Origin of the sequence: Tenacibaculum lutimaris (genome assembly GCF_003610735.1) — a bacterium.
Classification (GTDB): domain Bacteria; phylum Bacteroidota; class Bacteroidia; order Flavobacteriales; family Flavobacteriaceae; genus Polaribacter; species Polaribacter lutimaris.
The window spans coordinates 287,758-403,100 of record NZ_RAQM01000007.1; the positions used below are offsets into that span (position 1 = coordinate 287,758).

112 protein-coding genes, 2 tRNA genes and 1 pseudogene (2 of these 115 only partly in view) are annotated in these 115,343 nt (G+C 32.0%); 57 read left to right on the forward strand and 58 right to left on the reverse strand.

Annotated elements, in window-relative coordinates; translation table 11 throughout:
• Nucleotides 1-235, forward strand: the end of a protein-coding gene (locus C8N26_RS04990; protein ID WP_120186315.1) for a response regulator transcription factor. Its footprint begins 452 nt before the window's first position; the window shows 235 of its 687 coding nt (coding positions 453-687); its start codon lies off the left edge, out of view; it ends in the stop codon at nucleotides 233-235.
• Nucleotides 236-322: 87 nt separating this feature from the next.
• Nucleotides 323-802, forward strand: coding sequence for a hypothetical protein (locus C8N26_RS04995; protein WP_120186316.1), 480 nt, complete (start codon nucleotides 323-325; stop codon nucleotides 800-802).
• Between the two features lie 175 nt (nucleotides 803-977).
• Here C8N26_RS04995 and sppA read toward each other — a convergent pair whose 3' ends face one another.
• Together sppA and C8N26_RS05005 are read right to left on the reverse strand one after the other, a co-directional pair.
• Nucleotides 978-2,723, reverse strand: coding sequence for a signal peptide peptidase SppA (gene sppA, locus C8N26_RS05000; RefSeq protein ID WP_120186317.1), 1,746 nt, complete (start codon nucleotides 2,721-2,723; stop codon nucleotides 978-980).
• A gap of 62 nt (nucleotides 2,724-2,785) precedes the next feature.
• A complete protein-coding gene (locus tag C8N26_RS05005; protein WP_120186318.1) occupies nucleotides 2,786-3,217 on the reverse strand; it encodes a DUF6146 family protein in 432 nt (143 codons plus the stop codon).
• Between the two features lie 100 nt (nucleotides 3,218-3,317).
• On the opposite strand from C8N26_RS05005, the gene C8N26_RS05010 reads away from it, so the two are divergent.
• The gene (locus C8N26_RS05010) at nucleotides 3,318-3,878 is read left to right on the forward strand and encodes a DNA-3-methyladenine glycosylase I (RefSeq protein ID WP_120186319.1); all 561 of its coding nucleotides are present in this window, start codon (nucleotides 3,318-3,320) and stop codon (nucleotides 3,876-3,878) included.
• 47 nt (nucleotides 3,879-3,925) lie between these two features.
• A complete protein-coding gene (locus C8N26_RS05015) occupies nucleotides 3,926-5,959 on the forward strand; it encodes a dipeptidyl-peptidase 3 family protein (protein WP_120186320.1) in 2,034 nt (677 codons plus the stop codon).
• A gap of 81 nt (nucleotides 5,960-6,040) precedes the next feature.
• On the opposite strand, the gene C8N26_RS05020 is transcribed toward C8N26_RS05015, so the two are convergent.
• Nucleotides 6,041-6,253, reverse strand: coding sequence for a hypothetical protein (locus tag C8N26_RS05020; protein WP_231517319.1), 213 nt, complete (start codon nucleotides 6,251-6,253; stop codon nucleotides 6,041-6,043).
• A gap of 39 nt (nucleotides 6,254-6,292) precedes the next feature.
• Between C8N26_RS05020 and C8N26_RS05025 the strand changes: the two genes are divergently transcribed.
• Nucleotides 6,293-7,024, forward strand: a complete 732-nt coding sequence (locus C8N26_RS05025; protein WP_120186321.1) for an SDR family NAD(P)-dependent oxidoreductase — start codon at nucleotides 6,293-6,295, stop codon at nucleotides 7,022-7,024.
• A gap of 27 nt (nucleotides 7,025-7,051) precedes the next feature.
• On the forward strand, nucleotides 7,052-7,438 hold the full coding sequence (locus C8N26_RS05030; RefSeq protein ID WP_028892423.1) for a pyrophosphohydrolase domain-containing protein: 387 nt from the start codon (nucleotides 7,052-7,054) through the stop codon (nucleotides 7,436-7,438).
• Between the two features lie 45 nt (nucleotides 7,439-7,483).
• Here the strand turns inward: C8N26_RS05030 and C8N26_RS05035 are convergent, their stop codons facing one another.
• A complete protein-coding gene (locus C8N26_RS05035) occupies nucleotides 7,484-8,497 on the reverse strand; it encodes a TlpA family protein disulfide reductase (RefSeq protein ID WP_120186322.1) in 1,014 nt (337 codons plus the stop codon).
• Nucleotides 8,498-8,564: 67 nt separating this feature from the next.
• Complete coding sequence (locus C8N26_RS05040; RefSeq protein ID WP_120186323.1) at nucleotides 8,565-9,614, reverse strand: branched-chain amino acid aminotransferase; 1,050 nt, start codon at nucleotides 9,612-9,614, stop codon at nucleotides 8,565-8,567.
• 119 nt (nucleotides 9,615-9,733) lie between these two features.
• On the opposite strand from C8N26_RS05040, the gene C8N26_RS05045 reads away from it, so the two are divergent.
• The 4 genes from C8N26_RS05045 to C8N26_RS05060 all read left to right on the forward strand — a co-directional run bounded on the left by C8N26_RS05045 (nucleotide 9,734) and on the right by C8N26_RS05060 (nucleotide 12,222).
• Entirely contained in the window at nucleotides 9,734-10,246 is a 513-nt protein-coding gene (locus C8N26_RS05045; protein ID WP_028892425.1) for a DUF4920 domain-containing protein, read from the forward strand.
• On the forward strand, nucleotides 10,246-10,665 hold the full coding sequence (locus tag C8N26_RS05050; protein ID WP_028892426.1) for a hypothetical protein: 420 nt from the start codon (nucleotides 10,246-10,248) through the stop codon (nucleotides 10,663-10,665). The genes C8N26_RS05045 and C8N26_RS05050 overlap by 1 nt, the downstream gene beginning before the upstream one ends.
• Before the next feature lie 7 nt (nucleotides 10,666-10,672).
• Nucleotides 10,673-11,332 carry a tRNA (5-methylaminomethyl-2-thiouridine)(34)-methyltransferase MnmD gene (mnmD, locus tag C8N26_RS05055; protein ID WP_120186324.1) on the forward strand — a complete coding sequence of 220 codons (660 nt, stop codon included), beginning with the start codon at nucleotides 10,673-10,675 and terminating at the stop codon, nucleotides 11,330-11,332.
• Nucleotides 11,333-11,502: 170 nt separating this feature from the next.
• Nucleotides 11,503-12,222 carry a tRNA1(Val) (adenine(37)-N6)-methyltransferase gene (locus C8N26_RS05060; protein WP_120186325.1) on the forward strand — a complete coding sequence of 240 codons (720 nt, stop codon included), beginning with the start codon at nucleotides 11,503-11,505 and terminating at the stop codon, nucleotides 12,220-12,222.
• Between the two features lie 15 nt (nucleotides 12,223-12,237).
• Here the strand turns inward: C8N26_RS05060 and C8N26_RS05065 are convergent, their stop codons facing one another.
• The 4 genes from C8N26_RS05065 to C8N26_RS05080 form a co-directional block, all read right to left on the reverse strand.
• Complete coding sequence (locus C8N26_RS05065; protein WP_120186326.1) at nucleotides 12,238-12,993, reverse strand: DJ-1/PfpI family protein; 756 nt, start codon at nucleotides 12,991-12,993, stop codon at nucleotides 12,238-12,240.
• A 7-nt stretch (nucleotides 12,994-13,000) separates the two neighbouring features.
• Nucleotides 13,001-14,275, reverse strand: a complete 1,275-nt coding sequence (locus C8N26_RS05070) for an NAD(P)/FAD-dependent oxidoreductase (RefSeq protein ID WP_120186327.1) — start codon at nucleotides 14,273-14,275, stop codon at nucleotides 13,001-13,003.
• 72 nt (nucleotides 14,276-14,347) lie between these two features.
• Nucleotides 14,348-14,926: a Crp/Fnr family transcriptional regulator gene (locus tag C8N26_RS05075; RefSeq protein ID WP_120186328.1), complete on the reverse strand. Its 579-nt coding sequence runs from the start codon at nucleotides 14,924-14,926 to the stop codon at nucleotides 14,348-14,350.
• Nucleotides 14,927-15,038: 112 nt separating this feature from the next.
• Nucleotides 15,039-16,409 (reverse strand): saccharopine dehydrogenase family protein, encoded by a 1,371-nt coding sequence (locus C8N26_RS05080; protein WP_120186329.1) that lies wholly within the window; start codon nucleotides 16,407-16,409, stop codon nucleotides 15,039-15,041.
• A gap of 80 nt (nucleotides 16,410-16,489) precedes the next feature.
• Between C8N26_RS05080 and C8N26_RS05085 the strand changes: the two genes are divergently transcribed.
• From C8N26_RS05085 to C8N26_RS05150, 14 genes are all read left to right on the forward strand, one after another.
• Entirely contained in the window at nucleotides 16,490-16,870 is a 381-nt protein-coding gene (locus C8N26_RS05085; RefSeq protein ID WP_120186330.1) for a DUF423 domain-containing protein, read from the forward strand.
• 86 nt (nucleotides 16,871-16,956) lie between these two features.
• Nucleotides 16,957-18,564 (forward strand): phosphoenolpyruvate carboxykinase (ATP), encoded by a 1,608-nt coding sequence (gene pckA, locus C8N26_RS05090; RefSeq protein ID WP_120186331.1) that lies wholly within the window; start codon nucleotides 16,957-16,959, stop codon nucleotides 18,562-18,564.
• Between the two features lie 79 nt (nucleotides 18,565-18,643).
• Nucleotides 18,644-20,266 carry an adenine deaminase gene (gene ade, locus C8N26_RS05095; RefSeq protein ID WP_120186332.1) on the forward strand — a complete coding sequence of 541 codons (1,623 nt, stop codon included), beginning with the start codon at nucleotides 18,644-18,646 and terminating at the stop codon, nucleotides 20,264-20,266.
• 8 nt (nucleotides 20,267-20,274) lie between these two features.
• Nucleotides 20,275-20,826 carry a crossover junction endodeoxyribonuclease RuvC gene (gene ruvC / locus C8N26_RS05100; protein ID WP_120186333.1) on the forward strand — a complete coding sequence of 184 codons (552 nt, stop codon included), beginning with the start codon at nucleotides 20,275-20,277 and terminating at the stop codon, nucleotides 20,824-20,826.
• A 1-nt stretch (nucleotide 20,827) separates the two neighbouring features.
• Nucleotides 20,828-21,988, forward strand: a complete 1,161-nt coding sequence (hemW, locus tag C8N26_RS05105) for a radical SAM family heme chaperone HemW (protein ID WP_120186334.1) — start codon at nucleotides 20,828-20,830, stop codon at nucleotides 21,986-21,988.
• Between the two features lie 12 nt (nucleotides 21,989-22,000).
• Nucleotides 22,001-22,750 (forward strand): cyclase family protein, encoded by a 750-nt coding sequence (locus C8N26_RS05110; protein ID WP_120186335.1) that lies wholly within the window; start codon nucleotides 22,001-22,003, stop codon nucleotides 22,748-22,750.
• Nucleotides 22,751-22,987: 237 nt separating this feature from the next.
• The gene (locus C8N26_RS05115; protein WP_120186336.1) at nucleotides 22,988-24,244 is read left to right on the forward strand and encodes an MDR family MFS transporter; all 1,257 of its coding nucleotides are present in this window, start codon (nucleotides 22,988-22,990) and stop codon (nucleotides 24,242-24,244) included.
• A gap of 68 nt (nucleotides 24,245-24,312) precedes the next feature.
• Nucleotides 24,313-24,639 (forward strand): nucleotide pyrophosphohydrolase, encoded by a 327-nt coding sequence (locus C8N26_RS05120; protein WP_028892443.1) that lies wholly within the window; start codon nucleotides 24,313-24,315, stop codon nucleotides 24,637-24,639.
• Entirely contained in the window at nucleotides 24,640-24,888 is a 249-nt protein-coding gene (locus tag C8N26_RS05125) for a hypothetical protein (RefSeq protein WP_120186337.1), read from the forward strand.
• 6 nt (nucleotides 24,889-24,894) lie between these two features.
• Nucleotides 24,895-26,124 (forward strand): 3-phosphoshikimate 1-carboxyvinyltransferase, encoded by a 1,230-nt coding sequence (locus tag C8N26_RS05130; RefSeq protein ID WP_120186338.1) that lies wholly within the window; start codon nucleotides 24,895-24,897, stop codon nucleotides 26,122-26,124.
• A 67-nt stretch (nucleotides 26,125-26,191) separates the two neighbouring features.
• Nucleotides 26,192-27,241, forward strand: coding sequence for a tRNA preQ1(34) S-adenosylmethionine ribosyltransferase-isomerase QueA (gene queA, locus C8N26_RS05135; RefSeq protein ID WP_120186339.1), 1,050 nt, complete (start codon nucleotides 26,192-26,194; stop codon nucleotides 27,239-27,241).
• Between the two features lie 68 nt (nucleotides 27,242-27,309).
• Nucleotides 27,310-28,350, forward strand: a complete 1,041-nt coding sequence (gene rlmN / locus C8N26_RS05140) for a 23S rRNA (adenine(2503)-C(2))-methyltransferase RlmN (RefSeq protein WP_028892447.1) — start codon at nucleotides 27,310-27,312, stop codon at nucleotides 28,348-28,350.
• Between the two features lie 26 nt (nucleotides 28,351-28,376).
• Nucleotides 28,377-29,354, forward strand: a complete 978-nt coding sequence (locus C8N26_RS05145; RefSeq protein ID WP_120186340.1) for a polyprenyl synthetase family protein — start codon at nucleotides 28,377-28,379, stop codon at nucleotides 29,352-29,354.
• Nucleotides 29,332-29,721: a hypothetical protein gene (locus C8N26_RS05150; RefSeq protein ID WP_120186341.1), complete on the forward strand. Its 390-nt coding sequence runs from the start codon at nucleotides 29,332-29,334 to the stop codon at nucleotides 29,719-29,721. Before C8N26_RS05145 ends, C8N26_RS05150 begins: the two co-directional genes overlap by 23 nt.
• A gap of 33 nt (nucleotides 29,722-29,754) precedes the next feature.
• On the opposite strand, the gene C8N26_RS05155 is transcribed toward C8N26_RS05150, so the two are convergent.
• The 11 genes and pseudogenes from C8N26_RS05155 to miaB all read right to left on the reverse strand — a co-directional run bounded on the left by C8N26_RS05155 (nucleotide 29,755) and on the right by miaB (nucleotide 42,994).
• The gene (locus tag C8N26_RS05155; RefSeq protein ID WP_120186342.1) at nucleotides 29,755-32,169 is read right to left on the reverse strand and encodes a hypothetical protein; all 2,415 of its coding nucleotides are present in this window, start codon (nucleotides 32,167-32,169) and stop codon (nucleotides 29,755-29,757) included.
• Nucleotides 32,170-32,335: 166 nt separating this feature from the next.
• Nucleotides 32,336-32,503: pseudogene (gene groEL, locus C8N26_RS13715) on the reverse strand (chaperonin GroEL); the annotation flags it as partial.
• A 13-nt stretch (nucleotides 32,504-32,516) separates the two neighbouring features.
• Nucleotides 32,517-34,790 carry a hypothetical protein gene (locus tag C8N26_RS05160; RefSeq protein WP_120186343.1) on the reverse strand — a complete coding sequence of 758 codons (2,274 nt, stop codon included), beginning with the start codon at nucleotides 34,788-34,790 and terminating at the stop codon, nucleotides 32,517-32,519.
• Between the two features lie 165 nt (nucleotides 34,791-34,955).
• On the reverse strand, nucleotides 34,956-36,590 hold the full coding sequence (groL, locus tag C8N26_RS05165; RefSeq protein ID WP_120186344.1) for a chaperonin GroEL: 1,635 nt from the start codon (nucleotides 36,588-36,590) through the stop codon (nucleotides 34,956-34,958).
• 97 nt (nucleotides 36,591-36,687) lie between these two features.
• The gene (locus C8N26_RS05170) at nucleotides 36,688-36,963 is read right to left on the reverse strand and encodes a co-chaperone GroES (protein ID WP_028892451.1); all 276 of its coding nucleotides are present in this window, start codon (nucleotides 36,961-36,963) and stop codon (nucleotides 36,688-36,690) included.
• Nucleotides 36,964-37,126: 163 nt separating this feature from the next.
• Nucleotides 37,127-37,471, reverse strand: coding sequence for a preprotein translocase subunit SecG (gene secG / locus C8N26_RS05175; RefSeq protein ID WP_120186345.1), 345 nt, complete (start codon nucleotides 37,469-37,471; stop codon nucleotides 37,127-37,129).
• The gene (locus C8N26_RS05180) at nucleotides 37,472-38,224 is read right to left on the reverse strand and encodes a hypothetical protein (protein ID WP_120186346.1); all 753 of its coding nucleotides are present in this window, start codon (nucleotides 38,222-38,224) and stop codon (nucleotides 37,472-37,474) included. It abuts the gene before it with no gap.
• 5 nt (nucleotides 38,225-38,229) lie between these two features.
• Nucleotides 38,230-38,736 carry an LptE family protein gene (locus C8N26_RS05185; protein WP_028892454.1) on the reverse strand — a complete coding sequence of 169 codons (507 nt, stop codon included), beginning with the start codon at nucleotides 38,734-38,736 and terminating at the stop codon, nucleotides 38,230-38,232.
• 69 nt (nucleotides 38,737-38,805) lie between these two features.
• A complete protein-coding gene (locus C8N26_RS05190; protein WP_120186347.1) occupies nucleotides 38,806-40,194 on the reverse strand; it encodes a hypothetical protein in 1,389 nt (462 codons plus the stop codon).
• A gap of 30 nt (nucleotides 40,195-40,224) precedes the next feature.
• Nucleotides 40,225-41,457, reverse strand: coding sequence for a sigma-54 interaction domain-containing protein (locus C8N26_RS05195; RefSeq protein ID WP_120186348.1), 1,233 nt, complete (start codon nucleotides 41,455-41,457; stop codon nucleotides 40,225-40,227).
• Between the two features lie 82 nt (nucleotides 41,458-41,539).
• Nucleotides 41,540-42,994, reverse strand: a complete 1,455-nt coding sequence (gene miaB / locus C8N26_RS05200; protein WP_120186349.1) for a tRNA (N6-isopentenyl adenosine(37)-C2)-methylthiotransferase MiaB — start codon at nucleotides 42,992-42,994, stop codon at nucleotides 41,540-41,542.
• 197 nt (nucleotides 42,995-43,191) lie between these two features.
• Here miaB and topA point away from each other — a divergent pair, with 197 nt between their 5' ends.
• The 7 genes from topA to C8N26_RS05235 all read left to right on the forward strand — a co-directional run bounded on the left by topA (nucleotide 43,192) and on the right by C8N26_RS05235 (nucleotide 52,644).
• Nucleotides 43,192-45,678, forward strand: coding sequence for a type I DNA topoisomerase (gene topA / locus C8N26_RS05205; RefSeq protein ID WP_120186350.1), 2,487 nt, complete (start codon nucleotides 43,192-43,194; stop codon nucleotides 45,676-45,678).
• Between the two features lie 57 nt (nucleotides 45,679-45,735).
• Nucleotides 45,736-46,896 carry a formimidoylglutamase gene (locus C8N26_RS05210; RefSeq protein ID WP_120186351.1) on the forward strand — a complete coding sequence of 387 codons (1,161 nt, stop codon included), beginning with the start codon at nucleotides 45,736-45,738 and terminating at the stop codon, nucleotides 46,894-46,896.
• Between the two features lie 97 nt (nucleotides 46,897-46,993).
• The gene (gene porK, locus C8N26_RS05215) at nucleotides 46,994-48,370 is read left to right on the forward strand and encodes a T9SS ring complex lipoprotein PorK/GldK (protein WP_028892459.1); all 1,377 of its coding nucleotides are present in this window, start codon (nucleotides 46,994-46,996) and stop codon (nucleotides 48,368-48,370) included.
• A 51-nt stretch (nucleotides 48,371-48,421) separates the two neighbouring features.
• Nucleotides 48,422-49,063 (forward strand): type IX secretion system motor protein PorL/GldL, encoded by a 642-nt coding sequence (gene porL / locus C8N26_RS05220; RefSeq protein WP_028892460.1) that lies wholly within the window; start codon nucleotides 48,422-48,424, stop codon nucleotides 49,061-49,063.
• Nucleotides 49,064-49,105: 42 nt separating this feature from the next.
• Nucleotides 49,106-50,641: a type IX secretion system motor protein PorM/GldM gene (porM, locus tag C8N26_RS05225; RefSeq protein WP_028892461.1), complete on the forward strand. Its 1,536-nt coding sequence runs from the start codon at nucleotides 49,106-49,108 to the stop codon at nucleotides 50,639-50,641.
• A 19-nt stretch (nucleotides 50,642-50,660) separates the two neighbouring features.
• The gene (gene porN / locus C8N26_RS05230; RefSeq protein ID WP_120186352.1) at nucleotides 50,661-51,521 is read left to right on the forward strand and encodes a type IX secretion system ring subunit PorN/GldN; all 861 of its coding nucleotides are present in this window, start codon (nucleotides 50,661-50,663) and stop codon (nucleotides 51,519-51,521) included.
• Between the two features lie 76 nt (nucleotides 51,522-51,597).
• A complete protein-coding gene (locus C8N26_RS05235; RefSeq protein ID WP_120186353.1) occupies nucleotides 51,598-52,644 on the forward strand; it encodes an NAD(P)/FAD-dependent oxidoreductase in 1,047 nt (348 codons plus the stop codon).
• Nucleotides 52,645-52,726: 82 nt separating this feature from the next.
• Here the strand turns inward: C8N26_RS05235 and C8N26_RS05240 are convergent, their stop codons facing one another.
• On the reverse strand, nucleotides 52,727-53,122 hold the full coding sequence (locus tag C8N26_RS05240; protein WP_028892463.1) for a DUF983 domain-containing protein: 396 nt from the start codon (nucleotides 53,120-53,122) through the stop codon (nucleotides 52,727-52,729).
• Nucleotides 53,123-53,241: 119 nt separating this feature from the next.
• Between C8N26_RS05240 and C8N26_RS05245 the strand changes: the two genes are divergently transcribed.
• Nucleotides 53,242-55,158: an ABC-F family ATP-binding cassette domain-containing protein gene (locus tag C8N26_RS05245; RefSeq protein WP_120186354.1), complete on the forward strand. Its 1,917-nt coding sequence runs from the start codon at nucleotides 53,242-53,244 to the stop codon at nucleotides 55,156-55,158.
• A gap of 2 nt (nucleotides 55,159-55,160) precedes the next feature.
• Here C8N26_RS05245 and C8N26_RS05250 read toward each other — a convergent pair whose 3' ends face one another.
• Nucleotides 55,161-55,964: an SDR family oxidoreductase gene (locus C8N26_RS05250; protein ID WP_120186355.1), complete on the reverse strand. Its 804-nt coding sequence runs from the start codon at nucleotides 55,962-55,964 to the stop codon at nucleotides 55,161-55,163.
• Between the two features lie 152 nt (nucleotides 55,965-56,116).
• Nucleotides 56,117-56,938, reverse strand: coding sequence for a hypothetical protein (locus tag C8N26_RS05255; protein WP_120186356.1), 822 nt, complete (start codon nucleotides 56,936-56,938; stop codon nucleotides 56,117-56,119).
• 798 nt (nucleotides 56,939-57,736) lie between these two features.
• Here C8N26_RS05255 and C8N26_RS05260 point away from each other — a divergent pair.
• The 3 genes from C8N26_RS05260 to C8N26_RS05270 are packed head-to-tail and all read left to right on the forward strand — an operon-like array spanning nucleotide 57,737 to nucleotide 60,343.
• Nucleotides 57,737-58,576, forward strand: coding sequence for a winged helix-turn-helix domain-containing protein (locus C8N26_RS05260; protein ID WP_120186357.1), 840 nt, complete (start codon nucleotides 57,737-57,739; stop codon nucleotides 58,574-58,576).
• A 31-nt stretch (nucleotides 58,577-58,607) separates the two neighbouring features.
• The gene (locus C8N26_RS05265) at nucleotides 58,608-59,549 is read left to right on the forward strand and encodes a 1-aminocyclopropane-1-carboxylate deaminase/D-cysteine desulfhydrase (RefSeq protein ID WP_120186358.1); all 942 of its coding nucleotides are present in this window, start codon (nucleotides 58,608-58,610) and stop codon (nucleotides 59,547-59,549) included.
• Nucleotides 59,549-60,343 carry a glucosaminidase domain-containing protein gene (locus tag C8N26_RS05270; RefSeq protein ID WP_120186359.1) on the forward strand — a complete coding sequence of 265 codons (795 nt, stop codon included), beginning with the start codon at nucleotides 59,549-59,551 and terminating at the stop codon, nucleotides 60,341-60,343. Before C8N26_RS05265 ends, C8N26_RS05270 begins: the two co-directional genes overlap by 1 nt.
• A 47-nt stretch (nucleotides 60,344-60,390) precedes the next feature.
• Here the strand turns inward: C8N26_RS05270 and C8N26_RS05275 are convergent, their stop codons facing one another.
• Nucleotides 60,391-61,518 (reverse strand): hypothetical protein, encoded by a 1,128-nt coding sequence (locus C8N26_RS05275; RefSeq protein WP_120186360.1) that lies wholly within the window; start codon nucleotides 61,516-61,518, stop codon nucleotides 60,391-60,393.
• 240 nt (nucleotides 61,519-61,758) lie between these two features.
• Between C8N26_RS05275 and C8N26_RS05280 the strand changes: the two genes are divergently transcribed.
• Genes C8N26_RS05280 through C8N26_RS05290 form a run of 3 tightly spaced genes read left to right on the forward strand, consistent with a single transcriptional unit; the run spans nucleotide 61,759 to nucleotide 65,216 of the window.
• On the forward strand, nucleotides 61,759-63,957 hold the full coding sequence (locus C8N26_RS05280) for a tetratricopeptide repeat-containing sensor histidine kinase (protein ID WP_120186361.1): 2,199 nt from the start codon (nucleotides 61,759-61,761) through the stop codon (nucleotides 63,955-63,957).
• 2 nt (nucleotides 63,958-63,959) lie between these two features.
• Nucleotides 63,960-64,691 carry a LytR/AlgR family response regulator transcription factor gene (locus C8N26_RS05285; protein ID WP_120186542.1) on the forward strand — a complete coding sequence of 244 codons (732 nt, stop codon included), beginning with the start codon at nucleotides 63,960-63,962 and terminating at the stop codon, nucleotides 64,689-64,691.
• A gap of 6 nt (nucleotides 64,692-64,697) precedes the next feature.
• Nucleotides 64,698-65,216 (forward strand): gamma carbonic anhydrase family protein, encoded by a 519-nt coding sequence (locus C8N26_RS05290; RefSeq protein WP_028890528.1) that lies wholly within the window; start codon nucleotides 64,698-64,700, stop codon nucleotides 65,214-65,216.
• Nucleotides 65,217-65,289: 73 nt separating this feature from the next.
• Here C8N26_RS05290 and C8N26_RS05295 read toward each other — a convergent pair whose 3' ends face one another.
• Nucleotides 65,290-65,754: a hypothetical protein gene (locus C8N26_RS05295; RefSeq protein ID WP_120186362.1), complete on the reverse strand. Its 465-nt coding sequence runs from the start codon at nucleotides 65,752-65,754 to the stop codon at nucleotides 65,290-65,292.
• A gap of 102 nt (nucleotides 65,755-65,856) precedes the next feature.
• Here C8N26_RS05295 and C8N26_RS05300 point away from each other — a divergent pair, with 102 nt between their 5' ends.
• A complete protein-coding gene (locus C8N26_RS05300; RefSeq protein ID WP_120186363.1) occupies nucleotides 65,857-66,834 on the forward strand; it encodes an endonuclease/exonuclease/phosphatase family protein in 978 nt (325 codons plus the stop codon).
• 53 nt (nucleotides 66,835-66,887) lie between these two features.
• Here C8N26_RS05300 and C8N26_RS05305 read toward each other — a convergent pair.
• Nucleotides 66,888-66,960: transfer RNA gene (locus tag C8N26_RS05305), tRNA-Phe, on the reverse strand.
• Between the two features lie 63 nt (nucleotides 66,961-67,023).
• Nucleotides 67,024-67,096 (reverse strand) — tRNA-Phe (locus C8N26_RS05310).
• Nucleotides 67,097-67,205: 109 nt separating this feature from the next.
• Here C8N26_RS05310 and C8N26_RS05315 point away from each other — a divergent pair.
• The 8 genes from C8N26_RS05315 (at nucleotide 67,206) to C8N26_RS05350 (ending at nucleotide 75,241) form a co-directional block, all read left to right on the forward strand.
• On the forward strand, nucleotides 67,206-67,937 hold the full coding sequence (locus C8N26_RS05315) for a type III pantothenate kinase (RefSeq protein ID WP_120186364.1): 732 nt from the start codon (nucleotides 67,206-67,208) through the stop codon (nucleotides 67,935-67,937).
• Entirely contained in the window at nucleotides 67,930-69,198 is a 1,269-nt protein-coding gene (locus C8N26_RS05320; RefSeq protein ID WP_120186365.1) for a hypothetical protein, read from the forward strand. Before C8N26_RS05315 ends, C8N26_RS05320 begins: the two co-directional genes overlap by 8 nt.
• Before the next feature lie 15 nt (nucleotides 69,199-69,213).
• Nucleotides 69,214-70,524 carry a tetratricopeptide repeat protein gene (locus C8N26_RS05325; RefSeq protein ID WP_120186366.1) on the forward strand — a complete coding sequence of 437 codons (1,311 nt, stop codon included), beginning with the start codon at nucleotides 69,214-69,216 and terminating at the stop codon, nucleotides 70,522-70,524.
• A gap of 9 nt (nucleotides 70,525-70,533) precedes the next feature.
• Nucleotides 70,534-71,106 (forward strand): LPS export ABC transporter periplasmic protein LptC, encoded by a 573-nt coding sequence (gene lptC / locus C8N26_RS05330; RefSeq protein ID WP_245962525.1) that lies wholly within the window; start codon nucleotides 70,534-70,536, stop codon nucleotides 71,104-71,106.
• Nucleotides 71,106-71,303, forward strand: coding sequence for a hypothetical protein (locus tag C8N26_RS05335; RefSeq protein ID WP_028890542.1), 198 nt, complete (start codon nucleotides 71,106-71,108; stop codon nucleotides 71,301-71,303). Before lptC ends, C8N26_RS05335 begins: the two co-directional genes overlap by 1 nt.
• Nucleotides 71,303-72,595: a hemolysin family protein gene (locus tag C8N26_RS05340; protein ID WP_120186367.1), complete on the forward strand. Its 1,293-nt coding sequence runs from the start codon at nucleotides 71,303-71,305 to the stop codon at nucleotides 72,593-72,595. Before C8N26_RS05335 ends, C8N26_RS05340 begins: the two co-directional genes overlap by 1 nt.
• A 107-nt stretch (nucleotides 72,596-72,702) precedes the next feature.
• Complete coding sequence (locus tag C8N26_RS05345; RefSeq protein ID WP_120186368.1) at nucleotides 72,703-74,820, forward strand: peptidylprolyl isomerase; 2,118 nt, start codon at nucleotides 72,703-72,705, stop codon at nucleotides 74,818-74,820.
• 130 nt (nucleotides 74,821-74,950) lie between these two features.
• On the forward strand, nucleotides 74,951-75,241 hold the full coding sequence (locus C8N26_RS05350) for a hypothetical protein (protein WP_120186369.1): 291 nt from the start codon (nucleotides 74,951-74,953) through the stop codon (nucleotides 75,239-75,241).
• A 107-nt stretch (nucleotides 75,242-75,348) separates the two neighbouring features.
• Here the strand turns inward: C8N26_RS05350 and lpdA are convergent, their stop codons facing one another.
• Complete coding sequence (gene lpdA / locus C8N26_RS05355) at nucleotides 75,349-76,749, reverse strand: dihydrolipoyl dehydrogenase (protein ID WP_120186370.1); 1,401 nt, start codon at nucleotides 76,747-76,749, stop codon at nucleotides 75,349-75,351.
• Between the two features lie 97 nt (nucleotides 76,750-76,846).
• Between lpdA and C8N26_RS05360 the strand changes: the two genes are divergently transcribed.
• Nucleotides 76,847-77,317, forward strand: coding sequence for a heme-binding domain-containing protein (locus tag C8N26_RS05360; RefSeq protein WP_120186371.1), 471 nt, complete (start codon nucleotides 76,847-76,849; stop codon nucleotides 77,315-77,317).
• 4 nt (nucleotides 77,318-77,321) lie between these two features.
• Complete coding sequence (locus C8N26_RS05365; protein WP_120186372.1) at nucleotides 77,322-78,548, forward strand: glycosyltransferase; 1,227 nt, start codon at nucleotides 77,322-77,324, stop codon at nucleotides 78,546-78,548.
• On the opposite strand, the gene C8N26_RS05370 is transcribed toward C8N26_RS05365, so the two are convergent.
• The 13 genes from C8N26_RS05370 to C8N26_RS05430 all read right to left on the reverse strand — a co-directional run bounded on the left by C8N26_RS05370 (nucleotide 78,549) and on the right by C8N26_RS05430 (nucleotide 92,858).
• On the reverse strand, nucleotides 78,549-79,625 hold the full coding sequence (locus tag C8N26_RS05370) for a carboxypeptidase-like regulatory domain-containing protein (RefSeq protein WP_120186373.1): 1,077 nt from the start codon (nucleotides 79,623-79,625) through the stop codon (nucleotides 78,549-78,551).
• A gap of 206 nt (nucleotides 79,626-79,831) precedes the next feature.
• A complete protein-coding gene (locus C8N26_RS05375; RefSeq protein WP_120186374.1) occupies nucleotides 79,832-80,029 on the reverse strand; it encodes a hypothetical protein in 198 nt (65 codons plus the stop codon).
• 604 nt (nucleotides 80,030-80,633) lie between these two features.
• On the reverse strand, nucleotides 80,634-82,061 hold the full coding sequence (locus C8N26_RS05380; protein WP_120186375.1) for a DUF3526 domain-containing protein: 1,428 nt from the start codon (nucleotides 82,059-82,061) through the stop codon (nucleotides 80,634-80,636).
• A 1-nt stretch (nucleotide 82,062) separates the two neighbouring features.
• Entirely contained in the window at nucleotides 82,063-83,466 is a 1,404-nt protein-coding gene (locus C8N26_RS05385) for an ABC transporter permease (RefSeq protein WP_120186376.1), read from the reverse strand.
• Complete coding sequence (locus tag C8N26_RS05390; RefSeq protein WP_120186377.1) at nucleotides 83,463-84,179, reverse strand: ABC transporter ATP-binding protein; 717 nt, start codon at nucleotides 84,177-84,179, stop codon at nucleotides 83,463-83,465. Before C8N26_RS05390 ends, C8N26_RS05385 begins: the two co-directional genes overlap by 4 nt.
• Before the next feature lie 17 nt (nucleotides 84,180-84,196).
• Nucleotides 84,197-84,670 carry a DUF4625 domain-containing protein gene (locus C8N26_RS05395; RefSeq protein ID WP_120186378.1) on the reverse strand — a complete coding sequence of 158 codons (474 nt, stop codon included), beginning with the start codon at nucleotides 84,668-84,670 and terminating at the stop codon, nucleotides 84,197-84,199.
• Nucleotides 84,671-84,728: 58 nt separating this feature from the next.
• Nucleotides 84,729-85,553: a hypothetical protein gene (locus C8N26_RS05400; protein WP_120186379.1), complete on the reverse strand. Its 825-nt coding sequence runs from the start codon at nucleotides 85,551-85,553 to the stop codon at nucleotides 84,729-84,731.
• A gap of 19 nt (nucleotides 85,554-85,572) precedes the next feature.
• Complete coding sequence (locus C8N26_RS05405; RefSeq protein ID WP_120186380.1) at nucleotides 85,573-87,933, reverse strand: TonB-dependent receptor; 2,361 nt, start codon at nucleotides 87,931-87,933, stop codon at nucleotides 85,573-85,575.
• Between the two features lie 187 nt (nucleotides 87,934-88,120).
• Nucleotides 88,121-88,459, reverse strand: a complete 339-nt coding sequence (locus C8N26_RS05410; protein ID WP_141554058.1) for a hypothetical protein — start codon at nucleotides 88,457-88,459, stop codon at nucleotides 88,121-88,123.
• Between the two features lie 134 nt (nucleotides 88,460-88,593).
• Nucleotides 88,594-90,627: a M3 family metallopeptidase gene (locus C8N26_RS05415; protein ID WP_120186381.1), complete on the reverse strand. Its 2,034-nt coding sequence runs from the start codon at nucleotides 90,625-90,627 to the stop codon at nucleotides 88,594-88,596.
• An 81-nt stretch (nucleotides 90,628-90,708) separates the two neighbouring features.
• Nucleotides 90,709-91,188: a 5-(carboxyamino)imidazole ribonucleotide mutase gene (purE, locus tag C8N26_RS05420; protein WP_028890550.1), complete on the reverse strand. Its 480-nt coding sequence runs from the start codon at nucleotides 91,186-91,188 to the stop codon at nucleotides 90,709-90,711.
• 38 nt (nucleotides 91,189-91,226) lie between these two features.
• Entirely contained in the window at nucleotides 91,227-92,384 is a 1,158-nt protein-coding gene (locus tag C8N26_RS05425; protein ID WP_120186382.1) for a 5-(carboxyamino)imidazole ribonucleotide synthase, read from the reverse strand.
• Between the two features lie 66 nt (nucleotides 92,385-92,450).
• Nucleotides 92,451-92,858, reverse strand: coding sequence for a Rieske (2Fe-2S) protein (locus C8N26_RS05430; RefSeq protein ID WP_120186383.1), 408 nt, complete (start codon nucleotides 92,856-92,858; stop codon nucleotides 92,451-92,453).
• Between the two features lie 199 nt (nucleotides 92,859-93,057).
• On the opposite strand from C8N26_RS05430, the gene greA reads away from it, so the two are divergent.
• From greA to C8N26_RS05445, 3 genes are all read left to right on the forward strand, one after another.
• The gene (gene greA / locus C8N26_RS05435) at nucleotides 93,058-93,531 is read left to right on the forward strand and encodes a transcription elongation factor GreA (protein ID WP_028890553.1); all 474 of its coding nucleotides are present in this window, start codon (nucleotides 93,058-93,060) and stop codon (nucleotides 93,529-93,531) included.
• 79 nt (nucleotides 93,532-93,610) lie between these two features.
• A complete protein-coding gene (locus C8N26_RS05440; protein ID WP_120186384.1) occupies nucleotides 93,611-94,003 on the forward strand; it encodes an HIT family protein in 393 nt (130 codons plus the stop codon).
• Nucleotides 94,004-94,012: 9 nt separating this feature from the next.
• A complete protein-coding gene (locus tag C8N26_RS05445) occupies nucleotides 94,013-94,462 on the forward strand; it encodes a hypothetical protein (protein WP_120186385.1) in 450 nt (149 codons plus the stop codon).
• Here C8N26_RS05445 and C8N26_RS05450 read toward each other — a convergent pair.
• Nucleotides 94,454-95,608, reverse strand: a complete 1,155-nt coding sequence (locus tag C8N26_RS05450) for a sensor histidine kinase (protein WP_120186386.1) — start codon at nucleotides 95,606-95,608, stop codon at nucleotides 94,454-94,456. The genes C8N26_RS05445 and C8N26_RS05450 overlap by 9 nt on opposite strands.
• Before the next feature lie 75 nt (nucleotides 95,609-95,683).
• Here C8N26_RS05450 and C8N26_RS05455 point away from each other — a divergent pair, with 75 nt between their 5' ends.
• Together C8N26_RS05455 and C8N26_RS05460 are read left to right on the forward strand one after the other, a co-directional pair.
• Nucleotides 95,684-96,544 (forward strand): flavin reductase family protein, encoded by an 861-nt coding sequence (locus C8N26_RS05455; protein WP_120186387.1) that lies wholly within the window; start codon nucleotides 95,684-95,686, stop codon nucleotides 96,542-96,544.
• 7 nt (nucleotides 96,545-96,551) lie between these two features.
• Nucleotides 96,552-96,917 carry a DUF3127 domain-containing protein gene (locus C8N26_RS05460; RefSeq protein ID WP_028890559.1) on the forward strand — a complete coding sequence of 122 codons (366 nt, stop codon included), beginning with the start codon at nucleotides 96,552-96,554 and terminating at the stop codon, nucleotides 96,915-96,917.
• 236 nt (nucleotides 96,918-97,153) lie between these two features.
• On the opposite strand, the gene C8N26_RS05465 is transcribed toward C8N26_RS05460, so the two are convergent.
• The 3 genes from C8N26_RS05465 to C8N26_RS05475 form a co-directional block, all read right to left on the reverse strand.
• Nucleotides 97,154-97,393, reverse strand: a complete 240-nt coding sequence (locus C8N26_RS05465; RefSeq protein WP_120186388.1) for a DUF1456 family protein — start codon at nucleotides 97,391-97,393, stop codon at nucleotides 97,154-97,156.
• A gap of 6 nt (nucleotides 97,394-97,399) precedes the next feature.
• Nucleotides 97,400-98,035, reverse strand: coding sequence for a YqaA family protein (locus C8N26_RS05470; RefSeq protein WP_028890561.1), 636 nt, complete (start codon nucleotides 98,033-98,035; stop codon nucleotides 97,400-97,402).
• Nucleotides 98,036-98,112: 77 nt separating this feature from the next.
• Nucleotides 98,113-99,669: an NAD(P)/FAD-dependent oxidoreductase gene (locus C8N26_RS05475; RefSeq protein ID WP_120186389.1), complete on the reverse strand. Its 1,557-nt coding sequence runs from the start codon at nucleotides 99,667-99,669 to the stop codon at nucleotides 98,113-98,115.
• A 65-nt stretch (nucleotides 99,670-99,734) separates the two neighbouring features.
• Here C8N26_RS05475 and C8N26_RS05480 point away from each other — a divergent pair, with 65 nt between their 5' ends.
• Together C8N26_RS05480 and aat are read left to right on the forward strand one after the other, a co-directional pair.
• Nucleotides 99,735-101,114, forward strand: coding sequence for a short-chain fatty acid transporter (locus C8N26_RS05480; protein ID WP_120186390.1), 1,380 nt, complete (start codon nucleotides 99,735-99,737; stop codon nucleotides 101,112-101,114).
• A 28-nt stretch (nucleotides 101,115-101,142) separates the two neighbouring features.
• Nucleotides 101,143-101,766, forward strand: a complete 624-nt coding sequence (gene aat / locus C8N26_RS05485; protein ID WP_120186391.1) for a leucyl/phenylalanyl-tRNA--protein transferase — start codon at nucleotides 101,143-101,145, stop codon at nucleotides 101,764-101,766.
• Between the two features lie 133 nt (nucleotides 101,767-101,899).
• On the opposite strand, the gene C8N26_RS05490 is transcribed toward aat, so the two are convergent.
• The 7 genes from C8N26_RS05490 to C8N26_RS05520 all read right to left on the reverse strand — a co-directional run bounded on the left by C8N26_RS05490 (nucleotide 101,900) and on the right by C8N26_RS05520 (nucleotide 109,944).
• Complete coding sequence (locus C8N26_RS05490; protein ID WP_147418483.1) at nucleotides 101,900-102,508, reverse strand: hypothetical protein; 609 nt, start codon at nucleotides 102,506-102,508, stop codon at nucleotides 101,900-101,902.
• A gap of 300 nt (nucleotides 102,509-102,808) precedes the next feature.
• Nucleotides 102,809-103,276: a hypothetical protein gene (locus C8N26_RS05495; protein ID WP_120186393.1), complete on the reverse strand. Its 468-nt coding sequence runs from the start codon at nucleotides 103,274-103,276 to the stop codon at nucleotides 102,809-102,811.
• Between the two features lie 18 nt (nucleotides 103,277-103,294).
• Nucleotides 103,295-104,098, reverse strand: a complete 804-nt coding sequence (locus C8N26_RS05500; RefSeq protein WP_120186394.1) for an META domain-containing protein — start codon at nucleotides 104,096-104,098, stop codon at nucleotides 103,295-103,297.
• A 1-nt stretch (nucleotide 104,099) separates the two neighbouring features.
• Complete coding sequence (locus tag C8N26_RS05505; RefSeq protein ID WP_120186395.1) at nucleotides 104,100-104,525, reverse strand: META domain-containing protein; 426 nt, start codon at nucleotides 104,523-104,525, stop codon at nucleotides 104,100-104,102.
• A 2-nt stretch (nucleotides 104,526-104,527) separates the two neighbouring features.
• On the reverse strand, nucleotides 104,528-105,145 hold the full coding sequence (locus C8N26_RS05510; RefSeq protein WP_120186396.1) for a Pr6Pr family membrane protein: 618 nt from the start codon (nucleotides 105,143-105,145) through the stop codon (nucleotides 104,528-104,530).
• 298 nt (nucleotides 105,146-105,443) lie between these two features.
• Nucleotides 105,444-107,363: a CocE/NonD family hydrolase gene (locus tag C8N26_RS05515; protein ID WP_120186397.1), complete on the reverse strand. Its 1,920-nt coding sequence runs from the start codon at nucleotides 107,361-107,363 to the stop codon at nucleotides 105,444-105,446.
• A gap of 85 nt (nucleotides 107,364-107,448) precedes the next feature.
• On the reverse strand, nucleotides 107,449-109,944 hold the full coding sequence (locus C8N26_RS05520; protein ID WP_120186398.1) for a zinc-dependent metalloprotease: 2,496 nt from the start codon (nucleotides 109,942-109,944) through the stop codon (nucleotides 107,449-107,451).
• A gap of 190 nt (nucleotides 109,945-110,134) precedes the next feature.
• Here C8N26_RS05520 and C8N26_RS05525 point away from each other — a divergent pair, with 190 nt between their 5' ends.
• Nucleotides 110,135-112,090 carry a YgiQ family radical SAM protein gene (locus C8N26_RS05525; protein WP_120186399.1) on the forward strand — a complete coding sequence of 652 codons (1,956 nt, stop codon included), beginning with the start codon at nucleotides 110,135-110,137 and terminating at the stop codon, nucleotides 112,088-112,090.
• A gap of 29 nt (nucleotides 112,091-112,119) precedes the next feature.
• Here the strand turns inward: C8N26_RS05525 and C8N26_RS05530 are convergent, their stop codons facing one another.
• The 6 genes from C8N26_RS05530 to C8N26_RS05555 form a co-directional block, all read right to left on the reverse strand.
• Nucleotides 112,120-112,374, reverse strand: coding sequence for a hypothetical protein (locus tag C8N26_RS05530; protein WP_038005130.1), 255 nt, complete (start codon nucleotides 112,372-112,374; stop codon nucleotides 112,120-112,122).
• A 98-nt stretch (nucleotides 112,375-112,472) separates the two neighbouring features.
• The gene (locus tag C8N26_RS05535; protein ID WP_120186400.1) at nucleotides 112,473-112,925 is read right to left on the reverse strand and encodes a DUF4231 domain-containing protein; all 453 of its coding nucleotides are present in this window, start codon (nucleotides 112,923-112,925) and stop codon (nucleotides 112,473-112,475) included.
• 57 nt (nucleotides 112,926-112,982) lie between these two features.
• On the reverse strand, nucleotides 112,983-113,360 hold the full coding sequence (locus tag C8N26_RS05540; RefSeq protein WP_120186401.1) for a potassium channel family protein: 378 nt from the start codon (nucleotides 113,358-113,360) through the stop codon (nucleotides 112,983-112,985).
• 39 nt (nucleotides 113,361-113,399) lie between these two features.
• Complete coding sequence (locus C8N26_RS05545) at nucleotides 113,400-113,939, reverse strand: sigma-70 family RNA polymerase sigma factor (RefSeq protein WP_028890574.1); 540 nt, start codon at nucleotides 113,937-113,939, stop codon at nucleotides 113,400-113,402.
• 261 nt (nucleotides 113,940-114,200) lie between these two features.
• Entirely contained in the window at nucleotides 114,201-114,536 is a 336-nt protein-coding gene (locus C8N26_RS05550; protein ID WP_028890575.1) for a DUF3703 domain-containing protein, read from the reverse strand.
• A gap of 51 nt (nucleotides 114,537-114,587) precedes the next feature.
• Nucleotides 114,588-115,343, reverse strand: the end of a protein-coding gene (locus C8N26_RS05555; protein ID WP_120186402.1) for an amidohydrolase. 858 nt of this gene lie beyond the right edge of the window; only the last 756 of its 1,614 coding nucleotides appear in the window; the start codon falls outside the window, past its right edge; it ends in the stop codon at nucleotides 114,588-114,590.

A 115,343-nucleotide genomic window follows, 5' to 3' on the forward strand; every position in this document is an offset into this window, starting at 1 on the left:
GACACAACGAGTTACAGAAAAAGAATCATTACTTCTTCAGTTTTTATATAAAAACAAGAATCAGTTGGTAAAACGAGAAGAAATACTAAAAGCAGTTTGGGGAAATGACGATTTTTTTTCAGGAAGAAGTATGGATGTTTTTATAAGTCGGTTGCGTAAATATTTTATAGAAGATCCGTCTATAAAAATTGAGAGTATAAGAGGTGTTGGTTTAGAGTTTAAAACGATTCATTAAGTAAAATAAGCAATATAATTTATTAAAATAAACAGAATGAGCCTTTCATTCTAGGAGATTTATTGTCTAAAATTTAAAAAAGTAATCATGAAAAAATTAGTATTTATCACAGCATGCGTAATGTTTATTTCAGAAAAGGGATTTTCACAAAGTACACCTGTTCCACCCGTTACACCAAGTACGAATACAGTATCTGTAAGCTCTCATACATCAAATAGTTATACTAGTAATCAAAAAGGAGAAAGAGATTCTCATACGATTGCAGTTAAAAACCATAATTCAATATACCGGTTTAAAGCCCGCTTTAATGATGCTTTAACAGAGAGTATAAAAAAACGGTTAATTAAGGAGTTTTTTGAAGATAATTTTTTAAAATCGTACGATGCTTATTTTTGGAAAATTGAAAAAAATGATAGAAATGTTTTTGAATGTAAATTACTTGAAGGTCAAGTGAAAATGTATGTAGATAAAAACATGACTTCAAAAGAATTTCAGCAAAAAATTGAAAAATTAGGTGAAGACTTGAAGTATATCATTTCAGGAGAAACGCCAAAGGAAGTTAAATAAAGAAAACTTTTAGCAGCTCAAAAAAGGTTAGAACAGGCTAAGAAGGCTCATGATAGAGCTAGGAAGAATCTAAACTCAGTAAAGGAAAAGTAATGAAATAGTATATTGGAGGAGAAGATAAAAAAACGAAGGGTATTACCCTTCGTTTTTGTTTAAAAATAATGTAAAATCAGTTTTACTTCACTTGAAATATAAAAGGGATTCTAGCTTGAATTCCTTTTAAGTTTTTCATTTTATGAATGTTGTTGTATAGCTGATAATTTTCATCACCCATTGTTTCTTTTAAGATTTCTTCTTTAGAAGCTTTCATAAAAGGATTCATTTGTAAAGCGTCTTTTAAGTCAGTTTTGTAGTTAGGGTAGTTGCGAACTCTATAGTTTTCAACTTCAGCTAATTCAGCTGCTACTTTAATAGCGTCTTCTAATCCTCCTAATTGATCAACTAAGCCTTTTTCAATAGCTTCTTTACCTGTCCAAACTCTACCTTGCGCAATTTCGTTTACTTGCTCAAAAGTCATGTTACGTCCTGCTGAAACACGGTTAACGAAAGTAGTGTAGATTTGCTCAACTCCTTCTTTAGTTACATCGTAGAACTTCTGATTCATTGGTTCGAACACACTGTAAGAAGCACTATTGTTAGTAGATACTTGTTCTGCATTGATACCAATATTATCAGCAAACTGACTAAAGTTAGGAATCGCACCAAAAACACCAATAGATCCTGTAATAGTTGTTGGTTCAGCTATGATTTCATCAGCATTACAAGCAATGTAGTATCCACCAGAAGCGGCTAAGTTACCCATAGAAACCACCAAAGGCTTTTCTTTCTTGGTTAATTCCAACTCACGCCAAATTAACTCAGAAGCTAAAGCACTACCTCCGGGAGAGTTTACGCGAAGTACAATAGCTTTTACATTGTCATCTTTTCTGGCTTTTTTAATAGCTTTATTAATAATTCCTTGTCCAATATAATGTTCGTTTCCTTCTCCATAGATGATATCACCTTGTGCGTAAATCACCGCGATTTTATTTTTAGCTGTAGAAGAAATTCTTCCTTTTCCTGAGTTGATATAGTCTTCTATAGAAATAGTATTTACTTTTTCATCAGATCCTAACGCTAGTTTTTCTTGATATTCATCTTCGTAAATAGAAGCGTCAATAAGTTTGTTTTTTAATGCTATTTCAGCGCTTCTTCCGTTAGAATTGTCAGCAATACTATTTAATTCTTCAATTGAAATGTTTCTGCTGTTGCTAATATCTTCAGTAATTTCTGACCAAATTGATTTTAAAAAAGAGGTAGTTTGCTCACGATTTGCATCACTCATTTTGTTTTCTAAAAATGGTTCAACGGCACTTTTATATTTACCGTGACGAACAACTTCCATTTTAATACCATATTTATCTTCAAAATCTTTGAAGTATAAAATTTCAGTAGATAAACCTCTAAAATCGATAGCGCCTACTGGGTTTAAGAATAAACTATCGGCAACAGAACTTAAATAATAGTTTTTTTGAGTGTAAATGTCATTATAAGCATAAATGAATTTACCACTCTCTTTAAATTCTTTCAGCTTTTTTCTAATAGCTTGTGTTTGTGCAATACCAGCATTAACAAAGGTTGTTTTTATACTAATTCCTTTAATCTTATCGTCAGTTTTAGCATTTTCAATAGCGTTAATAATTTTGTCTAAAGCTAATTTTTCTTCGGTTAATTCTAATGCTTCCGCAATAGGATTGTCTTCTTTTGGAGCATAATCCTTAATTGGGGTTGATAAATCTAATTCTAAAACAGAGTTTGATTTAACTACAATTTGCTCTTCGGCCCCGACAATAGAAGCTACTGCAAAAAAGAAAGCGAATAGTAAAAAAAGGGCAATAAAAAAGCCAAGAACTGAGGCTAACAGATTTCTTAAAAATTTCATGTTATTGGGTTGATTTTTTGAGCAAATATACAGTTTTTACAAAGATGCTTTTCAAGTTAAAATTACCTGCTAAATCTAGTTGATCCAGCACCTAAGCTCATCTTGTATTTACGTTGAGCAAACTCAAAATAATTGAATAGTTTGTAGTTTACTTCGTAACCATAATCTATATGCGGACTGTAATCAATTACGTTTTCATAAATATTAGGATTGAATTGTAATGGATTTTGTGCTCTATAATTCCAATTTATAACATACAAACGATTTTTATTTTCTAAATACGTTTGCGAATAATAACCTTCTGGTTTGGCTATACTGTTTAAATAAGTAGTAAAACCAGGGTCTATAATAATAATTTCGTATTCTAAACTGTCATTAGCAATAACAACAGGTTTTTCATTAGTGTTTGAAGTGTTCTTTATAGGGGAAGAGCCACAAGCCCATAACATAATTCCTATGATGCTGAGAGCTAAAATATGTTGTAATGTTTTCATAATCAATAGAGTTTAGTAACTATAAAATTGCAAAAATTATTCCGAAATTCATTGATTTTTAACTTGTTTAACAGTAATTTTCAGCATTAAATAAAAGAATATGAAGCAAAGATGTTTTTGGGTTAGTGATGACCCATTATATATTGAGTATCATGATAATGAATGGGGAGTACCCGTATATGATGATGATAAATTGTTTGAGTTTTTAATATTAGAAACCTTTCAAGCAGGCTTAAGTTGGATTACGATTTTAAAGAAAAGAGAAAACTTTAGAAAGGCGTTTGATAATTTCGACTACAAAAAAATAGCAAAATACTCTGAAGGTAAATATGAAGAGTTGCTTCAAGATGCAGGGATTATAAGGAATAAACTAAAGATAAAAGCTACAATAACTAATGCACAATTGTTTATGAAAGTGCAAGAGGAATTTGGGTCGTTCTCAAAATATATTTGGGATTTTACAAACGGTAAACCAATAATAAATAAGTTTGAAAAAAGGGAAGAGGTCCCGGCTACCACAGAGCTTTCTGATGCGATTTCAAAAGATTTAAAAAAGCGTGGATTTAAATTTGTAGGATCCACAGTAATTTATGCACATATGCAGGCTACAGGTATGGTTAATGATCACACAACTGATTGCTTCAGATACCATGAAGTTTAATTTTCGTAATTTTAGCCTCCCAAAAAATAAACTAAATATTATTATAAATGAAACTAAAACAAATGCTTTGTGCAGTTGTTGCAGCTGGAGTGTTAACTTCATGCGGAACAGAAGCCAAAAAAGAGCCTAAAGTAGCTGAAAAAAAAGCAAAAGAATTTGAATATGTTGTAGAGCAATTTGCTGATATAAAAGTACTACGTTACCAAATTCCTGGTTTTGATGAGTTAACGCTTAAAGAAAAAAAGTTGGTGTATTATTTAACACAAGCTGGTTTATCTGGACGTGATATTATGTGGGATCAAAACTATCGTCACAACTTAGAAATTAGAGCAGCTTTAGAAAACATCAATAGTAACTTTAAAGGAGATAAAGAAAGCGAAGATTTTAAAGCGTTTACAACTTATTTAAAAAGAGTATGGTTTTCAAACGGAATTCACCATCATTACTCTAACGACAAGTTAAAACCTACATTTTCTAAAGAATATTTAGGAACGTTATTAAAAGAAACTAATACTGAGTTATCTGCTGAAGCATTAGACGTTATTTTCAATGATAAAGATGCTAAAAAAGTAAACAAGAAAGCAGGAGTTGATAATGTATTAGCATCAGCAGTAAATTTTTACGGAGCTGATATTACTAGTAAAGATGTAGAAGATTTTTATGCGAAAGCAGATAAAGGACCAGAAGGACAACCAATTGAGGCTGGATTAAATTCTAAATTAGTTCGTGAAGATGGAAAGCTAGTTGAAAAAGTGTGGAAGTCAGGGGGAATGTACGGACAAGCAATCGATAAAATTATTTATTGGTTAGAAAAAGCTAAAGAAGTAGCAGAAAACGAAAAGCAAGCCAAAACGTTAGAGTTGTTAATCGAATACTATAAAACAGGAGATTTACATACTTGGGATGAATATGCAATTGCTTGGGTAGAATCTACAGAAGGAAATATTGATTGGATTAATGGTTTTATTGAAGTTTATAATGATCCTAAAGGGTACAGAGGTTCGTACGAAACAATCGTACAAATCAAAGACTTTGATATGTCTAAAAAAATGAAAGTATTATCAGACAATGCACAGTGGTTTGAAGATAATTCTCCGTTAGATCCAAGTCACAAAAAGAAAGATGTTGTAGGAGTATCATATAAAACAGTAAATGTTGCAGGTGAAGCAGGAGACGCGTCTCCAAGTACTCCAATTGGAGTGAATTTACCAAACAATAACTGGATTCGTCAACAACATGGTTCTAAATCAGTATCGTTAGGAAATATTATAGGTTCATATAACAATGCTGGGGGAACTGGACGTTTAAAAGAATTTGCTAATGATCAAGAAGAAATTGATTTAGAGATCAAATATGGTAAGTTAGCGGATAAATTACACACAGCATTACATGAGGTAATCGGACATGCTTCAGGTGTAATTAATGAAGGAATTGGGCAGCCAAAAGAAACTTTAAAAAATTATGCTTCTACAATGGAAGAGGGTAGAGCAGATTTAGTTGGGTTGTATTATTTAATGGATTCTAAATTACAAGAATTAGGATTAGTTGATGACTGGCAAAAAGTTGGTAAAGCTGCTTATGACGGGTATATCAGAAATGGATTAATGACTCAGTTAATCAGAATTAACTTAGGAGATGATATTGAAGAAGACCACATGGTAAACCGTCAATGGGTTTCAGCTTGGGCTTTTGAACAAGGAGCAAAAGATAATGTAATTGAAAAAGTTACCAGAGATGGTAAGACATATTATAATATCAACGATTATGAGAAGCTTCGTGAGATTTTTGGTCGTTTATTAAAAGAAGCGCAAAGAATTAAATCAGAAGGAGATTTTGAAGCGGCAAAAGCATTAGTAGAAGGTTACGGAGTAAAAGTAGATCAAAATATTCATAAAGAAGTTTTAGATCGTAATGCACAGTTTACATCTGCTCCTTACAACGGATTTGTAAATCCAGTATTAGAGCCAGTAATGGATGCTGAAGGAAATATCACCGATATTAAGATCAAGCAACCAGAAACGTTTGAAGAACAAATGAATTTCTACGCTAAAAACTATAATTTCTTACCAGTAAAAAATTAAGAAGTTAAAAGTTTAAATAATAAAAACCGATTCTGAAAAGAATCGGTTTTTTGTTTTATAATGAAACCTTAAGCGGTTGTGTTATTTCGTTAATAGTTTAGATAAAAACAACAGCGCAATAACTACTGCTATTCCTATGGCTACATATAAAGCACCGTTTTGGTAGTGTTTTTTATTGTTTTTAGCATCCTTTTTATAGCTGAAATACATCAAAACGATAAAAGCTATTACAAATAAACTAGCAAAAATGATTCTGCCCGTAGTAAACATTTTAGCAGCAATAAGTATAAACATAAAATTGTATTTTTAGCAAAGTTAAAGAATGATTTTAGAATGAAAAAAACTAAAACAGCAATTATTTTTGGAGGCACTTCAGGTATTGGTAAGAGTTTAGCAGAAATCTTAATAAAAGATAATTATATAGTTGCAGTTACTGGTAGAAGAATAGAAAAGCTTGAAGAGTTAAAGAATACTTATCCGAATCAGGTAATTATAAAGCAGAATGATATTCAGCAAGTAGATGAGGTTGAAAAAGTGTTTAATGAAATGGTGAATGAGCTAGGAGAAGTTCATTTAGTGATACAGTCTTCAGGAGTTGGTTTTGTAAACCCAAAATTAGATTGGGATAAACAAGAACAAACTATTAACACGAATGTTTTAGGAGTAACAAAGTTGTATGCTTTGGCATATAAACAGTTTAAAAAACAAGGTTTTGGACATTTGGTAGGAATTTCATCTATAGCATCCATTAGAGGAAATAGAGCAGCGCCAGATTATTTCTCATCAAAAGCGTATCAAAAAGCATATTTAGAGAGCTTGTATATCAAAACAAAATCCATCAAAACAAAAAAAGTTTTTATTACAGATATTCGTCCAGGATTTGTGGATACAGCAATGGCGTTGGGTGATGGCATTTTTTGGATGGTACCTGTAGAAAAAGCTACGCAGCAAATATATTCAGCAATAAAACGAAAAAAACGTGTTGCATATATATCAAAAAGATGGAGACTTATTGCTTGGGTACTAAAAATTGTACCAGCAAGGATTTTAAAAGTAGCAACATAAACTAATATATAAAACAGATTAATTACAATGAAAAAACGAATTGAAGCAGTACATGAATTTCATTCAGCATTTGGGTTAGGAATAAAAAATGAGCCAACAGCGAACATTGGAGAAGAACGAAACTTACTTCGTTTTAATTTAATGAAAGAAGAAAATGAAGAGTATTTAGAGGCTGCTCAAAATAATGATTTGGTTGAGGTAGCAGATGCTTTAGGAGATATGCTGTATATTTTATGTGGAACTATAATTGAACATGGAATGCAACATAAAATAGAAGAAGTATTCAATGAAATTCAACGAAGTAATATGAGCAAGTTAGGAGAAGATGGTAAGCCAATTTATCGTGAAGATGGAAAAGTATTGAAAGGACCTAATTACTTTAAGCCAAACATTAAAGAAATTTTAGATAAATAAAAAAGCTCCTCTTTTGAGAAGCTTTTTTATATTTTGTTTTCCATGTTATTTACCCATAATTCGTTCTAATTCTGATGTTAAGGTTTTTACATTGTTAACCATTTTAATAATAACACCGTTAGAATCAACAATTAAATGTGTAGGGTATTGCTTAACTTTTAGTTTTTTTGCCATGTAATCCTTTTGTTCAGGAATAGTAGGGTATTTAAACTCTTTAGTTTCTAAAAATTCAACTAATTCGTCTTTTTTATCAAAAGCTAAACTAACAAATTCAATCTTTTCATCCTTGTATTTGTCTACCAATTCATTTAATTCAGGAAACTCTTCTACACATACTTTACAAGTAATAAACCAACATTTAATTACTAGTAGTTTGCCTTTTGTATCAGCTTTGTTATGTGTTTTCCCTTTTAAATCAACAAAATTATAATCAGGAAGTTTTTTCCCTTCCATTTTAAAATATTGATGAGCTATAGCAGCTTTACTAGTAATAGACTTCTTTATTTTTTCATCAGAAGTATCATTGATATTTGTCAGTTGGTATTGTGTTTTTCCTTCTTTTACAGATTTAACAGGAATATAAGCACCAGTACGTAATAATGTTAGGAAAATACCTTTTTCGATAGTAGCTCCTTTTTCATCTAAAGGAGTAAAAGTAGCCATTAAATCAATATTGTCTTTTGTATAGGCTTCCCAATTATCAAAACTCTTTTGAATATCATTAGAATCATAAGAAGTTGAAGTAATTGATTCAACTTCTATAGGATCTCCTTCTCCCCCTTCATCTTCTTCTCTATTTTCGTGAGTATCCTCTTCAGGAATTGTTTCTTCGACAGAAGGAGTTTCCTCATTAGTATCCGTGCTAATTTCTTGTTGCGTATCTTCTGTATCAGTTGTTTCTTCCTCTTCAGGAAGTTGAGTTTCTTCTTGGGTGTCTACGGTTTCGTTTATAGCGAAAATAGGTTTACCCGATATAGAGTTCGAGTAACTTTGTAAACCAAAAAAAGAAATAGCAAAACCAATTCCTATAGATAATAATGCTGGTACTATATTTCTCATTTTATTTAGATTTTTCTATTCAAAAACTGAATATTATCCACTAATATAGCTTTTTTAAATGAAAAAACTAAATTTTCATTCTCCAGTTATGTTTGTCTTCCAGTTTGTTATATTGAATTCCAAGTAATTTTTCTTTGAAAAAAGTAGCATATGAATCTTCCATGTCTGGTAATTCAAAAGTTTCATCTTGATGTTTAAAACCTTTAATTGGGTTTATTACTGCAGCAGTACCAGAACCAAAAATTTCTTTTAATTCTCCTTTTCTTGCAGCCTCTTTTATTTCAGTCACAGATACTCTTCGTACCTCTATGTCAATATTGTAATCGTTAGCAAGTTGAATGATTGATTTACGAGTAACACCATCTAAAATACGATCGTTTGTTGGTGCGGTAATAAGTTTGTTACCAATTCTGAAGAACACATTCATAGTACCTGCTTCTTCAAGATATTCGTGTGTGTTAGCATCTGTCCAAACAATTTGTTGGTATCCTTCTTTATGAGCTAAACTAGTTGGGTAAAACTGTGCAGCGTAGTTACCTGCTGCTTTTGCAAATCCAACACCACCATCGGCAGAGCGACTATATTTTTCAGCAAAAAGAACACGAACTTCTCCAGCATAGTATGATTGTGCAGGTGAACAGATGATGATGAATTTGTATTCTTCAGCAGGAGAAGCAGAAATAGCTCCTTCAGAAGCAATAATAAAAGGACGGATGTATAACGAGTTTCCAAATCCTTTTTTAATCCAAGCACCGTCAATTTCTAATAATTTTTTTAGCCCTTCCATAAATACATTCTCAGGTACAGGAGGCATTGCTAAGCGTTCTCCAGATTTATTAATTCTGTGAAAGTTTTCATCAGGGCGAAATAAAAAAACATCATCGTTATCATCTTTATAAGCTTTCATTCCTTCAAAAACAGCTTGTCCATAATGAAAAACTCTTGCCGAAGGTTCAAAAGTCATTGGTCCGTAAGGCATAATTTTAGGAGTTTTCCACTCACCATCTTTAAAATCACAAACTAACATATGGTCAGAAAAAACACGACCAAACGCTAAGTTGTTAAAATCTACTTTATCTATTTTCGATTCTTGTATAAGCTCAATATCAATATTCATTGTGTGTTGTTTTTAGAAGTGCTACGAAGATACAAAATCTAGTGGTATGTTCTAGAGTGGCTTATTGTTTGAAGAAATAATAAGTATATTTGTTGAGTATTAATTTTAAAATTTTGAAAATGAAAAGACTACTAGTTGTTGCTATGGTTTTAAGTGTGGCGCTTAGTTCGTGTAAAGTTGAAAAGAAAGAAGAGAAATCTGCTACAAATACTACTGAAGTGCAGAAAATAGAATACGCATCTTTCGGAGAAAAGATTACAGATGCTGATGCAATTTCTGCAGATGAAATGCGAGCAAAATTCAAAAACCTTAAAGCAGGAGATACTTTAAATGTAAAATTTGCATCTACAATAAACGAAGTATGTAAGAAAAAAGGTTGTTGGATGAAGTTAGACTTAGGGGAAGAGCAAGAATCTATGGTACGCTTCAAAGATTACGGATTTTTTATGCCATTAAATGCAGATGCAAAAGAAGTAGTAGTAAACGGTAAGGCTTATGTAACTGAAATTTCAGTAGATGAATTACAACATTATGCTAAAGATGCTGGAAAATCAGAAGAAGAAATAGCTCAAATTACTGAACCAAAATACACATATGCTTTTGAAGCAGATGGAGTGTTAATGAAAAAGTAATGAAGAACGTTTTAGAATTGTTATGTATAGCTTTATTTCTTTTTTCTTGTAAAAAAGAAATAAAGCAACCCAAAGAAGAACTAATTATGTATCAATCTTCAGAAATGGCAGCTTTAATGAATGCTATGTATGAAGGTAATATGACAGTTAAGAATAAGATTTTAGAAGGAGATAGCATAGGGAATTTCCCTGATATTTACCTCAATATTCATGATGCAGTTTTAACTGATCCTGCAGATAGAAATGCTAGTTTTGAGGCTTTTTCAAAATTGTATATACAAAATATGCAACAGGTATACAGCGGTTCACAAGATTCACTAAAGCAAAACTTTAATCAAGCAATAAATAGTTGTATTGCCTGTCATGAAACTACTTGTAGAGGACCTATACCTAGAATTAAAAAATTATTAATTAAATAATTTAGTAATTAAAAGAGAAATAATTATAACGTCCGATGGTTCTACAACCATTCACTTACCAGAATGGAATGAACAATATCATTCTAAACATGGTGCAATACAAGAAGCATATCATGTATTTATTAGAAACGGCTTGAAGTATGTTGATCAAGAGAAAATTTCAATTTTAGAAATCGGTTTTGGTACTGGTCTTAATTGTTTTATCACGTTATTGGAAGCAAGAAAAGATATTGATTATGTAGGAGTAGAGGCATATCCTGTAGCTAAAGAAGAAGTTGAAAAGCTAAATTACGTAGTAGAATTAGAGGCTGAAGAGAAGCAAGAATTATTTAATAAAATACATGAAGTTTCTTGGGAAGCAAAGCATGCTATTACTAATAATTTTTCGCTAACAAAGCGCAAGCAATTTTTTTCTGAAATTACAGATGAAAATCAATTTGATTTGATTTATTTTGACGCCTTTGGAGCAAGGGTGCAGCCAGATTTGTGGACAGAAGATATTTTTCGAATTATGTTTTCGGCTCTAAAAGCTGAGGGAGTATTAGTAACCTATTCAGCAAAAGGAAGTGTACGACGTGCAATGCAAGCGGTAGGGTTTGATGTAGAACGTTTACCAGGACCACCAGGAAAAAGAGAAATGCTTCGAGCAACGAAAGTTAGAAAGTAATATTTTTATAATTAGTGTAGAAATTAGAAAACAAACAAATGGAGTTTAAAAGACGTTTTGGTAATAGAAAAAAAGGAAATCCTAAAAGAGGATTGTTTCTAGTAATCTTATTAATTATAGTGTTGTACTTGTTTTTCAATGCAGAAAATATTCTAAGTAGATTTTTATAAATGAAGCCATTTCAATTTAAGGAGTTTACAGTACATCAAGATAAAACAGCAATGAAAATTGGTACCGATGCTGTATTGTTAGGAGCGTGGTGTAATTTAGGAGAGTTTCCTGATATGTTATTAGATGTAGGTTCAGGAACAGGAGTTATTTCTTTGATGTTAGCACAACGTAGCGATGCCATGACGATTGATGCGGTAGAGATTGATGAAAATGCCTATGAGCAAACCGTTGAAAATTTTGAACAATCAGATTGGGGAGACAGACTCTTTTGTTATAATGCTTCTTTTGTAGAGTTTGCAGAAGAAATGGCAGAAGAGGAAGAACAATATGATGTTATTGTATCCAACCCGCCATTTTATACAGATAATTACGAAACAGAAGATGTAGCGAGAAATAAAGCTCGATTCACGAGTTCGTTGTCTTTTGAAGACTTATTAAAGGGAGTGAGTAAAATATTGTCCGAAAACGGAAGGTTTTCAACAATTATACCATTCAAAGAGCAAGAAAACTTTGTAGAGCTAGCTAAAAAGTATGATTTATATCTAAACAGAGTTTGTCGTGTAAAAGGAACACCTGATACAGAGGTAAAAAGAAGTTTATTAGAATTATCTTTTGTAGAAACTTCAATTCAAGAAGAAGAATTGATAATAGAAACAAAAAGGCACCAGTATACTGATGTCTATATTAATCTTACAAAAGATTTTTATTTGAAGATGTAAGCTTTAAAGTAAGTGTTATTCTTTCCAGTTTTTAAGTCTATCAAGGTATAAATAGCTTTCAATAAATTTTCTGTGTTCAGTATTTGTCATAATTTCGAGTAGTTCTAACGCCGAAATATAACTTGCTAAATTTCCGTTTGAAGATAAAAACTTACCATCTTTAATAAAAGTTACCAAGCTATCGTTTTGAACTTTTAAACTAGGGTAATCTTTTTGTAGTTGCTCACCACCACCAATCCATGTTACAATTTTATGACCATCAGCTATACCAGATTTACCAATTAAATTAGCTCCAGCACAATTACTAACAGTGTATTGGGTCTCTTGATTTTTTGTTTTTATAAAATCTACTACTTTATTGTTGTGTACTTGTGCGTACATATCGTAAGCACTTGGTACAAATAGAGCTGTTAATTTAGGGCAATCATCAAAAGTATAGTCAGGAACAAAATGCATTCCTTCTTCGGTGGTAATTGGTTTAGCTGTTTCAGCTATAGTAACTACATTAAAAAGTTGTTTACCTTTTTTATCTACTTTACCAAAAACATCTGACGTTGCTATAACTTCTCCTTGTAAAACTCCGTTAAACATTAAAAGTCCAATAGTTGGAAGATCAGGGTTAAATGGTTTTAGGTGTTTAGTTAGTGTATCAGATGGAGACATAACATTTTCAACTTCGTCAGTTTTTTTGTTGGTTTTTGATTTTTCTGAATTACAGCTAACAGTAATAATTGTAAAAATCAGTAGCGAGATAATACTTAAATTTTTCATGCGTATTTTATTTAGTATCTCTTTGAGTAGGCTTAATAATCATTCTAAAATATTGGTCTTTGTATATGTAGTAGCCTAACCAGTTGTATAGAGTTCTTGCTTTGTTTTTGAAGTTTACAAGCCCCATAATATGTACAAAAATCCAAATTAACCAAGCAACAAAACCTTTTAAAGATTGTTTTTGTCCAGGGAAGTCAAGTACAGCTTTGTTTCTTCCAATAATAGCCAAAGATCCTTTGTCGTTGTACTGGAAAGTTTTCCAGTTATCATCTTTTCTATTAAGGTTTTTAGCTAAGTTTTTTGCCTGCTGTAATGCTGGTTGCGCTAATTGTGGGTGTCCGTTAGGATAGTTTTTATCACCTAAAATTAAGGCGCAGTCACCTAAAGCATAGATGTTATCATATGAGTGTACAAGGTTAAACTGATTTGTTTTTAGTCTTCTACCAGGACCAAAGCTTTCTTTTGAAAAGCCATCAAATGTTTTTGCAGATACACCAGCTGCCCATATAAGGTTTTTGGTTTCTATTTTTTCTCCGTTTGATAAATACACAGTTTCACCATCAAAGTCGTTAACCATTGTATTCATTGTTAGCTTAACACCTAGTTCACTTAATTTTTTAGAGGTGTACTCTTGTGCTTTTTTAGACATAGGAGCTAAAACAGAGCTTTGACCATCGATAAGGTGTATTTCACCAAAGTCATTTTTGTCTAGTTCGGGGTAATCTTTTATGATAATAGAAGTTTTAATTTCTGATAAAATTCCTGAAAGTTCAACTCCAGTGGGTCCAGCACCTGCAATTACAAAAGTTAAACACTTTTTTCTTTCCTCAGGATTGTGGATTCTAGTAGCGCGGTCAAATCGAGTTAAAATAACATTTCTAAGAGACAAAGCATCACTAATTGTTTTCATTGGTAAACTGTACTTTTCAATGTTTTTGTTTCCAAAAAAATTACTTTCTGTACCAGTAGCCATTACTAAGATGTCATACTCTATATCTCCATTGCTTACCACAATTTTGTTTTCTTCTGGAACAACTTTTTCAAGGGTGCCGAGTCGAAAACGGGCGTTTTTAAATTTTCTTAAAATTTTTCTGAATGGGTAACTAATTGCAGAAGGTTCCATAAAACCTGTGGATACTTGGTAGATTAATGGAGGAAAGAAATTGTAGTTGTTACTATCTACTAGAATAATCTGATAATTTTCTGAATTTCCTAATCCTTTTATAAGTTCTAATCCAGCAAAACCGCCGCCAACAACGACGATTTTTTTCATATTTTTCATAATGCTATTATGCCCTTAAATTAATATAAGTACAAAGGTAGTTAAGAAGAATTCAGTAAAAAATAAACTAGCTTAAGAAAAGCGATTCTTTTTAATTTCACTTAAGTATTCTGGGGTTAACCCTAAAAAGCTAGCTAATAAATATTGAGGTACTCGCTGCACAAATTCAGGAAACTCTTCTTGAAATCTAAAGTACATTTCTTCTTTAGAGTAACTGTTTATATATTTTAATCGCATTAAAGAAGCACCATAAGCAGTTTCGTAAATATTTCTAAAATAAATATTTAATGAAGGGAAAGTATTGAGTAGTTCTTGGTATTTAGCGTAAGAAATTGATAATACATTAGAATGTTCTACGGCTTCTATTATGAAATTAGATTCTTTTTGATTTTGAAAAGCTAAAAAATCTGTTAACCACCAGTTTTCTAAAGCAAACTGAGTTGTTTTTTTGTAGCCTAAATCATCAATAAAATATAACTGTAAACAACCTTTTGTAACAAAAAATAGCTTGTTACAAGGTTTATTTGTGGTTAATAAAGTTTCTTTTTTCTTGAGGGATTGACAGTCAAAAAAAGAAAGTACTTTAGTTAATTCTTCTTCTGAAAGATCGGTGTAGTTTTTTATATGATTTTTTAAAATGCTTTCAGACATTTGTTAACGTGGTGTTGAAATGTAAAAATATGAACTTTATAAAGACTCTCTTTAGTTTTAAAAGGAAAAGGCATCAATATATTGGTGCCTTTTTTATTAGTTCTGGAAGATTTTATCCTTTTACACTCTCAGGGTTATACCCTAAATAAGGTACTTCTTTTTCAACAAAATTAATTCCGTAATCTTCTAATTCTTTTAAAATTGGTTCGTATACTTCTTTGTTGATTGGTAATTGTACACCAGGAGTTGTAATGTCACCATTTAAAATACGTACGGTTGCCATTGCTACAGGTAAACCAACCGTTTTTGCCATGGCAGTGTAGGTTTGATCATCACCTTTAATTACCATACTGCTTTCTATTTGAAACTTGTCTTCTTTGTATTGGTATCCGAAAATATGATGCATTACAATCATATCCTTATCATCTTTTTCAAGAGTCCAAGAATCCATTAATATTTTTTGTAAAATTTGTGCTGGCGTTGCGTTTTTCAACCCAACTTTTTTATTTGGATTGAAAATATCTAGTTCTAAGAATTTATCCCACATCAAATCGTCTTGATCAATCTTTGCATACGAACGGAACTTTAATTCTACAGAATCTGTAGGAGAATATGCTAAGAAAAGATTAGTGAAGTCACGATAGCTCATGTTTTCAGAATCTTCAATAGTGTACGAATCATCAGTCATTCCTAATTGAACAAACACATTCCAAGCACGAGAAAAACCAACTTTACGAATGGTTCCACGGTACATGGTTTTAATATCTTCCAAACCATAAATACTTCTATACTTTAAAGAGTCTCTATTGGCGTATGCTTCAAATTTTCCACTTCCGTTAATTGTCATAAACTCCGTTCTCCTAAATAATTTATGATACGGAATGTATTTGTAAGTTCCTTCTTGAATAAACATAGAAGCACCACCTTGTCCTGCTAAAACAACATTTCTAGGATTCCAAGTAAATTTATAGTTCCACAAGTTGGTATCACTTTCTGGAGCTACCAATCCGCCACAAAACGATTCAAATAATAACATTTTTCCGCCTTGATCTTTAATACGATCAATAATCTGCATTGCACTCATGTGGTCAATTCCAGGATCCAAACCAATCTCATTCATAAATACCAAACCTTTGGTTTTAGCTTCTTCATCTAGAGCTTTCATTTCATCAGAAATATATGAAGCAGTTACCATATGTTTTTCGTAAGTAATACAATCTTTAGCTACTTCAATATGGAAACTAGCTGGAAGCATAGAAATTACAATATCTGCTTTTTGAATTGCATTGGCACGTTCATCAGCATTAAAAACATCTAATTGGATTGCCGTAGCATTTTTATGGTTGTTGATTTTTGATTGGGCACTTTCTAACGAAACGTCTCCAATAGTTATATGTAAGTTTTCTTGTGAAGATTTATCTAATAAATATTTTATAAGTGAGGAGCTCGATCTACCAGCGCCAATAATCAATATATTTCTCATTTATAATTATTTTTGTTGTGTATAATATTTGAGGCGACAATATCGCTAAAAAAGTTTAAATTTAAACAAAAACAGGATAAATGTATAAAAATTTAACAGTAGCAGCGGTCTTAGGAATGATTGCTGTGGTTTTAGGAGCTTTTGGAGCACATGCTTTAAAGTCAAAATTAACACCTGAAGCTCTAGAGAGTTTTGAAACGGCGGTTCGCTATCAGTTTTTTCATGTACTACTGTTGCTCTTCGTTAATATGTATAAAGAGTTTACGAATAAAGAAAAAAACAGGATTAGTTATTTTATAATAGCAGGAATTTTGTTGTTTTCAGGTTCTATCTATCTTATTTACTTATTAAAAGTACCAGCTAAGTCTATTTGGTTTATAACACCTTTAGGAGGAGTGCTGTTAATTGTAGGTTGGGCATTATTAGCATACAACTTTGTTAAAAGAGCTGTTAAAAATTAAACGGGATAAAATCTTTTAATGATATAGCTGTTTAATCAAAAAGAACTATTTTTGTCCAAAATTAAACACAACTAAAATTTTTTAAGATGACAAATCTTGATACGAAAACGATATCGTTAGATAACTTAGGCATAAAAGACGCTACGGTTCGTTATCAATTAACTTCAGACGAGTTACACGACATCACTATAGAAAAAGGACAAGGAAAAGAAACTAGTTTTGGAGCTTTAGCTGTTAATACAGGTGAGTTTACAGGACGTTCTCCTATGGATCGTTTTATCGTTAAAGACGATATTACGAAAGATGAGGTATGGTGGGGAAATATCAATATCCCTTTCGATTCAGAAAAATTTGACAAGTTATATGATAAAGTAACTAACTATTTATCAAACAAAGAAGTGTTTGTACGTGACAGTTATGCATGTGCAGATGAAGATTATAAATTAAACATTCGTGTTGTAAACGAATATCCTTGGAGTAACATGTTTGCTTACAACATGTTTTTACGTCCAACTGCAGAAGAGTTAAAAACTTTTTCACCAGAGTGGACTGTAATTAACGCTCCAGGTTTTATGGCAGATCCTGAAGTAGATGGAACACGCCAACACAATTTTGCAATCTTAAACTTTGGTAAGAAAATCGCATTAATTGGGGGTACAGGATATACAGGAGAGATTAAAAAAGGAATTTTCTCTGCGTTAAACTTTATTTTACCAGTATTTAAAAACACATTACCAATGCACTGTTCTGCAAACGTTGGTAAAGATGGAGATACTGCTATTTTCTTCGGATTATCAGGTACAGGTAAAACTACTTTATCTACCGACCCTAACCGTAGTTTAATTGGTGATGATGAGCATGGTTGGACTGCTGAAAACACTATCTTTAATTTTGAAGGTGGATGTTATGCAAAAGTAATTGACTTGTCTCAAGAAAAAGAACCAGAAATTTACGGAGCAATCAAGAGAGGTGCAATCCTTGAAAACATCGTAATGGACGATAAAGGGAATGTGGATTTTGCTGATACAACTATTACACAAAATACACGTGTAAGTTATCCAATTTATCACATTGAAAATATTCAAACACCTTCAATTGGTAAAAACCCTAAGAACATCTTCTTCTTAACAGCAGATGCTTTTGGAGTATTACCTCCTATCTCAAAATTAACACCAGGTCAAGCTGCTTACCACTTCATTTCTGGTTATACTGCTAAAGTAGCAGGAACAGAAGCTGGAGTAACTGAGCCACAACCAAGTTTCTCAGCGTGTTTTGGAGCACCATTTATGCCATTACACCCAACTCGTTATGCAGAAATGTTAAGTGAGAAAATGAAAGAAACAGGAGTTAACGTTTGGTTAGTGAACACTGGTTGGACCGCAGGTCCTTACGGAGTTGGACACAGAATGAAATTAAAATATACGCGTGCAATGATTAATGCTGCATTAAATGGTGAGTTAGGAAACTCTCCTGAAGATTTCAGAATCCACTCTGTATTTGGTTTAGCACAACCAAGAACGTGCCCTGGAGTTCCAGATGAGTTATTAAGTCAACGTAAAGCTTGGAACAACGATGAAGAATATTATAAAACTGCACATAAATTAGCAGATTCGTTTAGAAACAATTTTAAAAAGTTTGAAGACTATGCGAATGATGAAATTTTAGCGGGAGGTCCTCCAGCAGCAGAAAAATAAAATTGTAAAAAGCATCCAAATCGGATGCTTTTTTTATGCATAAATACTGCGTATTTTAGCATAGTTAAATACTTAGGTTATGAGAGTACAAGGAAATATAGTTGATATACAAAACAAAAGAATTTTTAAAGGAGAAGTCGAGGTAGAAGCAGGAAAGATTACACAGATAAGAGAAGTAAACCATTCCGTAGAAAACTATATTTTACCTGGATTTATTGATGCTCATATTCATATTGAAAGCTCAATGTTAGTACCATCAGAGTTTGCAAAAATAGCCGTAGCACATGGTACTGTAGCAACAGTATCCGATCCGCATGAAATAGCCAACGTGTTAGGGGTGAAAGGAGTTGATTTTATGATTGAAAACGGGAAGAAAGTTCCGTTAAAATTCAATTTTGGAGCGCCATCATGCGTACCAGCAACTTCTTTTGAAAGTGCAGGAGCTTTGATTGATTCAGAAGATATCAAAAAAATGATGCAGAACCCTGACATCAAATATTTAGCAGAGATGATGAATTATCCAGGTGTCATTTATCAGGATAAAGAAGTGTTGAAAAAAATCGCTTGGGCAAAACATTATAACAAACCAGTAGATGGACATGCACCAGGATTAAGAGGAGAAGATTTAGATAAATACATCGCAGCTGGAATTTATACCGATCACGAATGTTTTACCTATGAAGAAGGTTTAGAGAAGCTGCAAAAAGGAATGAAAGTCATCATTCGAGAAGGAAGCGCAGCAAAAAACTTCGAAGCTTTGATAGATTTACTTCCTGAATATTATGAAAATATGATGTTCTGTTCAGATGATAAACATCCAGATGATTTGTTATTGGGATATATTAATCAGTTGTGTGAGCGCGCAGTAGCGAAAGGAATAGATGTTTTTAAAGTATTACAAGCTGCTTGTATCAATCCGGTAAAACATTATAATTTGGATGTAGGAACTTTAAACGAAGAAGATGATGCTGATTTTATAGTAGTAAAAGACTTACAAAAGTTTGAGGTGTTACAAACCTATATCAATGGGGAATTAGTAGCCGAAAAAGGAGAATCATTCGTACAACATGTAGACTTTGAAGTACTAAATAATTTTGATACCGATAAAAAAAATATTGCTGATTTTGAGTTCCACTCAGCATCTGAAAAGATTCGAGTTATTGAAGCCTTAGATGGAGAATTAGTGACAAATGAAATAGAAGTGGATTCGTTAATAAAAGACGGAAATTTAGTTTCAGATGTAGAGAATGATGTATTGAAAATGACGGTGGTAAATCGTTACGAAAACGCGGAACCTTCCATAGCCTTTATCAAAAATTTTGGACTAAAAGAAGGAGCCATAGCGAGTTCTGTTGGTCATGATTCACATAATATTATTGCAGTAGGAGTATCCGACGAATTGATTTGCAAAGCAGTTAATTTATTAATAGAAAACAAAGGAGGTGTTTGTGCGGTAACTTCTTCTGAAGAAAAAGTAGTTCCGCTTCCAGTAGCAGGAATCATGTCTGATAAACCAGCGGTTGAAATAGGAAAAGCCTACGCAGAATTGGATGCCATGGCAAAACAATTAGGAAGTAAATTACGAGCTCCGTATATGACCTTATCTTTTATGGCTTTGTTGGTAATTCCATCCTTAAAACTATCAGATAAAGGATTGTTTGATGGAAATACATTTAAATTTACTTCTCTGGAAGTTAAATAAGCTGAAGTTTGAAGACAGAAAAAATCATATTAGGTATTGACCCTGGGACAAGTATTATGGGGTTTGGAATTATAAAGGTAGTAGGTAAAAAGATGGAATTTATTCAGATGAATGAACTACTCTTAAAAAAGTATGATGATCATTACTTAAAACTAAAAATTATTTTTGAACGTACTATTGAATTGATTGACACTTATAATCCAGATGAAATAGCGTTGGAAGCTCCTTTTTATGGTAAAAATGTACAATCGATGTTAAAATTAGGACGCGCGCAAGGTGTTGCCATGGCAGCAGGATTGTCAAGACAAATTCCTGTAACCGAATACGCACCTAAGAAAATTAAAATGGCAATTACAGGAAAAGGGACAGCTAGTAAAGAACAAGTAGCCTTAATGTTAAAGTCGTTATTGAACTTAAAAGAACTCCCTAAAAACCTAGATGCAACTGATGGATTAGCCGCAGCGGTGTGTCATTTCTATAATTCAGGAACTAAAGTAGGAGGTAAGAACTATACAGGTTGGGCAGCGTTTGTAAAACAGAACCCAGGAAAAGTGAAATAATTTGGTAGGAATTTATCTACATATCCCGTTTTGTAAGCAAGCGTGTTACTATTGCGATTTTCACTTTTCTACCTCTTTAAAAAAGAAAGAAGAGCTGGTATCTTGCTTGGTAAAAGAATTGGAGTTAAGAAAAGAAGAACTTCTAAATGAAACGATAGAAACTATCTATTTTGGAGGTGGAACACCGAGTTTGCTTTCAATTCAAGAAATAAGGTTGTTACTGAATACTATTTACAAAAATTATACAGTAGTTGAAAATCCGGAAATTACTTTAGAAGCAAATCCAGATGATTTGTCAGAAGAAAAAATAATTGAATTATCTAAAACTCCAATTAACCGACTAAGTATTGGAATTCAATCTTTTTTTGAAGAAGACTTACAATTAATGAACCGTGCTCATAATGCACAAGAAGCGAGAAAATGTTTGTCTGTAGCAACTCGCTATTTTAATAACATTACGATTGATTTGATTTATGGTGTCCCGAATATGAGTAATGAGCGTTGGAGAGAAAACCTACAAATTGCTTTTGATTTTGGAATTAATCATATTTCATCATATGCATTAACAGTGGAACCTAAAACAGCGTTAGATTCCTTTATTAAACAAGGAAAATATCCAGATGTTGATGAAGCTGTGGCTAAAGAACATTTCGATATTTTGGTAGCGGAAACTGCTAAAAATGGATTTGTACATTACGAAATTTCCAATTTTGGAAAACCAGATTATTTCTCAAAACATAATACAAGTTACTGGTTAGGAAAAAAGTATATAGGAATTGGTCCATCAGCACATTCGTTTAATAAAACACATCGTAGTTGGAATGTAGCTAACAATGTAAAATATATCAAAACTATTCAAGAAGGAAATCTCCCTTTAGAGCAGGAGGAACTTACTATAAAAGATCAGTTTAATGAATATTTAATGACAGGATTAAGAACCATCTGGGGAGTGTCATTAGAGAAAATTGAGAAGGATTTCGGGGAAGAATTCAGAAAGAATCTCCTTAAAAATGCCGAGAAATTTATCAATCAAGGCTTATTGGTTATAGAGAATGAATTGAAGAAGTCTGATTCTGACAACAATGTTAAGAAGGTTTTGAAAACAACTTCAAAAGGAAAATTCTTAGCAGATGGATTGGCTAGTGAGTTGTTCATAATTTAGGTATATTTGAGTATGATAGCAACAATTGAATACAACTCAAGAAAACACAAAATAGATTTATCAAAACCGTTAGATATTTCCATAGCTATTGATACTTCTAAAGAAAATGTAAATGCTTGGTATTTAGATGATCCGAAAATTTTCCCTGTTTCCGATGGAGATTGGGTAGGAAGTGTACAAAAAGGAGCTGATGTAAATTTTAATAATATACAGTTTAATCCGCATTCACATATCACGCATACCGAGTGTGTAGGACACATTACAGAAGAAGTATATTCTGTAAATAAGAATTTACAACAGTTTTTCTTTTTGGCAGAAGTGGTAACCATAGCTCCAGAACAAATAGAAAATAAAGATTTTGTAATTTCTAAAAAGCAGTTGCAATATGTTTTAGGAAATAAGAAAAGAGAAGCTATTGTTATAAGAACGATTCCAAATTTGTCAGAAAAAAAATCGATGCGATACTCAAATACAAATCCACCGTATTTGTTAGAAGAGGCAGCAGAGTATCTTAAAGAAAAAGGAATAGAACATTTATTGATTGATTTACCATCGGTAGATAAAGAAAAAGATGAAGGAAAATTGTTAGCACATAATGCTTTTTGGAATACAAAAGGAACTATTAGAATGCAGGCTACTATTACCGAATTTATTTATGTGTCTAATAAAATAAAAGATGGAACTTACTTTTTGAACTTAATGATAGCGCCGTTTGAAAACGATGCAACACCTAGTAAACCAGTGCTATATAAAATTATTTAAAACTTTTTATGTAGGTGTATTTATTTTTTTACTAGTTTTACAACTCAATCAAGAAAAAACAATGACAATTTTTAATACATATAAGCAATGTAAATCGACTGTGGTGAGACACAGGACAGATCGGGCTATGTATGTATTATAATTATGTTTATATAAAATATAACGATAATAAAGAGTCCGACTTCATAGTCGGACTTTTTATTTTTATATCAGCAATCAACACTAAAACCAAACCAAATGAAAAAACTCTATTTTAATTATTTAGACACTTTTAAAGGTCTCTCAAGCGAAGTATGGTGGCTCGCTTTAATAACTTTAATAAACAGAGCAGGAACCATGGTGATTCCGTTTATGTCATTGTATTTGAGAGAAAGTTTGCATTTTTCTTTAAATGATGTAGGTTGGATTATGACTTGTTTTGGACTAGGATCTGTAGGAGGATCTTGGCTAGGAGGAAAACTAACGGATAAAATAGGATTTTACAAAGTGATGAAAACAAGTTTGTTTTTAACAGGGGTTCTCTTTATAGCCTTACAGTTTGTTAATACTTTTTGGGGATTTTGCATCGGTATTTTTTTGGTGATGCTAGTAGCAGATACTTTTAGACCCGCTATGTTTGTGGCTTTGAATACTTATAGTAAGCCAGAAAATAAAACACGTTCAGTAACCTTAATTCGTCTGGCAATTAACTTGGGTTTTTCTGCAGGTCCAGCTGTTGGAGGGTTAATAATTACCTCAATGGGGTATAGCGGATTGTTCTGGGTAGATGGAGTTACTTGTGTTTTAGCAACTATATTATTGGTAAATGTGTTACATCCTAAAAAAGCAAGAGTGTTGGATGAAATAAAGGTAGAAAATCCAGAGTCGGTTTTTTCAGATAAGGCTTTTTGGGTGTTTTTTGTAGGAATGTTTGTGTTTGGATTTATCTTCTTGCAATATTTTTCTACCATGCCTCTCTATTATAAAGATGTGCATCATTTGACAGAGTTAGAAATAGGATTGTTAATGGGGATGAACGGATTTTTCATTTTCCTATTAGAAATGCCGCTCATTACTTGGTTAGAAAAAAGTAAGTATACTAAAGAGTTCTTAATGTTTTTTGGCTTATTACTTACAGGATTAAGTTTTGTAGTAATCAATTTAACAGGTTGGGGTGGAATTTTAATTGTAGGAATGTTGTTAATGACTATTGGAGAAATGATTGCATTCCCTTTTTCAAACGCCTTTGTAATGGAGCGAGCCAAAAAAGGAAATCAAGGAGAATACATGGCATATTATAGTATTGCATTTTCAATGTCTCATATTTTTGGGCACAATTCAGGAATGCAATTAATAGATAATATTGGGTTTGATAATACGTGGAACTTTATGATTGTATTATCAGGAATTGGAGTATTATTTTTATTTATGTTAATGCGAATTGCAAAAAAGGAAAAGAATAACAGTTTAGAGGTTGAAATCAATCCATCAATAAACTTAGAAAAAACAGTATAGTTAAACTGATTAAAATACAGAAGTTTTATCTTTGAAGCTTTTATCAAAGAATACTAAAATAGCATAAAATGAATATACAAGACGCACAAAAACAGGTAGATGATTGGATTAAAAATCATGGAGTACGTTACTTTAATGAGTTAACAAATATGGCGCAGCTAACAGAAGAAGTAGGTGAGGTAGCTCGAATTATTGCGCGTCGTTATGGAGAGCAAAGCGAAAAAGAAAGTGATAAAAACAAAGATTTAGGAGAAGAGTTAGCAGATGTGATGTTTGTGGTATTGTGTTTAGCAAATCAAACAGGAGTAAACTTACAAGAGGCATTTGACAAGAAGCTAGATATAAAAACTAAGAGAGATCACGACCGTCATCATAACAACGAAAAATTACAATAAATGAATCTTATAAAGAATATACAAAAAGGAAGTTTTTGGATCAATGTAGCAAAAGTAGGGGTGCCTTTTTTAGTTGTTGTAGCATTGTTCTCTTTATTATTTAAAACAGGAGGGGCTATTTTTTCAGGAGACTTTGAAACTGTATACAATGTGCACTTCGCAAATAAACAGTGGATTCGTTTTTGGTTAAGTAAAATTGTTATTGCTGTAATATACAGTATGTACATAGTTAATAAAAGAATGAAGTAAACTGTAATGGATTTAAAGCTAAAAGCAGAAACGTTTGTATCAGGTAAAGAAATTACAATTTCAGGTTCAAAAAGTGAATCAAACCGATTGTTGATTTTACAACAATTATATCCGAGTTTACAGATTGAAAACTTATCAGACTCTGACGATACACATCATTTACAAGAAGCATTATCGTCGAGTAGTAACGCAGCTGATATTGGTCATGCAGGTACCGCTATGCGTTTTTTAACTGCTTTTTTTGCAACGCAAGAAGGTGTTATAAAAGTACTGCAAGGTTCAGATCGTATGCATAATCGACCAATTGAAATTCTGGTTAACGCATTACGTGATTTAGGTGCGGAAATAGCTTATGTAGAGAAGGAAGGTTATCCACCGCTTAAAATAACAGGTAAGAAGCTAACTCAAAGTAAAGTTTCAATTAATGGAAATGTAAGTAGTCAATACATTTCAGCATTAATGTTAATTGCTCCAAGCTTACAAAATGGATTGGAGATTGAGTTGGTAGGTAAAATCACTTCAGTACCTTACATCAATATGACGTTGCAGTTGTTACATCAACTAGAAATTGAAGCAAACTTTAAAGGGCAAATTATAAAAATAGCCCCAAAGTCAACTATAAAAGAACAAACGATTGTAGTAGAATCTGATTGGAGTTCGGTGTCTTATTTTTATTCGATTATTGCATTGAGCGAAATAGGTTCTTCTGTAAAATTATCAGCTTATAAAAAAGATAGCTTACAAGGAGATAGCTGTTTAGAGGAAATCTACAAGAATTTTGGGGTGACTACCACTTTTGAAGAAAATACAATTCTTTTAACAAAAGAAAAAAAGCATAACTCAGAAGTATTCGAACAAGATTTAAAAAATGCACCAGATATTGCACAAACTATTGCAGTTACATGCTTCGGGTTAGGAATTGCTTGTGATTTATCAGGATTACATACGTTAAAAATTAAAGAAACCGATCGTTTAGAAGCATTACGTGAGGAGCTAACAAAACTAGGAGCTGATATTTCTGTAACTAATGAAAGTTTACATTTAAAATCATCTTCAAAAATTAAAAAAAACATTCAAATAGCAACTTATAATGATCATCGTATGGCAATGGCATTTGCTCCGTTAGCTTTAAAAGTTCCAATAGAAATTTTAGAAGCTGAGGTGGTAACAAAATCATATCGAAGCTTTTGGGAACATATGGATGTTGTTGGAATAAAAAATGAAGAGATAAAATAAACAGGCAATCACTTGACAACCCCTATGTTGAAATTGTATATTTGCCTCCGTTAAGAAAATTTTACAAATGAAATTATCAAATTTTGATTTTGACTTGCCAAAAGAATTATTGGCAGAATACCCATCAGAGCATAGAGATGAAGCACGTTTAATGGTTTTACACCGTGATACTCAAAAAATTGAACATAAGTTGTTTAGAGACTTAATCGATTATTTTGATGAAGGAGATGTAATGATGTTAAACAATACGAAAGTATTTCCTGCTCGTATGTACGGAAATAAAGAAAAAACAGGAGCTCGTATTGAAGTATTCTTATTACGCGAATTAAATGCTGAAAATCGTTTGTGGGATGTATTAGTAGATCCGGCAAGAAAAATAAGAATAGGAAACAAGTTATTCTTTGGAGATGATGATAGTTTAGTAGCAGAAGTAATTGACAATACAACTTCTCGTGGTAGAACATTACGTTTCTTATTTGACGGTTCTTACGAAGAATTTAGACAAAAATTAATTGATTTAGGAGAAACTCCGTTACCAAAATATATCAAACGGGAGGTGGAGCCAGAAGATGAAGAGCGTTACCAAACTATTTTTGCAAAAAATGAAGGAGCAGTAGCTGCTCCAACAGCAGGGTTACACTTTTCTAAACACTTAATGAAGCGTTTAGAAATTAAAGGAGTTGATTTTGCTGAAACTACTTTACACGTAGGGTTGGGAACATTTAACCCTGTTGAAGTAGAAGATTTATCTAAGCATAAAATGGATTCTGAGCAAATCATTATTCCACAAGCGAGTGCAGATGTCGTAAACAAAGCAATAGGAGAAAAGAGAAGAGTTTGTGCTGTAGGTACTACGGTAATGAGAACAGTTGAGTCTTCTGTATCTTCAAGCAAACAGTTAAATGCTTATGAAGGATGGACAAACAAGTTTATCTTCCCTCCATACGATTTTAGTATCGCTAACTGTATGGTAACGAATTTCCACACACCAAAATCTACCTTATTAATGATGGTTTCAGCATTTGCAGGTCATGATTTTATGATGGAAGCTTATCAAGAAGCAATTAAAGAAAAATATAAATTTTACTCGTACGGAGATGCGATGTTAATTTTATAAAACAACTTTTATAATCATTAGCAAAACCTCACAAGTTACTTGTGAGGTTTTGTGTATTTTTGTACCTGATGACAGCGAAGAAAAAAGACATACGAGCATTAACTAAAGAACAACTACGTGATTTTTTTGTAGAGAATGGTGATAAAGCCTTCCGAGGAAATCAGGTATATGAATGGTTGTGGCATAAAGCAGCACATTCGTTTAATGATATGACAAGTTTATCAAAAGCAACACGTCAAATGTTAGATGATAATTTTGTGATAAATCATATTGAAGTTGATACAATGCAACGTAGTAATGATGGTACCATAAAAAATGCTATCAAGTTACATGATGGATTGATTGTAGAGTCGGTTTTAATTCCTACAGAGACAAGAACAACTGCTTGTGTGTCGAGTCAAGTTGGGTGTAGTTTGGATTGTAAGTTTTGTGCAACTGCACGTTTAAAACGTATGCGTAATTTGAATGCAGATGAAATTTATGATCAAGTAGTTGCTATTGATAAGCAAAGTAGGTTATACCATAATCATAAATTATCAAATATTGTGTTTATGGGAATGGGAGAACCTTTGATGAATTACAATAATGTTATCAAGGCAATTGATAAAATTACTTCACCAGAAGGTTTAGGAATGGCTGCTCGTAGAATTACTGTATCTACTTCAGGAGTTCCTAAAATAATTAAGAAAATGGCAGATGATGAGGTGCGTTTTAATTTAGCAGTTTCGTTGCATTCAGCCATAGAAGAAGTTCGAACATCGATTATGCCGTTTAATGCTACATTTCCGTTAAAAGATTTACGAGAAGCATTAGAGTATTGGTATGAAAAAACCAAACGAAAAGTAACTTACGAATATGTAGTTTGGAACGGAATTAACGATCGTAAAGAAGATATCAATGCATTGGTGGAGTTTTGTAAATATATTCCTTGTAAAGTCAATTTAATAGAATATAATCCAATTGATGATGGTGAGTTCCAACAAGCTTCTGAAAGAGCTATCAATAACTATATTTCTAACTTAGAAATGAATGATATTGTAGTGAATGTTCGTCGTTCTCGTGGTAAAGATATTGATGCTGCTTGCGGACAATTAGCGAATAAAAGTTAGGTATTTATTTCTTACATTTGCTAGCCATGAAGCCAGTAGAGCAAATAAAACTTCCGATTGCAAAAGAAATGGAACTCTTTGAAACTAAGTTCAAAGATTCTATGTTATCTAAGATTCCATTATTAAACAGAATTACCTATTATATCGTTCGTAGAAAAGGAAAACAAATGCGACCAATGTTTGTGTTTTTGGTGGCAAAAATGGTTTCTAATGGAGGATTTGATGAGCGCACCTATCGTGGGGCATCAGTGGTAGAGTTAATTCATACTGCAACATTAGTACACGATGATGTGGTTGATGATAGTAATCGTCGTAGAGGGTTCTTTTCAATGAATGCTTTGTGGAAAAATAAAATAGCCGTTTTAGTAGGAGATTATCTACTTTCTAAAGGGTTACTGCTTTCTATAGATAATGAAGATTTTGATTTATTGAAATTGATATCGATTGCGGTTCGAGAAATGAGTGAAGGCGAGTTGTTGCAGATTGAAAAAGCTCGCAAATTAGATATTACTGAAGAGGTATATTTTGAAATAATTCGTCAAAAAACAGCAACGTTAATAGCAGCTTGTTGTGGTATTGGTGCGGCATCCGTAGGAGCAAATAACGAAACTGTTCAGCAGATGCGTAAATTTGGAGAGTACATTGGTATTGCATTCCAAATTAAAGACGATTTATTCGATTATACAGAAGATAAAATAGGAAAGCCTACAGGAATTGATATCAAAGAACAAAAAATGACACTTCCATTAATCTATACGTTGAATACTTGTTCTCCAAAAGAAAAATCGTGGTTAATTAATTCTGTGAAAAAACACAACACCAATAAGAAACGAGTAAAAGAAGTGATTGCTTTTGTAAAACAAAACGGCGGACTGGAATATACTACTGCTAAAATGCACGATTATAAAAACAAAGCGTTAGCTATTCTTAATAATTACCCTGATTCAGATTATAAGAACTCGCTACTTCAAATGATTGATTATGTGGTGGAGAGAAAAATATAATTACCTTATTATTTTTATAGTTTTTTTTTCTTGTTCAAAAGAAAAGAGGTATGAAGATTTTAATGAAAATGATTTTTACGAAGTACAGGGAATTATAACTAAAGTGTACCAAACATCATCTGTTTTTGATTCATCTTACAATAAGTTGATGGATTATTCTTACGCTTTGAATGATTCGGTGTTTCTTAATGGTAGTGAAAAAGAGTTTTATAAAGCATGGGTTGTAGGAGAGCCAATTGTTGTTTTAGTTCATAAAAAGGACTCTAAGATTAATTTTTATGCTAGAAATGGAGTTTTAGATAATGTTACAGAAGAACAGTTTAGACAGCTTAATTTTATTTTAGAAATAGAAAAGAATAAAAAATAAAAAACCTCGAGAATTTCTCGAGGTTTTTTGTTACTAATTGGTTTTTGTTGAAATAATATGTTTTTTAGAGATTAGTTTTCCAGATTCAGAAATCCCTTCAATATAAACAATGATTTTTTCTTGTAAATTTTGTGGGATTTTAAATTCAAAATTAGAATTTGCTTTTATTTCTATGTTTGGGTTCCAAAAGATATCTCCGTAATATTTATAAGTGTTGTCAGTGTAAGAATTATATTCAGGAGTGTAGTATTCTTTTTCGATAGAAAATCCTTTTTCAATTTTTAATGTGTTAAGAAAAGTTTTTTTTGTTGTATACTCACTAGGAGATAAAGTATAAATGTAGATGTGTTCATCTGCTCTATTATCATAAACTCTACCATAATACACTTCTTTAACAGTATCCATATTCATACTTTCTATTAACCAAAGGTTATCACTAATTTCATTATTGTCTAGGTAAACTCTAACACTTTTTTTTTGGTTATCATAATTCTTGTGTTCATTATAATTGATACTTTTACCTCCTATTGCTGGCTCTTCTATTGCGGAAGGGTTTGAAATAGTAAGATTAGAGTTGATACTTCTAGATAATAAAGAAAGGACACCTTCGTCATTAACAACTCTATACCTTTTGCTTTTTAAGAAATCTAGAACGGTTTCTCCTGAGCTTATAAGAAGGCTGTCTACTATTTTTCTTGTAAGTATGGTGTTAGCTCCATAAGGTTTTTCACTTGGTTTGGTTTTTGGTTTTTTATTAATTAACACTTCATCTAAAATTTCAGTGTCTCTAAACAAAAATGAAATATCACCTTGCTCTTCTACTTTCGATTCTTTAGAGGTTTTAAAGTTTAACCTATGGGGGGGTAAATATTCTGATAAAGTTGTGTTGGAAAATTGTAAGTAGGGAGATGCTTTATAACTATTGTTTTTAGTTTTTAAGCTGAAAGTTATATGAGAGTTTTCTTTTACAAAAGTGCTTTTTAATTGAAACTCATTTGTGTTTTTAATTTCTCGTATAATATTGTTTTGAGCAGAATATATTAAAAGAGATTGTTTTCGTTTTAGAGGAGCATTTAAAGTTCCTTTTATATTAATTCCATTTTCAAATGAATAATTAGTTTTAGGAGGATTGTTAAATACATCAAACCAATTATATTTACTCCAACCCTGTGTTATTAACAGTAAGTCAAGTTCTCTAAGTTTTTCTTTGTTAATGTTGTTAAAGTAATAACCAGAGTTTTGTATTTTTCCTTTAATGTAAGGTTTTAATAAAAAAGATGTGTTTATGTTTTCTTCAGGAACGTAGCTTTTTGTTTCAATAGGAAGAAAAGAAGAGCTTAAAAAAATACTTTCGTTTGTGTTGTTTTTAAAATTTATAGAAATTGAATCGTTTATATTATTAAGGTTGTTTTTAATATCTATATTAGTAAAAAGAGAAGGAGAGTTAATGAAAATAAGTCTTTCTAATAAGGGGGTGTTTTTGTCATCGAAAATAGTGATTATGTTAATTCCTTTATCAACATCTTCTTTGTTAATAAATAGAGAATATTTAGTGTCAGTTGAATTAAAATTAAAATTATAAGTTGTAATTTTTCTAGTATTATGTACTAAAATTTTAAATTTCCGATTATTTAATTGATCTAAAGAGCTTTTATTTGTAAGTATGTTGATTAAGAAATAATTAGGATTGGAATTGATAACTTTTAATGTAATTCCATAATTTTGGGGTTCTAAGGTTGTTGTTTTTAAAACTTGTCCATTTTCTAATATAGCTTCAAATTCGTAAGTTTCATCTTCTTTAATAAATAAATTTGTATTTCCCAGCCCAAAAGAGTTGGTAGAGAATTTTCTGACTATTTCGTTTAAGCTATTCTTTATTATACCTTTGTTAATTTTAATTCCTTTCCCGTTTTTGTTCTTCACAAGAATACCAAAGTTGTTAATTGTGTTGGAAAGGGTGTGACCTCCTTCAGGAAATAGTTTAAATTCATATGAGGTATTCTCCTTTATTGTTTTGCTGTTATTATTATTACAGATAGATATTTTTTGAATGAATGAATTATCTTCTTTAAAGTTCTTCATCCAATTTGTAGAGGCTTTTATGTAATAAGAGTTGTCTGTAAAAGTAGAGTCTAATAAAATATTACCTTTACCAAGCCCATCTTTAATATGTACTAGTTTTTGAGTTTTTAACTTTCCCTCTGAATCGAAAACAGAAACATATAAATTAGAGGTTGTAGAGTGTAATTTTTTCGAGTTCTGTTCAATTACATAAGCTCTAAACCAAATTTCTTGTCCTGTTAAAAAGCTAGTTTTATTTAAATGCAGGTAAGGAATTTCTCTGGTGTTTTCAAAGTAAGAAGTGTAATTTTTATTAATAAAAGATTCTTGAGAAAAAATAAATGTATTAATTAATAGAGTCAAGGTCAGGAATAATGTTTTTTTCATAGAAATTATTTTTTAAAATTAAGCATCAAAAATATACCGATTAATATTTATTAGTTTGTAAGAGTACTTTTTAACTATGGTGAAGTAAAGCATTTTTATTTTAAAAAACAAAAACCTCGAGAATTTCTCGAGGTTCTTTATAATTGTCTGTGGCGACTCACCACCACTACATCATTCCTGGCATTCCACCACCCATTGGAGGCATTCCGAAACCAGAAATCTACTAAAGCATACTCAGTAGTTAAGATCATTCCTGCTACAGAAGCAGCATTTTCTAAAGCCGCACGAGTTACTTTTTAGGATAGATGATACTGGCTTCTAACTTATTTATATAGCCTTTTTGAAAATTATTTATTCTTTTCTTCTGAAAGAACGTACTCTTTTGAAATTAACTCTCCCGATTCTGAAACTCCTTCTATATATGCAATAATTTTTTCTTGTAGGTTGAGAGGAACCTTAAACACATAACTTGATTTTGGACCTATCTCAATATTAGGTTCCCAAAATATAGCACCGTATTTTTTATAAGTATCATTAAAATAGGAAGGATACCTAGGGTTATAGTATTCTTTTTCTATGGTAAAGCCCATTAAAGTTTTTACTTCAGCTGTTGTAGATTTTTTAGAATGAAGCTCAATTGGTGAATACGTGAAAATAAAAAAAGCATAACTTAAACCTGGATTTGACATATCTGAACCATAATAGATACTTTTCACTTGGTCTAGATTCATGTTTTCTAACATCCAAGGCTCTCTTGAAATATTTTTACCGTTTAATTTTATAGTTGATATTCCTCTTGAAGGAGGCGTTTTCCAGTTTATGAAATCCATTACTGTTTCTCCAGAGTTAACAATAACATTCTTCATATTTAAATTCCTATATGCTCCTGCTTCAATATATTCTTTATTAATTTCGTTTTTTTTAATCTTTGCTTTAACCTCTACCTCATTTAAAACTTCAAATTTATCTTTAATAATCTCAAAATCTAAGACAGTAGCTTCTGAAATACTTGAAGTTAAAACTTTCGATTCTTTATTAATAAAGTCACTTAATTTACCGCTTGAAAAGGATAATGTTGGTATAATTTCTGACAAATAGTTTTCTTTATGTTTTACAGCAAATTGTAAAAGACTATTCTTTTTGATGAAAGTATTTTTTAAAATCCATTTATTTTCAATAGGCTTAAAAGTAGTTATGAGATTATTCTCTGCAGAATAAAGTAATATTGACTGATTATTTCTAATTGGCTTGTTAAAGCTCATAGTTACATCAATTCCATGTTCGAAAGGATAGTTTATTTTTTGAGAGTTATTAAAAATATCTGTCCAATTATATTTACTCCATCCTTGGGTCAGCAATAATAAATCTAAATCTCTTAACTTTTTTTTATCAGTTAAATTTTTAAAATAATTGCCTGGATTTTGAACATGACCTTTTACGTAGGGTTTTAGTAAAAAAGAAGAAATAATAGTGTTTTCTGGGCTGTATGCTTCTGTACCTGAAGGTAGAAATGAAGCACTCAAAAATAGCTTACTATTGGATTCATTGTAAAGATCTATTTTTAACGAGTCACCTGAGGAATTTTCAGTTTTCACTCTTAAATCACTAATTAGTGAGTCTTTATTATTGAATATAATTCTTTCTGATACAGGGATGCTTTTCTCATCAAATAAAGTAACAATGTTAATACCAGGATTCAAATCATCTCTTTTAAATATGAGTAGGTAGTTCTTTTTGTTTTTTTTGAACGTAAAGTTGTAAGTCTTATAACTTCTGGTGTTATGTATTATGACTTTAAATTCTTTTTTTATGAGTGCTTTCAGAGACGAATCATTAGTAATAATATTAATACCAATTTTTTTGTCAGTATGAATGGTGTTTATTGTTATTCCATAAGATGATGGGTTACCAGTTGTAGCTTTTATTTTCAATCCATTGTAAAGAACAGTAGAAAAAGTATAGGTCATATTTTTCTCAATAAAAAGACTTACTTTATTCATTCCATTTGCGTTGGTGTTAAAATAGCGAATAATATTCCCATTTTGATCTTTGATTATTCCTTTTTTAATTTTAATGCCTTTACCTTTAGAGTCTTTAAGTAATATTCCAATATTGTTATTTGTGTTAGCGATAAGGTTGCCACCCTCTGGAAATAACTCGAATTCATAGGAGTTTTCTTCAGATACCATAGTTGCTCTTTGTTGTGAAGAAATGATATGAACTTTTTGATGGTAAGCATTGTCCTCTTTAAAGTTTTTCATCCATCTTGTAGATGCTTTTAAATAATAGTTCTTTTCTGTGTAAGTAGAGTCGATGCTTATGCTTCCGTTTCCTATTCCATCTTTTATATGTATAAGTTGTTGTTCTTTTAGTTTTCCTGACTCTTCAAAAACAGAAACATACAAGTTTGAGGTAGTTTTGTGTAATTTCTGTGAATTTTGTTCTTGAATGTATGCCTTAAACCATATTTCCTCACCTTGTAAGAAAGTTGTTTTATCGAGGTGTAAAAAAGCAACTTCTCTAGTGTTTTCGAAATAATTAGAATAACTTTCAGTAATGTTTTTTTGAGAAAAAAGCAAGTTAGATGCTACAAATAATAGTAAGAATAGTGTTTTTTTCATAGAAACTATTTTTTAAAATTAAGCATCAAAAATTATACCGATTAATATTTATTAGTTTGTAAGAGTGCTTTTTAACTATGGTGAAGTAAAGCAATTTTATTTTAAAAAAACAAAAACCTCGAGAACTTCTCGAGGTTTTTTATTTTTATCTATGGCGATTCGCCATTACATCATTCCTGGCATTCCACCACCCATTGGAGGCATTCCACCACCAGGGTTATCTTCTTTAATGTCTACTAAAGCACATTCGGTAGTTAAAATCATACCAGCAACAGAAGCAGCATTTTCTAACGCCACACGAGTTACTTTTTTAGGATCGATAATACCAGCTTCTAACATGTCTACGTATGTTTCAGACTTCGCATCGTAACCAAAGTTTTGATTTCCTTCTAAAACTTTATTGATAACTACTGAACCTTCTCCACCAGCATTTTCAACAATCGTACGTAAAGGAGCTTCAATCGCTCTGTTTACGATTTGAATTCCTGTTGTTTCGTCTAAGTTATCAGTAGCAATAGTTTCTAATACTTTTTTAGCGCGAACTAAAGCAACACCTCCACCAGCTACAATACCTTCTTCTACAGCTGCACGAGTAGCATGTAAAGCATCATCAACACGGTCTTTCTTTTCTTTCATTTCTACTTCAGAAGCAGCACCAACATATAATACAGCAACACCACCAGCTAACTTTGCTAAACGCTCTTGTAATTTTTCACGATCGTAATCAGAAGTAGTTGTTTCAATTTGTGCTTTAATTTGGTTTACACGAGCTTTGATTTGTGCTTCGTCACCAGAACCATTAACAATTGTAGTATTATCTTTATCAATAGTTACTGTTTCAGCAGTGCCTAATAAATCTAAAGTTGCATTTTCCAAAGAGAAACCTCTTTCTTCAGAAATTACAGTACCACCAGTTAAAATAGCAATATCTTCTAACATTGCTTTTCTACGGTCACCAAATCCTGGAGCTTTTACAGCAGCGATTTTTAATCCACCACGTAATTTGTTTACTACTAAAGTAGCTAATGCTTGTCCGTCAACATCTTCAGCAACAATCAATAAAGGTCTTCCTGATTGTGCAACAGGTTCTAAAATAGGTAAGATTTCTTGTAAGTTAGAAATCTTTTTATCGAATAATAAAATGTATGGATTTTCTAAATCAGCAATCATTTTATCTGCATCAGTTACGAAGTAAGGAGATAAGTATCCACGGTCAAACTGCATTCCTTCAACAACATCAACATAAGTGTCAGTTCCTTTTGCTTCTTCAACAGTAATCACTCCTTCTTTTCCAACTTTTCCAAATGCTTCAGCAATTAAATTACCAATTACCGCATCGTTATTAGAAGAAATTGCAGCTACTTGCTTAATTTTTTCTGATGAATCACCAACTTCTTTAGATTGTTTTGCTAAATCTTCAGTAATAGCAGTTACCGCTTTATCAATACCACGTTTTAAATCCATAGGATTAGCACCCGCAGCTACGTTTTTTAAACCTTCTTTTACAATAGCTTGTGCTAATACGGTTGCAGTAGTAGTACCATCACCTGCTAAGTCGTTAGTTTTAGAAGCTACTTCTTTTACCATTTGAGCTCCCATGTTTTCTAACTCATCTTCTAATTCTACTTCTTTAGCTACAGAAACTCCATCTTTTGTTACGTGAGGAGCTCCGAATGATTTAGAAATAATTACGTTACGTCCTTTAGGACCTAAAGTTACTTTTACTGCATTTGCCAATGCGTCTACTCCACGTTTCAATCCGTCACGAGCGTCTACATCAAATTTTATATCTTTTGCCATGTTTGTTTTAGTTTTTAGCCGTTAGCTTTTAGCTACTGGCTTGGTTTTTAGTTTTTGTTTAGTTGGCTAATAGCAAAAAGCTAAAAGCGAAGAAGTTTTAGATAATAGCGAAGATGTCGCTTTCTCTCATAATTAAATAATCTTTTCCTTCCAATTTAAGTTCAGTACCAGCGTACTTTCCGTATAAAACAGTATCACCAACTTTTACAGTTAAAGGCTCATCTTTTGTTCCGTTACCCACGGCTACGATAGTTCCTTTTTGTGGTTTTTCCTTTGCGTTGTCAGGGATGATGATTCCTGATGCTGTAGTAGTTTCTGCTGCAGCTGGTTCAACAAGAACTCTGTCTGCTAAAGGTTTAATGTTTAATCCCATTTTATATATTTTGATTGATTAAATTAAAATTTACTTGTTAGTTTTTGTCAGAAATTATGCCATTAGATTTTTGCTGACAATTTTTCAAGCAAGGCAAAATTACGTATAAAAAAAATGCCAACGTGTCATTCACATTGGCATTTTAAATTCTATTTTGTATAAACTACTGTGCGCTATCTTTAGCAGTATCAGTTGCTGCTGGTGTAGCAGGAGTAGTTGTAGTTTCAATACTGTTTAAAGTGTCGTCTAATTTAGGAGCATCAGCTGCATTACCTCTTGGAATAGCAAAGTTAGCTAATAAGATTAAAGCAAACATAGTAATTGCTAAAGTCCAAGTAGTTCTATCTAAAAAACTGTTTGTATTTTGTACACCTCCAATATTTTGAGCACCACCGCCTCCAAATGATGAAGATAATCCTCCACCTTTAGGGTTTTGAACCATTACAATTAAGATTAATGCTATTGCAACAATCAATATTAAAACTAAAAGTAAAGTATACGTTGTCATTTATTTATTGTTTTGTAAAATTTGTATTCTTTTAATTTGGTCTGCAAAGAAACCACTTTTTTCTGGATATTTCAAACTTAATATTTTATATGCTTGAATAGCACTATCATATTTCTTTTGTTCTAAATAAACTTTAGCTAAAGTCTCAGTTGCTAGTTGATTACTTTGTTGGGTGTCGGCTATTTTAACATCGCTCGTAGATGTTTTATTTGGGCGTGATATTTTAGGTGCTGTTTCTATAAAACGATCAATAATAGCCTCGTGTTCAGATTTAATTGGCTGTGATTCTTCCTCTTGCTTTTTTTCTTCTTTCTGAGGAGGAACGATATCTCTTATAATAGTCTTTTTAGAAGATAATTGTAACCACTGATTGAATGAAAACGTTTCGTTTTGTGTAAAAGAAAGAGGTTTTCCAATAGCTAAATCTTCTTCTATAGATGCAGTTTTAGTTGTTTTTTTCTTCGGAAGAAGTTTGTCTATTAAGCTAGTTTTTTCTCCTAACTTTGGAGTTTCTTTAAAAGCTTCTGAAGTTATAAAATCAAACAATACTGTTCTGTCACTTGTATAAGCAGCTGTAATTTTTAATTCGTTGTTGTATTTATAGCTTTCTCGGTTTTTTAAAGCTTTTAAACGTAACGCTCTGGCAGATTGAAAATAAGGATACTCTTGGATAAGAGCTGTGATTTCTGAAGAATTTTCTATTGAAATTAATTCAGGTTTTTCTAATAATTGTATGTAGTTATCCTTATTCAATTAATTTACCATTTAGCTACAGAAGCATTAAAAATATCTTGTGTAATACGTTCTATAATTTCATCTAATGCAGTTTCTAATACCGAACCGGTTAGCAGTTGGTTAGCTCCGTAATCGTAATAAAATGAAAAGCGTTTTTCAAAATTATCTTTTTCTTCTAAAGCGTTTATATAATTTACATTTACAGTAATGGTGAGTCTGTTCTGAGCTGCAGTTTGTTGCGCTGTAGCACTCATAGGTGTAATACGAAAATCGACAATTTCACCAGAAAAATGTAAGTCTCCACCTGTTTTAACTAAAGTTAAATTAGTTTGACGAGTGAACAAATCTTGTAAGTCTTGTGTGAATTTTTGACTTAAAATAGGTTCTACTACTGGGGCTTGGTTAGGAAAAAAATCAACTTGGATTGTTTTTGCGTTTCCTGTGTTACCACCAGTGAAAGAGTAAGCACCACAACCAATAATAGTGGTTAAACCAATAAATAAAGATAGTATATATAAAGTTTTTTTCATCTGAAATTGTGAGTGAATTGTAAAAATAAAAAACTAATAAGATAAATTTAGTTTTATACTCTAGAGTTTTTAGATATTACATTTTCCATTTTTTAAATCATCTAAAGAAGGGTTAAATTTATTATTTCTAATCAAATAATTAGTTGAAGGAAAGTTGTTTAATACAAGTTTATTTAAACTACAAAAATTATCTAAAAGAATATTATCTTCTATGTTCAACTTTTCAACAGATTCTAAATTACCTAAACCATCTATGGTAGTTAAAGAGTTATTATTGTAAATTATGAAATAATACTCAATTTTTTTTAAGTTAGAAAAACCGTTAATAGATTGCAAGTTAGGGTTTTCTCTAATTTCTAATATAGGTAAAGTAGTTATTTTGTTTAGTGAGTTAAAGTCGGTTAAGTTTTCATTGTTCATAATTTGTACTCCTCTTCCTATTGATTCCAAATTATTTAAACCTTTTATGTCTGTTAAAGAGTTGTTGTGGTTTAAAGCAAGAAAGTCACCAATATTTTTTAAATTGGTTAATTCTGAAATGTTTACTAATTTATTATTAATACTAATATCAACTCTTCCTGTCACTGTATTGATACTTTGTAATCCATTTAAACTTTCTAAAGAGGGGTTTCTGCTAATTTCTAGGTAACCATTTATCGAGTTTATTTTTGAAAAGCAGTCAATAGTCTTTAAAAGGGGACAATTGGTTACTAGTAAAGAACCAGTTTTAGTCAAGTTTTTTAAACTAGATATATCTGCCAAAGAATTGTTAAATCCAATACCGCATATATCATAAATAGTTGAAATATTATTTAACCCCTCTAAATTCTTTAAATCTGGATTGTTGAAAACAAACAGTGATCCTCTGATGGTTTTTAAATCGATTAAAAGGGATAAGTCTTTGATCTCTAGATTGTTTTTGTAATCTCCGATAGTTAGGTCTCCATTGACTTCATTGTATTTATAAGAAGCAAATTCATTAACTTCTTCTTGGGTTTTAAGGTGTACATCACCAGTGTAAACATCTTCAAGGTTATCTATATTTATAGTTATATTTATTTTTTTGATAATTTCACCATTAGAGACTTCAATAATTCCTGTTACTTTGGTGGCTGTTTCGTAATCATAAACAGAAGTGTTGTCTACCGTTAATTCACCAGTGTTAGAGTTTATCATGAAAGAATTTTCTGGTGTTTGCTTAATTACTGAATACGAAATGCTTCCTTGATTTGTTTCGGCTTTAATAGTTCCTATAAATGCACCAGAAAATGGATTCTCATTAATGTTAAAACTCATGTCTTTAGTCTCAAGCGTAACAATCTCTCCGGTTTTATCTAAGTTATCATCATTACCACATGAAATAAATAATAGAGCAAGAGTAAAAAGTAGTATGTATTTTGTGTTTTTCTTTGTCTCAGTTTTGATTTTTTCTTCTAAATAGCTTGAGTTTCTTTTCATATTTAAAGTTTAATATAATATTAAAATAAATTATAAATCGTATTGTTTAATTTTTCGATATAGAGTTCGTTCAGAAATTCCTAATTCTTTTGCAGCTAATTTACGTTTTCCATTATTCTTTTCGAGTGATTTACGTATCATTTCAATCTCTTTTTCTTGTAAAGATAAACTTTCATCTTCTTCGATAGTTTCAGCATAATCATAATCATCTTGAGGCTGAGAAACTTTAGGAATTTGAACTACTTCAACATTTGAAACTTCTGATAAATCTTGATCCTGATAAATACGTTCAATTAATCGATGGTTTTCTTCTTGGACTTCCTCTAAATTACCACCCTGCATTAAATCGAGTGTTAACTTTTTTAAGTCATTGATATCGTTTCGCATATCGAACAAGATTTTGTACATAATATCTCGTTCGGTAGCAAAGTCAGATTGACTGCTTGATTTTCCACCAATAATAGCAGGTAAATTACTTCTGTTTTCTGGTAGGTACTGAACTAATTTTTCTGGCGTAATTAATCTATCTTCTTCAACAATAGATATTTGTTCTGCAATATTTTTTAACTGACGAATGTTACCAGGAAAACTGTAATTTAATAAAATTCTTACAGCATTTTCGTCTAGTCTAATGGTTGGCATTCTGTATTTTTGAGCAAAATCAGCTGCAAATTTTCTAAAGAGTAAGTGAATGTCTTCTCCACGATTTCTTAATGCAGGTAACGGAATTTCTATAGTACTTAAACGGTAATATAAATCTTCTCTGAATTTTTCTTTTGCAATAGCTTCCTGCATGTTTACGTTGGTAGCAGCAACAATACGAACGTTTGTTTTTTGTACTTGAGAAGAACCTACTTTAATAAACTCTCCATTTTCTAATACACGTAACAAACGTACTTGAGTAGTCAATGGTAATTCTCCAACTTCATCTAAAAAAATGGTGCCACCATCAGCAACTTCAAAATACCCTTTACGTGTTTGTGTAGCTCCTGTAAAGGCTCCTTTTTCATGTCCGAATAATTCACTATCAATAGTTCCTTCAGGAATAGCTCCACAGTTAACCGCAATGTATTTTGCATGTTTTCTGTGTGATAGTTGGTGAATAATTCTTGGGATGTTTTCTTTTCCAACACCGCTTTCTCCAGTAACGAGTACTGAAATATCGGTAGGAGCCACACGAATCGCTTTTTCAATAGCGCGATTCAACTGTATATCGTTACCGATAATGCCAAAACGTTGTTTTATAGCTTGTAAATTTTCCATTTCTTTCTTTAGAATAGAGAAAAAAGAATAGAGAGAAAAGATTGTGTCTTTTTTCTTTTCTCTTGACTCTCTTTTCTAAAAATTAGTTATTGTCAGAATACCCAACAGCTGTACCTTTTAAGGTAGTAGAGGTACAATCGTCAATACGTACATTTACAAAATCTCCCATTTTATAATTTTCTTTAGGGAAAACCACTACGGTATTTTGTGTATTACGACCTTTCCATTCGTTAGGGTTCTTTTTTGATGTTCCTTCAATCAATACTTCTTGAATTTTACCAAGATTCTCTTTTGTTCTGTATAAACTATGTTCTTGTTGTAAATCAATGATTTCTTGTAAACGACGTTTTTTAGTTTCTAACGGAACGTCATCTTCCATTTTTTTAGCAGCTAAGGTTCCTGGTCTTTCAGAATAGGCAAACATAAATCCGAAACTGTATTTTACATGACGCATTAAGTCTAAAGTATCTTGATGGTCTTGTTCTGTTTCTCCACAAAAACCAGCAATCATATCTTGGCTTAAAGCCATTTCAGGAATGATCTTGTAAATGTTATCAACCAAATCCATGTATTCTTCACGAGTATGTTGACGGTTCATTGCTTCAAGCATTGTATTGCTTCCACTTTGAACAGGTAAGTGGATGTATTTACAAATGTTTTTATGCTTTGCCATTATGTGAATTACGTCTAATGTCATATCCTGAGGATTTGAAGTAGAAAAACGAAAACGCATTTTAGGAAATTCTGTAGCACACATATCTAGTAACTGAGCAAAATCAACAGCAGAAGCTTGCGCTAATTCAGAAGCTTTTTTGAAATCTTTTTTCAATCCACCGCCATACCATAAGTATGAGTCAACATTTTGACCTAGTAAAGTAATTTCTTTGAAGTTTTTCTCTTGCATACTGCGGATTTCTTCAATAATACTCTTAGGATCACGACTACGTTCACGACCACGTGTAAACGGAACTACACAGAATGTACACATGTTATCGCAACCACGGGTAATTGATACAAAGGCTGAAACTCCGTTAGAGTTTAAACGTACAGGAGAAACATCAGCATACGTTTCTTCTTTTGATAAGATTACGTTCACTGCATCACGTCCTGCATCAACTTCTTCAATTAAATTAGGTAAGTCACGATATGCATCAGGCCCCACAACTAAGTCAACGATTTTTTCTTCCTCTAAAAACTTTTCTTTTAATCGTTCTGCCATACAACCAAGTACTCCAACTTTCATGGTTGGATTTACTTTTTTTACAGCGTTATATTTTTGCAGTCTGTTACGAACTGTTGTCTCGGCTTTTTCACGAATAGAACAAGTGTTCACCAGTACCAAATCAGCATCTTCTAAATTTTGAGTGGTGTTAAAACCTTGTTCTGCTAAAATTGACGCCACAATTTCGCTGTCGTTCATATTCATTTGACAACCATAGCTTTCTATAAAAAGCTTTTTGTTGTTTCCTTCTTTGTGTTCTGTAACAAGGGCTTTTCCTTGTTGTTTCTCATCAATTATTTTTTCTACGTGTTCCATAAATCCTAAAATCGTGCTAAATAGGGTGCAAATATACAACCAAAAAGTATTATTTGTGACAAATTGACATGGATAGTTTTGTTTAATAAAAGGTAAAGTTTTGCTAAAAATTAATCATTAAAAAAAAACTATATACTTTTGCAAACTGAATTATACCTATATTAATAAGGTGTAAAGTGATAATGAGATAAAGACGTATGGCAAAAAATTTAGTAATAGTTGAGTCACCTGCTAAGGCAAAAACAATAGAAAAGTTTTTAGGGAAAGATTTTCAGGTTGAATCGAGTTTTGGACACATTGCAGATTTACCATCTAAAGAATTAGGGGTAAATGTTGAAGGAGATTTCAAACCAAAATATATAGTTTCTACCGATAAAAAAGCGGTAGTAAAAAAACTAAAAGATTTAGCAAAGAAAGCAGAAACAGTATGGTTAGCTTCCGATGAGGATCGCGAGGGAGAAGCTATTGCATGGCATTTAGCAGAACAATTAAAGCTAAAGGAAGAAAATACAAAGCGTATTGTTTTTAACTCAATTACTAAACAAGCAATTTTAAAAGCAATTGAAAATCCACGTACTATTAATTATAACTTAGTAGATGCACAACAAGCGAGACGTGTGTTAGATAGAATAGTAGGTTATGAACTGTCTCCAGTGTTATGGAGAAAAGTAAAACCGGGGTTATCAGCAGGTAGAGTGCAGTCAGTAGCAGTGCGTTTAATAGTAGAGCGTGAGCGTGAAATTGAAAGCTTTGAAACCGAAGCATCTTATCGAGTAGATGCTGAGTTTGTAAATGCTGAAGGAAAAAAGTTTAAAGCGAAGTTAGCAAAGAATTTTTCAACTAAAGAAGAAGCAGAAAAATTCTTAAATTCTTGTGCTGATGCAGCGTTTTCAGTAGCAGATTTACAACAAAAGCCTGCGAAAAAGTCACCAGCACCACCATTTACAACGTCAACATTGCAACAGGAAGCGTCTAGAAAGTTAGGTTTTCCAGTAGCAAAAACGATGATGATGGCGCAACGTTTATACGAAGCGGGATTGATAACCTACATGAGAACAGATAGCGTTAATTTATCTGATGACGCTAAAAATGCGGCACAAGAAGAAATAATAGCTTCTTATGGTAAAGAATATAGCAAGCCACGTAATTTTTCAACTAAAACAAAAGGAGCCCAAGAGGCGCACGAAGCGATTCGTCCTACAGATATGACACGTCATGAGGTTTCTGTAGATTATGATCAAGATAGATTGTATAGTTTAATATGGAAACGTACACTAGCTTCACAAATGAGTGAAGCACAATTGGAGCGTACCGTTGTAAAAATAGATAACAATAAGAACAAGAAACAGTTTACAGCCAATGGTGAGGTGATTACTTTTGAAGGTTTCTTAAAAGTATACTTAGAAGGAACAGATAATGAAGATGAAGAGCAAGCAGGAATGTTACCTAAAATGGAAGTAAATGAATCGCTAATTAATGAATTAATTACGGCAACAGAGCGTTATACACGTCCGCCAGCAAGATATACCGAAGCTGCTTTGGTAAAACAATTAGAAGAGTTAGGAATTGGACGTCCTTCTACGTATGCGCCAACAATTTCAACGATTCAAAGAAGAGAGTATGTTGAAAAAGGAACTGTTGAAGGAAAAGAAAGAAATTATACACAGTTAAGTTTAGCAAATCAAATAGTATCAGAGCAAGTTCTAACAGAACGAGTAGGTTCTGATAAAGGAAAATTAGTTCCAACAGATATCGGAAATATCGTAAATGACTTTTTAGTAGAAAATTTTGATACAATTTTAGATTATGGTTTCACGGCTAAAGTTGAAAATGAATTTGATGAAATAGCAGAGGGAAATGAAGATTGGACTGCAATGATTAAAGATTTCTACAAAAACTTCCATGTAGTTGTAGAAGATGTTGCAGCAAATGCTGAAAGAGCGAAAGGAGAGCGTTTGTTAGGTGTAGATCCTGAAAGTGGTAAGAATGTATATGTGCGTTTAGGACGTTACGGAGCAATGGTTCAAATTGGTGAAGCTACTGATGAAGAAAAGCCACGTTTTGCAAGTTTACAAGGTGATCAAACCATGAATTCTATCACATACGAAGAAGCGATGGATTTATTTAAGTTGCCAAAAGTTTTAGGAGACTATGAGGGTATGGAAGTAGAAGTAGCAAACGGTAGATTTGGTCCTTATATTAAGTTTGATGGAAAATACGTATCGCTTGATAGAGACGAAAATCCAATGTCAGTAGATATGGATAGAGCTATTGAATTGATTGAAGCCAAACGTAAAGCAGATGCTCCTATTGGTGAGTATGAAGGAATGCCAATTCAAAAAGGAGTTGGACGATTTGGACCTTTTATTAAGTGGAATTCTATTTTCATCAATGTTAACAAAAAATACGATTTTGATAATTTAAGTCAATCAGATTTAGAAGAGTTAATAGAGGATAAAAAGAAAAAAGAACGCGAAAAGCTCATCCATAATTTTGAAGAAGTTGGTATTCGTGTAGAAAAAGCACGTTGGGGTCGTTTTAATGTAATTAAAGGTAAAATAAAGGTTGAATTACCTAAAACAACAGAGATTGAGAAGTTAACGCAAGAAGAAGCTGTTAAAATGATTGAAGCAAAAACTCCAAAAAAGAAAACAGTAAAGAAGAAAGTAACCAAAAAGAAATAAAGAAGCTTTCTATAAAAAATAGTTTGTTATATTAGCGCTCTTAAAATTCCCCTATAAATGAATCTTGACTTCTTTACACCTATCGAAGAATCTGCAGCTGCTCACGTACTTGAGCAAGCGCCTTCGGTATTAGGTAAAATAGTTCAACTTCATACTGTTGATAATGGTTTTCCAGACTTAACAGAAGTTTCAATAGCTATTTTAGGAGTAAAAGATGGAAGGGGAGCAGTAGGTAATGAAGGTTGCGGAAATGGATTAGACCAAATTCGTAAACACTTTTATCAGTTGTTTACTGGTAAATGGACAACCCAAATTGCGGACTTAGGAAATATAGAGAAAGGAAATACTGTAGAAGATACTTATTTTGCGGTAAAATCATCAATAGAGTTTTTACTAAAGAAAAATATTATGCCAATCATTATAGGTGGCGGGCAAGATATTACCTATGCAAATTATAGGGCTTACGATAACTTAGAGCAAACAGTTAATTTAGTAGCTGTTGATAGCCGATTTGACTTAGGTTCGTTAGAAGATGAGCTTACGTCAAAATCGTATGTAAGTAGAATTGTTATGGAAGAGCCTAACAATCTTTTTAACTTTAGTAATATAGGATATCAAACCTATTTTAACTCGCAAGATGAAATAGACCTATTAGATAAGTTGTATTTTGATGCATATAGGTTAGGAGAAGTAAAAGATATTACTTTAGTAGAACCTATAATGAGAGATGCAGATGTGGTGAGTATAGATGTTGGAAGTATTCGTCAAAGTGAAGCGCCAGCTAACGAAAACGCCTCGCCAAATGGGTTTTACGGAGAAGAGATTTGTGCAATAGCACGATATGCAGGAATAAGTGATAAAGTAACATCTTTCGGGATTTACGAATACAATGTAATGTTAGACTCAAATAGTCAAACAGCAAAGTTGATAGCTCAAATAATTTGGTACTTTATAGAAGGAATGAACTCTAGAGCAAAAGATTATCCGTTTGCAACCAAAGAAAGTTATCAGAAATTTACAGTACTTTTAAGCGATGACGACCCAATAAACTTCTATAAAAGTGATAAAAGTGGTCGTTGGTGGATGGAAATAAATTTAATATCGAATAATAAACACAAAAGACATGCGTTAATACCATGTAGCTATCGAGATTATGAACTAGCACTACAACAAAAAACACCTGAAAGGTGGTACAAAGCTTTGCAAAAGCTTGTTTAGAAGAAAGTTGTATAAAGTGTGAAAAAATATAACTCGTAATTGTTTTTTAATAAAAAAAATAATAGGTTTACGCCTCTTTTATAAGAAAAGATATAATATGAAAAAAATAGCATTACTTGCATTATTGGTATCTATCATCTACTCTTGTGGTTCAAGTGGAGATAGAGGAGAGTTAGTAGGAGTAAAGTCTACAAGAAAATGGTTTGCCGAAAAACCATATGGAATGGCTAAAATACCAGGAGGGTCTTTTACTATGGGTAAACAAGATGAAGATCCTATGGGAGCTATGAATGCGCCAACAAAAACTGTAACTGTACAACCATTTTATATGGATGAAACAGAAATTACAAATAGTGAGTATAAAGCATTTGTGTTCTGGGTAAGAGATTCTATCACAAGAACTAAGTTAGCTTATCAAGCAGAGTTTGCTTCAATGGGAGCTGGTGATGCAGAAGGAGCAGGAAGAGCAGAAGGTATTCAATTATATGCGTTTGCATCAAAAGATACTGTAAATGAAACTCCTTACGAAAAGTACATGCGTGAAAATTACTATGAGTTAGGAGCTGGTTTAGACTCTTTAAAACCATTAAATTGGGAAGAAGAAATTATTTGGGAAGCTCCTGAATACCCAGATGCTGATTATGTAGAAGTAATGGACTCTTTATATATTAAGAAAGATGAAGCTTTAAACGGAATTAGAACGTTCAATACAAAATTATTAAATTATAGATATTATTGGTTTGATAATGAGGCAGCAGCAAGAACAGGAAAGAATAGAAAAGATTTCTTAAAAAATGAAGTTATCAATGTATATCCAGATACCACAGTTTGGATTAAAGACTTCAACTATTCATACAACGACCCAATGCACCAAGAGTATTTTGCTCATAAAGCATACGAAAACTATCCAGTAGTAGGTGTAACTTGGAATCAAGCAAAAGCATTTTGTAATTGGAGAACTCAAACTAAAAATAACTTCCAACGTTCAAGAAGAAAGTTAGGATTAGTACCTGCGTTCAGATTACCAACAGAGGCTGAATGGGAATATGCAGCTCGTGGAGGTTTAGACTATGCTAAATATCCTTGGGGTGGACCAAGTACTACAAGTGATAGAGGATGTTTCTTAGCAAACTTTAAACCAGTACGTGGTGACTATGCAGCAGATGGAGCTTTATATACAGTAGAAGCAATGTCATACAATCCAAATGAATATGGGTTATTTAATATGGCAGGTAACGTTTCTGAATGGACAAATACAGCTTATAACCAAATGTCTTATTATATGGGGTCTACAATGAACCCGAACGTAGAGATTAAAGAAAATAGAAGAAAAATTATCCGTGGAGGTTCATGGAAAGATGTAGCCTATTTCTTAGAAGTAAGTTCTCGTGACTGGGAATATGCTGATACAGCAAGAAGTTATATCGGATTTAGAACTGTTCAAGATTATTTAGGAACAAACAAGAGTAATTAAACAAGAAAACAAGAATAAATATTAATCCCCAAAAATTAAAAATTAAAAATTATGGCACAATCAAAATCAACTAAGAAGATGTTCAATATGGCTTACGGTTTAGGAGCCGCAGTAGTTATCATTGGAGCATTATTTAAAATTTTACACTGGCCTTTTGGAAATGAAGTATTAATGATAGGTATGATTGTGGAAGCAGCAGTTTTCGCATTGTCAGCGTTTGAAGCAGTTGAAGACGATTTAGATTGGACAAAAGTATACCCAGAGTTAGCAGATGGTCAATCATTAGGAGGTAAGAAAGGTAAAGAAGCATCTCCAGAAGAAGCACAAAGCATGTTATCTCAAAAATTAGATAATATCTTAAGCGAAGCTAAATTAGACGCACAATTAGTATCTCGTTTAGGAGATAGTATTAAAAATTTCCAAGGAGCAGTAGAGCCTTTAGCATCTGCTTCTCAATCAATTTCAGCTACAAATAGCTACAACGAGCAAATGTCTAGAGCAGCAGCTCAAATGGAATCTTTAAACAGTTTATACCAAACACAAGTAGAGAATGCTAGTAAACAAGCTGATTTAAACTCAGCAATGGTTGAAAACTCTCAACGTTTACAAGAGCAAATGCAATCTCTAGCTACGAATTTATCTTCGTTAAATGGAGTTTATGGTGGAATGTTGTCTGCAATGTCTAACAAGTAATTAATTAGTTTATCTAATTTTTAACGAAACAAACTAATTAATATGGCAGGAGGAAAACTATCACCAAGGCAGAAGATGATTAACCTGATGTACTTAGTGTTTATTGCAATGTTAGCAATGAACATGAGTAAAGAGGTATTATCAGCCTTTGGATTAATGAATGAAAAGTTAACAGTAGCAAATGAAAAGGCAACTGAGAAAAATAAAACAGCTTACGAAACGTTAGCCCAAAAAGCTGCTGAACAAGCAAAGCAGTATGGAGAGGCTAAAGAGAAAACAGATAAATTAAAAGTAGCTGCGGATGAATTATATGCATATGTTGGAGATTTAAAGAGCCGAATGACTGGTGATTTAGAAGATAAAACAGCATATGAAACTATGGATAAGTCTAAGTTTTTAGACGAATTATTCTTTAAAGGTGGAAAAGTAACTGAAGCAGGTAAAGAATTTGTAGCTAAAATTGAAGGGTTTAGAAACCAAGCAATGACAGCTTTAGAAGGAACAGAAGTTGCAGGTGTTATTGCAACTCGTTTTAATACCGATAAAGAAGAAAATAAAGATGGAAAGAAAATCGATTGGTTAAAGTATAACTACGAAGGTTTCCCTTTAATTGCTTCTTTAACAAAGTTAACTCAAATTCAAGCAGATATTAAAGCTACAGAATCTGACGCATTAACTGCATTATTACAAGGAGAGTTACAAAGTGCAGTTTCTATGACAAAGTATGAGGCTATGGTTGTTTTCGACAAGAGTGCATACTATCCAGGAGAAAACTTATCAGGTAGAATTGTATTAGGAAAGAAAGATCCTAACTTAACTGCAGAGAAAGTTATCATTAATGATAAAGAGGTTGAAGCAGAAAAAATTCAAGCAGGTCAAGTTATCTTAGACGGTCCAGCAGGAAACGTTGGAGATAAAGAATTAAAAGGAGAGTTCCAGTTTAAAGAAGGGGATTCTATTGTAAAAATAGATATCAAAGGAGCGTATGCTGTAATCCCAAGACCAAACGAAGCATTAGTTTCAGCAGATAAAATGAACGTTGTATATCGTGGTTTAGCAAACCCATTAACAATTTCTATTCCAGGAGTACCAAGTAACAAAGTTGCTGCAAATGCACCAGGATTAAAAAGAGTAAGTGGAGATAAATATACTATGTATCCTGGTAAAGGAAGCGAAGTAAATATCGTTGTAACTGGTACTCCAGCAGGATCAGATAAAGGAGTACGTTCTGTAAAGAAATTTAGAATTAAAGACATACCACCAGCGGTAGGTATGGTAAGAGGGCAATACGGTACAGTAAAAATGCCAAAGGCAAGTTTAGGAAATGTTAGTATTGCAGCTGGTTTACCAGACTTCTTATTCGATTTAAAATTAAACGTATCTAGCTTTAAAATTAAAGTTCCTGGTCAAGTAGCTATTCCAGTTAGTGGAACTAGATTAAACCCTAGAGCTAAAGCAGCATTATCAAAAGCTAGAAGAAATGATGTAATTACTATTTTTGATATTAAAGCATCAGTTTCTGGCTCTAATTATAGCATCAAAAAAGTATTACCTGTTGCTATAGAAATTACAAATTAATAAGTAAAAACAAGAAAGTATGAATTGGAAGCGTTTTTATATGGTTTTATTCGCATTTGCAGCTACAAGCTACGCAAGTGCACAAGCTAACCTTTTAAATGCTAAAAAGGTAGATGAAATTGGATTTAAATCTGAAGCGCAAATCGCTTCAGAAGATGACAAACCACTTCCTTATGGCTACATTAGTGATAGAGATGTGTTATGGTCTAAAGTGGTGTGGGAATATGTAGATTTAAATCAAAAAATAAATCTTCCGTATTATTTCCCAATTGATACTATGAATGCCGGATTAACAAGACGTTCGTTATTCGATACGCTATTAAAAGGAATTAAAAATGGTGAAATTAAAGAGGTTTATAACGACTCTTATTTTACTACTAAAATAGGTATGGAAGAAGTTAAGTTAATGACTTATAACGAGCGCCAAAATGGTGATTATGTTGATCCTTACTATGTACAGTCTCAAGATATCAAAGGATATATGTTAAAAGGTCTTTGGTATTTTGACAAGCGTCAAGGTGAGTTAAAGTATCGCTTGTTAGCGTTAGCTCCAATGGGGCCAGATGTACAAGTAATGGGAGTTGAAGAAATTGATGATAAAGAAAATGTATACGAATTGTTCTGGGTGTATTTTCCAGATGCAAGAGAAACATTACACAATTCAAAAGTATTCAACCCTGAAAACTCAGCGCAACCATTGTCTTACGATAACTTGTTAAACGCAAGACGTTTTAATTCTACAATTCTAAAGGAAGAAAATATCTATGGAGACAGAGCTATTTCTGATTATATCCGAGGAAACTCTTTATTCCAATTATTAGAAGCGAATAGAATTAAAGAAGGTATTCGTGATCGTGAAATGGATATGTGGAATTACTAATAATTTTCCTATATACATAATAAAAAGAGCTTGCATTGCAAGCTCTTTTTTATTGTAATAATAGTATTTTTGAAGTATGATTAAAAAGGTAGATTATATAGTTGTTGGTTTAGGACTATCAGGAATAGCATTTGTAGAAAAACTGATAGAAAACAACAAGAGTTTTATTGTTTTTGAAAACAACTCACAAGTATCTTCTGTAGTAGCAGGAGGGGTTTATAATCCTGTAATTTTAAAACGATTTACTCCTGTTTGGAATGGTCATGAGCAGCTGATAAAAGCACTTCCTTTTTATAAAAAGTTAGAAGAAAAATTAAACATAACGTTAGATTATAGTTTCACTACAAAGAAGGTGTTTACAAGTGTAGGTGATGAGAACAATTGGTTTATAGCTTCAGACAAGTCGATGTTGTCTTATTATATGAATCCTACTATTCAAAAAGAAAAAATTAAAGGAATAATAGGCGATTATGGTTTTGGAGAGTTAACAGGAACTGGAAGAATAGATACACCATTGCTTGTTACTACCTATAAAGAATATATCAATTCCTTAGGGAATCTAGTAGAGGAAGCTTTTGATTATTCTAAAGTAGAGATTTCAGAAGATAAAGTAAGCTATGATAACATCACGGCAAAAAGAATAGTGTTTAGCGAAGGTTTTGGATTGAAAAGAAACCCGTTTTTTAATTACTTGCCTCTAAACGGAACTAAAGGAGAAACCATAACAATTCATGCACCTAAACTGCAAATAGATTTTTTATTAAAAGGAAGTGTTTTTGTGATGCCTTTAGGAAATGATAACTATAAAGTTGGAGCAACGTTTAATTGGACAGATAAAACCTCTATTCCAACAGATGAAGGAAGAAAAGAGTTGGAAGATAAGCTTCAGAAAATTATTTCAGTTCCTTATACAGTGATAGAACAATCAGCAGGAATACGACCAACAGTAAAAGATAGAAGACCTTTGGTAGGTGTTCATCCTAAATACGCTCAATTAGCAGTTTTAAACGGTTTAGGAACTCGTGGAGTTATGGTAGCGCCAACTGTTGCTGAAAATTTGTTTAATCACCTTGAAAATAGCGAAAACCTAGATATCGAGATAGATATTAAAAGATTTGAATAATCCAAGTTTAAAAAAGCATATATAAAAATAGCTTCCTAATTTGAGGAAGCTATTTTTGTTTGATATAATTATATTTTAAAAACTATTTTTCTGATTGTAATTCTTTAGCGTCCTTTTTATAACTCACGAAAAGGTTAATCCATATAATCCTTGAAAGACGAATAGTAACTGGAGTTAAGATTAAAGAAACAATTACAATAGCAATAAAACTATGTAAAATAGACAATCCGATAAACATCTTTGCAATAATAAAAATAGCAACAAAAAGAGCCACAGCAAGAGCATAATTTACATACATGGCACCAAAGAAAAAAGAAGGTTCCATCATGTATTTTAAGTTACATTTTGGGCAGTTTTCGTGCAAAGTAGTGACTTTTTTAGGATTGAAGTTCAATTTATATTTAAAAAACTCACCTTCATGACAACGAGGGCATTTACTGTTGAAAATACTATATAATTTACTCCCTTTTCCAAACATTTCTTCTGGGTATTAAGTTCAATTAACTATTTGCTTTTTGTAAGTTTGCACAAATTTCAACAAAAATAAAACTCTTGTTTGTAACTCTAGTTACAAAATCAAAGTAATTTTCTAAAAATATGTTAAACGTACACGACGTATCAGTTTCATTTATGGGAACAGACTTGTTCTCAGGAATCACCTTTAAATTAATTAAAGGAGACAGAATAGGGTTAATAGGTAAAAATGGAGCTGGAAAATCTACTTTATTAAAAGTGCTTTCTAAAGATATAGAGAGTAGTGGAGGAACCTTGGCGTTTGATAAAGATGTTCGTATTGGTTTTTTACGTCAGGATATTGATTTTGTACATGGAAGAACTATTTTGGAGGAAGCATACCAAGCATTTACTGAAATTAAAGAAATTGAGTTAGAGTTAGATGAGATAAATAGGCAATTAGCTGAAAGAACTGATTATGAAAGTGAAGCATATAATCAGCTAATTATAGATTTAAACGAAAAAACTGAACGTTACGAATTATTAGGAGGATACAACTATCAAGGAGAAACCGAAAAGATTTTACAAGGATTAGGATTTCAACGAGAAGATTTTGATAAGTTGACTGATACTTTCTCTGGAGGTTGGCGTATGCGTATTGAATTGGCAAAACTCCTTCTTCAGAATAACGATATTTTATTGCTCGATGAGCCTACCAACCACTTAGATATTGAGTCTATTATTTGGTTAGAAAATTTCTTAAAGAATTATGCAGGAGCTATTGTATTAGTATCGCACGATAAAATGTTTTTAGATAACGTAACCAACCGTACTATAGAAATTTCGTTAGGACAGATTTACGATTACAAAAAACCGTATTCTGAATTCTTAAAATTGCGAGCTGAAATCAAAGAAAAGCAGTTACAAACGCAAAAAAATCAACAAAAGGAAATAGAACATACCGAAAAGTTGATAGAGAAGTTCCGTGCAAAAGCTAGTAAAGCAGCCATGGCGCAATCGCTGATTAAAAAGTTAGAAAAAGTAGAGCGTATAGAGGTTGATCAAGATGATAATGCAGTAATGAATGTTCGTTTTGAAATATCAAAAGAACCTGGTAAAATTATTGTCGAGGCTGAAAACTTAACCAAGAACTACGGAGAAAAAGAGGTGTTGAAAGATGTTGATTTACTCATTGAACGTAATAGTAGAATTGCTTTTGTAGGTCAAAACGGACAAGGGAAATCTACCTTAGCAAAAATGATGGTAGGAGAAATTCCGTTTGAGGGGAGTTTAAAACTAGGACATAATGTAGAGATAGGATATTTTGCGCAAAATCAGTCAGAAGAATTACCACCTGAAAAAACAGTGTTGGAAATTATGGAAGACGCTGCAACCGATACCAATAGGATGCGAGTTCGTGATATGCTTGGAGCCTTTTTGTTTGGTGGAGAAGCGGTAGATAAAAAAGCGAAAGTACTGTCAGGAGGAGAGCGAAACCGTTTAGCCTTGTGTAAGCTATTATTATCACCTTTTAACGTGTTGATAATGGATGAGCCTACCAACCACTTAGATATTGCTTCTAAAAACGTATTAAAGAAAGCGCTACAAAATTTTGACGGAACGTTAATCGTAGTATCTCACGACCGTGATTTTTTACAAGGATTAACCACTACGGTTTACGGATTTAAAGACCGAGAAATAAAAGAATATTTAGGCGATATTGATTATTTCTTAGAGCAACACAAAATGGAAAGTTTGCGTGATGCTGAGAAAAAAACTGTAGTAAAGGCAGAAAAAGATACGTCTAAAAAAGAAGCCTATCAACTATCTAAAGAACAAGAAAAGGAACTTAAAAAGTTGAAAAATAGGTTGAATAAAATTGAAACACAAATAGCAGATTTAGAAGCTGAAATTGAAAAAATAGATTTAGAGTTAGCTCAGAACTACGACGAAGTTTCTTCTCGTCCAAACTTCTTTGAAAACTACAAAGCCAAAAAAGCAAAAGTAGATGAACTTATGGAGGAATGGGAACTAGTAGAAGAGCAAGTAGCTAGTTTTTAATATTACTTTTTGCGACCAGAGAAATGTTCCATCGTTTTATAAATTCCAAAGATGTTTCCAGCAAACCAATCAAAAATAGTAATTGATGTTACCGCTTGAGCAAAACGTGTAAATCTGTAAATATAACCTGGAATACTGATTAGCTTTTTATTCTTCTCAATAGCTTTAACAATGGTTAATGCTGTTGCTTCAGGTTCAAGAATTGGAATTTTAGATCTTACACCATCAAACATACCAGTATTGATGTAATAGGGCAATATTGTGGTAACATTTACTTTTTTATTCAGCTGCTCCATCTCTAAACGCAAGCTATCCGACCAACCGATAAGTGACCATTTACTAGCTGCATACACCGACATTTTAGGGTTTGAAACTATTCCGCCAGAGGAAGCAATATTACAAATATGCCCTGAATTTTGATCTAACATATCGTTAAGAAACTCAAGTGTGATAAACATTGGCGCATTTGCATTAATTTCCATGGTTTTTGAAATATCAGAGGCCGTATGATCTTTAAAATATTTACCAACTATAATTCCTGCATTGTTGATTAATACATCAACAATACCAATTTCTGCTTTAACTTTTTTAGCGGTGTGTTGAATTTGCTCAAGGTTCGAAATATCAACGGTGTACGTATATAGCTCTCCTTTATTTGAAAATTCAGTTATTGTTTTATCAATGTTTTCTTGATTAATATCCCAAATAATAACTTTGGCTTTTCGTTCTAATAGTAAACGAACCATTATTTTGCCAATTCCAGAAGCTCCTCCAGTAATTAAAACTGTTTTATCTTTTAAGCGCATATTTTTTGTTTTAGTTGTAACGTCTGCGGCTATGAGTAGTTGTGTGATTTAGCACTTAACTTTGCAAGTACACACCAAACTGAAAACCGCGAGGATTTTCAGAAGTAGGCGAGTACTAGCAATGAATTATACACGGTGTTAGGGTACGTTTTTTATTCACTATATTTTATTTTTCTCGTTTTAGTCATTTTTATTTTTCTCTTTTTCAACTTTCCGCTTTCAGTCTGTATATGGCTAAATCTTTTTTTAGAAATCCAACTCCCTTTTTTGTCATACTTATATTCAATAGTGTAACAAACATTATCATTGTCATTCCAATTTCTTTTATAAAATATTAAATCTCCTTGTTCATTATATTTATTAGAGGACTTTTGCTTTTTGTCTCCAGAATGACTTATTGCCCTATTGTTAGAATTAACTAACTCATTTTTATTGTTATATTGATTAATAGTAACAACGTTATTATTATAATCGTAATTTGCAGTTTCATAACCAATTAAACTACCATTTCCATTAAAATTCTCAAGTCTAATTAAGTTTTTCTCTTTGTCAAAAAAGTATTGACAGATATTCGAAATTTGTTTTTGAGAATTATAATCTACCTGAACACAATTACCAATTGAATCATATTTATATTCAGTATGTTTTGTTTGATATCCAATTATATTTATCCATCTTTTGTTATCAAGTCTAACTCTCCTTTGTAAACTATCGTATTTATAAATATTTAGCCAAATCAATTTGTTTTTATCATCGAACCTTTTTAGGCTTGTTAATTGCATTGATTCATTGAAGTTCTTATGTTCAATTTCCGTTTGAATTCCATCAGAATTATAAAAACTTGTTTTTTCAATTATTTGAACAAATTTGGTATTCTCGTTGTACTTGGTAGCATTTGTGTTATAACTTGCGATTGACTGTGAAAATGTCAATTGTGATAATAAAAATATGGTTGATAATATTATAATTCTCATTAATTATGTTCTTTTTTCGTAAATGTACCCTAACTCGTTATATAAGAAATAAAAGTTTTGTTATCCCTGTATTATAATGTGATAAGTGGAGATTTCAGCAATTTTATTCCATTTCAATTTTCGAGTTTAAATATAGTAAAATAATGTCATTTCGAGTAAAGGGAGAAACCGTAAAATTAAGCGAAGCTAAATCTATAAATTGTAAGTAAATTCTATTGATAAGATTTCTCATCTCCGTAGCACTTCAGTTCGAAATGACAGAGAGTATTTTCCCTCCTGTAGGTCGGAATGACGATAAGTGTCATTGCGAGTGATAACGAAGCAATCTTCGTGTTGGTAGTTTGAGATAAGCAGATTACTTCAGTCGTTCCTCCTTCGTAATGACGTTTTTCTTTGTCATTTCGAATAAGCGATTTTATGAGCGACTGAGAAATCTTAAGGTTGTGAGTTACTTTTATTAATGAGATTTCTCCCTGCAGTTGAAATAACAGTAAGTGTCATTGCGAGTGGTAACGAAGCAATCTTTAAGTTGAGAGTTCTAACAAACAGATTACTTCAGTCGTTCCTCCTTCGTAATGACGTTTTTGTTTGTCATTTCGAATAAGCGATTTTATGAGCGATTGAGAAATCTTAAGGTTGTGAGTTACTTTTATTAATGAGATTTCTCCTTGCAGTCGAAATGACAGTAAGTGTTTTTTCTCTGATCGGAATGACGAGTGGTAAAAAATGTCAAAAAAGTGTAAAAGAAATGTCAATTCTCTTAAAATAAAGAGAAAAAATGTGTTATTTGTAAGTTGTATGAGCAAGAGAGTTATTTTTTACATAAGTATATTTTTAATTGCAACACAATTTATTTCTTGTAAAAAGAATGAAGGTTTTACCGAAAAAGTAAAAGTTTCGCTTCGAAATGTAGGGCATCAATTGTTGTTAACCAATCAAGATTCTACCTCACTGGTGCTGCCTATAAAAGAACTAAGTAAGTATAAACATCAGTTAACTTTTCAAAGTAATTTACAGGTAACACCCGATAGTTTGGTGTCGATTGTAAAAAGAAGTTTTTCTCAATCAGAATTACCTGCTAACTATCGTATAGAGGTAAAAGAATGTTTAAATGAGGAAGTAGCTTACAGCTACGAAATGATGCAGAGTGAAGAAAATGCTATTGTGCCTTGTAAAGGAAGAGTGTTGCCTACCAATTGTTATTTTATAGAAGTTCAGTTTTTTAAAAATGAAAATAATACTCAATATTTTTTCTACGGATTTTTGCTTATAATTTCGGTTTTAGGCTTTGGGGTGTATCAAAAAAAGAAAAGAAAAGCAGTTGTCAACACAGGTTCTAACAATTCGCAAAGCTTGGGAAAATTTATGTTTTATCCTGAACAAAATAAGTTGCTTAAGGAAGCAGAAGAAATTCCGTTATCTAATAAAGAGTGTGAGTTATTAACTATTTTTATTCACAGACCCAACGAAGTAATTAAAAGAGAAGAATTGATGAAAAAGGTTTGGGAAGAAAACGGCGTTGTGGTAGGAAGAAGTTTAGATACCTATATTTCTAAACTCAGAAAAAAATTAAAAGACGATACTTCTATAAAAATAACCAATATTCACGGGGTAGGATATAAGTTAGAAATAGATTAAAGCCTTATTTTTGTGCTGATAACTTTTTACAATGCTTTTTCAATTAGAAATTCCCATACCAGTAAATCAACAAATTCACTTACCTATTTTAGCTTCAAAAGGAATTGAATTGTTTATAAAAAGAGAAGACACCATTCATCCGTTTGTTTCAGGGAATAAATTCAGAAAACTCAAATACAATATTGAAGAAGCAGAACGACAAGGAAAACAAACACTGTTAACTTTTGGAGGCGCTTTTTCAAACCATATTGCTGCTACTGCTGCTGCAGGAAAAATAGCTGGATTTAAAACCATCGGAATTATTAGAGGAGATGAATTAGGGAAGGATTTGACAAAAACACTTTCTCAAAATGCAACGTTGAAAAATGCACACGACAACGGAATGGAGTTCCAGTTTGTGTCAAGAGATACCTATCGAAACAAAACTTCCGAAGATTTTATCAATCAATTAAAAAATGAGTTTGGTGATTTTTACTTAGTTCCAGAAGGAGGAACGAATGTATTAGCGGTACAAGGCTGTGAAGAGATTTTAACAAATGAAGATGAAAAATTCAATTATATTTGTTGTGCAGTTGGTACTGGTGGAACCATTTCTGGATTGATAAATTCAGCTAAGAAACATCAAAAAGTGATAGGTTTTCCTGCATTGAAAGGTGATTTTTTAGTAGATGAGATTAAGCCTTTTGTAAAAGGGAATACAAATTGGAATTTGCAAACTGACTATCATTTTGGAGGTTATGGAAAATATACTCCGGAATTAATTCGTTTTATAAACGAATTTAAAGAGCAAACAAATATCCCGTTAGATCCAATTTATACAGGAAAACTGCTATATGGAATTATAGATTTGGTTTCGAAAAATGAATTTCCTGAAAACAGTAAAATATTAGCAATTCATACAGGAGGTTTACAAGGAATTGACGGAGTAAATCAAAAATTAAAGAATAAAAATCAAGAGTTAATCAAGGTTTAATGAAAATAAGAGTAGTTTTTTTAGCGGCATGCGCTGCGGTATTGGCAAGTTGTGGTTCAGGTAAAAATGTAGCAAGATCTACACCTAATCAAGTAGTATTGGAGACTAAAGAAGAAAAGGCTCCTGAGTTACCACAATTAGAGCAGATTAAGCGACCAGTAGCAACAACTACAAATCATACCGAAACTTATATTCAAAAGTTTGCACCGATTGCGGTTAAAAAAATGCACGAACACGGTATTCCTGCTAGTATTACGTTAGCACAAGGAGTATTAGAATCAGGAAGTGGTAGAAGCGCATTAGCTCTTAGATCAAACAACCATTTTGGAATTAAATGCCATAGAGGTTGGCAAGGGCATAGTGTAACTCACGATGATGATGAAAAAGGAGAATGTTTTAGAAAATATAAATATCCAGAAACATCGTACGAAGATCATTCACAGTTTTTATTAACTCGTAGCCGTTACGCAAGTTTGTTTAAACTTAGACACACCGATTACAAAGGTTGGGCGTATGGTTTGAAAAAAGCAGGCTATGCTACGGATAAACGATACCCGCAAAAGTTGATTTCTATTATTAATAAATACAATTTATCTCAATATGATAGAGTTAAACCTGACGGATCACTAGCTTCTAAAAGACCAAGCTACAAAGAAGAATCTCATAAAGTACAAAAAGGAGATACATTATATTCGATTTCAAGAAGATATAACATTTCAGTACAACGATTAAAAGAGGTAAACGGGTTAAACGATAACACTATTAGTGTTGGTCAAGACTTGTTGGTAAAATAAAAAAGCGGAGCAATGCTCCGCTTCAATCAAACTAAACCCCAATCAAATTACCAAGAGTAATTTTTCTTTTTCGCTTGCTTTTTAATAGCGTTAATCATTACACTTTCTAATTCATTTTTCTTAGTGTTTTCTTGTTGCTTTTTAGTAACATAGATCTTTCTTTTCTTATTTAATTCTTGAATTTTTTGTTGAATTTCAGTACGTTCTTTACGTTTCTTTTCAACATATACTTTAATTTCTTTTGCAGATTTGTTTTGTAAATTTTTAGGAAGCTGTTTCTTTTTTAATGTGCTGTAGTCAATTTCTTTTTCTTTAGAAGCATCTACCAAATCCCATTCAGCATTATTATACAATTTTGAACTTTTGGTTACTGCACGCTTTACTACTACTGCTTCATCTAAACTTTCTGCATTCATGTCTTGTTTTGCCTGATTACTGTATTTAGAATATCCGTAAGAACCATAGTGAATGTAAGTATCGTTTAATCGTTTGTTTAAAATGATAATATCGTTATCGTACGGAGTAACAATGTGCACAATATGTTTATTTTGATTAATGGTCATATAGTCTCCACCACCGTAAAAAGCTCCATCTTGCCACATTCCTGAAATTCCTTGGTTATAATCACCACAAAAAATGGTGTTTACTATAATATCTTTTTCTTTGGCATCGGTAATAGCGTCTTTGTAATTAACTTTTCCTTGTGTAAAAGGTTCATTTCCGGCAATAAAAATCATTTTTAAATCACGGTTGTTAGCTCCCCAGTCTAATTCGTTTAATGAAGTTTGAATTACTTGTCCGCAATACTCACTTCCTCCATTTGTACTTAAAGAAAATAAGTTTTCAGAAATTTCATCTAAATCACTGGTGAATTGTAAGACCTGTCGAATATATCCTTCTCTAGAAGATAAGTTTGAATTTCCATATTCATACAATGCGATTTCTAAATTTGGTGTAACTCCGTTGCTCTTAGCGTATGATAGTTCGTTTACAATTTCCCATAACTGAGCTTTTGCTTGGTTAATAAGTCCGTCCATACTATTACTCGTATCTAGTAATAGGGCAACTTTAACAGTTTGTTTTTTTACTTTTCTTGTAGGTTGATAATCATTTGCGTAGGTGTTTGTTGCTAATAATAAGCAAATGAAGAATACTTTTAAAGCTTGCGTTTTCATAATTTTTTGTTTTTAGTTATTCATTGGATTTTAAAGTTTGATTGTGGTTAATTTCTATTCAAAACTACTTCCAACTTTTTTCTTAAAAAATCGAGAATGAGTAAACTATTAGTTTGATTTAGTAAAATGATTAAGCAAATGAGTAAAGGGTGTTTTTTGATTGTTTTTTATAGTATTTTGATAGGGAACACGTTTTTTTGTATGGCTTTTTGTGAGTATGTTTACAGTAAGAAATAAAGAATGAATAAGATTTATTACATAGTATTTGTAGTTTTTTTACTGAGTTTTTCAACTGCATTCTCTCAAATAGAGAGTAAAACATCGAAAGAATTTTCGGTAAAAGTCCAAGTGGTTAATAATGAAACGCAGCAACCCATTAAAGATGCGAGAGTTGAAGTTAACGGACGAGTATTTTATTATTCAAACATTAAAGGAGACTATACTGTTAAAGCCAGAGCAGGAGATCAATTAATGGTGTCGCATTCTGGTTTTGAAACAATTTTGTATACGATTAAAGATGATGAAGATATAAAGGTGCAAGTAGAAGGTTTTGTCCCTAAGAAAAAAACGAAATTAAGCCCCTATAGTCAAAAAGAGCGAGTGAGTTTGTATCCTCAATATTTAGATTCTGTTCAATTTTACAAAAAGAAAGACATTGATAAGAGCTTGTCATTTATAGAGAAAATGCTGCTAGATGCTTCTTCCAAAAATAGACAAGCTATCACTTATAAAGAACTGGCAGATGTATATTTTTATTGGAAACAGTATGATTTAGCTATTGAGAATTATCAAACGTCTTTACGTCAAGTTAACAACCCTGTTGTTCGATTACAACTAGCTAAAACAGCCTATTTAGCTAAAAATTATAAGGATAGTGAAGAAAACTATAAAAGGACTTTGAATGGTAAGTTGAACAGTTATCAGCAATTAACAGCATATCAAGGGTTGGGAGATGTGTACATGATTCAAAAAAACTTTGATCAAGCTAAAAATAACTATCAAAAAGCTTTAGAGATAGCTAAAGCGAATTTAATAACACCTAAAATAACAGATTTAAATTCTAAGCTAGCAGAAGTATATGCTGCGCAAGGAAATACTCAAAAAGCAGATGGCTACTATCAAAATTCATTAAGACTGGCATCAGAAGAAAACAAAAAAAGATCGTTAAAGGAACAGCAAAAAGTAGCTGATTTTTACAATCAGTCTCAGCGATATGATGAAGAAATTCAACTTCGAAAAGAGAGTTTGAAAGAAGCAGAAGATATACCACCTGTTGAAGCTGAAAATAATGAGTCTTTGGTAGATTCAATAACCTCGCAAAAAATCAATTATAAAATAGGAAATGCGTACATGCAAAAAGCAGAGTACAATCAGGCGATTCCGTATTTAAAAAAGAGTATTGAAGATGCCGATAAAAATGAAGATCTCATCATTCAAAAAGACGCAACCAAAAGGCTTTCGGAAGTATATGAAACCGTTGGAGATTATACAAAAGCGTTAAAAACGTACCAAGATTATGTTACGCTAGTAGATACGTTGTATTCACGAAAAGAACAGGAAATTCAACAAGTAAAACGCTTTAGTAAACGAATTTTAGATAATCAGAATAGAATAGCAAGTTTAGAAAAAGACAAAGAATTAAGTGAGAGTAAAATTAGTTTAGCTTATAAAGATCAGCAGTTGGTTCAAGAGAGTAACAAGCGTCAGCAATGGGTTATTTATTCATTGATAGCAGGTTTTTTATTGATGATTTTGTTAGTGTATTTTATGTTTAGAACCAACAGGCAACAAAAATTAGCCAATAATTTGTTAGCGTTAAAATCGATGCGTTCACAAATGAATCCGCATTTTATTTTTAATGCGTTAAATTCAGTAAACAGCTTTATCGCAGTAAGTGATGAGCGAAGCGCTAACAGATATTTATCGGAGTTTTCGACACTGATGCGTGCTGTGTTAGAAAATTCGGATGAAGATTTCATTCCGTTAACCAAAGAGATTGAATTGCTAGAGTTGTATGTAAAATTAGAACATAACCGATTTAAAGATAAGTTCGATTATAATATAGATATTGATAAAAGCATACCGCTTGATGAATATTCGATTCCGCCTATGTTATTACAACCGTATATAGAAAATGCTATTTGGCATGGATTGAGATATAAGGAGGAAAAAGGGAAATTAAGTATTTCTATGACCAAAAAGGATAACGAGTCTATTAGAATTTTAATTGAAGATGATGGAGTTGGAAGAGAGAAATCAATAGAGATGAAAACTAAAAATCAGCTGAAGCAAAAATCAAAAGGAATGAGTACTATCAAAAAAAGAATAGCTATTTTAAATGATATGTATCAAGATAGAATAAAGGTTGCTGTTTCTGATGCTTCTGAAGATGGGAGTGGAACTAAGGTTGAGTTGATTTTAAAAAGAAACAAAGTATGACTATGAAAATAAGAGCAATTATTGTTGAGGATGAACAAATAAGTAGAGATATTCTACGAAACTATATTGCTAAATATTGCCCAAATGTTGAATTATTAGGGGAGGCAAGTAATATTGAAGAAGCACAAAAACTAATTGAGAAGTACGAATTAGATTTGGTGTTTTTAGATGTAGAAATGCCTTTTGGTAATGCTTTTGATTTGCTAGAAAAAGTAGAAAATAAAACTTTTGAAGTAGTGTTTGTAACGGCATACGATCATTATGCTATTGAAGCGTTAAATAATCAAGCAACCTATTATTTGTTGAAACCTATTTCAATTGATAAGTTGATAAAAGCAGTGAGTTTAGTTACAGAAATTAAAGAAAAGGAAAATGAGTTAGAGAATACGATTTTAACACCCAAAACTACAGCTGTTAATGGTAAAATAACCATACCACAACAGGATGGTTTTGAGGTGGTAAATATTTATGATATTGTGTTTTGTAAGGCGGATGATAATTACACTGAAGTACATTTTAAAGACTCTAAAAAACTAGTAAGTAAAACACTTAAATATTTTGAAGATATCTTAAAAGATAATTCCTTTGCACGTATTCATAAATCGTTTTTAGTAAACGTAAATGAAATAACAAAATACAAGAAAGGAAAAGGTGGAAGCGTAATACTGTCAAACGGAAAAGAAATTATGGTTTCATCATCCAAAAAAGCAAACTTATTATCATTTTTTAAATAAAAATTTATGCCAATAATAAAACCAGTAAACGGAAAACATCCACAGATACCAGAAGATTGTTATGTAGCAGAAAATGCTACTATTGTAGGGGATGTGCAAATGGGAAAAGAGTGTAGTGTATGGTTTAATGCGGTAATTCGTGGAGATGTACATTACATAAAAATGGGAGATAAAGTAAATGTACAAGATGGCGCAGTAATACACGCTACGTATCAAAAATCACCAACAACTATTGGTAATAATGTATCGATAGGGCATAATGCTTTAGTGCATGGTTGTACGATACACGATAATGTATTGGTAGGTATGGGAAGTATTATTATGGATGATTGTGTGGTGGAATCGAATTCTATTATAGCAGCAGGAGCTGTTGTGACCAAAAATACCCATATTGAAAGTGGAAGTGTATATGCTGGGGTTCCTGCAAAAAAAGTAAAAGATATTTCACAAGAGTTGATTTCAGGAGAAATTGATAGAATAGCCAATAACTATGTAAAATATTCAAGTTGGTTTAAGGAAGAGTAAATAAAAAGAAAAACCCCTGTTTTAAAAATAAAACAGGGGTTTTTCAATCAAAACTAATCTACTAATAAACGATTTATTTATCGTTATTATTTTCTTTTTGAGCTTTATTCATTCGGTGCTTTTTATGCTCACTCTTCTTTTTATGTCTGTTCATTTTTCTAGCAGCCATTTTCTCAAAACGTTCGTATTGTTGCTCATTTAAAATACGCTTCATTTCAGCTTTATAAGCAATCTGCTTATCTAGCATTTTGTTTTTCATGGTATAGCGCTCTTCAGTAGTAGGTTTACTATCGCTTACTTTTGTTACCTTTCTTTTAGCTCTCATTTCTTGTCTTTCGGCAATTTGCTTTGCAATTAAAGGTTTTATTTGTTTTTGTTGAGCATCAGTTAAATCTAATTTTAAGGTCATTTTTTTCAACCTTAACTCTGTTTGTTGTTCTACTGTTAATTGTTCACGCTTACCTTTATCTCCTTGTTGTGCTTGAGTAGTAACGGTAAATCCAACCGCTAAAACCAATACTGTTAGTAATTTCTTCATGTTTATTAAAATTTAATTTTTTGTAATTATTTACATCTCTAAGACCTTTCTGGATTAAAAAAGTTTAAATTTGAAAGTATTTTTAACATTTTTTTTATTTAGATGAAGTCAATTTTTAGAGTTGTTTTAAGAATTTTATTGTTAGTCGTTAGTTTGGCTACAGTATTTTTTTTCTGGGCTTCTTCACCGACAATGGATGAAGCTGAATATGCTAAAATAATCACTCATAATTATAATACAACAATTGATAATGATTCGATTTATAGTATTGTAACTTATAACATTGGTTATTTAAGTGGAATGACCAATAACCGAGCAGTTGCAAAACCTAAAGAACTGTTTGATGGAAATTTGAAGAAGGTAGTGAAAGAAATTCAAAAGGTAAATCCTGATATATTGGCTTTCCAAGAGATAGATTATAATGCAGCAAGGTCGTATGAAGTAAATCAGGAAGAAGAAATAGCTAAACTAGGATATAATTATGTTGCAAGAGGAGTAAATTGGGATGAACACTATGTGCCTTTTCCTTATTGGCCACCAAGTATGCATTTTGGTAAAATAGTTTCAGGACAATCGATTTTAAGTAAATATGAACTCAAGGATTACCAACGAATAGTATTAGAGCGTGTTGCTGATAATCCTTTTTATAGAGATGCTTTGTATTTAGATCGATTGGTACAAGTAGCAAAAGTAGTTTTAGAAGGAAAAGAAGTGGTAGTAATAAATCTGCACTTAGAAGCTTTTGATAAACCAACACGAGTGCGTCAGTTTGAATATGTGTTGAGTTTATTCAATAAATATAAGGAGGAGTACCCAACAATTTTATTGGGTGATTTTAATTCAAAAGCAAGAGATAACAAAGCAATTATTCAGAAAATGTTTGAAATGGATGGAGTAGGGAATGGGGCATTTTCTTCTGAAAATCCAGAAAATACATTTGATACTAAAGATCCGGTAGAACGCATTGATTATATTTTTTATACAGAAAATACCATAGAATATGTAGATGGTAGTGTGCTGAATGAATTTGGACAAGCATCAGACCATTTTCCTATTGAAATGAAATTTAGGTTAAAATAAAAAGTGAAGTATAAAACTAAAAAACCCGAACAAATTTGTTCGGGTTTTTATCGTGGTGCCTCCAGGAATCGAACCAGGGACACAAGGATTTTCAGTCCTTTGCTCTACCAACTGAGCTAAGGCACCAGTTTGCTTTTAAAAGTAACATCTTTAAAATAAAACTCGCAACTTGCGCTACGAGTTTTATTGTGGTGCCTCCAGGAATCGAACCAGGGACACAAGGATTTTCAGTCCTTTGCTCTACCAACTGAGCTAAGGCACCAGTTGCTACTTTCGTTAAGCGGATGCAAATATACAATCGTTTTTTAATTATACAAAGTAAAAACTTTAAAAAAATGTACCGTAAATTTACAAGCTCTAAGAAATGAAATATGAACTTAATTATAGATGTAGGTAATACAAGAGTTAAAGTTGCTGTTAATGAAATAGATACTATAAAAGAAGTTTTTGTTTTTGAAAAGGAAAAAATAATTACTGAGCTTAAAAAAATTGTTTCAAAATTTTCAGTTTCTAATGCAATAGTGTCTTCAGTAGCTAGTTTTACTGAAAAAGAACAGCAAGAAATTACAACATTGTTAAAACCTATTTTTTTAACATCAGATACAAAAGTACCCTTTGTTAATAAATATAAAACACCAAAGACCTTAGGAGTAGATAGAATAGCGTTAGCTTCTGCAGCGGTAAAAATGTATCCTAATAAAAATGTATTGGTGCTAGATGCAGGTACTTGTATTACTTATGATTTTGTTACAAAAAAAGGAGAATATTTAGGAGGTGCTATCTCACCAGGTATCCAAATGAGATACAAAGCATTACATGAATTTACGGCTAAATTACCTTTGTTAGAACCGAGTAAACTTGAAAGTTTTATTGGAGTTGATACAAATACTTCAATACATTCGGGGGTTATTAATGGAATATCTAAAGAAATCGATGGAATAATTAAACAATATCAAAAAAAGTATTCAGATTTAACAGTAGTTTTAACAGGAGGGGACACATATTTTTTGTCAAAACAATTAAAAAGTGTCATATTTGCCCATCCAAATTTTGTTTTGGAAGGATTACATACTATTTTGACACATAACTTAGCGAATGATTAAGAGATTAATATTAGGAGCTTTTGTATTTACTACAACAGCAATACTAGCACAAAAAAATAGTGCTTCACCATACTCTTACTTTGGAATAGGAGAGAATTTTGAAGCAGTAACAGTTGAGCAAGCTTCTATGGGGGGAATTGGTGTAGCGATGAAAAACAATCAACACTTAAATTTTATAAACCCTGCAGCAAATGCAGATTTAAGAGCAGCAACTTATGCAATAGGAGGTAGTTTAACATTTTTAACAGTAAAAGAAGGAAATGAGTCTCAAGCAGGAAATTCAACGAATTTAAGGTATATAGCACTTGGTTTTCCCGTAGGAAAGAAAGCTGGTGTTTCTGTTGGATTGCAGCCTTTTTCTTCGGTAGGTTATTCTTTGTTTGATGATAGTAATCCAGAAGATGTTACGTTGTTTAACGGAGAAGGAGGAGCTAACAAAATATATGCTAGTTTTGGTATATATGCATACAAAGGGTTGTCTGTAGGAGCAGAAGCAGGTTTTATTTTTGGAAATATAGAGAATAGTATTTTAAATAGACGAGCGAATGTAATGTTAGCTACTAAATATGAAGAGTCTTTTAATATAAGAGGGGGGCAGTTTAAGTTAGGAACACAGTATAAAACGGAATTAAAAAACAAATTGCAGTTGTCTGCAGGGGCTTCTTTTACATTGTCGACAGATTTATCTGTTAAAGGCTCTGAAAAAATGTATTCATTATCATTTAATAATTCAAATCAAGAATTACCAAGAGAAGAACTTTTTAATAGGTCTTTAATAGGGAATATTAATGTACCGTTAAAAACGGTATATGGTTTTGGTTTAGGAAAAGAAAACAAATGGTATGTAGGAGTTAATCAACAATTTCAAAGTGCTTTAGGAAGTAATAGTGTTTTTATAGCAGATGGACAATCTCATAAATATGATGATTCAAGCAAGTTTTCTATAGGAGGGTACTATATTCCAAAAATAAATTCTATTTCGAGTTACTGGGATAGAGTAACGTACAGAGCAGGTTTGCGTATAGAAGACACTGGACTATTAGTGAAAACAACAGATAATTTTGAAGCAGTAAAAGACTTTGGCATAAATGTTGGTTTAGGGTTACCATTACCAAGACAATTATCAAACCTAAACCTAGGCTTTGAGTATGGTCAAAGAGGAACAACTAACAATAACTTAATAAAAGAGAACTATTTTAACGTAAGATTAAGTTTATCTTTGAACGATATTAATTGGTTCCATAAGAATAAAATAGATTAACAAAAACCGATAATGATGAAAAAAATTACGTATTTACTAACAGGATTATTTTTGTTTGTAGCCGTAAATGGAGTTAAAGCACAAGCAAGTCAAGAGTGCCATATTAAGTACAACCTTTTTAAAGGTGATGCGACTACCAAAAAATATGCACAAGCTAAACCTAATTTAGAATATTTGTTAGATAACTGTGCTGGTTTATCTATTAATATTTACAAGTATGGGGCTAAAGTAGCTGAAAACTTAAAGGATCCTGTTTTAGCTAAGAAAGTATACGAAACAAGGTTAGTTAACTTTCCTGATACAGATCCAGCAAAAGCACACAGTGACTATGCAGAGTTTTTAATAGAAAATAACTTAGCTTCTGATGACGAGATTTTTGAAATCTTAAAAAAGGCTTATGATCTTTCTCCGAAAGATATGGGAGTAAAAAATATCTTTAGATATTTTGAGGCTATTGCAGAGAAGTATCAAGATACTGATCCTCAAAAAGTATTTGATACCTATGATGATGTTATGGAATCTGTAGATGAAAAATTAGAAGACTACAGTAAAAAGATAGCAAAGTTACAAGAGAAAGATTCTGTAGGTACTATTACATCTAGAGAAAAGAAAAATTTAAGAGCTTATACAATAAACTCTTCTTCTTTAGGTCAAGTTGAAGGTGGTTTAGATGCAAAAATATCTAAAATCGCTACTTGTGAAAGATTAATTCCAATCTATTCTAGAGATTTTGAGTCTAAGAAAGCAGATGGTGTTTGGTTAAAAAGAGCAGTATCAAGAATGTATAATAAAGAGTGTACAGCTGATCCATTATTTGAAAAGTTAGCTAACGAATATGCTAAAGTAACTCAATCTGCAGATGCTTATAACTTCTTAGCGGGAGTTTTAGCTAAGCATGGAGATAAGAGTGGAGCTGCTGAAATGAGAAAGAAAGCTTTCGATTTAGAAACAGATCCATTTAAAAAGGCTAAGTACAAATTAAGAGAAGCACAAAGTGCTAGCGGAAGCAGAGCAAGAGCTTTAGCTTATGAGGCATTAAAGTATAATCCTAATATGGGTAAAGCATATTTATTCATTGCAAGCTTATATCAAAGAAGTGCAAACTCTTGTGGTAGTGATGAGTTCGAGAAAAGAATGGTATATGTGGCAGCTTTAAACAAAGCAATTAAAGCAAACCAAGTAGATCCAGGATGTGGTGCAGGAAGATATATTTCTAGTTATAAAAAGAATGTACCATCTAAAAAATTAATTTTCCAAAAAGGTATGGCTTCTGGAGCAAGCTATAGAGTAGGATGTTGGATTGGAGAAACTGTTCGTGTACCTTAATAAACTGTAATGCTTAAAAAAGCAAAACATATATATAATAGCATTGCTACCATTTGTTTGGTGGCAATGTTTTTTTCTTGTACTAATTCAAAAAAAGAGGTGCGAGATTTTTTAGCTGATAAAAATTTACCTGTAGGTTCTGCCGTGGATATTTATCATGTGCATAAAGATTCAGGTAGAATAACATCAAAAACAAAAGCTCCTGTGTTTTATGACTTTTCTAATAGAAAAGATCATCCTTATAAAGAATTTCCAAAAGGAATAGAAATTATAACAATTGATAAAACAGGGACAGATTCTACTACTATTTCAGGAAATTATGCATTAACTTTCGATAAAACTAAGGTGTCAGAAATTAGAGGAAATGTAGTGATTATGAACCATTCAAAACAAACAAAACTAGAAACAAATCAGTTGTTTTGGGATCAAAATGAACATTATTTCTTTACCGAAGATGGTTTTCGTTTTACTACACCTGAAAGTGTAATTAACGGTTTCGGATTTGAATCTAATGAAGATTTAACTAAATGGATGGCTAAAGATATTACAGGAGATATAGAAACAACCCAAAAAGACATATAATGAACACACTTTGGAAATATTTACAATACGGATATCTTGTTGTAGGAATCATCTTTTTTGTTGAAGGAATTTTAAAATGGAATTCAGATAAAGAGCAAGCGTTTATTATGTTTGGTTTTGCTATCTTTATCATATTAATTTTCTTTTTTAAAAGACACTTTAGAAGAAAAGTACAAGAAAGAAATAAACAACGTTAATGCAGCCTGAGGTCGTAATTATTTTTGTATCTATTCTGTTTTCAGCCTTTTTTTCTGGGATGGAAATAGCCTTTATATCGGCAAATAAACTTCATATAGAGTTAGAAAAGAAGCGAGAGGGTATAGTACCTACAATCTTAACAAAACTAACCGAGAAATCTTCCAAGTTTATTACCACCATGCTCGTGGGTAACAATGTTGCTTTAGTAGTGTACAGTTACTTTATGGGAGAGTTGTTAATGGGGTGGTTTCAATCGTTCTTACCTTCGGATTATACATTAGTAAATTATGTGTTGTCTGATATTAGTTTGCTTACTCAAACACTAATTTCAACAATAATTATATTAGTAACAGCAGAGTTTTTACCAAAAGCTATTTTTAGAATTTATGCGAATGAAATCTTGAAGTTTTTTGCTGTTCCTGCATACGTTTTTTATGTGTTTTTTTACGGAATTACATGGGTAATTACTAAAGTGTCTGATTTTTGTTTACGTGTTTTTTTTAGAACAAACGAAGATGAAATTCAAACAGAGTTTAGTAAAGAAGAACTAGGGAATTATATTTCCGAACAGTTAGATGCAGGTAATGATGATGAAGAAGTAGATTCAGAAATACAAATCTTCCAAAATGCATTAGAGTTTCACAAAGTAAAAGCTCGTGAAATTATGGTGCCTAGAACAGAAATTGTTGCGGTAGATTTGCATGAATCAGTTAGTAATTTAAAAAAAATGTTCATAGCTACTGGTTTGTCAAAAGTATTAGTTTATAAGAATTCATTAGACGATATTTTAGGATATGTAAACGCTTTTGAGTTGTTTAAAAAGCCGAGAACAATTAAATCTATTTTATTACCAGTAGAGTTTGTGCCTGAGTCTATGATTATAAACGATGTGCTTAATGGCTTAATAAAAAAACGTAAAAGCATAGCTGTGGTTGTAGATGAATATGGAGGAACTTCAGGTATTATTACAGTAGAAGATATTGTTGAAGAATTGTTTGGTGAGATAGAAGATGAGCACGATACGCAACAGTTGTTAGAAGAAAAAATTAGTGAAAACGAATATAATTTTTCAGCACGTTTAGAAGTAGATTATTTAAACGAAGAGTATGGTTTAAATATACCTAAAGAAGAAGCTTATGAGACTTTAGGAGGTTTTATTTTAAATTATACAGAAACTATTCCTCAACAAGACGAAATTTTACATATTGAAAACTTTCAAATAAAAATACTAAAAGTAAGTGCCACTAAAATTGATGATATTTATTTTAAGGTAATGAATAAAGGAGATTAACATATCAGTATTTCTCTAGAGAACTCCCTCAAAAACAGCATAAAAAAACATTGCATTATTTACTTTGAAATTGTATTTTCGCACACTGTTAATAAAATAAATGACGTATGGCAATTTTATCGAAAATTAGAGAACGCTCAATGTTCTTAATTCTTGTAATTGGTTTAGCACTTTTTGCTTTTGTATTAGACCCTTCTACAATATCAGATTTTTTTAGTGCAAATAAGGTAAACGAAATAGGTGCAGTAAACGGCGAAAGTATTTCTCGTCAGGAGTTTGCAGAAGCCTTGGAAGCTTATAAAGCACAAAATGGTAATAGAATTTCTGAAATGCAAGCTGCCAAAATAGTTTGGGAAAGCTTAATTCGTCAAAAAATTTATGAGAAGCAATTAGAAGAAGCAGGAATTACAGTTGGAGAAGCTGATATTATGAATGCTTTGTATGAGACTCCTAATGTACAAAATGATCCAAGATTTTTAACTTCGGGTATTTTCGATAAAAATAAGTTAAAAGAACATTTAGCTACCATTAGAGAAGAAAATGGTCAAGAATGGGCTGCATGGCAGAACTACATGGCTTCTTTAAAAAGCAATATAGAAAAAACTACATATGATAAATTAGTAGCTGCTGGTTTAGGTGCTTCTTTAAAAGAAGGAGAGGCTCAATACCTAACTGAAAATACTAAAGTTTCAGGAAAGTATGTTTACGTACCGTATTCAACTATAGCTGATAGTTTAGTAACATTAAAGAAAAGTGATATAGAAAACTATATCAATAAACATCAAGATGCTTATCAAGTAGAGGCTTCAAGAGATATTAACTTCGTAAAGTTTAATATTGAGCCAACAGCTGAAGATGAAGAAGCTCTTAAAGCAGAAATAGCAAGTTTAATTGAAGATTCAGAAGTAAATAACACTTCAGTAAAAGGATTAAAAAATGCTACGAACTACCACGAATTTTTAGAAGAAAATAACTCTGACCTAGGTTTAGATACTAACTATAAATTCAAGGTTCAAGTTCCACAAGTAATCGCTGAGGATATTTTTAACGGAAAAGAAGGAGATGTTTTCGGTCCATACAAAGATGCAGGTTTCTTCAAGTTATCTAAAATTACTGAAGTAAAACAATTACCAGATTCTGCACAGGCAAGTCATATTTTAATTCCTTTTATGGGATCTGCTGCTGCTGATGCTACAGTAGTAAAATCAGAAGAAGAAGCAAAGGCAACGGCTGATAGTTTATTAGCGGTAGTTAAAGCGAATAAGTCTAAGTTTGCAGATTTAGCTAAAGAAATGTCGTCAGATCAAGGTTCAGCTGAAAAAGGTGGATTCTACGATTGGTTTGCTTATAACAGAATGGTACCTTCTTTTAGAGATTTTGTTTTTGAAGGAAAAACAGGAGATATGGGAGTGGTAAAGTCTCAATTCGGATTCCATGTAATTAAAATTGATGGACAAAAGAACTTCCAGCCAGTAGTAAAATTAGCTACTTATGGACGTAAGATTGAAGCTTCAGAAGAAACTGAAGATGCTGTATTCCAAAAAGCTGAAACATTTGCATTAGAATTAGCAAATGGAAAAGCTTTTGAAGAAGTAGTTAAAGAGAAAAACTTAACATCATTACCAGCTGTAGGGTTAAAGTCTTTAGATGAAAACGTACCAGGTGTTGGTAACGAAAGACAAATTATTACTTGGGCTTTTGAACCAGAAACTGAAGAAGGAAGCTATAAACGCTTTGATGTTGAAGGAGGGTACATCGTAGCGGTATTAACAGCTAAAACAGCGAAAGGTTTAATGCCAGTTGATAAGGCAATTGCTACAGTTCGTCCTATTTTAACAAACGAAAGAAAAGCTAAAATGATTGAAGATAAGATGAGCGGATCTACTTTAGAAGAAATCGCTAAATCTGCAAGTCAATCAGTAAGAGTAGCAACTGATGTTAACTTACAATCACCAACTATTTCTGGTGTAGGTTTTGAACCTAAAGTAGTAGGAGCAATGATTAACGCTAAAGAAAACGAAGTTGTTAAAAACGTAGCAGGAGATAAAGGTGTATTTGCTTTTGTAATAGAAAAGAAAGAAGAGCCAACAGCATTACCTAACTACGATACTTTTAGAAAGCGTATTGCTGCTGAAAGACAAAATAAAGTATTCCAAATGTATGAGGCGGTTAAAAAAGCGTCTGATATTGAAGATAACATGAGTTCTTTCTACGGAATTCAATAAGAAATAACGTCATACAAATAAAAATCCCGAACTATGTAGTTCGGGATTTTTTTGTTATTTGTTTTTAAGGAAATAATAGATTATTATCTTTTACTTCTTTTTAGTAATTTGGTTGAAAACAAATATTATTATGTCAGAAGAAGTAAAAAGTAAGAATATTGGCAAAGTTTATTTACAAGTAATGAAGCAAATGGATATTGATTATAATAATGAACTATTGCTTATTAGTAAATTGAAAGAAGAAGATAAAACAAATCAAAATATACATGAAATGATAGATTATCAAAGAGATAGCTTTTTTTCTAAGTATTCTTGGACAATTCATCCATCTTTTTTTCATGTTAAAGAAATGAGAGAGGATTATTTGTCTAAATGTACAGAACGGTGTAAAGATATTTTTGATAAAATATATAACTCATAAAGGGAATATATGCTTAATACCATTTTAAAATTATTCAAGAAATTGGGTGCTAAAAAAAAGCAACCTCAAACGAGATTGCTTTTTTAAGTATATTTTAAAGCTTTTTATTAAGCGTTTAATGGTTTACCATCCCAAGCTGCTTTAGCTGCTTCTTTTATAGCTTCAGAGTATGTTGGGTGTCCATGACAAATACGAGCTAAATCTTCCGCAGAAGCTCTGTATTCCATTGCAACGGCAGCTTCCATAATTAAGTCAGCAACACGAGCACCTACCATGTGAACTCCTAATACTTCATCAGTATTTTTATCAGCTAATACTTTTACAAATCCATCTAAATCTCCACTTGCACGAGAACGTCCTAATGCACGCATAGAGAATTTTCCAACTTTGTAATCAACTTTAGCTTCTTTTAATTCATCTTCTGTTTTACCAACAGCCGCTACTTCTGGCCAAGTGTAAACAATACCAGGAATTAAGTTATAGTCTATATGAGGTTTCTGTCCTGCTAAATATTCAGCTACAACCACACCTTCTTCCTCTGCTTTATGTGCTAACATAGCTCCACGAACTACATCACCAATAGCATAAATGTTAGAAACGTTAGTTTGTAAATGATCATTTACTTCAACCATTCCTCTTTCAGTAACTTTAACACCCGCTTTTTCTAAAGCTAATCCTTCAGTATACGGACGACGACCTACTGAAACTAAACAGTAATCACCAGTAAAAGTAACCTCTTCACCTTTTTTATTAGTAGCTTTTACCACAACTTCGTCACCATTTCTTTCAACAGAAGTTACACCGTGGCTAGCATTAATTTTCATACCTTGTTTCTTTAAAACCTTAGTAAGTTCTTTAGAAACATCTTTATCCATAGTAGGAGTAATTGTTGGAGCATACTCGATAACAGTTACATCAGCACCTAAACGCTTATAAACTGAACCTAACTCTAAACCAATAACACCACCACCAATAACTAATAAGTGCTTAGGAACTTCAGGAAGTTTTAACGCTTCAGTAGAAGTTATTACACGCTCTTTATCAATAGTAATAAAAGGTAAAGAAGATGGTTTAGAACCAGTAGCTATTATAATGTTTGTACCTTCAATTACTTCTTCAGTACCATCATTTTTTGTGATTTTTACATGTGTAGCATCTTCAAAAGAACCTAAACCTTCGTAAACCTCAATATTGTTTTTATCCATTAAATATTTGATACCTCCAGTAGTAGTTTCCACTACATTTGCTTTACGAGCTACCATTTTTCCGAAGTCAAAAGAAGGCTTCTCAACAGAGATACCATGCTCTTCGAAATGATTTACTGCATCATAGTAATGATGAGAAGAATCTAATAAAGCTTTTGAAGGAATACATCCAACATTTAAACAAGTTCCACCTAAAGTCGAGTATTTTTCGATAATAGCAACTTTAGAACCTAATTGAGCGGCTCTGATAGCAGCAATGTACCCTCCTGGACCAGAACCAATAACGATTAAATCGTATTTCATGAGTTGTGTTTTATTTTTTCATAAATAATGAAGCACAAAAATACAATTATTTGTCGATAAAATTAGTTTTCATATCTTTAAAACTTAAATTCGTTGTATGAAAGTTTTCAAAAAAATTATAGGATTATTATTAATACTATTGGTAATAGCGCAGTTTTTTCAACCAGAAAAAAATCAAGGAGAAATAACTACAGTTGAAGCTTTTATAAAAGAAACCAAACCAAATGATCAGGTGCACAAAATATTAAAAACAGTATGTTTTGATTGTCACAGTAATTCAACTCGTTATCCTTGGTATAGTAGTATTACACCAGTTAACTATTGGTTAGCTGACCACGTAAACCATGGAAAAGAAGAATTGAATTTTTCTGAATGGGCTACTTATTCCTTAAAAAGAAAAGAACATAAAATGGAAGAAGTTTGGGAGGAAGTAGAAAAAGGAAAAATGCCGTTAGATTCTTATACTTGGACGCACGCTGATGCTCGTTTAACTAAAGAAGAAGTTGAGCAAGTAATTAACTGGGCTAAAAGTGTACAAGGTGATTACAAAATGCAGTTAGCGAACTAAATTAATGCAACAACTTTTAATAATTGGATATGTTTGGATAGAAAAAACTACAGGAGCTGGTAACCGAATGTTACAGTTACTTAATGTTTTTAAAAACCAAAACTATACCATTACTTTTGCAACACCTGCACAAAAAACTGAAAACTCTTTAAACTTAGCAGAGTTAGGAGTTGAGGAGAAATCGATTGAATTAAATTCAAGTTCTTTTGATGATTTTATTAAAGAACAGCAACCTGATGTTGTGTTGTTCGATCGTTTTATGATGGAAGAACAATTTGGTTGGCGTGTAGCTGAACATTGCCCGAAAGCTTTACGAGTTTTAGATACAGAAGATTTACATTTTTTACGTAAAACACGCCATCAACAATTAAAAAAAGGAAAACAATTTTCTATAGAAGCATTGTTGAATTCGGATGAAGCAAAACGAGAAATCGCTGCTATTTTACGTTGTGATATGAGTTTGATTATTTCAACTTACGAAATGCAGTTATTGAAAGACGTTTTTAAAGTTGATGAATCTATACTATATCATTTACCTTTTTTGTTGAATTCAATTGATGAAAAAGTAGTGAAAAAATGGAAGTCGTTTGAAGAACGAAAACATTTTGTGTTTATAGGTAACTTTTTTCATGCTCCAAATGTCGATGCTGTTTTACAATTAAAAACAATTTGGAAAACGATAAGAAAGCAATTACCAGAGGCAGAATTACATATTTACGGAGCCTATGCAACGCAGCAAATTCAGCAATTGCATAAACCAAAAGAAGGGTTTATTATAAAAGGTTTTGCAGAAGATGCGCTCGAAGTAGTTAAAAGTGCTAGAGTAGTGTTAGCGCCAATTCGTTTTGGAGCTGGAATTAAAGGGAAATTAGCCGAAGCAATGGAATGTGGTACTCCAAGTGTTACTACTTCAATAGGTGCAGAAGGTATGCATGGAAATTTACCTTGGAACGGATTTATAGAAGATGATTTTGAGAAGTTTGCCAACAAAGCTAAAGAGTTATATACTTATGATATTCTTTGGAAAAAGTCTCAAAAAAAAGGAATTGCAATTATCAATACGATATATGATAAAGAAAAATTAGCTTTTTCTTTTGTAAACAAAATAAAAGAAATCCAAGAAAACCTTGAAACACATCGTACACAAAATTTTCTTGGAAGTTTGTTACAACATCAAACCTTACAGGCTACAAAATTTATGAGCAAGTGGATTGAGGAAAAGAATAAGTGATTATTTTTTAGTGGGTTGGTAATCTGAAGGAAGTGAATTAGCCATTTTTTCATAGGCCCAATACCTTTCTGTAAAGATTCCTAGAGGGTTTGAAAGTTTTCCTGAAGGTAAAATTTCAATAGGTTTTTCAACTAGATGTAAAATAGATTTTTGATGATTTAACTGTTTTTTAGAACCTCTATAATTCCATTCTTCTTTTTCTTCTGTATATATTACTTCAAGCAAATGATTAAAATTAAGGAACGTTTTTTCGTGTTTCTTAAAAACTAAATCGTTTTGGTTAAGATATTCACTTACTGGAATATATTCAGTTTTTTCACCATTTTTTAAAATAATTTTTTTCTTTTCAAACTGATTTACTATGAAACCTTCTTCTTGAAAATTATTATTGTATAAACTTCTGAAAAAATGTAACATGGATCCTTGATAAGCTCTTAATCGGCTTCTTTTCCAACGTTTCATTTGTTTTTTTGTTCCTTTTAATTCTTCATATCTTGTATGTCCATAAAAGGATGTATTTATGCTGTCTGTAGTAAGCTTTACTAAATCATAATATATTTTGTACCCTAAACCCTCATTATAAATTTCAATAGGTTTTTTAGATACTACAGTCAGTTCATTAGTTTTAGAGTTTAAATGATATTGAAGCACTTCAGGGTTAAGTATTTTACAACGTTTAGCCAAGTTGGTGTTTCCAATTAATGATTCCTTTAATCGATCAAAATCTTTAAATTCATTGGGTTGTTTTGAATCATTAGTAACAAGCTCCACTTCATCTAACAACTCATTCTGCTCTTCAAGTTCAATGACTAAGTAATGACGATCTTTGACTTTTATCAATTTTCGAAAGGTTTTAAAACCCATGAAATAAATAACTAATGTGTAGTCATCAGAGGAAGCTTTTAATTCGAACTCGCCTTTTTCATTAGTAACAGTCCCGATAGTAGTATTGTTTAAAAACACAGAGGCACCATACAAAGGGTTTTTGTTGTAATCGATTACCTTTCCCTCTATAGTTTTTTGAGCAGTAACTGAAATAGATAATAAATAGGTGAGAATTACTAAGATATTTTTCATTAGGCTTTTTACATTCAAATATAAAGATTTATAAAATATAAAATAAGTACAGAATATGTTTTATTTTTCAATATGTTAGATAATCTAATGGAAGCATATTAGCAAAAGCTTCAAAACTCCAATACCCCCTTCATTAGGTAAGAACACTCGATTTATCTATTTGAGCATTTCCTTCTAATAAAACAACATTTGAGGTTTGTACACCACTAGCTTTTTTTTCGCTTTCCAAACATACCGATTAAATAATTTTCTTCTTCAGGTTCTTTAGTGTAAATAATCATTAAGTAATTTTTAAAATTTAAAAAAGGAGTATTACTATTGTAAGCAATCATATCTTCATAAGGAACGTTTTTTATATAAGAAATCTCGGTGTTTGGGAAGTCTAGCTTTTTGAAATGTAACAATTACACTATCTTGAGTAGTCTTTGGATTAGATATATTTTTAGATAAATTAACAGGTTTGTTGTAAAGTTTAAAAAATTCTCTAGTAAAGTTTATTTTTTCCTCGGAAGGTCTATCAGGATTTAGAACTCGTTTAAATTGATTAACTATAAAGCCATCCTCTTTAAGTTTTTTGAAGTTAGACTTCTTAAGAAGTGCATTTGAGAGTCGTTATAAGTTTCAGGTCTGACTTCTTTTTAATATTTTTTCGTAAGTCTTCATAACGTGCAAAATCACTAAAAAATAACTTTTGTTCTTCTAGGACCAAATCAACTAAATCATAAGTAATTAGATATCCTAAACCTTGATGTTTAATTTTAAGAGTTTTTTTAGCTAAAGCAGAGAGTGTGTTTGTTATATCATTTATCTTTTTGTTGAATAAATTAGATGCTGAATTTCATATTTACGGAGTCTCTCTTACGCAACAAATTAAACAATTGCATAAACCCAAAGAAGTATTTATAATTAAAGGTTTTTGCGGTATAAAATATTAAAAATTAAAAGATTATAAGTGATTGGGTTGAAAAAAATAAAAAGACCTAACGATATAACATTAGGTCTTTTTTGTTAATTAATAATAGTCCCTTTTTTACTTTTATTGTAAAAAAGTATTCGGGTAATTAGTAAAAAGAACATAGACATTATTAATACAATACTTGCTTTAAAAAGTAATGACGTATACTTTGGTTTTTTGTACTCAAAGGTTGGTAGTTGTTTGTATAGTTTGGTGCTAAATTTTTCATTATTATAAAGAAGAGGAACAAAAAAGTCTCTCCACTTTGCAGAAAATTTAGCTACCTGAGTTCTGTATTCTTGATAATGTGTTGTTGAAGTTCCAGCTATATCGTTAAAGCTTTGCTGTAAAATTATAGCAGGAGAGCTATACTGCCACAACTTAACCCATTGTTGTTGTTTTAGTAGCTGAGTTTCGTACGATTTTATTAGTGGTTTAACCTCATCTTCAACCAAATCTTGCGAAGCTAAATACTTATGCCAAAAAGAATAGTTTTGCTTCTTATTAGAAGCATATTCAGGATGATCTCTTAAAAAATTATCAAGTATTTTATCTTGTTTTTTAGAAACATCATCTTTTAATGCTCTTACATCAGTAATCATTTTTGTTCGAGAAGGTATTGGGTAAAAAGTATTTGCAGCTTGTGCAATAATAGCAGGAATAATTAGAATTATAAAAACCCAAATAGCTAATAAACTTACTGCATTTTTAGCAGAGTTATTCACTTTTATATTAATCAATAAAACAACAGTAAACCAAAACAGTATGTAAGTTAATGTAAGCAGCAAAAAATAGAGATACTCAGCTAGGTTTTCTACAAAATTGTAATTGTTAATTATAAAAGCAATTGTTAAAACCAAGACAACTATAACAGATAGTACAAAGAACCTGAGCATTGTTTTCTGTAATATCCATTTGTAAATAGAAATAGGTTGAGAAGCCATTAATTTTAGTGAGCCATTTTCTTTTTCTAGAGAAAAAATATGATAGCTAAAAGCTATTATAATCAAGGGTAAAATGTATATAATTACAAAGGCTAAATCAAAACTACCAAAAAGAAGTTGAATAGGGCTTGAGAATTCAGCATGATTAAAAAAGAAACTATCACCGTATGCTTTTGGTTGTACATAATGTGTAAATAAATCACTTTGGCCTGTTGAAATAAAAGCAGTTTCTAAAGGATACATAGCAGCAACACGAGGATATGAATAACCAATATTCATAGGGTTAGTTGGTAAGCTCCTCAGGTTTTGGTTAATCACAAACCCTTTTTCTATAGAATCAAGAACTTTTAGAACAGTTATGTCTTGCTCTTTAACAGTATTATTTGCTTTTTCAATGTCAAAAACACGCTTATTTACTTTTTTCTTACCACTATACCCTGCAAAAAGAACTAGAGTTAATAAAATTATAGTTAATAAAATAAGCCATTTACTACGTAAAAGAGACTTTAATTCGTATTTAAAATTGTATGAAAACATATTAATGATTTTTATTAATAAAGAATAACACTGCTCCTGTAACTGCAAACCATACAATAAGAATTAACATCATAGGTGTATTACTATTTAATATTTGGGAGAAAGGAGGGGGTTTATATTCAAACTTAGGGAGCTTTTTCCAAGCATTAGCTGATGCTACATAACGCTCACCATATCTAGAGTTTTTTTCAGTAAGTCCATTTAAAAACTCCTGTGTTTTTACTCTATAAGTTTCTGCTTTTTCAGAAAAATCACGATGCGATTGGTAGTCGGTTCTAGAGATAGCCATAGATAAAAAACGAGTAGGGAGAAAAGGAGAAATCATTGAAGTAGATTTATAAACCTTTTCTTGTTTTTGTGCTTGTTCATCTAACCAACTGTAGTGTTTGGCATATACTTTAGCTTGGTACTCTTCTCCTTTTTGCATTCTATAAGCACTGTAATTAAAGGGAAGTTTATGCACACTATCAACATTGTATTTCCTTAGAACTTCTTCTTCAAGTTTTTTTGCTTCTTCGCTCCAAGGATTATGTCCGTCAAGCCCTTTTTTACGATCTTCTGCTACTCTTTTAGAAAACTCTTGATTGGTTGGGTATGGGTATTTGGAGTCAGCTATGTTGCTGGCTATTTTGGGAGTAATAAAGCACGCAAGTACCCAAAATACTAAACTAGAAACAAGAGCGACTCCTGATTTTTTAGCGATCAACGATATAAATAAAACAATGTTAGTTAAAATCAAATAGTAAATTAAGTATACTATATATAAAACACCTAGTGCTTCCCAGTTAAATACACCAATATCACTTGTGTTAGAAAGAATTAAACCTCCAAATAAAAATAAAAGAGTTGTAATTGTTACTATTGGTATTAATACTGATAACCATTTACCAAAAAGTAGTTTTGTGTTACTAATTCCTTGGCTTTTAAGTATAGCAAATGTTCCTTTTTCTAATTCTTTAGTATAAGCATCATAGCCAATTAAAATTAAGATTAAAGGAAGTATATATAATAAAATAAAACTAGGTGTTAATTCACCAAAGCGAGATAGTGCTGTTTGATCCGAAGCATTACTAAATTGAGCTTCATTTCTGTTGTGTGCTTCTAGAAAAATAGAAATTCCTGTATACTTTTCAACTCCTTGGTCTATTAATGATAAAGGAGATTTGGGCTTGAAGACATAATTTCCATAATGAGCTGCCGAATGTGGATTTTTTTCTCCTTGTTCTTCCCAAAGAGATCGTTCATTTTTTTGAGCTTCAATATACTGTGCATTATTATATTGATATTGATTAAAAGTCAAGACTAATGAAACAGTCAATAGAACGAATACTATAGCTGTAGATATTTTGAAACGCCCATCTCTTAAAGTTTCTTGAAGCTCTTTTTTAACTACGTGAAAAATCATAATAAATTATCTTTTAAACTCATAGTTTCTAAGTAAAGGTTCTCAATTTCTTGTAAAGACTTATCGTTACATGAGAAATTATATTTTAACTGACCTTGTTTCATGATTCCAATATGAGTGCCTATTTCTTTAGCTCTAAATATATCATGAGTAGTCATTAAAATGGCAACTCCATTTTTTTTCATTTTTAGTAATAGCTCGCCAAATTCATTACTAGACTTTGGATCTAAACCAGAAGTAGGTTCGTCTAGTAGTAAAACGTTAGCGTCTTTAGCTATAGCTAATGCAATTCCAACTTTTTGTCGCATTCCTTTAGAGAAAAATTGAACTCTTTTATGAAAGGCTTCCTGTTGTAAACCAGCTTCATGTAAGAAAAATTCAAGCTCTTTTCTACTAAAGTTTTTACCGCCAATACCTAAAAAATAATCAAGGTTTTCAATGGCGGTTAAAGTAGGGTAGAGCATTAAATTTTCAGGAATGTAAGTTAAAAAAGCTTTGGTTTCTCTTGCGTTATCAGTTACGTTTAAACCATTTATAAATGCTTTCCCGGAAGAAGGAGTAATAAAATTTAAAAGTAAATTTATAGTTGTTGATTTTCCTGCTCCGTTAGCACCAAGTAAGCAAAATATTTCTCCTTCGTTTACTTTTAGGTTTAACTTATTAAGAGCAGTGAAATCACCATATTTTTTAGTTAAGTCTCTTGTTATTATCATTATAAATACTTTAAAAATTATTCAATTTTAATATCTACTGAGGTTCTACTTTGCCATCCTGTAACATCTATTACAGAAATTTGGCAGTGATAATCACCTGAATCTATGTCTGTAGGAATTGTAATGTTTTGCATTATTTCATATTCTTTAAGATTGTTATCAATAGTATAGTTTTCCATAAAAATTAAAGGAGTAATAGGATCTTTTATAGGAGATAACTCACAATTAGAGCCTTGATCATCGTGTGTATGATGATCAAAATTATGATGAATGTCAATAGCGTAAGTAGCTAGGGCTATATTGTCAGAGACTTTTACACGTATAGTGTATTCTTTTCCCTTTTCTAAAACAGTACAAGATTGAGGAAACCCTTCGTTGTAGTTTAAAGTAATAGTAGGCTTTTCTGTATCAGGTTCTTCAGATTCGCTACTACAGCTAATGTTTAACGCTATAATTAATAGTAAAGCACTTGTTATTTTTAATAATTTCATGATAATTTGTTTTTAGAAAAGACTACTTGAAAAACTCAAGTAGTCTTTTTTGTTATTATTATTTAATTTCGATAGGAATTGACAATTTCACTGTTTCGCTTTCTCCGCTTTCTTTAGCGTAAATGTTTAACCAGTAGCTTCCTACTGGAGCACCAGGAATTAAATCGTAATGATAATGTATGTGCGGGTTTTTAACTCCTTCATACAAATCTTTAGGTAAAACAGTAATTACTTTGTCCCATTTTCCAACTTCAACATTTTGTCCTTCTCTCCATTCTTCAAACCAAAATTCATATTTAATTTCAGTTACAGTATTGTTACCAGAAACATATTCGAACTCTGTATGTAACTCATCTTTTCCAAAGGCAATAGAGTTGTTATCACCTATTTCTAAGTCTTTAAACTTTTGAATAATGTGAAGTTTTTTAGTGATGATACTTTTCGTTCCATCTTCGTGTTCAACCGTAATTTTGAAGTTATAAACTCCTTCAGCAGTTGTAAATGAAGGACTATACTTATTATCTTCATCAAAATATACGTGATAGTGAATGTGCGGATTTAATTGACCTTGGTAACGATCAATAGGAACTAAGTGATTTTTTAATTCCCAAATTAATTCACCAGGTTTGACATTAGTAACGTTAGAAGGTTCAACATCAAAATAAATTTTAGAAACTTTACTGGTTCCTTCATAATCAAATTGAATATGAACATCTACGTTTGATTGTGGTAAAACAAAATCAGAATTTCCTAATTCTATGCTTTTAAAGCGTTCTGGATTAATATTTTCTTCGAAAGTGTTTTGAATGTTATCTTCATCACTACAAGAAATGACTAAAAGGCTTACAAAAAATAAGATTGCTGATTTAAATGTGTTTTTCATGATTAAAAAAATTAAATGATTAAAATGTTTGTATAATTGTTATTGAAAAGTTTCTTCCAGGCTCAGGAACTTCTATAAGTCTATAGAAACTAGTGTGGTCGAATACTTTGTTGTTTAAAATGTTATTTAACCTCCCTTGAATTTTAAGAGGTTGTTTTTTTGAGAAAAGATCTACACTCGTATGCAAACCGATATTTATTAAAGAATACCCTTCTGTCGTTTTTTCAGGGGGTACAATATTGTTTTGATCCGAAACCAATCGTACACTTGAGAATAGTTTAGTGTCGCCAAAAGTTAACCAAGGATTCAATGTATACTCAAGCGAAACAACTCCTGTTAACGGAGGAGAAAAGGGAAGAGTGAAGTTTTTCTTTTTACCACTTAATTGTCTTGCTTTTACATACTCTAAAGAACCCGTAATCGATAATTTATCAATAGGTTTATATTGTACCATAATTTCACCGCCATATCTAAAAACACGACTTTGACTGTATTGATACTTCTGAAGTGTTTCGTAATACTCTGAAGTTGGGCTTAAATAAATATAATTATCAAAATAATTAACAAAAGGAGTAACCTGAATAGAAGCTTTACTAAAGTTTGCTTTAAATTCTCCGTCTATTTGATAAGAACTTTCAGGCTCTAAATCAAGATTCCCTTCTTCATATCGGTACATGTGATAATTTACTCCGTCCGAAGCCAATTCGTTTGCTAGTGGAATTCTAAAACTCTTACCTATATTTATTTTATATGATGTGTTTTTAAGTCCATAACTTAATCCAGCTGAAGCACTAAAACTTCCAAAAGTTAAATTCTTTCTTTCTGAACGCTGTAGTTGTTGCTGAGTAGTATTTCCGTTTTCGTCAGTAACTGGAGATAAAAACCATTCGTAATAGGGTTGTGTTTTTATTACACCATAATCGTAGCGTACACCACCATCTAAATATAAATTGTTGTTGAGTTTTATTTGATTGTATACAAAAGCCCCAACTGTAAAACGAGTATATTCAGGAATAAGAAATCCCCAGCCATCAATAGCATTATCTTGGTACTCTAAGTTTATACCCGTGGTAACTTTATGCTTTTCAAAATAGTGTAATTGATTTTTTACATTAAGACTGTAGGTGTCCTTCTTAAACAAGCGTTCCATTGTAGATGACGGCTTGGGCATATAACCATGCGGAACAGGTTCTGAGTGTTCTTCGCGATGATTTTTTTGAAGCCCAAGCTCAACATCTAACGTGTAATTGGGGAACAAAAAACTGGTATTATTTGTTATTTTAAAATGATTGACTTTATGATGTGGTAAATCAATATCTCTATGGTCAGCATCGTACTCTATTTTAGAAGTTCTCACTTCCAGACCATGTGCATTAGCGAAAAAACCATTTTTAGAATTTACATTACTAAAAGAAGTTATAGAGCTAATATTATCTGATACATAACCTATAGAAACTCCAACATTATGGTTGTACCCTGCTGTGTTACGTAAGTAGTTTTTATGCAAGTCAAAAATGTAATTATCGTATGTGATTTTTTTGGCAGGAACTTTATAGTCGCCATAATCTTCATGAGTTATTCTAGCTTTGTAATACCAATGATTATAACGTTGTTTAACTCCCAAAGAAACTCCATAAAAATCGTTGTTACTTCTGTTGGTGAGGTTTAGTTCACCTGAAAAAGAATTAACATCAGGTAGTAAGTTATTTTTCAAGCTAATTACACCAGATATTGCATCAGAACCATAGAGCAATGAAGCAGCTCCTTTAGTAACCTCAATATTATCAATATTATATTGGTCTATTTCCAAACCATGATCGGCTCCCCATTGTTGTGCTTCGTGTTTTATACCATTTTCAACAACAACAACTCTATTAAAACCTAAACCTCTAATAGTAGGTTTGGATTGACCAGAACCAATAGTAATTGTGCTAATCCCTGGAATATCTTTAAGAGTTTGCATTAAACTATTGTCTCTGTTTTTCTCTAAAAAACTAACATCAATCCTTTGTGTATTGCTGGAGAACTTTGTTAGTGTTTTTTTAGGGTTTTGTGCAATAACCACCTCATTTAACACTGAATTGCACTGTGTTAAATGAATGATTATTAATGAGTTAGTAGGAGATATGTTTTCTTGATAACTAACATATCCAACATGAGTAACAGTTAAGAGATACTCTTTGTTCAAAAGTTTGTAAAAACTACTATTTCCTTTAGTGTTTGTGTAGGCGTGCTTTGAACCAATACTCACGTGAGCATTGGGTAACTCACTTTGTGTTGTTCCATCAATTACCTTAATAGTAACAGAACTGGTATTCTGACTAAAAAGAATTGCATGAAACAATACACAAAATAAAGCACCTAAGCTTTGTTTTGTCATTGTAAACAGAATTTAAAAACGAATTGTGTTAGCCGAAATAGAAAAAATCGACTATTGATTAAATAAATTTAGAACACACGACTATAAATAGGAGTAAGTATATGTAATTACAGTGCAAAACCTAGTTTTAGGGTTACATAAATACACACTCTTATAAAAAGAGTACAAATGTTCTAAAAATAATATGTTACAAGTTTGTAGGAGGTCCTCTAAGCTTTCTATTCAGAGAGTGGTAAGAAGGTAAGATAATTGATTTGTAATTATCTATTATTGCCTTACTAGGAAGAATAGCTAAAGCTTGTGAGAAATTTTGTGTAGGTACATCAAATGAAGCAAAAGAAAAATAACAAATATCACAATGGTCGTTTACCGATTCGTGTAAGTGAGTAGATTTTTCTTTACAGTTATGATGGTGTGCTTCATTTTCATGATGATGGGTAGCTTTTATAAGAATAGGAAGCATAAGAAGAACCACCAAAGACAAAGAGGCGATTTTACTAAATATGCTATTTTTATTCAAGCTCATTTTTTATAACTGTAGGGAAACAAAAGTAAGGGCTTAGCAAACTTTTTATATGTGAAATTGTGTTAATTTTTTCTAAAAAAAATAGTCCCTTTCTTATAAAAAAGGACTATTTTAAATATTGAAATGTAATTGTATTAATTCTTGTCAATCAATCCAGCGCGTCTTAATAAAGCATCTGGTTTTGGCTCTCTTCCTCTAAAACGTTTGTATAATTCCATAGGCTCTTCTGTTCCTCCTTTAGATAATACGTTGTTTTTAAATTTATCTGCAACCTCTTTATTAAAAATACCTTCCTCTTTAAAATATTCAAAAGCATCAGCATCTAACACTTCTGCCCATTTGTAAGAGTAATATCCAGCTGAGTATCCGCCTTGAAAAATATGAGAAAAAGAAGTACTCATACAGTTTTCTGCTACATCAGGATATAATTTAGTTTCTGCGAAAGCATTCGTTTCAAATTCTTTAACATTAGTAATTGTTTCAGGAGAATCTCCAGAGTGCCAAGACATATCTAATAATCCGAAGCTTAATTGACGCAGGGTTTGCATTCCTTCATGGAAACTTGCTGATTCTTTAATTTTCTCAACATATTCCATAGGAATAACCTCACCTGTCTCATAATGTTTTGCAAATAACTCCAACGCTTCTTTTTCGTAACACCAGTTTTCTAAAACTTGGCTAGGTAACTCTACAAAATCCCAAGAAACAGAAGTTCCTGATAAGCTTTTATATGTCGTATTTGCAAGCATTCCGTGTAAGGCGTGACCAAACTCGTGGAATAAGGTAGTAACCTCGTTAAAAGTTAATAAAGAAGGTTTAGTTTGTGTAGGTTTGGTAAAGTTACAAACGATAGATACTTGAGGTCTTTCGTTAGTATCGTTACTCATGTATTGTGATTTATAAGAAGTCATCCACGCACCATTACGTTTTCCAGGTCTTGGATGAAAATCTGCATAGAAATACGAAACAAAATTACCATCAGTATCTGTTACAGCATAGGTTTTAACATCTTCATGATACTTATCAATACTGTCAATTTCTTCAAACTGTAAATTATACAATTTGTTAGCAACAGTAAACACACCATTAATTACATTTTCTAACTTAAAGTAAGGTTTTAGTAACTCTTGATCTAAGTTAAATAATTCTTTTTTTAGTTTTTCAGAATAGTAAGCACCGTCCCATTTTTGCAGTTGGTCAATTCCATCCAATTTTTTAGCATACGCTTCTAAATTTTTAAACTCACGTTGTGCAGCAGGTTTAGCCTTTTCTAATAACTCATTTAAAAACTCCATAACTTTTTCAGGAGTTTCAGCCATACGCTCTTCTAATACAAAATGAGCGTGGGTTTTATAACCTAATAGATTGGCACGTTTATGACGTAGGGTTACAATGTCTTTTACAATTTGTTCATTGTTATATTCATTTTGTTGGAATCCTTTTTTACCAAAAGCTATTGCTAATTTTTTTCTCAATTCTCTATTATCAGCATAGGTCATAAAAGGAATATAGCTTGGATAATCTAAGGTAATCATCCAACCCTCTTTACCTTTCGAATTAGCAAGTTCTTTAGCAGCTTCTTTAGCGCTTTCTGGTAAACCAGCTAAATCATCTTCATTAGTAATTAATAATTCAAAAGCATTGGTTTCAGCCAATACATGTTCTCCAAACTGTAGCGATAATTTTGCTAACTCAGCATCAATTTTACGAAGCTCAGCTTTATCAGCTTCATTTAAATTCGCTCCGTTACGCGCAAAACTTTTGTATTGCTTATCTAGCAGCATTTCTTGTTCAGGAGTCAGGTTTAAATCAGATAATTGATCGTATATGTTTTTTACACGTTTAAACAATTCTTCATTTAAAATCATGTCGTTTCTAAACTCACTTAACCAAGGCGAAATATCTTTCGCTATTTTTTGAATTTCTTCATTTGTTTCAGCAGAGTTTAAGTTGAAAAAGATAGAAGTAGCTCTATCCAACGTATTACCTGTATTATCTAAAGCAACCGTAGTGTTTTCAAAAGTTGGAGCTTCAGGATTCTCTACAATAGCATTAATTTCATTTGTTGCTATTTGTATAGCTTCCTTTATAGCGGGTTTATAATCTTCTTCTTTAATTTGAGAAAAAGGGGGCGTATTAAAATCTTGTAAAAGTGGATTTTTAGTCATGAAAATTTAGTTTAAAAAATTGAAGAAACCTCACAAATAAAAAATCTGTGAGGTCTTCAAGTTAATATTGTACTAAGGTACTTATTTTTTTACTCTTTCAGAAGCTTGTTCAACTTTCAGTTTTAAGCCTTCTTTATAAGCGATTATTTTGTCTAATACACATTTGTCTGAAGCTCCAATAATTTGAGCTGCTAAGATTCCTGCATTTTTAGCTCCATCTAAAGCAACTGTAGCCACAGGAACACCTCCTGGCATTTGAAGAATAGATAAAACAGAATCCCACCCATCAATAGAGTTTCTACTTTTAACAGGAACTCCAATTACTGGTAACGGACTCATACTTGCTACCATTCCAGGTAAATGAGCAGCACCACCAGCACCAGCAACAATAACTTGTACGCCACGCTTGTGTGCATTATTAGCATAATCGAATAACTTTTCAGGAGTTCTGTGTGCAGATACAATATCTACTTCTACTTGAATATCAAAACTCTCTAAAATATCAATTGCTTCTTGCATAATTGGAAGGTCTGAATCGCTTCCCATGATAATTCCTACCATAATTTTATGTTTTTGTCATCTCGAGCGTAGTCGAGAGGTTATTTTGCTATTACCTTAATAGTTTCTTTTACTTGTTGAGCGACTTTTCTCGCTTCATTTATATCTTCATTAACAATAGTTACGTGTCCCATTTTACGGAAAGGTTTGGTTGTCTTTTTTCCGTAGATGTGAGGGGTAACTCCGTCAATCTTTAAAATTTCTTCGATGTTTTCATATACTACATCACCAGTATAGCCTTCAGCACCAACTAAGTTCACCATGATTCCGGCTACTTTACTTTCGGTATTTCCTAATGGAAGGTTTAAAATACTACGTAAATGTTGTTCAAATTGATTGGTATAACTTGCTTCAATTGAATAATGCCCTGAATTGTGAGTTCTTGGGGCAGCTTCGTTTACTAAGATGTTGTCATCTTTAGTTTGAAACATTTCCACAGCTAATAATCCAACAAAATCAAAAGCATCAGCAACTTTTAAAGCAACTTCGCGCGCTTTTTTGGCAACTGCATCCTCAATTCTTGCAGGACAAATTACATATTCTACCTGGTTAGCTTCTGGGTGAAACTCCATTTCAACTACAGGATAGGTTTTGGTTTCCCCGCTTGCATTTCTTGCAACAATAACAGCTAATTCATTTTTAAAAGGAACTAGTTTTTCAGAAATACACTCGCCAGTAGGGAGATTTTCTAAATCGCTGATGGCACGAACAATTTTTACCCCATTACCATCATATCCAAATCGAGCAGATTTCCATACAAAAGGAAACGTAACAGCTTCGTTGCTAATAGCATGTTTCAACTCTTCTAAAGAAGTAAACCTAGAAAAGTCAGCAGTAGGGATATTGTTGTCGTGATAAAACACCTTTTGATGTGCTTTATTTTGAATAGTTCTTAAGTTTTTAGGCTTTGGAAAAATAGTTAACCCTTCAGCTTCTAAAGCATCTAAAGCATCAATATTTACGTTTTCAATTTCTATGGTTAACAAATCTATTTGTTTTCCAAAATTGTAAACAGTATCATAATCCAATAAATCTCCTTGATGAAATTCGTTACATATCTGGGCGCAAGGAGCGTCAGCATTTCCGTCTAAAATAACAGTGTAGATATCGAATTTTTGCGTTTCGGTAAGTAACATTCTTCCTAATTGGCCGCCTCCTAGAACACCCAATTTAAAGTTTGAAGAAAAGTAGTTTTTCACGATAAATGTGTTAATTGTGTTGTTGTTGCTGCAAAAATAAGAATCTAATTCTTAGTACAAATGGTATTAACTAGATATTCTTAGTTGAGAGTTGCTAATTTGAGTAACAAAATACATAAATGCGTGGCAACCTTCACCATCTAAAGGAGCTCCATCAGAAATATAACTATACTTTTTGTCATCGCAGGGACATATAATTTCTACTCCATTAAAAGTCATTAAAGAGTTACAATTTCTTTCAGGACACTGTTGGTCAAAAGCTCTAAAGTTATTTCCGATTCTAAAAATATAAATATTTCTTCCTTGAAGAACTGTTTGAACTGTACCACCAGCAGTTAAAAGGCTTTGGTATTCAGGTAATGTTAAATCGATAATAGCATTTACTTTTAAACCATGAAAACAGTTACTTGTACGAGTGTTATCGCTACAGCTAAAACAAATTAGAACAAAAAATAAGTAAAAGAATTTTTTCATTGTTTTTAGTACAGAGTTGATATCATAACGTGACGAAGTTACAAATATTTTGTATATTTGTGTAACAATCTCATTCCTTACGGCGTGGGATTTTTAAATTTAACCCACAGGGTTTTAGGTAGAAAATTTATATGCTTCTTGGCTAAATGTTGAGTAAAGCATATAGAATTTTGTTTATAATTTAAAAAAAGGAGAAAAGATGAGTAATGTATCATATTATACTGAGGAAGGATTAAAAAAACTTAAGGAAGAATTAGCGCATTTAGAGCAAGTTGAAAGACCAAGAGTCTCTCAAGAAATTGCTGATGCTCGCGATAAAGGAGATTTAAGTGAGAATGCAGAATACCATGCAGCTAAAGAAGAGCAATCGCTATTAGAAACAAAAATTGCAAAACTAAAAAATGTAGTAGCTAGTGCTCGTGTTATAGATGAGAGTCAGTTAGATACGTCTAAGATTTTAATTCATTCAATAGTTAAAATTAAAAATACCACTAACGGTATGGAGTTTACTTATACTCTAGTGGCTGATAGTGAGAGCGATGTAAGAAACGGAAAATTATCTGTAAACTCACCTATAGGTAAGGGGTTATTGGGTAAAAAAGTAGGTGAAATAGCTGAAATTCAAGTTCCTAATGGGATAATGAAGTTTGAAATAGTTGAAATTTCTAGATAGATTTTTTAAAATAATTATCGTAAAAGCGTTGCTTCTGCAGCGCTTTTTTTATTTTTACTAAACACAAAAACAGTATAAAATGGCAAGTATTTTTACTAAAATAATCAACGGAGAAATTCCATCGTACAAAATAGCAGAAGATGATAACTATTTTGCTTTTTTAGATATCAATCCAAATACAAAAGGGCATACGTTGGTAATTCCGAAACGAGAAGAAAATAAATTATTTGATTTGTCAATAGAAGAGTATGACGGATTAATGTCTTTTTCGTACAGAGTAGCAAAAGCTATTGAAAAAACAATTCCTTGCGAACGTATAGGAATGAGTGTAATTGGTTTAGAAGTGCCTCATGTGCATGTGCATTTAATTCCGTTACATACGATGGAAAATATTCGTTTTGTAAAGAAAGAGAAATTAACAAAAGAAGAGTTTGTAGCAGTAGCAGAAGGAATTGCTAAGAATTTTGTGTAAAAGAGCACCATGGAATGGAATAAAGTAATTGAATGGATAATTCCTGTTATTACAGCAGTTATTGGAGGTCTAATAGCAATCTTTCAAATGAGACAAAATATTAAGCTTACAGCAAGATTGAAGTGGAAAGAAGAGTTTAGAGTTAGGTTAAATGATTTTATAAATAGCGCAAAAAAATTACATCATTCTTCAATAATTGCTCGACTTAGAGAAAATGAATTAAGTGAGACTAAACTTTTTTTGGATAAGGTTAGTGATTTTGATGCAGCTTTTTATGCTTTAGATTTATTATTGTTTGAAAATGATGAAAGAGTTAAAGATCTAATTATGTATAGAGATAAAATAAGAGAGAACTCAACAAAAGAAAGTACTGATGATAAAGATTATCTTCTTTATTTTTATTATTTAGCTAAAGATTTATATAATGATAAGAGTTTTGTGTCTAACTCATTAAAATGAAACCTTATTCAATATAATTTCAAACGTAGTTCCTTTTCCTAGTTCTGATTTTAATACATGTATTTTTCCGTTGTGGTAATCCTCAATAATTCGTTTAGAGAGCGATAACCCGAGTCCCCATCCACGTTTTTTTGTGGTGAATCCAGGGTTAAAAATTTGTGTAAATTGTGATTTAGGAATTCCTTTTCCAGTATCAGAAACTAATACTTTAATGCTTTTTGATGCTTCAGTGATGGTTACGGCAACTTTACCTTTACCTTGCATAGCATCAATAGCATTTTTAATAAGGTTTTCAATTACCCAACCATAAAGTTCTGTATTCAGGTTGCAAAAGAACTCGTCTTTTTCAGTAATAAAAGAAAAAGAAATTTGTTTTGAACTTCTGTTTTCTAAGTAATCGAAAGCTGTTTTGGTTATAGTAACAATATTATGCTGCTTTAGTTCAGGCAACGAACCTATTTTAGAAAAACGGTTGGCAATAGTGTTTAAACGGCGAACATCTTTTTCAATTTCATCAACATAATCGCTACTTACATTTTCAGCACGTAAAATAGCTATCCAACCTAATAATGAAGAAAGTGGAGTTCCTATTTGATGAGCCGTTTCTTTGGCCATACCTGTCCACAACTTATTTTGTTCGGCAACTTTATTCGATTTATAAACCATGTAAATAATGGTTAAGAAAAGTCCTAAAATAAGTACTAATGCAAGTGGGTAATATTTTAGTCTGTATAAAAGGTCGGAATTTCTATAATAAATATATTCTTTAACCCCTAAATATTCGATTACAATTGGCTCATTTTGATTTTTCATAATGTTCAATTGCTGTTGAAGGTATTTGGGGTCTTTTGACTTAATAGAATCTAGATTGTTAAATTCTTTAATATCACCATTCTCATGAACTGAAATGGTAGGAATGTTTTCTATCGTTTGATAAACTTTTGTTACTAAGTTAAAACTACCATTAGAGTCAGAATTAGCGGTAGCTTCTTTAATGGCAGTAGCATAAATCTCCATTTTAGAGCGTTCATCTTTTTTAAATTTTTGAAAGAACACATAGGTGTTCCATAAAATAAATAAAACGAGAAGTAAAGAAATGCTAATAGCAATACGTTTTACCCAATAAGTGTTTTTAAAAAATGCCATTAATCAAATATAAACTATTCTGTAGAATAACTAAATTTATAAATTGGTAGTATATTTACACTAAAATATTAGAGAATGTTATCAATAAACCCTAAAGATATACCAACTTCAAAACTTCACGGATATTTATTAGGAGCCGTGGCTCCGAGACCAATTGCTTTTGCAAGCACCATTGATAAAGAAGGAAACCCTAATTTATCACCATTTAGTTTTTTTAATGTGTTTGGTGCAAACCCGCCAATTATGATTTTCTCTCCGGCACGAAGTGTACGAGATAATACAACCAAGCACACCTTAGATAATGCTGAAGCAACTAAGGAAGTTGTTATTAATATAGTAAATTATGATATTGTACAACAAATGTCGTTAAGTAGTACGATGTACCCTAAGGGAGTAAATGAGTTTGTTAAAGCAGGATTTACAATGTTACCTTCGGATGAAGTAAAGCCATTTAGAGTAGCAGAATCACCAGTACAGTTTGAGTGTAAAGTTAAAGACATTATTTATACAGGAGAAGAAGGCGGAGCAGGAAACTTAATTGTTTGTGAGGTAGTAAAACTTCATATAAATGAAGATGTATTGGCAGAGGATGGAAGTATAGATCAATACAAAATAGATTTAGTAGCAAGAGCAGGAGGAAGTTATTACAGTAGAGCTAGAGATGGTTTTTTTGAAATTCCGAAACCTTTAACAACTTTAGGAATTGGAGTAGACCAAATTCCTGAAGAAATAAGAAACAGTAATGTGTTAACAGGTAATAATCTTGGAATGTTAGGGAATGTAGAACAATTACCTAGCGATGAAGATGTTAATAACTTTGCGAAAGAACATACACAGTTTGTGGGCATTTCAACTGAAAAAAAACATACTTTTGCACAAGAGTATTTACAAAATAATGATGTAGAAAGTGCTTGGAAGGTACTTTTAATTAAATAGATAAGAAATGGAAGTAATAGGGAAAATCAAATTAATTAACGAGACACAAACATTTGGATCTAACGGCTTTAGAAAGCGTGAAATGGTAGTTACTACCGATGAGCAATATCCTCAAATGATTTTAATTGAATTTCTTCAAGATAAATGTGATTTGTTAAACAGTTATCAAGTAGGACAAGATGTTAAGGTTTCTATTAATTTAAGAGGAAGAGAGTGGATTAACCCTCAAGGAGAAGCAAAGTATTTTAACTCTGTACAAGGATGGAGAATTGAAAACTTGGCACAGGCTGCACCTCAAAATATTCCACCAGCAGATCAATTTGAGCCAGCTCCAGATTTATCTGCTAACGAACCAGACGATTTACCATTTTAAGGTATAAATAAGGTGTCAGGAGTTAGATTCTGATACTATAAATAAAAAAAGAAGAGCGCAATTTTTGCGCTCTTTTTTGTTTTGCGGAAAACTACATTTTTGTTTACGGATATACCTTTTACCATATCAAAAGACAGCTATATATTTGTAACATAATCATTCGATAAAAGATTGAGTGAGGAATTTAAGGGGAAAATAAAAACCTTCTGATTGAGTTCAGAAGGTTTTTTTATAATTTATTGTTTCTTTTCAGGCATTGGGCCTCGTAGGTGAATAATGAGCCCGTTTAAAAAATTTCGTAAAAACTGATCGCCACATTCCATATACTTTGGGTGATCTTCTTTTCTAAAAATAGCATTGATTTCAGATTTAGAAACTTTAAAATCAACCAAAGCACAGATATCAATAATATCAGTGTCTCTTAATTTGTGTGCTACTCTTAGCTTTTTAAAAATGTCGTTGTTATTGAGTGCCATATTATATTAGTTTACTACAGAAAATATAGCCCAAGCATAAATGGCAAAACGTGCAAAACGAAATAAGCCAACAAAAACTACATTTTTAAATGGATATTTAATCATACCAGCAGTTAAACAGCTAATAGCAAAAGGAAGTGGTAATAAAGCTCCTACTAAAATTAAAAAACCTCCCCACTTACTTGTGTTTTTAAGGTTTTTAGCCATTTTAACTTCTAAGTAATTTCTTACAGAATCAATTTTTAAAGAGGTTCTTCCTATAAAATAAGCGCATAAACCTCCCAGATAAGAAAGGGTTGCTAACAAAGAAATATTTACAATAGGATCTTCTGTTTTTTTAGACCAAGCGATGAAAATTTCTGGCGGAATTAATCCTAAAATCGTTTCAGATATGAAAAAAGTAATTAAAACCCCTGTTCTAGAAAAGGTTTCAGTCATGGTTTGTAAACCATCATTGATGTTGTAAACGTATTTATTAAATAATAATAATCCAATAACCACCCCAACAATTGGCCAAAAAGCTTTTTTTAAGCTAACCCAAATAAACATGTAAAAACCAGTGCGATTATAATAGTTGTGCAAACGTTTATAATGCGGCTTATTTATTTTCTTTTTATTATATCTTTTACTTTTTTTACTCATCGCTAAAAAGCCTCTAATTTTTAGGAATAGCAAAAGTACGAGGTAATTAGAAATTACGCCAACAAATATTTGTTAATTTACAGATTTGCAATGGCAGCTTCAGCACAGCGTTCACCGTCCATAGCAGCCGAAATAATACCACCCGCATAACCACCACCTTCACCACAAGGAAAAAGCCCTTCAATTTGTGGATGTTCAAGGTTTTCTTTTCTCGGAATATTAACAGGTGATGAGGTTCTAGATTCTACTCCAACAATATTTGCTTCCGCAGTATAATAACCATGCATTTTTTGCCCGAAAGCAGCAAAACCTTTGCGTAATTTACCTCCAATTAATTTAGGAAGTAACGAGTGTAGCGGAGAAGAATTTAATCCGGGTTGATACGAACAGTCATTTAAAGAAGAAGACAATCTACCTTCCACAAAATCGGTTAAACGTTGTGCTGGAGCAACCTGACTTTTTCCACCTGCGTTAAACGCTAACTTCTCTAAATCTTTTTGATATTGTAAGCCTTTTAAAACTCCGTATTTCTCATACTTCGGTAAGTCTTTATCAACATTAATTTCAACTACAATACCCGAGTTAGCAAACTTGTTATTACGACGTGAAGGCGACATTCCGTTTACTACTACCTCACCATTGGCAGTTGCTGCAGGAACGATGAATCCACCAGGACACATACAGAAAGAATACACTCCTCTGTTTCCAACTTGGTGTACTAAACTATACGCAGCAGCAGGCAGTAACTCATCACGTTGACCTGAACAACTGTATTGAATTTGATCGATAATTTCTTGTGGATGTTCTACACGAACTCCCATAGCAAACGATTTCGCTTTTAGTAAAATGTCTTTTTTATGTAGCAGCTCATAAATATCTCTTGCAGAATGCCCTGTAGCCAAAACAACAGCATTCACAGCCATTTCCGTTCCGTTTTGGAGTTGTATAGCTTGTAGCTTGTTGTTTTTAACGATAAAATCAGTAACACGAGTTTCAAAATGAATTTCACCACCGTGTTTTAAAATCGTTTCGCGGATGTTTTGAATGATCTTCGGAAGTTTGTTCGTTCCTATGTGCGGATGCGCATCTACTAAAATTTGATCGGTAGCACCGTGATATACTAAGTTTTCAAATATTTTACGAACATCACCACGCTTTAAACTTCTTGTATATAACTTTCCGTCAGAATAGGTTCCTGCACCACCTTCACCAAAACAATAGTTAGAGTCTGGATTTACCTCATGAAACTGGTTAATAGCACGTAAATCTCTACGACGATCCTGTACATTTTTACCACGCTCTAACACAATAGGTTTGTAGCCTAATTCAATACAACGAAGTGCCGCATACATTCCCGCAGGACCAAAACCTACAATATGAATTTCTTTCGCATTTGATACATCTTGATATTCAAAAATATAATCAGGAGTATCAGGTTGCGGTTCGTTGATGTATACCGCTACTTTATAGTTAAAAATAACTTCTTTTTTACGTGCATCAATCGATTTACGTAACACTTTTATGCTAGTAATATCAGCTATATTAATACCTAGCTTCTTAGCAGCTTTTAGCTGTAAAATATTGTCTTTGCGTTCTTCTACTAAATTAACACGTAATTGAAGTTCTTTTACCATACTGCAAAACTAGTTAAAATAAGATTCAGTCTATTTAATTATTTTAGCAAATCAAACCCTATACTATGAAAATTACGCAGGTTATAGAAAATGTTTTTAAAAAATATTTACCCTCACCTTTTACCATCGCTATATTATTAACACTGGTAACTCTTTTATTAGCACTGCTTTTTACAAAACCAGAAGAAAGCTCTGTAGTTACCTATTCTTTAGAGGTGTTACAATTTTGGGAAAATGGAATTTGGTCTAACGGATTACTCGTTTTTGCCTATCAAATGATGTTGATTTTGGTATTAGGGCATGTATTGGTGTTGAGTAAGCCTGTGAGTAATTTAATTTTAAAAGTAACAAAATTCTGTACCAACACAGCAAACAGTGCAGCCATTGTAAGTTGTACTACCATGTTGGTGGCTTTCTTTAATTGGGGGTTAGGACTCATTTTTGGTGCTTTGTTGGCACGTAAAGTAGCAGAACATGCGCAACAACATAATATCAAACTAAATTATCCAATTATTGGAGCGGCGGGTTATATGGGATTGATGGTTTGGCATGGTGGAATTTCAGGTTCTGCACCCATAAAAATTAACGAGAGCGGACATATAAAAAGTATTATGCAATCGGTTTCTTCGGATGAGGTTTTAGCTCAAATACCTGATGTGATTGATTATTCTCAAACGATTTTTAGTTGGTGGAATTTGCTGATTTTTTTCGTGGTAGTAGCTACGGTATCGGCAACCTTTTATTTTTTAGGAAAGAAAGCAACTCCTACAGCGATTAATTTACCAGAATATAAAATGCATACTGATGAAAAGGTTAGTACCCAAGCAGAAAAACTAGATAGTTCTCAATGGTTAGCCATTGCTTTTGGTGTGTTGATTTTAGTAGCGTTTGGTTATCGTTATTGGGCAGACATTCAGCAGTTAAAAATTACGCCTAACCTGATTAACTTTTTTATGTTAGGGTTGGGAATTATACTACACGGAAGTTTTAAAAAGTTTACTAATGCTGTGGGAGAATCAATTAGTGATGTTTCTGGAATTTTAATTCAGTTTCCATTGTATTTTGGTATTATGGGTGTGATGAAAAGTACGGGAATGGTTACTTTAATTTCTGATTTTTTCGTGTCGATAGCAACTGCAACTACTTTACCCATATTTACGTTTTTTAGTGCTGGTTTGGTTAATATTTTTGTACCGAGTGGTGGAGGACAGTGGGTTGTACAAGGTCCTATTGTGGTAGAAAGTGCATTAAAATTAGGGGTTCCGTTGCCTAAGGCAATTATGGCATTAGCATACGGAGACCAAATAACGAACATGTTACAGCCTTTTTGGGCATTACCCTTATTAGGAATTACAAAATTAAAAGCAAAAGAAATTTTACCGTATACGCTTATTGCAATGGTAGTAGGAAGTGCTATATATTTGTTGGGATTATTACTATTTTAATAATTCAATAATCTAACTATCTAAAATAATGATTTGGCTTTCTGAAAAAATAGAGTTTCCTCCGTATGAGTTGGCTACTGATGATGGTTTACTGGCTTTGGGCGGTGATTTATCAGTTGAACGATTGGTGTATGCCTACCAACATGGAATTTTTCCGTGGTTTAATGAAGGGGAACCGATTGTTTGGTATTCTCCATGGGAGCGTATGGTGTTATTTCCTGAGGAAGTGAAGATTTCCAAATCGATGAAACAGGTATTGCGAAAAGGTGGTTTTACGATAACGGAAAACAAAGCTTTTGACGATGTTATTTTTAATTGTCGACACATCAATCGTTTTGATCAATTAGGTACTTGGATTACCGATGAAATGGAAGATGCTTATATAAATCTACACGACAAAGGCTATGCAAAATCTATTGAGATATGGATGGACGACAAACTGGTTGCAGGTTTGTACGGAGTAGATTTAGGAAATGGGGTGTTTTGTGGCGAAAGTATGTTTAGTAAAGTAAGCAATATGAGCAAAGTTGCATTTATCCATTTAGCAAAAAAAGGAGGCTATAAACTCATCGATTGTCAAGTGTATAACGATCACCTAGCAAGTTTAGGCGCCAGAGAAATTCCTAGAGAGGAGTTTTTGAAGTGGTTGTAACTTGTTTGTATATGAAAAGTAGCGGATTTTAACCACTATTTTTCTATTTATAACTGAATTCTAATTCATTAATATTCTTTGGTTTAAGTACTTAACCCGCTATTTTTATATATACGGTGTTGCCAACAGTATTTTATTCAACAAGTCTTTTTATTAAAGCCTTTTCCATTCCGTTTTTCAAATGAACTGTTCTCATAGAATTATTTTTTTTAAGGGTCATTTCATTAACGAAATCAGGTAATTTGTGGTCTCTAGAATTTACATAAAAATGAAACTGAAATGAACCAATAGAAAAAATGTATGAATTAATTCCGCTCTTAGTTCTCATTCTTCTAGGTTCTAGAATTAAATCTTTGTAATGATAGTCAGCTCTAATAAAGCTTGTCGTAGTTATTGGGTATTCCAATTCTTCTCCTGGTTCATTGTTCCATAACATTTCTTTAATCCTATCCGTGTGAGGTCCTAAATTAACAGAGTTGAATTTTGGTCGGTCAGTTATGTGTGAACGCCATAATATAGAAAGCAAGAATAATTTAATTTTCTTGTAATCAACATTACTACATTCAGAAAATTCATAGCCCTCTAATTCATAATTTTGACAATCGGGGGTTTCTTCTGGCTTGAGATTTTTTCCAAAAAGTACTTTTTGACCATATTTTTCTAAACTTCCAAGTCTTTCATTATCACATTCTTTACACAGAATATTCTTGTCAAATTCTCCTATTTGAACAAATGGTTTCAATTTTTTTCCATCCACTATATCTTGGACGGAAAACTCATAAAATCGATGGTCTTCATTATACAAATCCTGATACATAAATTCAGGTATAATGTGAGATTTAATCAACGTCTTTTCTAATCCACAAAGTTTACAGTTCATATTGTTGGCAACTTATTTATATAACTACTTTTAGCGTTTTTATACGAATGATATGGAGGTATAATAGCACTTTTTATTTCAAATATAGAAAATAAAAAACTCCCAATAAATTATTGAGAGTTTTTGGGTTTGTTATTTTTTTCCATCAAAAATAGAAAAGCTTTATTTAGCACAATCTGTTTTAATTAGGGACATTGTTGAGGTATAACTAATGTTATTCTTGTTTTTAAAAGTGTTTCCTGTTTCATTTAATTCGCCAAAACCTTCAATTAATTGACCGTCTTTTATTAAAAAAGCTACTTCTCTAGAACTTTCTGTTCCTTCAGAAGAAAAGGTATAAATACCAATTAATTTATCATCAGTTAGTGTTCCTGAAAAAGTACCTGTGTTTGCATCTTTTTCAGCTAAAACGTAGTTAATAGTTCCTTCAACAGTATTGTTAACTTCTGTAATTTCGAAAAGAATTTGGTTTCCGTCTTTATTATATTCGTAACAACCTATCTGTATTAAAGTAGTTGGAGTTTCAACTATAGTTTCTTTAGACTCTTTGGTTGTATCTTCATTAGAATCCTTGTTTTTACAACTGACAGCTAGTATTGAGACTAAGAATAGAATTAGAATTTTTTTCATTTTTTATAGTTTAATTGGTTAGTCTACTTTTTTGAATACTAATAATGTTTTATCAGGATTAGAAAGTGTTAATCGGTTATTATTAATTGTATAAGAAATAGTACTAGCCAATGCTTTTGTAAATTCTTGTTCTTTATCGCTACCTTTAGCACATAACATTTCTGTTGAAGCAATATTTGTAAATCTAATTTTATTTCTTTCAGAAAATAGTTTACCCACAATTCTATTGCAACCTGAAGTTCCCATAAAGCTATTTTCAGCAGCATTTATTTCTATATACGGTAATTCTTTGCCAAAATCGTCTTTGTTAACTTTTGCACCATTCAATTCTTCTAAAGCCCAAATATCGTGTAGGCGGTAATTGGTAATATATTGTCCGCATCCTTCTAAGGTTGTAAATTCAGTTTCGTTGCCTTTTTTGTATTTTAAAGTTACTGAATAAGGAAATGATTTACCCGACATAGCGTTGATGCATTCCATTTGAATGATTTCTATTTTAATGGCAGCCAATTCTGTGTGTAAAGAATACATTTTTACATTGTTGTCTTGCGCATAAATAGGTTCTGTATGCGGAGTAAAAATAGAGTCGGTAGGTGTTTTGAACGTAATCATCTTGTCAGAAATTGTTATGTTCCAAAAAGGTTCAACACCGTGCGCTTTAAAGTAAGTATCAGTTACAAATTGCTTATTGTTTGAAGCTTTTACTTGGTTTACAGAATCGGAATATACTGTGTTTTCTGGTGTTTTGTTTTTCTCTTTTTTATTAGAACAAGAGACGGCTATTAAACATACACTTAGTAGTATTGGTAAGAAGTTTTTCATGTTATTCTGTTTTTTTAAATCGCATTATTGGTACTTCATTAATTTGTAAGTTAAGTTTTCCTTCTTCATCAATGCTAAATTTATTAACTTTTTCAATAGTATTTAAAAATACTTGTTCGCCTTGACCACAATACATCATGGTTGATGGACCTGGATCACTGAAAGAAATAGATTCACGCTCTAATGTATAGGATGCTGAATACCCGTTACAGCTATTATTTCCTTCAACTTTTTGGGTTTCTTTGTTAAAAGAAATGGTAGGTTTTTTGTCTGGATATAACCCTTGAAAAGCAATTCGAGGTCCTGAAATATATTCTAACTCCCAAGTAGTTTCGTAAAGTTTATTGTTATTCTTGTTTTTTAACGAAGCACAAGAAAAAGATATTAAAGAGAATACAAGTAGTGCTATGAAAATATTTTTGTTCATTATTAGTGGTTTATTTTTTTATTTATTTTTAGTTTTTTCCCAATTAAAATTAAAAAACTCATAAGAATGAGTGAAACGATTAGTATTACTGAAATATTAATTATTGATTGTTGTAATCCAATTTTTGAAACATTTAGAAAAGGATATGGATAAAAACCTGAAAGGTTGCCTCTAATCATTATATAAACGATATATAAAATAGGATAAGCTAACCAAGGTAAAATATATTTTATTTTAAAATTATTTGACTTAGCATATCGTAACCAATACATAAACACGTAAATTGGAATAATAGTATGCAATAATTCATCAATAATTAATTGTAATCCTGTAGGATTCCATGTTGCTCGAAGCACCAATTGATATACCAATCCAACTATTAAAATAAAGGTAGTAATGGAGGTTAAAGCACCATGTTTATTGAAAATATTCATTTTCCTTGTAATCTTGCTGGTAAAGAATAAAGCGACTAGTGTATTGGTTAAAATGGTGAAAAAGCTGAAAAAACGAACAATTGCTTCTTGGACATCAGTTTGTCTGTTTATGATCATTAAAACAAACTGAGTAATAATGGCAAACCAAGTAATACAAAACCCAATAATTTCAGCTTTCTTTTTCATTTAAGACTTTTGTTTTTCAGTGTCTTAAATATACTGTTTTATTTTAAAGGTATAATTTTCAATATTTAATAAGTAGAGAAATCTATTTGATAATTTATGTTGTTGTCTTGTGAATTTTTGAAGACAAAAATCCAACAGAGATTAGAAGAAGTAGATACTTTTTTATCATTTTAAGTAATACGATTTAAAGTATAGATGCATATATTGAAAAAAGGTTGCGTAAAATAAATAAGGAAAATAAAAAACTCACAAGACATAGATTGTATTGTGAGTTTTTATAAGGAAGAAAAGGTTCTTTTTATTTTAACACGGTAAACTCAATACTAGAGTCAGTAAATACCGAATGCGTTTGTGTTTTAAAGTCTTTTTCGTCTGCTTTGTAAATGTTGTCTACATAGGTTTGCGGATTCAAATCGATTAAAGGAAACCACGTACTTTGTACTTGTATTTGCACTTTGTGTCCTTTTTTAAACGTATGGAAAACATCTTGTAGTTTAATATTTACCGCTGTTTTTTGATTTGGAGTAAATGGCTCAGGATTAGAAAAACTGTTTCTAAAGCGACCACGCATCACCTCACTACGTACCATTAAATGATAGTTGCTTAGCTTTAAGTGTGTTTGCATTTCTTTATTGTCGTTTTTCAAATCATGTGGATGTACATCTATAACTTTTACAATCCAATCAGCAGCTGAACCTGTAGTTGCTACTTGCAGCTTTGCTAAAATATCACCAGCAAGTGTAAAATCTTCAGTTAATACATCTGTTTCAAATACTAATACATCAGGTCTACGAGCGGCAAATCGTTGGTCATCAGTCATATATTTACGCGGCGTAAACACCGTTTTTATATCTTCTGAATAAGGTACTGGACGTTTAATATCACTGATAAAACTAATTTTATCATTTCCTTTTTGCTCTGTAGATAATTCTTGATTTTCAGATAAGAAAAACGTTTGTTTTTGAGTATTTTCAGGAGGCCATACATCGTATGATTTCCATGCTTTTTTACCTGTATCAAATACATAAGCTTCTGGTAAACCAGAGTTTTTAGTTCCATCTTCTTTTAAGAAATGATTGAAGAATTTGGTTTCTACTTCTTTTTGGAATTTTAAAGAGATGGAATCTCCAAAGTAATAGTTACCAACTTTGTTAGCTACTTTATTTCTAGACCATCCGCCATGATCCCAAGGACCGAACACAATAGTATTGTAGTTATTAGGTTGATTTTTCTCAATCCCTTTGTAAGTTTCTAACGGTCCGTATAGGTCTTCAGCATCAAACCAACCACCTACAATCATTGTTGCTACGGTAGAAGGAACTTTATCTAAATGTTGAATGATTCCTTTACTTTGCCATACTGAGTCATAGTTAGGGTGCTCAACAATTTCTTTCCAAAAGAAATCGTCAATGCGTTCTTTGTTTTCAGTAACTTTAGTATCTAACTTATCGTACTGGAAATATTCGTTTAAGTTTTTTAAAGGACCTTTATCTAAGAAAAATTGATATTGGTCTTGAGTTTTCATATCAGGAAATGAGTACCAAGCAGAATCGGTAGGTTGATCTTTATAAGTTCCGAATAAAGAAATTGCTCTAAAATAGCTTAATAAAAAAGCTCCGTTATGGTGGAAATCGTCAAAAAAGAAATCGCCGATACATGCTTGTGGAGAAGCTGCTTTTAAGGCTGGATGTGCATCAATTGCAGAAACAGTAGCGTAATGCCCAGGATATGAAATTCCCCAAGTTCCTACATTTCCATTATTGTTAGGTACATTGTTTACTAACCAATCAATCGTATCGTAAGTATCGGTAGTTTCATCGGTTTGTTTTTCTGTTTTGTTAGGAATGTAAGCACGCATGTTGTCATACACACCTTCACTCATCCAACGCCCGCGGACATCTTGATAAACAATAATATTTCCTTCTTTCATTAAAATGGGGTTTGGCCCAATTTTTTTTCTGAATTTATCTTCTCCATAAGGTTGACAACTATACGGAGTACGTTGTAGTAAAATAGGGTAGGTTTTACTGGTGTCTTTTGGTGAGTAAATGGTAGCGTGTAACTTAACACCATCTCTCATTGTAATTTTTACTTCTTTTTTGTTGTAATGATCTTTAACATAGGTGTCTTCAGTTGTTGCAGTTTTATTAGTTGTTGTTTTTTTACAACTAGCAAAAGAAAAAACGACAATCAATAATAGGGCTAAAGCTTTTTTCATTATAGTTGGTAGTTAATTATGTAGCAAATAAAAATATAAAAATAACAGCAACCTAATATTGTAGATTGCTGTTATTAAGAAGGTATTATTTGTTCGGCTCTAGAATATTGTTTATTCTGTCAGCAGCATCTTGTAAGTGATAACGAGTTATCGTGTTACGAGCAGAAGGAATACTTCGTTTAATATCTCTTTGTAAACGTTTTAATTCTCCTCTAACAACAGGTTTAATATCTGATTGATTAATCGTAACAGCTGTTTGTTTAAAATAACCACGGTCACTTCTTGGTGCTTTTTGATCTTTCGCTTTATTTAATAAAAAGTCTAATTGATCTAAATGAGCACGTTGTAAGTTTCTACGGTAAGGATCTATAGTTTTGTTAGCGTAAACTTCGCTCCAAATACCTTTACGTAAATCACCCATCATTTCAATAAGAGAGTATGCTTTAGTTCCGTTTAAGGTTTCATTCTCAATCATACGAGTTAACCTTCCAGTTTTTAAAACTCTGTTTAATGTTTGTACTTGTAAACTTCTGATACGTTCAATAATTCCTGAATGTTGTGTTTTACTGATGATGTTTTCATCAATTAACCAAGTAGGAGTTTTAAATAATTCGCTGTTTACAAATTGTAAAGCTCTTTTTTGATGCTCTTTAGGCACATGTACATAAACAGCTCCATCTTGATCAGTAGTTTTAAAATACTCATAAACACCACCAATGTTTGAACTTACGTGTCCCATATATCTGTTAAATTGACCAACTACTTGTCCGTACATAGTTTTTAAATCCTCATATGTTTCACCATCTTCAGTAGTCCACTCTTCTAAATGAGGTAAAATACGCTGTAAGTTTTTAATACCATAAGCACTAGCTTTCATAGCGTCATCACCTAAATCTTCAGTTTGAGAACTAGGATCAATGATGTTGCCAACTTGTTGATGTCCGAATCTATACACAGGATCTCCAGCTTTTTCTTTAATCCATTGATTTAAGATAGTTTTTTCGTCCTTAGCAGATTTGTCTAAGATGGGTCTGTATCCCCAATTGATAGCATATTTATCGTAAGGTCCAATATTAGGCATTAAGGCAACACCTTTATCTTCAGGTTGTGCTATGTAGTTAAAACGAGCGTAATCCATGATAGAAGGAGCTGTTCCGTTCTTTTTAGTGAATTCAGCAGAACGTAAAGAATCTACAGGATACGCAACAGAACTTCCCATGTTGTGTGGTAATCCGATAGTATGTCCAACTTCGTGAGAAGAAACAAAACGAATTAAGCGCCCCATAACTTCATCTTTAAATTGAGTGCTTCTTGCATCTGGATTGATTGCCGCTGTTTGAACAAAAAACCAATTGTGTAATAAAGTCATTACATTGTGATACCAGTTAATATCAGATTCTAAAATTTCTCCTGAACGAGGATCACTAACGTGAGGTCCATTTGCATTTGGAATTGGAGAAGCTAAGTAGCGAACTACAGAATAACGTACATCTTCAGGACTCCAATCTGGGTTTTCTTCTTTAGTAGGTGCATCTTTAGCGATGATAGCATTTTTAAATCCAGCAGCTTCAAAAGCAACTTGCCAATCTTCAATACCTTGTTTTATGTATTTACGCCACTTTTTAGGAGTAGCTCTATCTATGTAATAAACGATTTGTTTTTTAGGCTCTACTAATTCACCTCTTTTAAATTTTTCTAAATCTTCATCTTTTACTTCTAAACGCCATCTGTCTAAATAGGTAACAGATTTACTTTTTTGAGCATCTAATCCGTAGTCGGTTTGAGAACTTGTAAACCATCCAACACGCTCATCAAAATAGCGTCTTTTCATAGGTGTTTTAGGAAGTAAAATCATAGAGTTACTTAATTCCATAGTAACAGAACCTACACTTGAATTAGAAGGAGGAGCTGCAGAAATATATGTTTTAACATTTCTAATTTCTATGTTTTGAGGGTAGCTGCTAATTCTATCTATATAAGATCTTGTCTTATCCATTTTAGAAATTTTGTACTGTTTTCTGCTTCTTTGTGGGAAGCCGATTGCTTGTACATCACCTTCAAAAAGAGGACTAGCATCAATTACAGTAGCTGTTGAGTCTTTGCTAAATGCTTTGATTGGAAAAGCGTATAAGATAGGTTCAAAATTAGAGTTTACAACAGCTTCGTGCACAGGTAAAATAGTATCTGCAACAACATTATGAGATACAACTTTTAATAAAACTTGTTTTTTGTTTTTTACCCAACGTAATACTTGTGTGTTTTGCTTACCACCACCAAATCCAATTCCACTAGCGGTTTTGGCGATTCTGGTAACCATTAACATTTCACGATTTAATAAAGAATCTGGGATTTCAAATAAAAAGTTAGTGTCTTTTGAGTGTACTTTAAATAAACCTTCGTCAGTTTTGTGGTCTTTAGTAACTACTTTTCCATAAGGTTGAATTTCTCCTTTTTTTGGTTCACTCTTTTTAGGAGCCTCTTTTTTAGTGTCTTTTTTCTTTTTTCTCTGAGCTTCAGTATTTAAAGAAATTCCAAAAGAGAAAAAGATTACTAATAAGGTTGAGAGTAATCTGTTTGTCATTGTGTGTTATTTAATTGATAAAGAGCGAAATTTAGTGAAATTGCTACCTAATGAATCTTAATTATATGTTAAAGGATGGAATTGGGATACCACTGACTTGATTGTATGAACCAAAACGGGCATTTTCTTGTGATGAGTTTGTAGGTGAAACATACAAAGTAATTGATAATTAACGTACCTTTGCAACGGCATGAGAATAAGACGAGTTTCAGATTGGTTACCTACTACAAATAAGGAGGTTAAGTTACGTGGATGGGATGAATTGGATGTAATTCTATTCAGTGGAGATGCATATGTAGATCATCCATCATTTGGACCTGCAGTAATTGGACGTATTTTAGAGAGTTACGGCTTGCGTGTGGCAATTGTTCCGCAACCAAGTGTACATGATAATTTACAAGATTTTGAGAAGTTGGGTACGCCAAGGTTATTCTTTGCGGTAACAGGTGGTTGTATGGATCCGATGGTAAGTAATTATACAGCAAGCAAACGTCGCCGTGATAAAGATGCCTATACTCCGAATGGAGATAAAGGGTTCAGACCTGATTATGCAACTTCGGTATATTCAAAAATTTTAAAAGAAAAGTTTCCTGATGTTCCAGTATTAATTGGAGGAATTGAAGCTTCTCTTCGCCGTGTTACACATTACGATTACTGGTCCGATAAACTATTACCAACGATTTTAGAAACTTCTAAAGCCGATATGTTAGTATACGGAATGGGAGAGCAACCGTTGCGAGAAATTGTAGAGCTATTACAAAAAGGTGTTCCGTTTTCGAGTTTAAAAACCATTAAGCAAACAGCAGTTTTATTAAAGGAAGGAGAAAGTGTTCCAAAGAATAAGAATTGGGAAGATGTAGAAATCAGTTCGCATGAAACCTGTTTGAAAGATAAGAAAGCGTATGCTTCTAACTTTAAAGTGATAGAGCAGGAGTCAAACAAACTATATGCACGTCGTATTTTTCAAAAAGTTGGAAATAAAAAGTTGATGATCAACCCGCCGTTTCCAACAATGACGGAGGAAGAAATTGATGCTTCATTCGATTTGCCTTATACACGATTACCACATCCAAAATATAACAAACGTGGACCAATACCTGCGTTTGAAATGATTAAGTTTTCTATCAATATTCACCGTGGATGTTTTGGAGGCTGTAGCTTTTGTACCATTTCTGCTCATCAAGGAAAGTTTATTGCGAGTAGAAGTCAAGAATCTGTATTAAAGGAAGTAGATCAGGTTGCCCAAATGGATGATTTTAAAGGGTATTTATCTGATATCGGAGGTCCTTCAGCGAATATGTACAAAATGAAAGGGAAAGTACAAGCGATTTGTGACAAATGTGTTGCACCGTCGTGTATTTCACCTGTAATTTGTAGTAATTTGGATACTTCGCATAAACCATTAACGGAGTTATATCAAGCTGTTGATGCACATCCGAAGGTGAAAAAATCATTTATAGGTAGTGGAATTCGACATGATATGTTAGTGCCTGAATTCAATAAAAATGCTGATCCTAAGGAGTTAGATGCATATACTGAAGAGGTAATGACTAAACACGTTTCTGGGCGATTAAAAGTTGCGCCAGAACATACTTCTGATCCAGTATTAAAATTGATGCGTAAACCGTCGTTTAAATACTTCCATTTATTTAAAGAACGTTTTGATCGCATCAATGTAAAAAAGAAATTAAAGCTTCAGTTAATACCATATTTCATTTCAAGTCACCCAGCTTGTGAGGCGGAAGATATGGCAAATTTGGCGGCAGAAACGAAAGATATGGGCTTCCAATTAGAGCAAGTTCAAGGATTTACGCCAACGCCTATGACGGTTGCTACGGTAATTTATTATAGCGGATATCATCCATATACATTAAAAGAAGTAAAAACTCCGAAAACTAAAAAGGAGAAGGAAGATCAGCACAAGTTTTTCTTTTGGTATAAAAAAGAAAACAAGCAATGGATAAAAGATACTTTGAGCAAAGTTGGACGTACCGATTTATTAAAAAAATTATTGCCAGAAGATACTTCTTGGCGTAAAAATAAAGCAGGAAAAGCTAAAAATACGTTTGATGATACAGTAACATATAAAAAGACTGATAAGCCTTCGAGAAGAAAAAACAAAGGTTTTAAAAAGAAAAGAAGATAAAAGAAAAATCCGCTATAAAGCGGATTTTTTTATGCTTCGTTTTCTAAACGGTTTCTTTTCATTTCAAAAGCTTCGGAAGCTTGTTTTATAATAGTTAAGGTGTCGGAAGCTCTTACCATAACTTTTTCTAGTTCCTTATCAAGATCTTTTGATTGTATGTCAAATAATTGAACTTCTACCACACCGATTTTTTCGATTAAACTTTTTTGTGTGTTTTTAATGTCTTCCATTTTTACCAAAACAGCGTTCATCGTATCTAGTCTTTTTTGTTCTTGATCTGTCATAATTTTAATTTTTGATTTCTCATAATATATGAAAAAATCAAGAGTTAAACAAATTGACTATTTTGTAATTGGTTGTTTTTTAGGTTTGTAAATTGGATTTAGCCATTGGTTTCATCAAGCCTAAGTTCTTTCCATTTATAATTCCCCTTATCAATTATTGATTGAAATTCTTTATGAGTTTTAATGAGAAAATCGGTGTTGTTTTTTTCTTCGTCAGAAACTAATTTAACTTTTAATAAAAGCTCTTTTAAGTTATCTCTACTTTCACCATAGTTAACCCATAATTGCTTGTGGTTGTAAAAACCATCCCAAGCAGCTAAAACAGTACTTAAAGCACTAAAAAATAACGTTAGTATTTTGATAGCTGTTGTGTTGCTGGTAAAGTCATCACCAATAGCAACTAAAATGGTGACTATTGCTGTAGAAACAGCGATAGTTATATATATTCTGAAAGCTTTTTTCTTATTTTCTTTACTTCTAGAAGAAGTTAATAGATACATTTTCTCGATTTCTTCTTGGAGGATTTCAAAACGAGATTGATTATTTTTCATAGTTAGTTGATTCTTTGTTCAAACATATTCAAAAAATTAAATAAGACAAAATAAAGGCTAATCATCCTTATTTTTTAACTTAGATTTTAGCTTACCTAAAGGTGTTTTTTGATTGTCTTTTTGTAGGGTAAATTGAACAATTTTAGCAGTAAAGGCAACAAATGTTCCGATAGACAGAAAGGTATATATTATTGTAAATATTTTACTAATATTATGAGTAGGGACAAAATCTCCATAACCTACGGTAGCCATCGTCATTACAGAAAAATATAAGGAATCTACAACTTCCCAATGTTCAATTTTGTTATAAAATATGGTAGAACTCGTTAGTAGAATAGAAAGGAAAAAGAATAAATATCTAAATTCAGTATCTTTTTTAATACCTATAAATACAAGTTTGCAAAAGCGATAAAAGTTGATAAAGAACGAAATCATAATTAAAAAATAAGTTAGAAGAAAAGTTGAATATATAACTTACTTACAAACTTTACAATCTTCTTTGTCTTGAATTTCGCCTACTAATTTCCCTTCTTCGTTAAGTGAGAATCCACAGCAATCCATAAAACCTTGAGCAATTAGTTTTCGAGCACGTTGAATTTGAGATTTTGTAGTAGGTAAATTTTGTTTTAAAGTATTAGCGACTTCTTGTTGTTTTAAGCCTTTTATGTCTGATAAAAATAGCGGATCTCTATATTTTTTGGGTAAGCTTTGTAAGATACCGCGTAAGCAATCTTTTTCGGTATGTTCGTGCTCTTTTTCATCTATTTGAGTTTCAAAATTGTTTAATTCAACAGTTTGATTAGTACTTTTGAAGTAATCCATCATAGTATTACGAGCAATTGTAAAAATCCACGGTTTTAATTTAGTAATATCCTTTAGGGTATGAAGTTTCGTATGAACTTTAATAAATGTTTCTTGTAGCAAATCATCAGTCACAGTAGTATCTTTCACTTTACTTAAAATAAAGTGCTTTACATCATCTGCGTATTTTTTCCAAACTTGTTGCGTTGTCATCCTATAAATTTACGAAAAATGCCACGCTGAATAAAACGAATATTTTGTTTTCATTGTATTCAGAGTGACAAGAATTTTAAAAGTTGATTTAATTAACAGTTACAGTTGTTACATGTGCAGTTTTCACATGTGCAATTTGAGCAGTCACCTGTTTTACATCCTTCGCAAGTACAAGTACATTGATTTTTATTTTTCATGATATTATCTGTTTTTTGTTTTCATATAACAGACAAGAAAAAGTGTAAAAAGATGCATTTATTGTCAAAAATATTTTTGAAGTTCTTTTCTAACAGGAATAGGTTTAATTGCAGATATGTTAGAGCCACCTGTATTTCCTGTAGGTACCCAAATTAAAGTAAATAAAATTGAAGCTATAATTCTGAAAAATTGACCAACAATTTCTTTAAGACTATATGTTTTTATTCCGTAGACTAACATCCAGTAATGAGATAAAGTGTGCCTGTAAACATGTTTTTGTCCTAAAATATGAGCATTCTCTAAATGATAAAAAGACACCTGAAAGTGTTTACTTTTAAGTGCCTTTTTAGCTAAAGTTAATTGTTTGTAAAATTGTTGTTTTCGCTGTAGTTGTGTCATTATTTGTTGATTTTATAAATCAGACTACAACGAAAAGAAAAAGATGCATTTTTAATTTACTTTTTCTCCGTTTATATAGGTTGCTAAAACCTTTGTATTTGGAATTTCTTTTCCGTCAATCGTCATGATATCTTTATCTAAGATAATAAAATCAGCTACCTTACCAACTTCGATACTTCCTTTTTCTTTTTCTTCAAAGTTTGCATAAGCATTCCAAATGGTCATTCCTTTTAAAGCATTTTCTCTAGATAAAGAGTTTTCCATTTGATAACCTTTTTCGGGATATCCTTTTAAATCTTTTCTGATGGTTGCTGCGTAAAATGTATATAATGGACTTACATGTTCAATAGGAAAGTCCGTTCCTAAGGCAACTTTTCCGTATTCTTTTAATAAATCATTATAAGCATAAGCACCTTTGATTCTATCTGACCCTACACGGTCTTCTGCCCAATACATATCTGAAGTAGCATGAGTCGGTTGAATAGACGGAAGCACATTTTTAAATAGATTAAAGTCTTTTGTATCTACTATTTGAGCGTGCTCAATACGCCAACGTCTATCATTTTTGTTTTTTAATACTTCGTTGTAGGTTTTTAACATCACGTAATTTGCAGAATCTCCAATAGCATGGGTGTTCATTTGATAGTCTGAATCTGCAATTCTTTTCGCTACTTTTTGTAAATTTTCGTACGAATTAACTAAAGCACCAAAATGCCCTTTTTTATCAGAATATTCATCTTTAAGAGCCGCTCCTCGAGATCCTAGAGCGCCGTCAGAATAAACCTTTACAGAACGAACGTTTAATCT

Bases quoted from the DNA above. Each gene is read 5' to 3' on its own strand.
- C8N26_RS04995 (WP_120186316.1), top strand. From the start codon at position 323: ATGAAAAAATTAGTATTTATCACAGCATGCGTAATGTTTATTTCAGAA.
- sppA (WP_120186317.1), bottom strand. From the start codon at position 2,723: ATGAAATTTTTAAGAAATCTGTTAGCCTCAGTTCTTGGCTTTTTTATT.
- C8N26_RS05005 (WP_120186318.1), bottom strand. From the start codon at position 3,217: ATGAAAACATTACAACATATTTTAGCTCTCAGCATCATAGGAATTATG.
- C8N26_RS05010 (WP_120186319.1), top strand. From the start codon at position 3,318: ATGAAGCAAAGATGTTTTTGGGTTAGTGATGACCCATTATATATTGAG.
- C8N26_RS05015 (WP_120186320.1), top strand. From the start codon at position 3,926: ATGAAACTAAAACAAATGCTTTGTGCAGTTGTTGCAGCTGGAGTGTTA.
- C8N26_RS05020 (WP_231517319.1), bottom strand. From the start codon at position 6,253: ATGTTTATACTTATTGCTGCTAAAATGTTTACTACGGGCAGAATCATT.
- C8N26_RS05025 (WP_120186321.1), top strand. From the start codon at position 6,293: ATGAAAAAAACTAAAACAGCAATTATTTTTGGAGGCACTTCAGGTATT.
- C8N26_RS05030 (WP_028892423.1), top strand. From the start codon at position 7,052: ATGAAAAAACGAATTGAAGCAGTACATGAATTTCATTCAGCATTTGGG.
- C8N26_RS05035 (WP_120186322.1), bottom strand. From the start codon at position 8,497: ATGAGAAATATAGTACCAGCATTATTATCTATAGGAATTGGTTTTGCT.
- C8N26_RS05040 (WP_120186323.1), bottom strand. From the start codon at position 9,614: ATGAATATTGATATTGAGCTTATACAAGAATCGAAAATAGATAAAGTA.
- C8N26_RS05045 (WP_028892425.1), top strand. From the start codon at position 9,734: ATGAAAAGACTACTAGTTGTTGCTATGGTTTTAAGTGTGGCGCTTAGT.
- C8N26_RS05050 (WP_028892426.1), top strand. From the start codon at position 10,246: ATGAAGAACGTTTTAGAATTGTTATGTATAGCTTTATTTCTTTTTTCT.
- C8N26_RS05060 (WP_120186325.1), top strand. From the start codon at position 11,503: ATGAAGCCATTTCAATTTAAGGAGTTTACAGTACATCAAGATAAAACA.
- C8N26_RS05065 (WP_120186326.1), bottom strand. From the start codon at position 12,993: ATGAAAAATTTAAGTATTATCTCGCTACTGATTTTTACAATTATTACT.
- C8N26_RS05070 (WP_120186327.1), bottom strand. From the start codon at position 14,275: ATGAAAAATATGAAAAAAATCGTCGTTGTTGGCGGCGGTTTTGCTGGA.
- C8N26_RS05075 (WP_120186328.1), bottom strand. From the start codon at position 14,926: ATGTCTGAAAGCATTTTAAAAAATCATATAAAAAACTACACCGATCTT.
- C8N26_RS05080 (WP_120186329.1), bottom strand. From the start codon at position 16,409: ATGAGAAATATATTGATTATTGGCGCTGGTAGATCGAGCTCCTCACTT.
- C8N26_RS05085 (WP_120186330.1), top strand. From the start codon at position 16,490: ATGTATAAAAATTTAACAGTAGCAGCGGTCTTAGGAATGATTGCTGTG.
- pckA (WP_120186331.1), top strand. From the start codon at position 16,957: ATGACAAATCTTGATACGAAAACGATATCGTTAGATAACTTAGGCATA.
- ade (WP_120186332.1), top strand. From the start codon at position 18,644: ATGAGAGTACAAGGAAATATAGTTGATATACAAAACAAAAGAATTTTT.
- C8N26_RS05110 (WP_120186335.1), top strand. From the start codon at position 22,001: ATGATAGCAACAATTGAATACAACTCAAGAAAACACAAAATAGATTTA.
- C8N26_RS05115 (WP_120186336.1), top strand. From the start codon at position 22,988: ATGAAAAAACTCTATTTTAATTATTTAGACACTTTTAAAGGTCTCTCA.
- C8N26_RS05120 (WP_028892443.1), top strand. From the start codon at position 24,313: ATGAATATACAAGACGCACAAAAACAGGTAGATGATTGGATTAAAAAT.
- C8N26_RS05125 (WP_120186337.1), top strand. From the start codon at position 24,640: ATGAATCTTATAAAGAATATACAAAAAGGAAGTTTTTGGATCAATGTA.
- C8N26_RS05130 (WP_120186338.1), top strand. From the start codon at position 24,895: ATGGATTTAAAGCTAAAAGCAGAAACGTTTGTATCAGGTAAAGAAATT.
- queA (WP_120186339.1), top strand. From the start codon at position 26,192: ATGAAATTATCAAATTTTGATTTTGACTTGCCAAAAGAATTATTGGCA.
- rlmN (WP_028892447.1), top strand. From the start codon at position 27,310: ATGACAGCGAAGAAAAAAGACATACGAGCATTAACTAAAGAACAACTA.
- C8N26_RS05145 (WP_120186340.1), top strand. From the start codon at position 28,377: ATGAAGCCAGTAGAGCAAATAAAACTTCCGATTGCAAAAGAAATGGAA.
- C8N26_RS05150 (WP_120186341.1), top strand. From the start codon at position 29,332: ATGTGGTGGAGAGAAAAATATAATTACCTTATTATTTTTATAGTTTTT.
- C8N26_RS05155 (WP_120186342.1), bottom strand. From the start codon at position 32,169: ATGAAAAAAACATTATTCCTGACCTTGACTCTATTAATTAATACATTT.
- C8N26_RS05160 (WP_120186343.1), bottom strand. From the start codon at position 34,790: ATGAAAAAAACACTATTCTTACTATTATTTGTAGCATCTAACTTGCTT.
- groL (WP_120186344.1), bottom strand. From the start codon at position 36,590: ATGGCAAAAGATATAAAATTTGATGTAGACGCTCGTGACGGATTGAAA.
- C8N26_RS05170 (WP_028892451.1), bottom strand. From the start codon at position 36,963: ATGGGATTAAACATTAAACCTTTAGCAGACAGAGTTCTTGTTGAACCA.
- secG (WP_120186345.1), bottom strand. From the start codon at position 37,471: ATGACAACGTATACTTTACTTTTAGTTTTAATATTGATTGTTGCAATA.
- C8N26_RS05185 (WP_028892454.1), bottom strand. From the start codon at position 38,736: ATGAAAAAAACTTTATATATACTATCTTTATTTATTGGTTTAACCACT.
- C8N26_RS05190 (WP_120186347.1), bottom strand. From the start codon at position 40,194: ATGAAAAGAAACTCAAGCTATTTAGAAGAAAAAATCAAAACTGAGACA.
- C8N26_RS05195 (WP_120186348.1), bottom strand. From the start codon at position 41,457: ATGGAAAATTTACAAGCTATAAAACAACGTTTTGGCATTATCGGTAAC.
- miaB (WP_120186349.1), bottom strand. From the start codon at position 42,994: ATGGAACACGTAGAAAAAATAATTGATGAGAAACAACAAGGAAAAGCC.
- topA (WP_120186350.1), top strand. From the start codon at position 43,192: ATGGCAAAAAATTTAGTAATAGTTGAGTCACCTGCTAAGGCAAAAACA.
- C8N26_RS05210 (WP_120186351.1), top strand. From the start codon at position 45,736: ATGAATCTTGACTTCTTTACACCTATCGAAGAATCTGCAGCTGCTCAC.
- porK (WP_028892459.1), top strand. From the start codon at position 46,994: ATGAAAAAAATAGCATTACTTGCATTATTGGTATCTATCATCTACTCT.
- porL (WP_028892460.1), top strand. From the start codon at position 48,422: ATGGCACAATCAAAATCAACTAAGAAGATGTTCAATATGGCTTACGGT.
- porM (WP_028892461.1), top strand. From the start codon at position 49,106: ATGGCAGGAGGAAAACTATCACCAAGGCAGAAGATGATTAACCTGATG.
- porN (WP_120186352.1), top strand. From the start codon at position 50,661: ATGAATTGGAAGCGTTTTTATATGGTTTTATTCGCATTTGCAGCTACA.
- C8N26_RS05235 (WP_120186353.1), top strand. From the start codon at position 51,598: ATGATTAAAAAGGTAGATTATATAGTTGTTGGTTTAGGACTATCAGGA.
- C8N26_RS05240 (WP_028892463.1), bottom strand. From the start codon at position 53,122: ATGTTTGGAAAAGGGAGTAAATTATATAGTATTTTCAACAGTAAATGC.
- C8N26_RS05245 (WP_120186354.1), top strand. From the start codon at position 53,242: ATGTTAAACGTACACGACGTATCAGTTTCATTTATGGGAACAGACTTG.
- C8N26_RS05250 (WP_120186355.1), bottom strand. From the start codon at position 55,964: ATGCGCTTAAAAGATAAAACAGTTTTAATTACTGGAGGAGCTTCTGGA.
- C8N26_RS05255 (WP_120186356.1), bottom strand. From the start codon at position 56,938: ATGAGAATTATAATATTATCAACCATATTTTTATTATCACAATTGACA.
- C8N26_RS05260 (WP_120186357.1), top strand. From the start codon at position 57,737: ATGAGCAAGAGAGTTATTTTTTACATAAGTATATTTTTAATTGCAACA.
- C8N26_RS05265 (WP_120186358.1), top strand. From the start codon at position 58,608: ATGCTTTTTCAATTAGAAATTCCCATACCAGTAAATCAACAAATTCAC.
- C8N26_RS05270 (WP_120186359.1), top strand. From the start codon at position 59,549: ATGAAAATAAGAGTAGTTTTTTTAGCGGCATGCGCTGCGGTATTGGCA.
- C8N26_RS05275 (WP_120186360.1), bottom strand. From the start codon at position 61,518: ATGAAAACGCAAGCTTTAAAAGTATTCTTCATTTGCTTATTATTAGCA.
- C8N26_RS05280 (WP_120186361.1), top strand. From the start codon at position 61,759: ATGAATAAGATTTATTACATAGTATTTGTAGTTTTTTTACTGAGTTTT.
- C8N26_RS05285 (WP_120186542.1), top strand. From the start codon at position 63,960: ATGAAAATAAGAGCAATTATTGTTGAGGATGAACAAATAAGTAGAGAT.
- C8N26_RS05290 (WP_028890528.1), top strand. From the start codon at position 64,698: ATGCCAATAATAAAACCAGTAAACGGAAAACATCCACAGATACCAGAA.
- C8N26_RS05295 (WP_120186362.1), bottom strand. From the start codon at position 65,754: ATGAAGAAATTACTAACAGTATTGGTTTTAGCGGTTGGATTTACCGTT.
- C8N26_RS05300 (WP_120186363.1), top strand. From the start codon at position 65,857: ATGAAGTCAATTTTTAGAGTTGTTTTAAGAATTTTATTGTTAGTCGTT.
- C8N26_RS05315 (WP_120186364.1), top strand. From the start codon at position 67,206: ATGAACTTAATTATAGATGTAGGTAATACAAGAGTTAAAGTTGCTGTT.
- C8N26_RS05320 (WP_120186365.1), top strand. From the start codon at position 67,930: ATGATTAAGAGATTAATATTAGGAGCTTTTGTATTTACTACAACAGCA.
- C8N26_RS05325 (WP_120186366.1), top strand. From the start codon at position 69,214: ATGAAAAAAATTACGTATTTACTAACAGGATTATTTTTGTTTGTAGCC.
- lptC (WP_245962525.1), top strand. From the start codon at position 70,534: ATGCTTAAAAAAGCAAAACATATATATAATAGCATTGCTACCATTTGT.
- C8N26_RS05335 (WP_028890542.1), top strand. From the start codon at position 71,106: ATGAACACACTTTGGAAATATTTACAATACGGATATCTTGTTGTAGGA.
- C8N26_RS05340 (WP_120186367.1), top strand. From the start codon at position 71,303: ATGCAGCCTGAGGTCGTAATTATTTTTGTATCTATTCTGTTTTCAGCC.
- C8N26_RS05345 (WP_120186368.1), top strand. From the start codon at position 72,703: ATGGCAATTTTATCGAAAATTAGAGAACGCTCAATGTTCTTAATTCTT.
- C8N26_RS05350 (WP_120186369.1), top strand. From the start codon at position 74,951: ATGTCAGAAGAAGTAAAAAGTAAGAATATTGGCAAAGTTTATTTACAA.
- lpdA (WP_120186370.1), bottom strand. From the start codon at position 76,749: ATGAAATACGATTTAATCGTTATTGGTTCTGGTCCAGGAGGGTACATT.
- C8N26_RS05360 (WP_120186371.1), top strand. From the start codon at position 76,847: ATGAAAGTTTTCAAAAAAATTATAGGATTATTATTAATACTATTGGTA.
- C8N26_RS05365 (WP_120186372.1), top strand. From the start codon at position 77,322: ATGCAACAACTTTTAATAATTGGATATGTTTGGATAGAAAAAACTACA.
- C8N26_RS05370 (WP_120186373.1), bottom strand. From the start codon at position 79,625: ATGAAAAATATCTTAGTAATTCTCACCTATTTATTATCTATTTCAGTT.
- C8N26_RS05380 (WP_120186375.1), bottom strand. From the start codon at position 82,061: ATGTTTTCATACAATTTTAAATACGAATTAAAGTCTCTTTTACGTAGT.
- C8N26_RS05385 (WP_120186376.1), bottom strand. From the start codon at position 83,466: ATGATTTTTCACGTAGTTAAAAAAGAGCTTCAAGAAACTTTAAGAGAT.
- C8N26_RS05390 (WP_120186377.1), bottom strand. From the start codon at position 84,179: ATGATAATAACAAGAGACTTAACTAAAAAATATGGTGATTTCACTGCT.
- C8N26_RS05395 (WP_120186378.1), bottom strand. From the start codon at position 84,670: ATGAAATTATTAAAAATAACAAGTGCTTTACTATTAATTATAGCGTTA.
- C8N26_RS05400 (WP_120186379.1), bottom strand. From the start codon at position 85,553: ATGAAAAACACATTTAAATCAGCAATCTTATTTTTTGTAAGCCTTTTA.
- C8N26_RS05405 (WP_120186380.1), bottom strand. From the start codon at position 87,933: ATGACAAAACAAAGCTTAGGTGCTTTATTTTGTGTATTGTTTCATGCA.
- C8N26_RS05410 (WP_141554058.1), bottom strand. From the start codon at position 88,459: ATGAGCTTGAATAAAAATAGCATATTTAGTAAAATCGCCTCTTTGTCT.
- C8N26_RS05415 (WP_120186381.1), bottom strand. From the start codon at position 90,627: ATGACTAAAAATCCACTTTTACAAGATTTTAATACGCCCCCTTTTTCT.
- purE (WP_028890550.1), bottom strand. From the start codon at position 91,188: ATGGTAGGAATTATCATGGGAAGCGATTCAGACCTTCCAATTATGCAA.
- C8N26_RS05430 (WP_120186383.1), bottom strand. From the start codon at position 92,858: ATGAAAAAATTCTTTTACTTATTTTTTGTTCTAATTTGTTTTAGCTGT.
- greA (WP_028890553.1), top strand. From the start codon at position 93,058: ATGAGTAATGTATCATATTATACTGAGGAAGGATTAAAAAAACTTAAG.
- C8N26_RS05440 (WP_120186384.1), top strand. From the start codon at position 93,611: ATGGCAAGTATTTTTACTAAAATAATCAACGGAGAAATTCCATCGTAC.
- C8N26_RS05445 (WP_120186385.1), top strand. From the start codon at position 94,013: ATGGAATGGAATAAAGTAATTGAATGGATAATTCCTGTTATTACAGCA.
- C8N26_RS05450 (WP_120186386.1), bottom strand. From the start codon at position 95,608: ATGGCATTTTTTAAAAACACTTATTGGGTAAAACGTATTGCTATTAGC.
- C8N26_RS05455 (WP_120186387.1), top strand. From the start codon at position 95,684: ATGTTATCAATAAACCCTAAAGATATACCAACTTCAAAACTTCACGGA.
- C8N26_RS05460 (WP_028890559.1), top strand. From the start codon at position 96,552: ATGGAAGTAATAGGGAAAATCAAATTAATTAACGAGACACAAACATTT.
- C8N26_RS05465 (WP_120186388.1), bottom strand. From the start codon at position 97,393: ATGGCACTCAATAACAACGACATTTTTAAAAAGCTAAGAGTAGCACAC.
- C8N26_RS05470 (WP_028890561.1), bottom strand. From the start codon at position 98,035: ATGAGTAAAAAAAGTAAAAGATATAATAAAAAGAAAATAAATAAGCCG.
- C8N26_RS05475 (WP_120186389.1), bottom strand. From the start codon at position 99,669: ATGGTAAAAGAACTTCAATTACGTGTTAATTTAGTAGAAGAACGCAAA.
- C8N26_RS05480 (WP_120186390.1), top strand. From the start codon at position 99,735: ATGAAAATTACGCAGGTTATAGAAAATGTTTTTAAAAAATATTTACCC.
- aat (WP_120186391.1), top strand. From the start codon at position 101,143: ATGATTTGGCTTTCTGAAAAAATAGAGTTTCCTCCGTATGAGTTGGCT.
- C8N26_RS05495 (WP_120186393.1), bottom strand. From the start codon at position 103,276: ATGAAAAAAATTCTAATTCTATTCTTAGTCTCAATACTAGCTGTCAGT.
- C8N26_RS05500 (WP_120186394.1), bottom strand. From the start codon at position 104,098: ATGAAAAACTTCTTACCAATACTACTAAGTGTATGTTTAATAGCCGTC.
- C8N26_RS05505 (WP_120186395.1), bottom strand. From the start codon at position 104,525: ATGAACAAAAATATTTTCATAGCACTACTTGTATTCTCTTTAATATCT.
- C8N26_RS05510 (WP_120186396.1), bottom strand. From the start codon at position 105,145: ATGAAAAAGAAAGCTGAAATTATTGGGTTTTGTATTACTTGGTTTGCC.
- C8N26_RS05515 (WP_120186397.1), bottom strand. From the start codon at position 107,363: ATGAAAAAAGCTTTAGCCCTATTATTGATTGTCGTTTTTTCTTTTGCT.
- C8N26_RS05520 (WP_120186398.1), bottom strand. From the start codon at position 109,944: ATGACAAACAGATTACTCTCAACCTTATTAGTAATCTTTTTCTCTTTT.
- C8N26_RS05525 (WP_120186399.1), top strand. From the start codon at position 110,135: ATGAGAATAAGACGAGTTTCAGATTGGTTACCTACTACAAATAAGGAG.
- C8N26_RS05530 (WP_038005130.1), bottom strand. From the start codon at position 112,374: ATGACAGATCAAGAACAAAAAAGACTAGATACGATGAACGCTGTTTTG.
- C8N26_RS05535 (WP_120186400.1), bottom strand. From the start codon at position 112,925: ATGAAAAATAATCAATCTCGTTTTGAAATCCTCCAAGAAGAAATCGAG.
- C8N26_RS05540 (WP_120186401.1), bottom strand. From the start codon at position 113,360: ATGATTTCGTTCTTTATCAACTTTTATCGCTTTTGCAAACTTGTATTT.
- C8N26_RS05545 (WP_028890574.1), bottom strand. From the start codon at position 113,939: ATGACAACGCAACAAGTTTGGAAAAAATACGCAGATGATGTAAAGCAC.
- C8N26_RS05550 (WP_028890575.1), bottom strand. From the start codon at position 114,536: ATGACACAACTACAGCGAAAACAACAATTTTACAAACAATTAACTTTA.